Origin of the sequence: Salirhabdus sp. Marseille-P4669, from assembly GCF_900240405.1 — a bacterium.
In the GTDB taxonomy this organism is placed as follows: domain Bacteria; phylum Bacillota; class Bacilli; order Bacillales; family Alkalibacillaceae; genus OEQK01.
Genome location: NZ_OEQK01000002.1, coordinates 461371 through 576713, shown reverse-complemented (window position 1 = coordinate 576713; position 115343 = coordinate 461371). Strand labels below are relative to the sequence as shown.

The following is a 115343-nucleotide window of genomic DNA, read 5'->3' as shown; positions in this document are numbered from 1 at the left end:
GGAAAAATGGCCGGATCAAATGTAATCTGAACTGCTTCATAATGACCTGTCGTATCACTACAAACTTCTTCATAAGTTGGATTTTCTTTAAATCCTCCTGTATATCCAGAAATGACACTTTCAATTCCTGGTCTCGTATCAAACGGTTCAACCAAACACCAAAAACACCCACCAGCAAAGGTCGCTTTTTCTAAACTTGGTTTTGTCATAATAACACCCCTATTACGATTCATAATACTATTATTGTAAACAGGAATTTGGCTGATAACAAATAAGATAACTTATTAAATAAATAATTTTGGTGTAGACTGGCCATTATTACGCTTTGCATGGTGTGTTCCTTTTTTCCTCACATCTGTTTTTTTCTTATTGTCCTCTTTTTTTCTTCTATCCTCTTTCTCTTCGAAGAAGGCTTCTATTTCTTCTTGTTCCAGACTCTCTTCTTCGTACTCCTTTTCATGCTCTTCCTCTTGATCGCCTTCCTTTTCCTCATCCTCCTCCGCTCCTTGTTCCTGAAGCATTTTCCACATTTGAATCATGGATGGAATATTTTTTATCATCGGTCCATATTGTTGAATCATTGGTGCAGCTTGTTGCGCTAAATTAATGGCCTGTTGGACGTTATTTAGTACATTAGAAGCTTTACCTAATCCACTTGCAGCGCCATAATGCTGTCCGCCAAATCCAGGGCCAAACCCACCAAATCCAGGACCTATATTTCCATGATTTTTAGGTGTACGATTAAAAATTTTCGCAAGTAATCCACCCGGTCCACGACCCGGGACTCCCATCTGCCCACCACTTCTCGGACCTGGAAAAACCCCCCTTTGCTGTGGCATTGATCTTGGTGGGTTTTGAAATGAGAACGGATACGGCCTATATCTATTTGGTGGCATATTATATACCCTCCCCTTTAAACGAATGTACTACTTTAGAGTACGGTTTAAGGGCTGTCCATGTGTAGGCAGTTTGTATTTTTTTAGAAATTTCCTTTTTCATTTTTAGCCAGCGGATCAAAAATGATGGTGTTTCACTTAAGAGACCAATCAATCGGGCTTTCGCCTATAGATTCTAAGAAGGTATTTGTTTTAGAAAATGGCTTACTTCCAAAGAATCCACGATGTGCAGATAACGGACTTGGATGAGGGGCTTCCAAAACAAAATGCTTTTCACAATCAATCATCGCTTTCTTTGCTTGGGCTTGCCTCCCCCATAAAATAAACACAATTGGTTTTTCTCTTGCGTTTAAACATTTCATAACTTGATCCGTAAATACTTCCCACCCAATACCTCGATGAGAATTCGCTTCATGAGCACGAACGGTTAAAACGGTATTTAGTAGGAGAACTCCTTCTTTAGCCCAATCCAGTAGATAGCCATGATTAGGAATCGAAATGCCAAGATCATTATGTAATTCTTTATAAATGTTGCGTAGTGAAGGTGGAATTGTTACACCTTGTTTTACAGAAAAACTAAAACCGTGGGCTTGATTTGGCCCATGATAAGGGTCTTGTCCTAATAAAACAACCTTCGTCTTCGTATAGGATGTAACAAGAAACGCATTGAAAATATCTTCCCTTTTTGGATAGATTATTTCTGTTTCATATTCTCTTAATAGATAATCTTGTAATTGTTGGTAATATTCTTTTTGAAATTCCTTACTTAAGTAAGAATCCCAATCGTTCATCATCTGTTGCATTCAACATCTCTCCAAAGCTTTTTTAACTTTCAAATTCCTCTAATTCATGTAAAAACAAAGGGATTCGAGCTTCGATTTGCTCTTTTGTTCCATAACGCAATACCTTGCTTATCGGCAAGGTATCATTCACCATCTTCACATGCTCTACTGTAGTAGAAAAAAGTTGTACATATTGCTCCCTTTTTACTAATACTTGGGTTTCTTTATCCTGTAAACAATATTGCTCCATAAAACCTTGCGCAATGGCTTTTAATTTCATAGAAACCTGATCAAAGTTGTGCTTTTTGTACCGCGGAGAATTATGCAAGGCGATAAATAATGTATCGTAATTATTTAAAAAATTCCCAGCAAAAGTATGCCCATAGTACAAGACAGGATAAGGGTCAATAATTCGGATTTTATTATCCTGTAACAAAATATTTTCAGGAGATGTATCTTGATTTGTAAAGGATACGTTCGAAATTGACCTCGTAGCAACGCAATTTTCAAGTTTATCATATATTTTTTCTCGATCAAACGAATAGGAGGATTGAGATAAATATGGAAAATCCTCTTCTAGAATCTCTTTGTTTTCCTCCTCCATGAAGGCAGAAACACTGGATTGCATTTCACCTTCTACAGTAAAACGTTCCTGACTCCAACGTAAATATCCAAACCCTTTTAAAGGATGCTTATGATTGTTTAATTTTCGAAAAAATTCCCCATATTGAGCGCCAATATCATAGGCCTTCAATAAAGGTAATTGATGCAAATCTACTTTTTCACCAGCAAAGGATTCAAGCGTATAAGTACATTCCTTGTCAACATAATAGTCAAAATATTCCGGCGCAATGCCTGAGTTTGCTTGATTCGCATGATGATAAAACAGCTTTTGCCCTTCATACTCGGTTCTCCATTCCCGCTCATTAAATTCCACTTTTTCACCGTAGGCTACTTTTTTAGGTAGTCGAAGGACAAGCTTTTTATGATTATCCTCAATCAAGAAGGCATCGTGCCATGCTCCCTCACCCAAAAACGTGACGTCGCCTTTAAAATGGTGTCGTTCTATAATCTTTTCTAATTCTTGTCTGTACATTTAAGACCCCTCATTGTATGGTTTTCTTTAGTATAAATTAGGAGGTTTTTAAAGTATACAGAAAAAACAGACACCCTTATGATGTCTGTTTGCTTTGTACCTATTTTATTAATCTGACGTTACCTCTGCATAAATGATAAATCCTACAAAACCTGCTAAAATAATACCAAGCAATACAGCAGTTAACATACTCATCATAGAACCCCTCCGTTCTTTTCTTACCTTAAGTATAGATCATATCTAAAGCATTTAGGGGTTCATAGTATGTCGATAGTATGAATAAAATGAGGCAAATTTGTTAAAATCTTTTGAAGGGTGTGGAGGAGCATGAAGGAAATTACAATTGGTTTTATTGGTACTGGAGTAATGGGAAAAAGCATGGCTCAAAATCTTTTAAGTGCTGGATATCATGTACATGTTTATACGAGAACAAAGGCCAAAGCAGAACCACTAGTTGAGGCTGGGGCTACATGGCAGGAGAGCGTAAAGGATTTAGCTGCTGTATCCAATGTTATCATCACAATCGTTGGATATCCATCTGATGTGGAAGAGGTTTACTTTGGAGAGAATGGTATTATCGAAAACGCCAAAAAAGATACATACATAATAGACATGACTACATCGAAACCAAGTCTAGCAGAGAAAATATATGATGAAGCGAAAAAAAGAAATATTCACGCTTTAGATGCTCCTGTTTCTGGTGGTGATGTAGGAGCAAAAACAGGTACGCTTGCAATTATGGTTGGTGGCGATGACCATGCCTTCGAACAAGTAAAACCAATTTTGGAAGTAATGGGAGAAAACATTATTTTACAAGGTCCTAAAGGGGCAGGCCAGCATACAAAAATGGCCAATCAAATTAAAATTGCTTCGAATATGATTGGTGTTTGTGAAGCAATTTCGTATGCGAAAAAGGCAGGACTTAATCCAGAGCGAGTACTAGAAACTATTACTACTGGAGCTGCAGGTAGCTGGTCACTAAGTAATCTCGCACCTCGAATGATTAAAGAAGACTATGCTCCTGGTTTTTATGTGAAACATTTTATAAAAGATATGCGAATTGCTTTAGAATCTGCTAAGGAAATGGACTTATTGACACCAGGTTTAGAGCTTTCTCTATCCTTATATGAGGAATTAGCTGCAAATGGTGAAAAAGATAGTGGTACACAGGCGCTCATTAAGCTTTTTGAAAAATAGCAGCTGAAAGAGAGAAGTGGAACTGAAATAGTTCCACTTCTCTTTTCACTCTTTATTGGATTTCATTTCTTCTATTTTCTCCGCAACTACAAATGCTAAGTCATGGTTTCCAAATAACTCCAGTACATTTAGTACTGTACCATTTGCTATCTCTTCCGATTCCTCTTTTGGAACCGTAAGCTCCAACGTTCTTTCTAGTGATGGATTCATTTCTTGATTCGGATAAGCTTGGTAATACACTGCTCTTGGATCTAGGCTATTATTTACGCACCATTGCGCAAAAACCAAAATCATCATATTTTCATCTGACTGGTAATTTTCAATAATTTTCTTTTCTAACTCATTTTTATTCATATATAAAACCCCTTCATTCTACATTACTGGACAAATATAATTGCTTTTTCCAGAAAAAGCAATTGATTTTCCTTTTTAAGACATGTTAAAATTATTAACTGCAAGAATAAAATCAAAATAATACGCCTAACAGATTTATATCTTGCAAATATGAATTGGTAGGTGGAACACACTATGGAAAATACAGAAAAGTATCAAGTATTATTGTACTACAAGTATGTAAATCTGGAAGACCCTGAAAGTTTTCGTGATGAACATCTTATGTTTTGTAGAGAACTAGGATTAAAAGGTCGTATTTTAGTAGCAAATGAAGGTATCAATGGAACTGTTTCCGGAACAGTTGAACAAACAAACAAGTATATGGAAGCAATGCAAAATGATCCTCGTTTTGCAGACATGATGTTTAAAGTTGATGAAGCAGATGGTCATGCTTTCAAGAAAATGCATGTACGCTTCAGACCTGAACTAGTGAACCTTAGTCTTGAAGACGATATTAATCCGAACGAACTTACTGGTCAATATCTAAAACCAAAAGAATTTTACGAAGCATTGCAGGACCATAACACCATTGTATTAGATGCTCGTAACACTTACGAATATGATTTAGGTCATTTCAGAGGTGCTATTCGCCCTGATATTGAAACTTTCCGTGAATTACCACAATGGGTAAAAGAAAATAAGGACATGCTTGAGGGTAAACGAATCGTTACGTATTGTACGGGGGGTATCCGTTGCGAGAAATTCTCTGGTTGGTTAAAAAGAGAAGGATTTGAAGATGTAGCCCAACTACACGGCGGTATTGCGACTTACGGTAAAGACCCAGAAGTACAAGGCGAGCTTTGGGATGGACAACTATACGTATTTGATGAGCGTATTGCTGTACCGGTAAACCGTAAAGAACATGTAGTTGTTGGTAAAGATTGGTTTGATGGTACGCCATGTGAACGATATGTTAATTGTGCAGATCCTGACTGTAACAGACAGTTTTTAGCTAGTGAGGAAAACGAACATAAATATCTCCGCTCTTGTTCACATGAATGTCGTGTATCTCCGAGAAATCGTTATGTAATTGAACACAATCTATCTGAGGAAGAAGTACAAGAAAGATTAGCACGTATCGAAGAGGAAAAAAGCGTAAATGCATAATTATAAGGGATGGATAACTCCATCCCTTTTGTTATGCTCGTTTTTTTAACAATTGCATCTTTTTATCCTTTTCCTTTTCATCAAAATACTCAAATAACCCAATTTGATTTCCCCATGGGTCTACAAATGTTGCCCACCTAACAGGGACTTCTTTTCTTGAATAAATCTCAAACCATTCGACCCCTAGCTCCGCTATTAGTCGATTTCTTTCTGCCTTTATATCCATTACGCCAAGTCGAAGTGGTCCATTTCCAATACCCGGTTCTCCTTTTGCTACTTGTAGCCAACAACTAGGAAGTAACTCCCATTCCGCAAATCATTCATGAGGAATAAAATCTGGCTTTTTATTTACTAATTTTTCATACCAAAGCTGTCCATCCTTCATGTTGGTTACTCGGAGTTGTATCGTCATTTCGTAAATCATTTCGAAAGCTCCTTTTTTACATAATATCCTTTTTACAAACAATATTGTGCTCTAAGTAAAACTTTAATAATGTTAAGGCTTCTCCCCAGCCTGTAGCACATTGAACACAAGCGATAAGGTCTTTCTCTGATGTAGAATAGCCATCTTCCTTCAATCGCACTAACGTACCATCTTGATATTCCGTCAATGTGAATCGAACTGTTGTTACATTGACTCCTGGACACCACTGAAAAACAAAGGATGAATTAGGTTTTGCCTCCACTATTTTTCCGCCATCTACAAAATCTTGTTTTTGTGCACCAAACGCCTTCCATCGTAATGTAATCTCACCTGTACCATCCTCGTTCCAATTCAAAGTTGTTTCATCTGTAAACCAAGCATTCCAGCCTTCAGCTGATGTTAAAGTATCAAATACTCTTTTAGGTGTAGTCTTTATATATGTCGCATGTTTGATTATAGGCATTTCACAACCTCCCATCATCTCATTCATTTGAAAATTCTAGTACCTCAACTTGATTTCCAAATGGATCTTCAATGGCAAAATACAGACCTGCAGGAAATGGCTTAGGTTCATCAAATAGAAGCTTAACTCCTTTTGCCTTCATCGCTTTAAAATCCTCTTGAATATTACTAGACTGAAGACCAAGAATAACACCAGTGTTACTTTCGGTAATGCTACCGTCTGTTTCCTCTAAAATAATTGGTATTGATTGATGAACTAAACTTACTATTGTTTCACCATAACGTTTCGAAACTTGAAAATCCAGAATACTCGTATAAAAATCCTCCGCTTTGTCTATGTTGTTCACTTTAATGGTTAGCACACAAACTGTATTTAGCATCATAATCCTCCGTCTTTTGTTATTCCATATATCATTTCGATTTATCTATTAGTAAATCCTTCCTAATTTAGTACATTACTAACAAAAGCACATGGTATACATATTAAAGCTATGACAATCAATATTAAAACTAAAACATGTGGGGAGGTATGCTATTTGATTCGGTTATTCCTTCTTGTATTTACTTTTACAATACCTATTCCGTATTTTACTTTAGCTCAGTCTCAAGAAATACATCATAATGTAAAAGCTGCCTTCATCCGTAACGGAGACTTATGGTTAAAAATAAACGAGGAAGAAAAACAAATCACAAAAGGTTCTAATATACATTCACCTCAGTGGTCTTATGACGGAAAGCTACTATTGTATGAAAAGGAAGTTCCCTCGACAGTTATGCAAAACGGTATCCAAAACGAATTATGGATATATCAAGTCAAGTCAAATGAACATAAGAAAATCTTTTATGACGGCGTGAACCCTTTATGGGCGCCAAATAAAAATATTCTTTCCTTTCAAAGTGGTGGAATATTAAATGTTTCCGATTTAAAACAATTCTATAATGTGGCGCTTGGTGTTCATGGTTACACCTGGCTACCTGATGGGAGTGGTTTTATAGCTGCTTCACAAGCGCAATTACGTCCAGATGGATGGACTAAACCCATTATTTATAAAATTCAATTACAAAACGACTATAAAGATGTCCACTTTTTTGAAAATGCTACACCAATATTTACAGTTCCGAATGAGGTTGGTGTTGATAAAGAAAAGATCATGTCTATTACGCTAAGTGATTTTCGCTTTTCACCTAGTCATAAATGGATATCCTTTATTATTTCACCTACCGCTTCTTTAGCAATGGATCGTAATATTCTTTCTATTCTTTCCAGTAATGGTGAAAAATTCAAAGAACTAGATGAAGTAATCACCTATGGAATAGGGAAACCGCAATGGGCACCAACAAAAGATGTTCTCGCTTATATTGCTGGAGGGGGGAGAATTGTATTTGGATTTAAAAATAAAACATTAACGGTTTCAGATATCGCTCCCAATTCCAAAACGTTAACTCCCTCTAAATACGCTGAATTAGCTTTTACATGGGTTGATGACAAAACAATAATTTCATCAAGAATACACGAAGCAGAGTGGTCAAATGATCAACAGACCCATCCAGATCCTTCCCTGTACGCTATTAACATTACCGAAAACAAACAAGCCAACATTACAAATCCCCCTAAAGATTTAGGAGATTATGATCCTATGTATATACCTGCACTTCATAAGCTTGTATGGTTAAGAGGGAAATCGATATCAGATAAGCATCGAGATGTTTGGATTGGAGAGCCGAATGGGAAACATAGCGAGGAATGGATTCGAAATGTAGAAAATATTGAAATTTACGGGGCTCTAAATTAAAAAGAAGAAAGGGAAATGAATTGGTCATTTCCCTTTAATATTTCCCCGGAAAGCGCAAGAAAACTAATTTTACGACAATTGATGTAATTTTTTGTAATTAATTGACACTATATAACGACACGAGCTGGTATTTACACAGCGTTGCATTGTTTTCAAAGGAGATATGCGTTATAACAGCCGTCCCTATTTGTTCAGATTCCTTATGCCGCATAATATCGATTGGTGTATCCATCGGAAATAACTTATACCCTGAAAACATAATTTCAAAAGTGTTATCACTTGAGTCGATTCTCTTTTCTTTATCCTCTGTAATGATTTTCCACTCAATGGTTAAAGGTAAAGACATGGGAACACCTCCAAATTTTACAAATAACAATCTATCTTGATTTTATCTTACCTATTAGGATATGGAAAGCGAAATCTTTGATCCTGAGTGAGATGTTTGGATGGTTAGTTGAGCCCTAATTTCATCCTTTAATTTAGGTACGTGTGAAATAATACCAAGCATTCGATTCCCTTTTTGTAGATCACTTAAACAGTTTAAAGCCTGCTCAAGAGAAATTTCATCTAGAGTACCGAATCCTTCATCTATAAACAGGGTATCTAACTCCACTCCCCCTGAATGGGCTTGTACAACATCAGCCATTCCTAATGCAAGGCTTAACGCCGCTTTAAATCCCTCTCCCCCAGACAATGTTTTTACAGAACGATTTTGACCAGTATAGTAATCTATTACCTCTAAATCTAAACCACTTTGGGCACCACGCTTAGCAATTTGATCACTTCTTCGTAATTGGTAGCGATGATCGGTCATTTTCTCTAGGCGAATATTTGCTTGAAATAAAATTTCATCCAAGAATGCTGATAATACATATCGTTCAAAGGATAGACGTAAAGGGTTATCTCCTTTAGAGAGCTTTGCAAGTTCTCCAATGTCAAAGAATTGTTCTTCTAATTCCTTTTTCTTGGACATTAATGCTTGTAGACGACCTAATATTTCTTTATGGCGTTCTAGCTCCACTTGATGCTTTTGTAATACTTCCGCATCCGCTTCTAGCTGTTTAGATAAGTTTTGCACCGCTTCCTCCAATGTCTCTATTTCTGGTTTCTCTTTATCGTGTAAATCTTTCTTTAGGATTTCATACCGATTTTTTGTTGCATATAATTCTTCTTCAAATCGTTTAATGTTTTGTTCCAATCGTTTTATTTCACTTTCTTCCATAAGGGACTCTTTATATTCTTCATGGGAAGAAAACTGTTTATGTTCCAATTCACGTTTAAACTCATCCGTAACATTTACTAGCGTTTTTTCTGCTTTGACTAGCTGGGTTTTCAGTCCATCAACTTCTACTTTTAATCTATTTTTTTGCTCTTTTACTTGTTCATATTGCTTTTGGATTGTTTCCCAAGCTACTATTTTTTCTTCATACCATTTTTCTTTGTTTCGTAGTTGTTTTTTTAAGGAGTGAATATCTTCATTTTTATAGATTAATTCCTCAATAAATTGATCTTTTTGCGTTTTCATTCGAACAAGCTCTTCTTTTAACTGTTGGATATCTTCTAACTTTTTCTGTGTGTCTTCTCGAAGCTTTGTTAATTCTTTTTTTAGCTTTTTCTGCTTATCTACTTTTTCTTTAATCTTTTGCAGTTGCTCTTCCGTATCCTTTCTCTTCGTGCGAATAGTTGATAGCTCCTGCTTCCATTCGGATATTCGGTCGCCGATGTTTTCAGTTGTAATTTCTATTCCAGATAGCTTTTTTAATTCAGCAATCGTGTTATCAATAAGCTGTCTTTGTGATTCGCCTTTTGAACGAATGTCTGCAAATTGGTCAACTAAATTGGTTACGATTTGCTGTTGTTCCTCTAGCTTCTTACGCTGAAGATCAATTTGTTCATTTGAAATGGAACGATTATGAAACTCCGCTTTCGTTGGATGGTGGGTGGACCCACATACTGGACAAGCTTCTCCCGTTTCCAAGGATGAAGCTAAAAGGGCTGCATATTCCGTTCGTTGCTCTTGCTCTAGTTTTTTCAAGGTTTCTTTTAAGTCATTCTCCAGCTGCACAGCTTCATCCTTTTTCTTTTTTATTTGCACGTATTGATTCCGATATTGAAAAAGCTTACGTAGCTCTAATTCTACATTACTACCTTTTTCTACTAACTGTTCAAACAATTGCATTCTATTATTCCACTCAAAATATTGCTCTGTTATGTGCTGTGTCTTCTCGGTTTCACTGTCTATTTTTTCGATTTCTTCTTCTGTTCTTTTAACCGATTCTTCATTATTGTTCGCAATCTTTACCTTTTCATCATATGTTTTTCGTTGTGTTTTCTCTTGTTCTGCAAGCTGTTCTATCTTCTGATGCTTCGTAAACTCGTCCTTTAAAACACGTATTTCTTCCTTCACTTGTTCTCTTAAAGGCTCTTCTTTTTTTAAGGCTTCGTATTGCGTCTCATCCTGTTTAAACTTTAATAAAACTTCTTGTAATATGTTATTTCGTGTTTCTAAACTTGCTGTTATTTCCTTAACCTCTTTGTTTCGTTGTTTTACTTGTGTTTCATATCCCTTTAACGCAGAAGCCGCATTTGCCTTGTGCAATAGTTGTTTTTCTTTTTCTATTGTCGATTGCTGTTCATGAAGTGCTTTTAGCTTAATTGCTAGTTCATTCATTTCAGTGAATTGATTAAGAAGCTCTTTCGCCGCGTAGAAATTGTTTTGAAGCTCGTTTAATTTCATTCTTCCTTCTTCGAGTTGCTTTTGTCTCTCAACTAAAACTTCCTGATCTCGAACGATGAGTTGGTGGAGATCTTCTTTTGCTTGTCCGCTATCAACTTGTTCCACATCATAATCTTCAGACCAATTTACATATCTTATTTCATTTTTTTCCTGAATAGATAATTGGTCAATATCATTTTGCAATACTTTACTTTCTTCCGTCAGCTTCTTCGTTATTTGGTCATAAAAATAAGTATGGAATATTTTCTGTAAGATTTCCTCTCGTTCTTTACTGTTCTCCGAGATTAAACGCCGGAACTCACCTTGTGGAATCATTACCATTTTACGAAATTGTTCATAATCTAGTTGCAGCATATCTTCAATAGCTTCATTGACTTCTTTTACTTTTCCATAAAGGAGATGCTTTTCGCCATCTATAATCTCATATAATTCTGCTTGAGGAGGCTGTTCAGTAAACCCATCACCTCTTGCCTTCTTCTTGTTTTGTTTGGGACTTCTTATAATTTCAAATTCCTTTTGATGCAATCGAAACCGAAACTCGACTTCTGTTGGAACCTCTATATCCGCAAAATGACTTCTTAGTGTATCATGCTCACGGTCATCACCGCTTGCTTTTCCATATAATGCAAAACACATGGCATCAAAAATTGTCGTTTTACCCGCACCAGTTGGACCTGTGATTAAGAATAATGTTTCTTCGCCAAGTTGTGTAAAATTAATGGTTTGTTTTTCCTTGTATGGTCCAAATGCACACATCGTTAATTGTAAAGCACGCATATTACTGTCTCCTTTCTGCTTCGATTAACTGTTGGACTACTTTTTCCATAATACGTTTACGATTTTCCGAAATCGGCTCCCCTTTCATATTTTCATAGAAAGAAGAGAATAAATCGAGGTGGGACATTTGTTGCCGCTCTTTCACTCGTTGTAGGTCTGTTAAATGTTTTGGCCCTTTCATTTTACGTTCTAAACGTAAGATGTTTGGGTATTTTTTTCGTAACTTACCGATCGGGTCCATAATTTCTCCGTCATCCAATAACGTGATATGCACATAATCCTCACATTCATTAGAAACTAAGTCTTCCAAATACCCTTCGATCTTTTTCATATCACGTCTTAGCTTGAATGGTTTTTGCTCTAGCGTTTTAATCCCATGATTGTCTAGTTCTAGTACGGTGTATCCTTTTTTATGATTCACTTCCGAAAACGAATATTTATATAGAGAGCCCGAGTATCGAATATGATCATATTTCACTTTCTGCGGTTGGTGAAGATGTCCTAATGCAGTATACGTAAAAGGCTTAAAAAGTTCCGCATCTACATATGGTGTCCCACCAATCATCGTTATTCTTTCTTCCGATTCGGATTCCATGCCTCCCGCTAAAAAAGCATGTCCAACTACAATATGCCGTTCCTTTTCTACATCATGCTTTTTAAGTAGCTCCGAAGTGATTTCCGCCATTGCTTCATGATGAGATGTTATCTGTTCTTTACCTAATATTTTTCTTACTTCAGCAGGCTCCATATAAGGAATTAAATGAAAGTAAACAGGACCGAACTCATCTTCCAACACTACTGGTTCTAGATTTTCTGAAATTTTCGTTTGTATAAAAAGCTTATTTTGCTTAAGAAGCTGTGTTCCGAAGTCCATTCGTTCGGCACTGTCATGGTTACCAGTAATTGCAAGAATTGGTATGTTGAGGTCATATACAATTGTAGTTAATACGCGGCTCAAAAGCTCTACGGCTTCCTTTGGAGGGATTGCCCGATCATATAAATCACCTGCAATAATGAGGGCATCTGGGTTTAATTTTTCTAACTCATCTAAAAATTGCTGCAAAACATGGTTCTGCTCTTCCGTCGTATAAATATTGTGAACGATTTTTCCTAAATGCCAATCTGCTGTATGGACAATTTTCATAGTAAACACTCCAATTTTATCGTTTTATCCTGTTATTTATCTTATCACTTTTTCATTGTTACGGATAACGAAAGAAATGGCATTTTTAAATGGAATAACTGGTAATAACTTCATTTTTCTATGCCAATTTATCGCTCCTTCTATTGTTACGTGGTTGTAATGCGAGTATTTGATCTTTTTGAAAGCTTCGATAGCCTTTTCGCAAAAAGCAATATCCGAAAATCTTTTCTTCCGTTATACCGTAAATTTTTACTACTCTCTGCGTTATTTTGCCATTCTTATTTATATAAATCATTTCAACAGTTTGATGTTCATAAAGTCCTTTAGGTGAAATCACATGTTACACCTCCCACCTATATTATACACGAACATTTGTTCCTTTAAACACTTTTATTCGAATATATGTTCGGTTATAATGTAGATATACGACTTGGAAAGGTGTGAGAATATGTTAAAAGACAGAGGTACAATAAAATGGACATCGCTTATGCTACCAGAGCATGTAGAACAACTAAAGCATTTATGGGACAATCAAAACAAAATACAAAAGCCAATATTAGATGAGCAAGAACTAGAAGAGATCAATCAATTATGTATGGAGGCATACCATAACCAGACTACAGTCGAATTGTCCGTATACACAAACGGGAACATAGATCTCCACATGGGAATCATTTCAAAAATAGACTTGCAAACTCATACGATACAATTTAAAACGGCCGAAACCGTTAAACATATTCCATTCGCAAGTGTAATTCGAATAAGGAACGTACATTAACGAAAAACGACGTCCTATAAATGGACGCCGTTACATATTACATATTATCCTTCCAATTCCTCTGCTTCATATACAGACCATAACCGATCGAATAGACTTAAAGCAGATGGAAAAGGACTATTCCATTCTAGGTATTGACTAATTTCATCATAGGTTGAAGAATGCTTCGGGAAGGAATGATCCTGAAATAACCAATCTGCAAACTTTCTTTCTTCTGCATGCTTGTGCATTCCTCGATATTTCATCATAAAATGATAAAACGATCGTTGCATGGATTCACTCCCCTTTCCATCACTCTACTGGTAGGTTTTCTTGTGTGTCTTCTCTTTTTCGATAGGCTATTCCAGATGTAATAATGCCTATTTCATATAGTACAATCAATGGTACGATTACAAATAATTGTAATAAAAAGTCTGGTGGAGATAACATGGTACCTAATATGACAAGCACTAAATAAGCGTATTTGCGAATCTTTTTCAAACGAGTAGGCGTAATAATTCCGAGGCTCGTTAAAAACATTGCAATTAGTGGCACTTCAAAAAAGAATGCAAATGGTAACGTAAAGGAAAGTAAAAACCGAAAATATTTATCAGCTGAAAACATATTTACAAGCATGCCTTCACTCAAATTTAACAAGAAACTTAAGATAAATTCATTTACGATGTAATAGCCAAATAATAAGCCTAAAATAAATAAAAGAAAAAGAGCTGGTATATAAGCTAACGTTACTTTTCGTTCCCGTGGCGTTAGACCAGGGCGAACAAATCCCCAAGCTTGCAAACAAAAAATTGGGATCGTCCCTGTTATTGCAATAACACTAGCAATCATTATATAGATCCAAAAGATTTCTCCAGGACCTAAAGCAACAAGCTCAAACTGCAAATCACTAGTAAAAAAATGATAAATTTCCTCAACATATACAAACCCTAAAATAAAAAATACGACAAAGAAGAATACGGTCCATATTAGTCGCTTACGTAATTCACCTATATGTTCTGTTACTGCCATTTCTCTTTCATTAATTTGATGTTCATCTGACATACAAGTACCTCCATTCGCCAATCAACTTGTCTAATTTCTATTGGCGAAAAGCTATTATTCTAAAAAAATTCATTCATTTCAAGAAAAGAAGATGTAAGGGCGCAGCCCCTACACCTTCGAATCCAACAATTTTATTTTTTATCCGGTGACTCAATCTTTTTTGTTTTGGCAGATTCGTCATTATCAGACATTATTCCGCTTGCTGCACGTTTAAATTCTTTTAAAGACGTACCAACTGCTCTACCAATATCCGGTAGCTTCGAAGGACCAAAAACGACTAATGCAATTACAAGTATTAAAATTAAACCAGGTATGCCAATATTAGATAGCATAATCATTCACCTCGAGAAGCATTTAGTTTCTTACTTTTGTTTTGGAGACACTACTTCTACTTCTTTTATTTCTTCTGTAGTATCTTCCGTTAGTTCACGTGTGGAATTTTTAAACTCTTTTAACGTTTCACCTGTAGCACGACCTAACTCAGGCAATTTCTTTGGTCCAAAAATAACAAGCGCAATGATTAGTATTAGAATCAAACCAGGAATACCAATTGTTGATAGCATAGATTATTCACCTTCCGTTCATATACTTCTTTTACAAATTATGTCCAAAAGAATTTCTTTCATAAAAAATACTTTACAATAGAACGCTTTTTCACTATTTTCTCTTAAAAATATAGAATTTGCAAATATAAATGAAATTGTTTATAAATTGTTCAAATTATCTCTTTTTCATATATGTACAAAAGTAATAGTCGTAAGGATTTTCATCATCTTTCAACCCTTTTACCTTGTCCACTAGCTCCCACTCTTGATCAGAGAAGGTTGGAAAAAACGTATCTCCATCAAATTCATCATCTATATGGGTAATATACATTTTATCCGCAATTGGAATAGCATCCTTAAACAGCTGATAACCTCCAATAACAAATAGCTCTTCCTCTGGATTTTCTTCATTCCATGTTAATACCGGATCCCAAGAATGAATAACTTCACATCCAATAGCAGTATATTCCTTATTTGTAGTCATTACAACATTTTCTCGTTTCGGTAGTGCCCTCCCAATTGATTCATATGTTTTTCTGCCCATAATAATTTTATGATGTAAGGTCGTTTGTTTAAAAAACTTCAAATCATTTGGCAAGTGCCAAGGGAGTTGATTGTCCTTGCCAATAACCTGATTATTATCCATAGCAACGAGTAAAGAAATCATAATGCATCATGCCTCTTTCTATATAATTAAACTGCCACTGGTGCCTTAATCGCAGGATGAGGATCATAGCCTTCTAACACGATATCTTCCATTGTAAAATCAAAAACAGATTCCACATTTTTATTTAATTTCAATGTAGGCAAGGATTTCGGTTCTCGTTCAAGCTGTGTCTTCACTTGTTCCACATGATTTACATAAATGTGAGCATCTCCAATTGTATGTACGAACTCTCCAACTTCTAAGTTACATTCATGGGCAATAAAATGTGTTAGTAGAGCATAGCTTGCGATATTAAATGGTATACCCAAGAACATATCCCCACTTCGCTGATATAGTTGACACGATAGTTTATTGTTTGATACATAGAACTGAAATAATGTATGACATGGTGGTAATGCTGAGTTTGGAACATCTTCTGGATTCCATGCCGAAACAATTAAACGACGGGATGTAGGATTTGTTTTAATTTGCTTAATTACATCTTTTAATTGATCAATGGTCTCACCATTTGATGTTGCCCATGCTCTCCATTGTTTTCCATATACATTTCCTAAGTCCCCGTATTTGTTGGCAAATGCATCATCATCTAAAATTCGTTTTTTAAATAATTCCATTTGTTCATCGTAATGTTTCTTGAATGATTCATCTGTGAGGGAGCGCAACCCAAAATTAGTCATATCGGGTCCCTTATATTCATCGCTTTCCACCCATTTTTTAAAGGCCCACTCATTCCAAATATTGTTATTATGCTGTAACAAAAATTTAATATTGGTGTCCCCTCTCATAAACCATAACAATTCACTGGCAATAAGTCGAAACGGGACTTTTTTTGTCGTCATTAAAGGGAATCCTTTAGTTAAATCAAACCGCATTTGACAACCAAACACCCCAATTGTACCAGTTCCTGTTCGATCTTCTCTTTTCTCACCATTATCCAAGATGTGTTGACATAACTTTAAATACTGATCCATTTTTTCCCGCATCTCCCTATTCTATTTATTTTACAATATTGTAACATGTACATAATCCTTTTTGTAGCTCATATAAATGTTACATCTAAATTGAAAAGGTGGTGTTTCTATGCCAGGCATAAATACAAAACCATTAATCTTCGGCACGCTTGCAAGTAGTTTGGCCCTTACGCAACCTTTTTCAGCGTATTTAGATGTTGATGTTCAAAAGGAAAATAAAAAATTAACCAATTCCGAAACATTAACATACGGTATGCATGGTGAAGCTGTTCGTGTATTACAAAAAAAGCTGAAAAACGTTAATATGTTCGAAACAGAAATTGATGATGAATTTGGAATTATTACCGAGCATTATGTTAAAAAGTTCCAAAGAAAATATAACTTAAATGTAAATGGTCGCGCTAATAAAGAAACGATATACAAACTAATCGAGGTTGAAAAAGAGCATTATCTTGAACCTCTCACCTCTTTAGAAAATGAATCCATTGATATTGGTATGTATAGTGAAGATGTTAAGAAAGTTCAAGGTGCCCTTCACTATTTTGGCTATTACCAAGGTAAAATTGATGGTATTTATGGGCCATTAACGAAAGCTGCAGCAGAAAAGTTCCAGGAAGATCATGATATTCCAGTTAAAACGGAGCTAGATGAACAATTTGTAGAACAACTGCAAGCCTCCCAAGAAGCAGAGCAACAAGCTATGGTTCAAACGGTTCAACATACTCCTGAAAAACAAACAGTGAAGCAAACAACAACAGTAAATGCATCTGGGGTAATAGGAATTGCTAAATCCTATCTCGGCACACCATATGTTTGGGGTGGCGAAAGTCCAGGTGGCTTTGATTGTAGTGGGTTTCTCCAATTCGTATTCGCTCAAGAAGGGTATTCCTTACCTCGAACAGTCGCGGATCAGTGGTATGCTATGGCATCGGTTTCGAAACCAAGCGTTGGGGACGTTGTCTTCTTTGAAACGTACAAAGCAGGCCCGTCCCATGCAGGTATATACTTAGGAAATAACACCTTTATTCATGCAGGAAATAATGGTGTTGAAATAAGTGATATGACCATATCTTACTGGCAACAACGTTATTTAGGAGCGAAAAGAGTGCAATAAGTGCATGATTGAATTGATATTCGATACATTTATAAGGACTGATTTAAAAATCAGTCCCTTCCCATTCACGATAGAATTGATCCAGAAAAGACTCCATAAATTGGTGTCTTTTTTCTGCTATTGATTTTGCAGATTGCGTGTTCATTAAATCCTTTAATTTTAATAGTTTTTCGTAAAAATGATAGACTGTCGTTTTGTTTTCATCTCGATAATCTGTCTGTTTATAGGACTCCATCCAGTCCGGATCATGCATTTTATGCCCTTTACTCCCCCCGTATGCAAACGTCCTTGCAATACCGAGCGCACCAATAGCATCTAATCGGTCTGCATCTTGGACAATCTGACCTTCTAGCGTTTTTGGTACTTGATGGTTCCCCTTAAACGATACATCCTTCATTGCAACTTTAATTTGATTCCTTCTTTCCTGAGATACTCCTAACGTTTGTAGTAACGAGTCGATATCCTCATTTGCACGCATAACATCTTCTGTTAACTTTTCATCTGCAACATCGTGTAGCAATGCAGCCATTTCACATACAAAGATATCTGCTTCTTCCCTCATTGCAAGGTAGCGAGACATCTTTACTACCCTTTCGATATGTGAAAAATCGTGTCCAGTTGCATCAGCTTCGAATATCTCTCTTACCCAAGATGTTGCTTCCTGTATAACGTTAAAATCATCCATTAAAATTCCCCTCCAAATAAGTCCAACTGTCTTGGATTTAATCCTTCGTACTGTATGTTTAATAGCTGAATAAGTTGTTTTGCATTATCTGCAGCATCTCCACCCGAATTGTTATTAAATAGAATCGTAATTTCTTTCGATTTTGCATGTAAATCTTCTATCCAATTTTTCCATTCTAACAATTCTTCTTCGTTGTATCGATATAAAAAACGAACCGCACGCCAATCTCGATTGCCATTCTTGTTCCAGCCATGAACATTCCTGCCATGAAATCGTATTAACGTTTTTTCATGGGTAGGCTCTAATATAGTCGGTATAGAACCCTCACCCGCCTGTGGCTCATCACATATGGAATGAATCCAATTTTCTTCTCTCATAAACTCTAATGTTTTTTCTTTAAATTCAGGCTGAAACCATGTACGATTACGAAATTCCAGAGCAAGTGGCAAATTGGGTAAAGTCTTTCGAATGATTCGTAATTTATGTACATGCTCTTTGCATAGGTGAAACCACGGTGGAAATTGAAATAAGATGGCATTTAGTTTATTTGCTTCCATTACAGGAGTAATGGAAGCGGCATATGCTAAGAGTAGTTCATAAAATTCTTCCTCCGAACGTTTTACGCGATCATGTCCAGTTAAACCCTGAAATGCTTTAATGACAAAGGAAAAGTCAGCAGGTGTTTCTTTTACCCATTTTTCATAATTATTTCTCGATTGTATGGCATAAAAGGCAGTATCCACTTCCACTACTGGAAAGTGGGAAGCATATGCGGATAGTTTATTACTTGAGGAACTACCCTCATATAAAGAAGGGTGGTCTCCCCAACCTGTTAAACCAATATGGATCGTCATCTTTCATCCCTCTTATTTTATTGTTTTATTTTATTTTAACAAATTTTCTAATTTCATGAGCAATTACCCGTTTTATGGCGGTTTTAGTAGGATAAGGCTTCTTGACTGAAAAATTCCAATTGGATATAATAAAACTACAAATAGAGTATGTAAGGATTCGCGAAAGACAGGTAACTTCAAATAGAAGTATTGGATTTTGTGTCCTTCACTTCTATGGAAGTTACCTCTTTTTGTTAGGCTACTTTTAGCTTCTTGTATCTTTCATACTTATTTGTGAAATAACCACATTTTTTTGTGAAAGATTTTAGGAGGATTTTAATTATGCAAAATGGTGTAGTAAAATGGTTCAATGCAGAGAAAGGTTATGGATTTATTCAAGTGGAAGGTGGAGACGATGTATTCGTACATTACTCTGCAATCCAACAAGAAGGATTCAAAACGCTAGAAGAAGGTCAAAATGTGCAATTTGAAATTGTAGAAGGTGACCGTGGCCCTCAAGCTGCAAATGTTACAAAACTATAAAAAATACTAATATAAACGGCAATCCTATTCGGATTGCCGTCCTTTATTTTTGATGACCATATTATTAGGATTGTTTTTCTTCTAAAACCCTAGTAAACTAGTTATTAGAGTGTTAAGGAAGGAGATAGCAATGGACATCCGTTATTTACAAACCTTTATGCAACTACAAGCTATACAGCTTTTTACAAATAATCAATCCAATCCTGGTTCCTCAATGGGACAAGCTTTTCAACAAATATTACAAAGTCAGCTGACAAACGGAAACACCACCTTTCCTAGTCAGAATACAGCTACTTTTAACCCAAGCACCCTTTACCAATTGCATTCTAATTATTCGCCGAACGTGCAACATACCGTAACAAAGCAATATGGTTCGTCGGAAATTGAAAGTTTCATACAAGAGGCTGGGACTAAGTATGGTGTGGATCCGAATCTTATCCGCTCCGTTGTTCAAACCGAAAGCAACTTTAATCCCAGTGCTGTTAGTCATGCTGGAGCGCAAGGCTTAATGCAGCTAATGCCTACTACTGCTAGAAGCCTAGGAGTTACAAATTCCTTTGATGCAAAGCAAAACATTGAAGGTGGAACGAAGTATTTACGTGATATGTTGAATCGATATGATGGCGATATTACAAAGGCATTGGCGGCATATAATGCAGGACCTGGAAATGTTGATAAATATGGTGGTATTCCTCCATTTGAGGAAACACAAAACTATGTTCAAAAAGTTACGAGTCTGTATTTCGCATAGATGAAATCCACTAGAGGGCGAACCTCTGGTGGTTTTTTGCTTTCTAAATTTATTTCTTGTTTTATGTGCATAATCATTATATAGTATAACTTTGGTTATTTCGCAGTTCGAAAAATCCTGCGTTATCAAAACTAAGGAGGAATTTAGGATGTTTAATGAATACCTATGGATAGGGTTTGCAATCGTAAACTTTATCATGATTTTAGCAATCTATAAGCTTTTTGGTAAATCTGGATTACTTGTTTGGATAGGAATGGCAACCGTAGTTGCGAACATTCAAGTATTAAAACAAGTGGAACTTTTTGGATTCACAGCAACACTTGGAAACATTATGTATGGAACAATCTTTTTAGCGACTGATATTCTTAATGAAAAATATGGTAAAAAAGAAGCAAAAAAAGCAGTTTGGTTAGGCTTTTTCACTTTAATTGCCATGACCATTATGATGCAAATTGCTTTAAGATTCACACCCTCTCCGTATGATACCGTTCAACAATCACTGGAGACCATCTTTAATCTAGTACCACAAATTGCTTTAGGTAGCTTAGCAGCCTATATTGTTAGTCAATCTTTAGACGTTTGGTTATTTACCAAGCTAAAGCAAAAGTTTCCTAGTGACAGCTATTTGTGGTTGCGAAATAATGGAAGTACATTAATTAGTCAATTATTAGATACACTCGTATTTTGTTCCATTGCTTTTTTCGGTACGCCAATGGATATATGGCTAGAAATATTTATTTCCACCTATTTTATAAAATTACTCGTCGCATTACTTGACACACCATTCTTCTATTTCGCAACAAAAATGAAAAATACCGATAAATAGTAGGTCAAATGTATAACGGGCGCCTGCCGAAAGAGTGAGGCGCCCGTTTAAATAATATCCCTTCTATTTTTTAATGCTCTTTCTTCAGCGGGTATTCGATAATACATTAATACACTATGTACAAGTGGAAAGAGAACGGCTGACACATAGGCATGAAAAAGGATAGGAATAATTATAAATTCTAACCCAACAATGATGTAATTCGGATGTCGAACATATTTGTATGGACCCTTGCGAATACGTTCCACTTTGGGCAGAACAATAATTTTTGTATTCCAAAACCTTCCTAATGATGTTAAACACCACATTCTCAGAACTTGCAAAACAAGAAATAGAAAGAGCACAAAAACGGTAATCTTGTTTTGTAAATGGTGAAATAAGTAGCCTTCCACTAGGATTGCCATTAAAAATGTTACATGGGTAAGAACAATCCACTTATAGATTCCCTCTTCTACAATCGTAGCCCCATTTTCCTTCATCCATCTCTCATTGCGATTTGCCACCCACAACTCTATTAATCGCTGTCCAACGATACTGAACCAGATCATAATATAAATCATTGTTTCCACTCCAACCATACGATTTCAGAGCTAAACCCAGGACCAAGGGCTGTAAGAAGTGTGTTCGTTCCGCTAACTGGTTTCGATAACATCGCTTTCCTTAAACAATACATAACTGTTGGAGATGACATATTTCCATGGTTTCGTAAAATTTCATAGGAAAATGCAAACTTTTCTTTTTCACAGGTTAAAACAGTTTGCATCGCATCTAGTACTTTCTGTCCTCCAGGATGAGCAGTAAAGAAAGAAAAATCATCGACTGTTAATTTGTTCTGTACCAAAAAACCTATTACGTGTTCTTTCCAAAATGTATCTACTAGCTTTGGGATACTTTTCGCAAAAATCACATGGAAACCGCTATCCCTAATATCCCACCCCATGACATCTAGAGAATCTAGCTTTGTTTTCGAGCTCGTTGCATGAATATATGGTAAAGCCCCCTTCCCCTTCTGTTTTAATTCACTTTCATCTCCAATTAGCAATGCACATGACACACCATCCCCAAATAGGGCCGTACCTACAAAGTTACTTATCCGTTTATCTTCCTTTTGGAATGCTAAGCTACAAAATTCTACATTAACTAATAGCGCAGATTTCTTTGGATTTGCCGTTAACCAGTCATGCACTCTACTGACCCCAGCCGCTCCTCCTAAACATCCCAATCCAAACAAAGGCATTCGTATTACATCTTCACGAAAGCCTAGTTCATTTATGCAATATGCATCCAGAGTTGGAGTTGCGATTCCTGTACTCGAAACAAATACCAGGCAATCAATCTCGTTTGGTACAACATCGTTATTCAAAAAAGTATTGTTTGATATACAGTCTTTTATTGCCTCGATGCTATGGCTTATTGCCTCTTTTATATAGAGATGATTTCTTTCCGATAATGAATGCCGCTCCTTAAACCAATCAACTGGGACAATGAATTGCCTTTCCTCTATATTTGCATGATCAAATACGGGTAACAATCTTTCTAATTCGGATTGTTTTCGAGGAAACAAATGACGAATTAACTCTTTTGCTTCTTCCTGGCTTAATTTATATTTTGGCAGGCTAACACCTGTAGATACGATATATGGCATTATTGTCACCTTCTTCCTTTGTTATTTTTACCCCTTAGCTTGGAACTATTCGTTTGACATTTTTGAAATATTTATGAACAGAATCATGACAAAAATGTGAATTACATGAAAATCATCTATCGCATCTGTTTTTTTATGGCTATGATGAAATTGAAAAAAGAGGAAAGGAGTGGGGGATCGAATGGCTAAAGTTTTGAAAGGACAACAACCAAGTAATGCTCATGACGAGAAAGAACCAGAATTAAAAGGGACATTTATCTCCGTAATGGCAATAGGTGTTTTTATTATTGTTGCTTGGATAGGTGCTTTCAGTCTCTTTTTAAGTCGTTAGAAAACTTTTGTTGGTTAGGGGGAATGAACTATGCATCTGCATAGGTATGAAAAAATTTGGCTAACCTTTGGTATCGGCTCGTTACTCGTATTTTTAATTGTGCTCGGGGTAGGAGCATTTTATCAAGGAACACAGCCACCGAGCTGTTTAGTAACACTAGACCCAGAAAATGTGCAAGCACATGAATCCTTTAAGGATGAAAACTTGGGTGTACAACAAATTGGAGAGAACGAATATGTTGTGAACATATTAGCTTCTGCCTTCAATTATAATTTCGGAAAAGATGAAGCAGGAGTTCCTGTTCGAAAAATACGTATACCTAAAGGGGCTAATGTAATCTTTCAGGCTACGACAACGGATGTAGTCCATGGATTCCAAATTGCAGGGACGAACGTCAACATGATGTTAGAACCAGGTTATATCAGTGACTATGAAACAACACTAAACAATGTAGGTGAATTTACCATTGTTTGTAATGAATATTGTGGTGTTGGTCACCATATGATGACTGCAGTTTTGGAGGTGTATGAACCATGATTAAAAGCATACCTAAAAATCAATCACGATTAGCAATGGCCTTTATGTGGGTCGCTTTTATATCCTTATTAATTGGGGGATTAATGGGGTTACTTCAAGTATTTGTACGATCAGGACAATTTACATTGCCATTTGGTATCGATTATTACCAAGTTTTAACCGTACACGGAGTTATATTAGGACTTGTCCTAACCACTTACTTTATCATTGGTTTCCAATATGCTCTGATGAGTAAAAGCATTGGTATGACAAACCTCGAGCGGAAAATGGCTTGGATTGGATTTTTTGTTATGCTCGTTGGTACGATTATGACAGCAGTGACAATACTATTAGGAAAAGCGAGTGTCCTTTATACTTTTTATGCTCCACTACAAGCTCATCCAACCTTTTATATTGGATTAGCATTAGTAGTAGTTGGTAGCTGGTTTGCCTGCTTTATTAACTTTCATCAGTTATACCGTTGGAAGAAAGAACATAAAGGTGAAAAATCACCGTTAATGGCTTTTATGGTAGTTATTAATATGTTAATTTGGTTTATCTGTACATTAGGTGTAGCTGCTACAGTGTTAATTCAATTTATTCCTTGGTCCTTAGGGCTAGTTACAGAAATAGATATTTTAGTTAGTCGTACACTATTTTGGTATTTCGGTCACCCACTAGTTTACTTTTGGTTATTGCCTGCTTATATGGCATGGTATACAATTATTCCGAAAGTTATTGGGGGTAAAATATTCAGTGATTCTTTAGCACGACTTTCCTTTATTTTATTTTTATTATTCTCCATCCCAGTTGGTTTTCACCACCAATTGACGGAGCCAGGAATTGATCCATTTTGGAAATACATCCAAGTTGTACTAACCTTTATGGTAGTTATTCCATCTCTACTAACCGCATTCTCCATGTTTGCATCCTTTGAGATGGCAGGTAGAGCGAAAGGTGCAAAAGGTAAACTTGGTTGGTTTAAAAAACTACCTTGGAAGGATGTTCGCTTCTTAGCACCATTTATTGGTATGGCTGCATTTATCCCTGGTGGAGCTGGTGGTATCATCAATGCTTCGAACCAATTAAATGGTGTTATTCATAATACCATTTGGGTTACTGGACACTTTCATTTAACTGTTGCGACAACAGTCATGTTAACCTTTTTCGGGATAGCTTATTGGTTAATCCCAGTGTTAACTGGAAGGACATTGACAAGGAAAATAAATAAATTAGGAATTATTCAAACAATTGTGTGGACAGTTGGTATGACGATAATGTCTGGTTCTATGCATATAGCAGGGCTTCTCGGAGCGCCACGACGTTCTTCTTATTCTGAGTATGGTGGAACGGAGCAAGCGCAGGAGTGGATTGGATATCAGATTGGGCAAGCAATCGGAGGAACAATCCTCTTTATCGGGATTTTATTAATGGTATATATATTCTTCTATTTAACATTCCGAGCACCTATTGGGATAGAGGAATTTCCAGTTGCAGAATATCGGGAAGGAGATGGCGTAGATCGCACTCCAATGTTATTCGAAAATTGGAAGCTATGGATCGGAATTACAGCCGTATTGATTCTCATTGCATATACGATTCCATTTATTGATATTATCCAAAACGCACCACCAGGGTCTCCTGGATTCAAATGGCCGATTGGAAATATATAAGGAAAGAATATATATTTCAACTAAAGTTTGAACAAAAAAATCCAAACCTCGATACAAAAATTTGTATTGGTTTGGATTTTTCTTATGCACTTATCTAGAATTTTAAACTATTCCGTTTTGCAATACTGGTTTATTATCCTCGTCCAATGATTATGCTTTTCTAATACTTACCACTTATAGATTTTCTGATATTTCCCCTCTAAATAGTTCACTAAATAATCAGGGTTTAATCCCTCGCCTGTTACATCATGTAAAATTTCAAGCGGTTCTTTCCTTTTTCCATATTGATGAACATTTCTTGTTAGCCACTCTTTAATCTTATGTAATTCCCCATTTTCGATTGCTTCGTTCATATTAAACTCTTTATTTAACGCATGGCGAAGTTGAGCACCATACATATAACCTAACGCATAGGAAGGAAAGTACCCAAAGCTTCCTCCTGCCCAATGAACGTCTTGCAAAACACCTTCCCGATCATTTTCTGGTCGGATCCCTAAATATTCTTCCATTTTATCATTCCAAAGCTTAGGGAGATCTTTTACTTCAATCTCGCGGTTGATCAAACCTTTTTCTAATTCATAACGAATCATAATATGTAGTGGATAAGTCATTTCATCCGCTTCGATTCGAATAAAGGAAGCCTTTACTTCATTTACCGCTTCATAAAAGTCTTCCTTGGAAAGATTTGCAATGGAATCAGGCGCATACGTTTTTAACCTTTCAAAGTATCGATTCCAAAATGCTTCACTTCGAGCTACATATGTTTCCCAGAATAAGGATTGGGACTCATGTATACCATTCGAAGTTCCAGTTGCAAGCGGTGTACCGACTAGGTCTTCACTAAGGTTCTGTTCATATAAGGCATGGCCACCTTCATGGATGGTACCAAACACAGCCATACGAAAATCATTTTCATCGTATCTTGTCGTTACACGAATGTCATATGGATTAATATTGATCATAAATGGATGAACCGTTTCATCCAGTCGACCGGAATTAAAATCATATCCCATTTCCTTTAATATTTCGATACTAAAAGCTTCTTGCTTATCTTTAGAAAATGGAACTAAAATTTTAGATGTATCTGGTTTATACGTTGCATTTTCAACTTTTTTAATTAGGTTCGTTAAAGAATTTCGTAAAGCCGGAAAAACATTATCTAAGATTTCCACTGTAATACCTGGTTCATACATGTCTAGTAAAGCATCATAAATATTCTTCTCATATCCCCAATAGTTTGCAAACTTAATATTAAAGTCTACCAATTTTTCTAGATAAGGACGGAACATTTCAAAATCCGCCTTTTCCCTCGCTTCTTCCCACACCGATTCAGCCTCAGTCTGGAGCATCACATATTCCTTAAATTCCTCATCTGGAATTTTGGCATTACGGTTATACTCTTTTTCACATTCCAGTATAGATTTATGAATAATAGGATCACTCGTTTCATTCTTTAATGCTTCAATAAAATCCTTCATCGTTTTAGAAGTAGACATTTGATGTACTTTATGTGATAAAACACCAATTGTTTTCGAACGTTGTTTAACAGAATTTTTTGGTGCTTTCGTACGTAAATCCCAAGCCATTAAGCGAATACCTTCGTTGTATGCTTCCATTTCAGCTAAAAAATCAAGAAATTCCTGTTCTGTTTCGGTATATTTCTTTGTCATAATATTTCACTCCCCTTTTGTCTTATCCCTATTATACATAAAAAGAATCCATTACTTCTCTCTTTTGCCAAAATATTGATAATAATCTGTTCGAATAAATCCATTGTACAACTTCCGTTTTTTTGTAGCTTTTCTTCCATAAACTTTTTCGAAATCTTGATAAGAGGTTAAAATATAAACGCTCCAATCCGGATTGTTCGTCATTATATTTCCTAAATCACGATACATTTCTTCTACTTCTTTTTTCTCACCTAGCCGTTCTCCATATGGCGGATTGCCAATTAAGTAACCATTTTTCACTTTCGGGTTAAAATCTCGAACTTGCATCTGTTTCCACTGAATAATATCGGCTAGTCCTGCTTCTTGTGCGTTCCCTTGTGCAATTTCGATCATTCGATGGTCTATATCAGATCCAGTAATGTCTATGGGCTGATCATAGTTGGCTAAATCCTCTGCTTCTGTTAAGGCCTGATCCCATACTTTACTTGGAACAATCCCCCACTCCTCTGCTGCGAATGCACGATTAAAACCAGGGGCAATGTTTTGTCCAATCAGTGCAGCTTCAATAGGAATCGTACCTGACCCTGTAAATGGATCGACAAAAGGATCATTTGGTCTCCAATTGGTTAATTGGATTAATGCTGCTGCTAGTGTTTCCTTAAGAGGTGCTTCGTTTTGTTTCACTCGATACCCTCGTTTATGTAATCCAGAACCAGATGTATCTATCGTTAGTGTTGCTTTATCTTTTAAAAGAGCAATCTCAACTCGATATAATGCGCCCTTTTCCTCTAAGCGGCCTGCCAAGCCATACTTTTTACGCATCCGTTCTACAATAGCCTTCTTAACGATTGCTTGACAATCAGGAACAGAGTATAACGTAGATTTAACCGATTTTCCGATAACTGGAATATTTCCTTCTTCTTCTATGTATTCTTCCCATGGTAAAGCTTTCGTTTGTTCAAATAGTTCATCGAAGGTAGTTGCTTGAAACTCCCCTACTAATAATTTCACTCGATCTGCAGTACGTAACCAAAGATTACTTCTCGCTATTCCTTGAGCATCAGCTTTATATATTATCTTTCCATTTTCTACACTAGTCGTTTCATATCCTAATTTACGCACTTCATCAGCTACAATCGATTCAAGTCCTTGAGCGGCTGTTGCGATTAATGTAAATTCTTTTTCCATTTATTTTAATCCTCCATTTTTTAACTATATCTTCCCCTTCACATTATTCCATACCTCGTAACGAATGCCAAATCTAACAATATAAATTGGTATAATGTTGAAGTGTTGCCTAACTTTGTTATGGACATACCCTTTTCAAAATAAATACTATTCCACACAAAATCATTCCCATACGCAAAAAAGCCTTTTCCAATACTACATTGGAAAAGGCTTTTCTATTGGATAATCATTTTTAAAAGTGGATCATAACCGCATGAACACTCTGTAAGCCATGTTTTGTACCATCGTACTACGAACGGTGGTTAACCTCGTACTCAGGTGGCAATCATCTATCTACAAGCATAATCGCTTGTCCCTCCGTATTGGTTCATTTCCCTCAGGAGAGTGCCCCTACCATTATTTGGGTTGCTCGCTCGTGGGGTTTACCTCGTTCCACTTCAACTATTTCTAGTTGAACTCCGTCACTGTGGCACTTTCAAGGTAGTCATACCATATCCATATGGACTTAGGCATTTTCCCTGCCGTTAGCTATAGTCTATAGCTACCCTGACTTATGAATTCGTCAGGCACGAACACTACAAACATCTCAGTTTGTGCGAGCATGGACTTTCCTCTGTATAATCTAGTTATACAGCGATTACCCGAGCATTCAATATTCCACTTGTTTTGTTCACTGGATTATAAATTATATCATGAATCCAAGAAAAAACAAATGTAAAATTTACCTATTTCAGTCGGCGTACTTTTTACCAAACACCGCTTTTTCTAAATTCGATAAACGTTTAAGAATATCATAGTTAACATTACCAGCAGTAGCTGCAGCTTGTGTTTGGCGCATTCTTGCTTGTACTGGTTGTCCAGTAGTTCCACCTTGTTTCTTTAAACGTTCGTTTTCAAGCTTAAGGCGATCGATTTCTTTTTGCATTGCTTCATAATCTTGAATAATAACATCTAAGAATTGATCTACTTCTTCCTGATTATAACCACGAATTCCAGTTTTAAAATCCTTTTCTAATATTTCTTTACTTGTTAATTGAACTTGTACTTGTTCGTACATTTCCTTCACCCCAACTCATACAGCTTATATCATATTTTTTCAAATAAATGAAGAAAAGTCAATTTACTTTTACAAATATCCATTATGAACATCCATTTCATTCATTTCCATTTCCCGCACTGTATCCTCTAAATCAAATGCTGTTATATAAAAAACTTGATAATCTTTTTTGTTTTTCTTTTCCACCTCCCGCAGAAAAAATGTCGGCGAACCGCCATTTTCTTCATCAAAAACAACCAAACACCCATCCGTCTTATCAATCACCCATTGGTCCTTACGCTTAAACTGCATGGGACCCTCGTACGCTTTGTTCATTAATGGCTGAAAAAAATCTGCTTGCTCTATAATCGAATGATATAGAGATTGTTGTTCTTCCTTCCACCGAACCTCTTGATTTTGAAAAGGTGGCACAACCGCTAATTTCAAGCCGTATTCCGCTTTTAAGGACAAGACAACTTCTGCTGCCCACAATTCTACCCCTGCTTGTCCGGAAATAATGACCCACATCACATCATATTCCTCAACTAGTTGGGTGATTCGTCTTTTTATGCTTTCCTTGATAAAAAGAATTCGTTTGTCATTGCTATTAAATATGTTTAATTCATGAGGTTTATAACCTGTTACATATAAATTTTTCATAATTCTGTTTCACCCTTACTGTTAACTTAACCTATACGTTCCGTTTCTAGTATAAGAAACTACAAATAAGAAAAACGAAATAAGAAGAGCTGAAGGTACCAGCTCTTCTATCTTAACTTAACACCAATTATTAGGATTTGGATTCATCCCTGCAGGTGATACAGCATTCGGGCCCATGTTTGCAGGGGACACCATTTGTGGTCTTCCAGGCCCCATATTCACATGCTGTGTATTCACCGAATTCACAACAGATTGTGTGTGTGGATAAAAGTGATTATTTTTCACTACATGATGATTTTGAATTGTTGTGTGCGTTGGATGAATATGATTCACCTCATGCGGTATAAAATTATTTTTTACACAATGCTTTGTTGGGTGAACCACCGTTTCTGCTGGACTTAAAGCAGTCGGTCTTGGTCTACAGCATTTATGATGACGCATTTTACCCTCTCCTTTCTCCTTGTTCACTATTACTATATTAAGAAAGAGAGAGACATGTACTAAGTCATCAACCTATTTTGGCCAATAAAGTGCTTTGATACATTCCGGAACGCTTATCCTTCTTGACCCGCCTCTAAATCTTTTGGTGTAAATGAAAATGGTAATAATTGTTCCATTGTCATTACTTTTACGTCACCTTTTAAATTTGCGATTTCAACTTCCATATGTGGTTCACAAAATTCACTTAAAACTTGGCGACAAGAGCCACATGGTGGGACCGGTCGATCTGTGTCCGCAACAACAGCTAAGCGATCAAACTCTAATTCCCCTTCTGATATAGCTTTAAAAATTGCGACACGCTCTGCACAACATGTAACAGGGTATGCGGCATTCTCTATATTACAGCCTTGATAAATCTTTCCTGATTTCGTACGGATTGCTGCACCTACACGAAACTTTGAATACGGAACATACGCCTTGTGCCAGATTTCCTTTGCATGTTCTAATAAGTTATTTTGTCCCATTTCTACTCTTCCTCTCTATGGTGATCTTGTTTCATTTGAGTTAAAACATAATCTATCGAGTGATAAATTTCCATAAAGCGTTTTCTTCGGACATCCCGATAATAACTATGAAAAACAAATAATTCTAAGTTTTCTTTTGTATTTTTTACTTGATTTGGCATGATTGGTAAGTTGTGAATCGTTGCTAATGTTTCCCTTTCCCAATCATCTATCCACTTGAATAACGGTTTTGTTTCCTCTTTTACAACTTCAAATAACTCCCGATTTCGCTTTGCTTCCCGTTCTCCGTTTTCATATCGCTGCATACCAGGATTTAATATTTCGTTGTATAGTTGCTCAATAATTTGCAATAAATGTGCATTCATGGAAGTTTTTACACCCTTTTTAAATTAACTTTAACATTATATTCGAATAATTGCATTAATTTCCAGTACTTTTTTTATGATTAGGATTACATTCTATCCTCAATGGATAACAACTGCTTCCGAAGTTGTTGAATCTCTTTATGTCTTTTATATAATTGTTTGTTCATTTCTTGCTTAATCGTATCTGTAAAATTTCTTTCCAACTCTAAAAGATCCTTTTCTAAATCATATATTGCTTTTAACGCATCAAACCTTGATATTTTTACCTCTTCCTGTGCCACTCTCATTGCGAATGCCATAAAACGTCATCCTCCTCTGGCCGTTTTCTTTATTGCATCTATTCTCTTTTTCCTTAGCATCTCCTCCTCAAGCGACAAACAAAGAAGAAATATTACATGCTTTCGATTCTTTTCAAAAAAAGAATAGATTTTTCGACATGCTTCATGATAATAAGGAAGGAGGTTGTTATGATGGCCAAAAAAGATCAACAAAAAAATCGTAAACCAGTTGAAGAAGAACCAACCAGAAGAGGATGGAAAGGGGACGGTAACCCGAAATTAGACGGTCCTAATCGCCCATCTACTTAAAGCTGCATCATATCCCTTCCATTTTGCAAGTGAAACACCCTACATACACTATGGGTGTTTCACTTTTTTATCGCATGGACGACCTTTGCAAAATGACGAATCAGACCTCGCTTTCGGTAAAACGATGACCCAATTTTCTTAGGCTGTATTTGTACAGATTCCCACCACGTATCACGTATTGGACTTTTCGGATACCAATCCTCTTTATATTTATTTTCATGTGAAATGGTTGGATAGGCTTCCTGTAAATTGTCACTATCAATTCGTTTTCTATTTAAAAATTGCTCATATTCATTTCGATTTCCTGTAGGGGTGACATCATTAGCAAACGTTAAAAACTTAGGATAGTAGTCTCGATGAAAAAGAATACTAGCTAACTTTTTGCCAGTTTCAATTCGAGAAGAAGTATCTGTAAACCTCTTAATATAAATTCCATATAAATCCCCTTGTTTCGTAGGAAAGACAACGGAATTTAAATGAAAGAGTTCTTGCAACAGGTAAGGAAAGGTATGAAAAACGTTTTCTCGAAAAAAAGGTTCTTTTATAACCGGTATTTGAATAATATTTTGTTCATTAATGATTTGAGCTGTTAGTAGCCTGTTCTCCTTTCTTTTCGTCCAAAAGTGCAACCATTCCTCTTCCATAAACGTAGATATAGTAAAGTATTTAAAAAGATAGAATAAAGGCTTATTACACTTTACAGAATAGCTGTACAGTAAAAGTTGGGGAAATGCATCGGAAAAAATAAACCAGTTTGCACGCTCATATGTCTTAAATAAAAGCATTCGCATGTTTTTGGATAATAATTGGTTGTATGTAAAAGTTAACAAATCGGTCATATTCCAGCCTGCATTTCTTGACACCATACTAGCTAACAAAGCCCATTTTATTTCTGGATGCTTGAAATAATACTTTAAATAGGCTTTTGTTCTTGTAACATTGTCTTTATTATAATGCTGTGTTTTCTTTTTTATTTCTTGGATTAAATCGGTTTCTGAAAACATATTTATTCCTCCGACTTAGCAACATTTGCCTATTTTTACATTTTGTTTCCCTTTTATCGGGATTATTTGGTATGATACTGCAGAAGGGTGAGGAATAATGAATTATCCAAACGGAAGAAAAAAAGCAAGAAACGAGAGTAATAAGCCAAAACGAAACAATACACTATTTGGCAATCGAGGAATGACCCTCGAAAATGATATAAATGAAACGAATAGTTTTTATCTAGAAACGAATCGTGCTGTGGTCCATAAAAAGCCAACGCCTGTACAAATTGTAAAGGTTGATTACCCACAAAGAAGTGCAGCGGTGATTCGCGAGGCTTATTTTAAACAAGCTTCCACTACAGACTATAATGGTGTCTATAAAGGGAAGTATATTGATTTTGAAGCAAAAGAAACAAAGAACTCAAATGCCCTACCTTTCGCTAATATCCATGAGCATCAAGTGGAACATATGAGACATGTTCTTGAACATGGTGGTATTTGTTTCTTAATAATTCGACTTGCTACAGAAGGAGAAACCTATTTTTTACCTGCCGAGCCATTTATTGAGTTTTGGGATTTACAATTCCAAGGTGGGAGAAAATCAATACCCACTACAAAAATTAAAGAGCACGGCTACCTTATTCCATTTACATTACAAGCAAGAGTAGATTACTTAGCAATTATAGATCAGTTTTATTTTTAACGGGAGGAGAATGAACATGGCAGAAAATAGCCAATCTCGTATGCAAAGAAGAAATGCTAAAAAAGAAAAGAAATCAAAAGGGAAAAACAAAAAGTTAAACTGGAAAAAAGTTTTACTTATATTTGGAATTGTAATGGCAGTATTTATAATTGGAATTGTTGGGACATTTGCCTATTATGTCTCCGGAGCACCTGACCTAAATCCAGAGGAATTATCCGATCCTTTATCTTCAAAAATATATGATCGTAATGGTGACTTGATCGTAGAATTAGGCGCACAAAAGAGAACGAAAATATCCTATGACGATATCCCTAGTATTTTAGAAGACGCCGTAATCGCTACAGAAGATTCCCGGTTCTATGACCACTTTGGTGTCGATGTTTTCCGTATGGCATCTGCAGTTTGGGCAAACGTTACAGATGGGTTTGGTTCCCAGGGTGCAAGTACCATTACACAACAGGTTGTAAAAAATGCCTTTTTATCTACAGACAAAACGATGAAAAGAAAAATTCAAGAACAGTGGCTAGCAATTAAGCTAGAACGTGAATATTCCAAGCAGGAAATTCTTACGATGTATTTAAATAAAATTCATTACGGAGACTCTACTTATGGTGTCGCAAAAGCAGCCGAAGTATACTTTGGTAAAAAGGACTTGCATGATTTAACATTACCGGAAGCAGCATTATTAGCAGGTATACCACAACGACCAAATGCATACAATCCATTTAAAAATCCGGATTTGGCTGAAGAAAGACGAAATCTTGTATTGGATTTAATGGTCCAGCACAATAAAATTACGGAAGAAGAAGCAGCTGAAGCTAAGAAAGTAACGATCGAGGAAATGGTTGTCGACGGTTATGAGAATAGCATGGAATACTCCGATTTTCTTGAAAAAGTAGTACAGGAAGTTCAAGCTAAGTTAGGCGATGAAGTTGATATATATCAGGATGGATTAGAAATATATACAACGCTTGATGTAAATGCACAAGAACGTGTCGAGCTTCTATTAAGTAGCTCAGATGAAAATCCGCTAAAAGCTAATTATGTTGATGAGAACGTCCAAGCAGCAATAACTGTAATGGATACAAAAACTGGAGAAATCCTAGCAATTGGTGGCGGACGAGACGGAAAACAAGGTATAGGAGCCGATTTTAACTATGCCTTTCAAGATGGTTTCCAACCTGGTTCTACGATGAAACCAATCGTAGACTATGGCCCGTATATCGAATACGAAAAAGCATCCACTTATACGCAAATTGTGGATGAAAAGTATTCCTATTCATGGGGAAAAGAAATTAACAACTGGGATACGAACTATACAGGTCAGCAAACGATGCGTTATCATTTAAAGGAATCACGCAACATTCCAGCACTTAAAATCTTCCAAGAAGTCGGTTCAGAACGTGCTGAGCAATTTGTAAGTGGCTTAGGAATCCCTATTCCTGAAGATGGTGTAACCGAGACGGATGCAATTGGTGGTCATATCGAACCAACAACCGTTCAAATGGCTGGAGCATACGCCGCATTTGGTAATAAAGGTATCTATAATGAGCCACACACTGTACGTAAAGTAGTAATAGGTAACCAAACGATTGATTTCAAACAAGAACCAGAAATCGCTATGTCTGATTACACTGCATTTATGATATCAGACATGTTGAAGGATGTTTTAACAAATGGAACTGGTACAAGAGCAAATGTACCTGGAATTCCTGTAGCTGGTAAAACCGGTACGACAAACGACGATATGGATTCATGGTTTGCTGGATATACAACCAATTACACAATTGCAGTTTGGACTGGATATCCGAAAACAAGTGATACGTTACCATTTGATGCAAAAATTATTCCGCAGCTTATGTTTAAAGATGTTATGACGCAATTATCTAGTGGCGTTGATACAGCCGATTTTGAACAACCAAATTCGGTCGTTCAAGTAGCTATTGAAAAAGGTTCTAACCCAGCTAAATTACCAAGTGAATTCACTCCAGAAGATGAAATCGTCTATGAGTGGTTTGTAAAGGGAACAGAACCGAAAGAAACCTCGGAGAAATACGATAAAATCGATCCGGTTAAAGACTTAAAAGCCGAATATAATGAGAAAGATAATACCGTCAAACTGAAATGGAAATATGATAACAAAGAGAAAGTTGTATTTGATGTTCGGGCAGGAGTGCAAAATTCTGATATGTCCACTGTATCCGATATTAAAGACAAAGAGGTGATTATTACCCATATTCAGCCAGGTCAAACTTACCTATTTGAGGTTATCGCTGTGAGTGAGCAAGATAGTGCAAATCGAAGCGAAGCTGTTTCCGTAACACTTGAAATACCTGAAAAAGAGGAAGATTTACTGGATGATCTCTTAGATGGTGATCAAGGTGAAGGAAATGAGAATGGGAATGGGAATGGCAACGGTAATGGAAACAATGGCAATGGCAACGGGAACAATGGCAATGGCAATGGGAATAACGATGATGATGGCGGTGGAGAAGAAGGTAGACCAGATGATGGTGGAACCGATGGCGAAGAAGAAGGTGAGCCGGATGAACCAGGTGATGGAGAAGGTGAAGCTCCTGTAGATGGCGATAATCCTGAAAATCCAGAAGAAGGTGCCGCTTAAAAGGCACAGAAGCAGATCGATTCAGATCTGCTTCTTTTTTATGGAATTATCTCATGTTATTGGATAATTACCGCTTTATTTTGTTACATTATCACACGTTCTTGGAGGATTACCTCTCTATCTTGTCGAATTATCACACGTTCTTGAGGATTACCTTTCTATCTTGTCGAATTATCCCACTTTATTGAGGATTACTCTTTTATTTCGTCGAATTATCCCGCGTTTTTCACGGATTATCACTTTATTTTACAGAATTACTCCATCACATTGAGTAATTAACGATTTACACATATGAATTATCCCTGTTAAGACCGATTTCCCCTCTCCTTTTGTAGAAAAATCAACGTATATTAATGAATTAACATTACATCTAATTGAATAAACCTAAATTCATGTAAAAAAACAAGGTTATTCGAATAGAATAACCTTGTTTGTATCATCATAATTTATTATGCTTTCTCCCTTTTCCTCATTCTCTTTTGGCCTTCTCTACAAACCTCTAATAAAGGACAAATGTCACATTGAGGATTTTGAGCTTTACAGTGATAGCGACCAAAGAAAATCATCCGATGGTGCGTTCTGCTCCATTCCTCTTTTGGAACTTTACGCATAAGTGTCTTTTCTACTTCTAAAACCGAATCCTTCCATCGACAAAACCCAAGGCGTTTCGAGACTCTCTCTACGTGGGTATCAACAGCTATAGCAGGTGTGCCAAAGGCAACTGATACTACAACATTGGCCGTTTTTCTACCTACTCCTGGTAGCTCTACTAATTGTTCATGTTCTCTTGGGACTTCCCCATCATACTGATCGATTAGGATTTGGCACAATTTGCGAATGTTTTTTGCTTTATTTCGAAATAGACCGATGGAACGAATATCATTTTGAAGTTCCTCTAACGTTACCCCTAGATAATCTTCTGGTGTTTTATATTTTTTAAATAAGTCTTTCGTAACCTTATTTACTAAATTATCCGTACACTGTGCCGACAATAGCACAGCGATTACAAGTTCAAAAGGATTTTCATGTACTAACTCACATTCCGCATCGGGGAACATCTCCCCCATCGTATCTAAGCAGAATCGAATTTGCTGTTTGTTTAACACCTTCTCTCCCCCTATTCCTCATCATCAAGCCAATTATAATAAACGGAAGTATCTCTTTTTTTCTTTGGAGTAGTCGACACATTTTGATTCGACTGCTTTCGAAACGAGTTGCTAATCTTTCTAGCATCCTCAACTGTTTTAACACCTTTTTTGGACCATTCATTTAAAATGCGATCAATATATCGAAAGTTTAACTTTGCCATTAAAACCGCTTCTCGTAAAGCTGCTTTTATTAATGCAGGAGCAAGCTTGTCATCATCTAGCCATTGGTTGATCATCTCAATTTCAATTGGTGATAGTGCTCGTCCAAATTCTTGTTCAAAAAGGAGAAACAGGTTTTTATCGTCCTGCTGCTCTGCTTTTTTCTCCTCTGTTTGAACATTATATAGTTTTTTTATTAATGGCTCTAGCGAATAAGCTTCATGTATGACATTATCCTCTTTATGCTGTTCAATGATGAGTAATCCTTTTTGCATTAAATATCGTAACGATTGTGCTACCTCATGCTCTTTTGAAGTCATATATTGACTTAACAATTGTATGGACGGTAGACGGTCTCCTTCCAATTGAAGGCGGTAAATATGCATTAATAGCACTAGCTCTATCTCTCTCATCCCTAAGCTCTTATATTCCATTAACAATTGTTTCGGAAAAGTCATTTGATCTAATAACATTTGATGATAATGATTTTGCAATGTGTATCCCACCTTATGGGTATTATAGCATCAAAAAATACGAAAAAGATATTCGTATGTTTCCAATCTATTTTCGACCTGCTACATTCGTTTAAAAAGCTCCCATTTAGGGAGCTTTTGATGTTGATTATTATGGATATAGACGGTTCAATAAACGAGGGAATGGTATCGTCTCACGTACATGCTCTGTACCAGAAATCCAAGCAATGGTTCTTTCCAAACCTAAACCAAAGCCTGAATGTGGAACACTTCCATATTTACGAAGTTCCAAATACCATTTGTAAGCATCACCTGTTAAGTCATGTTCTTCATAACGCTGTTCCATAAGCTCTAAATCGTCAATCCGCTCAGAACCACCAATAATCTCTCCATAACCCTCTGGTGCAATTAAATCGGCACATAATACCACTTCAGGACGATTTGGATCTGGCTTCATGTAGAAAGCCTTTAAAGATGTTGGATAATGTGTAATAAATACTGGCTTATCGTAGCTTTCTGCAATAGCTGTTTCATGTGGAGCCCCAAAGTCATCGCCCCACTCAATATCATCAAATCCTTTATCTTTTAGGAAGGCAACTGCTTCATCATACGTGATTCTTGGGAATGGTGCTTTAATTTGTTCTAACTTTGATTTGTCTCTTCCTAAAGTATCTAATTCTATTTGACAGTTTTTCAACACAGCTTGCACAATATATTCAACATATTGTTCTTGTAATTGTAGGCTTTCTTCATGCTCAACAAATGCCATCTCCGGTTCAATCATCCAAAATTCAATTAAATGACGACGCGTTTTGGATTTCTCAGCACGGAATGTTGGTCCAAATGAAAATACTTTCCCTAATGCCATCGCAGCAGCTTCCATATATAGTTGTCCACTTTGAGAAAGGTATGCATCCTCATCAAAGTATTTCGTATGGAATAGCTCCGTTGTACCCTCTGCAGATGTTCCTGTTAAAATTGGAGGATCGATTTTAACGAAGTTTTCTTTGTTATAAAATTCATAAGTTGCACGAATAACTTCATTTCGAATTTTCATAATCGCATGTTGTCTCTTTGAACGTAACCAAAGATGGCGATGATCCATTAAAAATTCAGTGCCGTGTTCTTTAGGAGTAATGGGATAATCAACAGCTTCATGAATTAATTCAAGGTGATTAACTTGCATTTCAAATCCTAATGGAGAGCGAGTATCCTCTACAATTTTTCCTGTAACATATAGGGATGATTCTTGTGTTAGCTTTTTAGCTAAATTAAAAATTTCTTCCTCTACCTCTGCTTTTACAACAACTCCTTGCATATAGCCTGTACCATCACGAAGTTGTAGAAACGCAATTTTTCCACTTGATCTTTTATTTGCTAACCAAGCACCAATGGTTACTTCTTGGTTGACATATTTATGTACTTGATTGATTGTTGTTTTCATATTTCATTTCCTCCACTTACTTTGTTGCATGATTTACAACGAATTTTTTGATACGTTTTGCCGCTTCTTCCAATAGATCTAATGATGTTGCGTAAGATAGACGTACGTTATCTTCAGCACCAAAGCCAGATCCAGGTACAAGCGCGACTTTTTCTTCTTCTAATATTGCTGCTACAAAATCATCAACAGTGCTATACCCACATGCAAGTACAGCTTGCTTCACATTTGGAAACAAATAAAAGGCACCATTAGGTTTTACACAAGTAACTCCTGGGATTTCGATTAACCAATTATATAGCTTAGAAAGTCGTTCCTCAAAAGCCTTTTTCATTTTCTCCACTTCTACTTCGGATTCAGTATATGCTGCTATTGCCGCATATTGAGCAATAGAGGTAGGATTAGAAGTGGAATGTGAGGCTAAATTTGTCATTGCTTTAATAACCGTTTCGTTTCCTGCAGCATATCCAATTCGCCAGCCGGTCATGGAATGGGATTTTGATACACCATTAATGATGATCGTTTGCTCTTTCAATTGGTCTGAGATTTGAGCAACTGATGTATGCTTCGTAGAGCCATAGATAAGTTTTTCATAAATCTCATCTGACACGATTAGGATATTATGTTTTAAGCAAACCTCACCAATCGCTTTTAATTCGTCTTCACTATAAATGCTTCCCGTTGGATTACTTGGGGAATTAATAATAATAGCCTTTGTCCGTTGTGTAATGGCACTTTCAATTTGTTCAGGTGTTAGTTTAAACGCATTTTCTTCTGAAGCTGTTACAACAACTGGTTCCCCTTGAGCGAGCTTAATTTGCTCTGGATAGCTTACCCAATACGGTGCAGGTACAATAACCTCATCACCTGGATTTAATAATACTTGAAACAGTGTATAAAGGGCATGCTTCGCCCCAATTGTAACAATAATTTCTGAAGGCGTATATGTTATTTGTTGATCTCTCTTAAACTTTTCAATAATCGCAGCCTTTAATTCTGGAAGACCTCCAGCAGGGGTATATTTTGTTTTGCCTTCATCCATCGCTTGCTTTGCTGCATTTAAAATATATTCCGGTGTGTTGAAATCGGGTTCCCCTGCTCCTAAACCAATTACATCAAATCCTGCTTGCTTTAGTTCCTTTGCTTTTGCGGTAATTGCTAACGTACTAGATGGGGTTAACGTTTTTACACGATCTGCTAAATTCATGTTATCGCTCCTTTCCATTATTTCAATTGTTCCAGTAAGCTACCTGTAGAAAATAAATAATAGGAAAAAACAAACTTATCCTGTTCATTTTTATAAATAATTTCCCATACGAAATTATCATTTGCAATACCTGGTGTCATTTTTTCTAAAGTACAGTTCCTGCAGTTTTCTTTCCATTTCGCAAGCATTTCTTGCTCACGTATTCCCTCTTCTTCTAAAACAAAAAGAGTCTCTAATTGCTGTTCTTCCTCTTGATCAACCTCATCATCCTTTTCATTCACAATTGGAACAAAAGCATAACCTGGTTGATTCTCCTCTGTCTTACCATACACTACATCATATGCATGTTCACCATTAAACCTGGTTACTTCTGAGACTTCAACTAATGGACTATTTTGGATTGCTTTTTGTTTGGATGAAGCAAAAGTGGCCTCTTTTACTTCCATTGCCTGATTAAAAATAACTAGATAATACAGTCCTAAACTTAAGATGAACAAACCAATCCCAGTCAAGGACCAGATGAGGATTCTACGTCTTGTAGATCGTGAAGACTGCTGTCGTCGCATCGTTTTCATCTAAAGACAATCCAAACATAAGATTTTGTTCTTTCAACGTTCTGTTTAAGCAATCCACTACTTTATATAAATCATCGCTATGGCTAATTCGAACTGTAGATAATGTTTCCACTTTTTTATCTTCCATATATACCTCCAAATGAAATTCACAGGCCTTGAAAAATTTACACGGTATATCTAAAATGTTGTTTCCGTAAACTAATAATGTCTGAAACAACATTCGTTATATATTATAACAATAAATTTCAGTCGTACAGAACAATAAAGTATATTTTTTGGAAAAATAGCGTTTTTTAAGTCGATCCGAAATGCCGTATAAACCAAAAACAATCTAACCCATACCAAAATGTTTAAGAGTGCTCAGAACGTTGAGCACTTATTTTTTTACTTCATAATCACCTGGATTACAGAGTATGTGGATCGTACCTAGCGTTCTCAAATGGTATATATCAATCCATGATTCATTTAGACGCTCTAATAATCCTTCATGTAATCGTTCTTCTTGAATGTTATAAATAATCGCTAAATGAGGGTCTAAATGTTTTAACAAATCAATACTCGGATAATTTTTCAAAGCGTATTCTGGTATTTTCAGCATTTCAACTCTTGATGGAAATGATTCAATTAATTCCTCCATTTTTTCACTTGCTTCCGACATAAAGAGTAAAGAGTTGTTCCCGAATAATATAAAAAGAGACATGGATTCGGATTTTTCAACCTTTACGACACGAAACATTAATCCGGGACTTGGCTCATATACTTTTCCAGACTTCCAAACCTCTAATTTAACATTGTCCTTCGTTTCAAAGCAGGTTTCTTCTGTATGAGAAATAACTTTTTTAATATCGAATTCTTTAATCAAAGCCTCTGCATTTCCACATGTATCATCACTATTTTTTGTAATAATTAATCCATCTAGCTTTGTAATATCCAATTGCTCTAATTGACTAAATAAATCATTTTCACTTTTTTTCGATCCAGTATTTATTAAAAAATGTTTCCCTTGACCTGATGTAATTAATAATGCCTCTCCGTCTGGCAAGGAAAAAAATGTATACATTACTTCGTTTTCTTCTAAATCAAAAATGTCAGCATGAATGTTCGTAGATGTAGCTGTAAAACATACAAAAAGTATAACAATCGAGAGCAATCGCTTCATGTAACGTCACATCTCCTAAGATTATCTGTTTTCGTACCATTCTCTAGCTAAATCGAATAAATGATTCGTATCATCGTAAATAACAGGAACATCCGGTATCGATTCTAAAAAATACTGTCCATATTTTGATTGTATTAGTCGGGCATCACAAACAAATACAATACCAGAATCTTGTTTGGAACGAATCAATCTACCAAACCCTTGCTTAAATCGAATTACCGCGTTCGGTAAAGCAAGCTCCATAAATGGATTTTTGTTCTGTTCTTTTAGCATCTTTGCCTTAGCACTATATACGGGGTGGTTTGGTGGTTCAAATGGTAATCTAACTATTACAACTGCAGATAAATCCTCACCAGGTATATCGATTCCTTCCCAAAATGAACTCGTCCCTAATAGGATCGCCCGGTCAAACGTTTGAAAATTCTTTTTCAACCTCTCCCTACTACCACTAGAAATTCCTTGAGCGATAATTACTAAATCATCTTGATCAGCAAATTGCACGAGCATTTCATGTGTGTTTTTAAGCATTTGATAGGATGTAAACAATACAAGCATTCTACCTTTTGTAATTTGGGCTAGCTCGTAAATCGCATAACTAATTGCCGTTACATAATCCTCTTCCCGATCATACTTAATATGTGGAAGATCATTTGGAACAAAAAGCTTCACTTGGTCTTTAATTGAAAACGGTGATGCGATTTGTTTTGTCCATACATTCCCATCTTCAAGTCCATTCTTTTGCAGCATATATCGAAAAGAGTTTTTCATTGTTAATGTTGCACTTGTTAAAATAATACTTTTCTTTATATGATAAAATTTTTCCGCAAGAGCCGAGCCTATTTCATACGGCTCGCAGTATAGGTATACTGCATTTTTCGCTCCCTGCGCCTCGATTTCTATCCACTTAACGAACGCACTTTCTTCATCTCTTAAAAACAAATGAAGTTTTTGTTTAAGTTCATGAATGGATTCTAGATGATATTTCCATTTATCCACATAATTTTTAGCATCTGCTGATTCCTTTTTCTTCATACGTTCCTCTAGATATTCCATTATATCCAAAAGCGAAAATTGTAACCTTTGGGTTAAATCAACCAGTTGTGTACGTATTGGTTCTGTAATGTTTTTAAGCTCAAATAAAGACTGGATTCGTCCCACATCATTATATGTCGCATCTTGTTTTTGTTTAACGATTGAAAATAAGTAACGAAATAATTCATCAGCTCGTTCCTTTGTCTCCGTTAAGAGTTCCTCAAATTTCGCTTCTTGTATTTCCTCTTTCATTTCATTCAACAGATACTGAATCGATACATAGGAAAGCTTTGCTCCGAAATGAGAAGAGGCTGCTTTTTCAAAATGGTGCGCCTCATCTATTACACAATAATCAAACGATGGAAGTAGGTTATAATTATTCGCGATTTCGGTACTTAATAACGAATGATTTGTAATAACTAATTGTGCCTTCTGCGCTTGTTTACGGACTTTAGTATAATAATTATGATGAAACCAAGAAGACTTTGGATCCATTAATCCTTCTGCTTCGGCATTAATTTTACGCCAAAAAATATACCCACTTGATGGTAATTGTAATTCATCCATATCACCAGTATCTGTCTCCGTAATCCATACAAGGAGCAGCGCCTTCGTCAAAATTACGTCATAATTATCCTGTTCCGGTGACTTTTGAAGCTCCTCACTAAATCGCTTTAAGCTTAAATAATGCCTTTTTCCTTTCATCACTACAGATTGAAAGGGAGCATTTATCGCATTTTTCAATAAAGGAATTTCTTTATGAAGAGCCTGAGATTGTAATTGAGTCGTATAGGTGCTGATTAGTACTCGATTTCCTGTCTGTAAGGCGTGATAAATACTAGGAATTAAATAAGCTAATGTCTTCCCAGTTCCTGTCTCTGCTTCAATTAATGCATGCTTGTTTTCCTGAAAAGCACGATAAATTAGCTCAGCCATCTCGCCTTGAGAGTCACGGACCTCATAGTTCTCATATAGTTCACTTAACGTTCCTTTCTTCCCTAAAATGCCGTGTAAAAAATCCTCAAAAGAAAGAGATAGGGAAGAAGCTATATTTTTTTCTTCTCGGGCTTTTTTTAAAACAATGCCTTGAAAGGTTTCATATGTTTGATCTTGGTCCATGGAATACCTTTTGCTATGTATAAGTTCTGCTAAGATGTCATGTAAGTCACTTTGGAGCTTTGGTTCTAGGTATAAAATTTGCTCAAGGGTTTTAGCCGGCAAACTTTTTGCTTTTTGTAATAATTTTAATAGTAATTGTGCCGTTACATATGCATCAGATAAGGCACGATGGGGATGCATATGATTTATATTATAATATTCCGCCAACTGTGATAATTTAAATCCAGAAGCACGAGGCGTAAATATTCTAGCCAATTCCACTGTGTCAATTACCTTTTCGTTAACTGGTTCTAATCCCTCTTGCATTAAGGCATCATTTAGGAATACTAAATCAAATTGCACATGATGGGCAACAAAGTAAGCCCCTTTGCATAAAGCTTGTATTTTTTTTGCTACCGTTTTGAAGGAAGGAGCATTTTCCACAGCACGGTCGGTAATACCAGTTAAGTTTGAGATAAATAACGGGATCTCCTTACCAGGATTCACATAAGAAGAAAATTCCTCAATTATGGCCCCGTCTTCAATAATGACGATGCCAACCTCTATGATTTGATCCCCACTTTTTGGGGTATGTCCAGTTGTTTCTAAATCGACAACAGCATATCTTGTCATGTGTTCACCTTCTTTCATTGCAGCACAACTCAATGAAGTATATACTTTCTTATAAAAAATAGCTCCCGCAAAATGGGAGCTATTTAACCGTTAGAGGTGGTTCATTACCAATCATTTCGACAATTTCATTTTGTTCATTCATAATTGCAACAGTAGGCTTATGAGTGTTTAATTCTTCATTTGATAAAATAGCATAGGAAATAATGATAACCGTATCTCCAACTTGGAAAAGACGGGCTGCTGCACCATTTAAACAAATAACACCACTATGTCGTTCTCCTGGTATTACATACGTTTCAATTCTAGCTCCGTTATTGTTGTTGACGATTTGTACCTTTTCATTCGGTAAAATACCTACTTGCTCTAAAATATGTTCATCAATTGTAATACTGCCTACATAATTTAAATTTGCTTCTGTAACACGTGCACGATGGATCTTCGCATTCATCATGGTGCGAAACATTGTCCTTCTCCCCCTATTATACATTAATGATGAAACGTCAATTCACCATTTTCGTCAAAAATTAAGTTATCAATTAATCTTGCCTTTTCAAAGTATACAGCAGTTGCAAGTATTACTCTCTCTGAGACTTGATCAATTGGTTTTAAATTTGGATAAGTCAATAACTCGACATAGTCAATTTTACCACGAGTCTTTTCATTAATAAACTGTATTACTTTTTCGACAATTTTATCTTTGGATGTTTCACCGTTTACTACTAATTGTCTACCCTCTTCTAAAGCTTGATAGATGTATTTTGCCTCGTTTCTTTCTTCCACACTAAGGTAAACATTTCTACTACTTTTCGCAAGACCATCTTCCTCACGTACAGTAGGAATTGGAATGATTTCGAGTGGAAAATTATAGTTTTTCACCAAGGCGTCCACCACAGCAACTTGTTGGGCATCCTTTAAACCGAAATAAACACGGTCTGGCATTGTAATGTGAAACAGCTTTGTGAGTACAGTTACAACTCCATCGAAATGACCTTCTCTCGATTTTCCACATAGCACATTACTACGCTCTACGACACGCAGTTGAATGGCATGCGACTCAGGATACATCTCTTCAACAGATGGAAAAAAGACATAATCTACCTTTTCCTGTTGTGTAACGGCTCTATCATGCTCCTCATCTCGTGGATAGCGGTCTAAATCTTCATTCGGACCAAATTGTAATGGATTTACAAAAATACTCACAATGACAACATCATTGTTTGCCCGAGCCTCTTTCATTAATTTCTGATGACCTTCATGTAAATAGCCCATTGTTGGAACATAGCCAATGCTTCTTTCATCCCTTTTAAGCTGTAAAGCAATTTGTTGCATTTCTTCTATTGTTGTAATTATTTTCACTGCTTCTTGCCTCCATAAAGTGCATCTAATTCCGCTTCATCCATCATATAGGAATGTTCATCGTCTGGAAATGCTACTTCCTTTACCTCTTTATTATAATCCTTTAGCGACTTTAACATCATTTCGTTAACATTGCCATAAGGCTTGACAAATTTAGCTAAACGGTCTACTCCGTACTGTAATAGATCATGATAAACCAATACTTGTCCATCACAATATGAGCCTGCTCCAATACCTATCGTTGGTATTGAAATCGTTTCTGTAATTAGTTTTGCTAATGGTTTTGGTACACATTCTAACACAAGAGCTATTGCCCCAGAGCGTTCAACTTCCTTAGCATCTTCTATAAGCCTTTGGGCATCTTCATGGGTTTTACCTTGAATTCGATATCCACCTAAAACATTTACAGATTGTGGTGTTAGTCCAAGGTGTCCCACAACTGGAATACCTGCTGCTGTCAGCAAACGTATTTTTTCCAAAACATCCCCGGCACCTTCTAATTTTAAAGCCTGAGCATTCGTTTCCTGAAAAATACGTTTTGCGTTCTTTAATGTGTCCTCAATTGATATATGGTAAGACATAAATGGCATATCTACGACTACAAATGTATCTTTTGCCCCTCGCGTTACTGCTTTTCCGTGATGAATCATATCATCAACTGTTACAGGAATTGTAGAATCATAACCAAGGACTACATTTGCAACCGAATCCCCAACTAAAATCGTGTCAATGCCTGCCTGTTCAGCTAATTTTGCAGATGGATAATCATATGCTGTTATCATTGATATTTTTTCATTATTTTGTTTCATTTTCTGCAGTTTCGTACGTGTTAGCATTTTTTTGCACCGTCCTTTTCCAATCAATTTCAGCTGAATATAATCTTTTCGTTTCTCCTTTTTCATCTTTAACCAGTAAGGCACCATCATCGTGAATACCGAGTAATTCCGCTTTCCATTGTGTTTTTCCAGTTGTCACATGAATCGCCTCACCCAGCTTATACGCAGATTGTTCCCACTCTTTTTTAATTGGAGAAAATCCTTCATTCCTAAATATTTCATAAACGATTTCAATCTGCTTCCATAATTCTTGGATTAATGTCTCTCTTTGCCAAGACTGATTGGTCACTAACTTTAAAGATGTAGCTTTTGACTGTAATTCAGATGGCAAGTCTTTAGAATCATGGTTTACATTTATACCAATTCCGATGATTACAAAGGAAATTTGATCTTGTTCAGCTTGCATTTCTGTTAAAACACCAGCTAGCTTTTTATCCTGTATATAAATATCATTGGGCCACTTGATTTTTGCATCTAGATTACATATGTTTTTAAGCATACGGGTAATGGCAACCGCTGTTAATAGAGTTAACTGTGGTGCACGATACGGTTCAATCTTTGGTCTTAAAATCATGCTCATCCATATGCCTACATTTTGCTTCGAATGCCATTCTCTTTGTAGGCGTCCCCTACCCTTTACTTGTTCATCTGCCACAACTACTGTACCATTTACAGCTCCATCTAACGCTAATTTTTGAGCCGTTATTTGCGTAGAGTCCAACGTTTTTTCAAAAATAAGATGCTGGCCTAACCATGTTGTTTCAAGCCCCCATTGAATGGTGTTTTCACTCATTTCGTCCGGAGCTTGTACGATGCGGTATCCTTTTCTCGTGACCGCCTCTATTTTATAACCATCTTCCTCGAGTGCTTTCATATGCTTCCAAATAGCAGCCCTAGAAATGTTTAACTCATCCGAAAGCTTTTGCCCAGAGACATATGTATTTTTATTACTGGCTAAAAGGGTGATCAATTGTTTTCTCGTATCCATTCCCACACCCATTCCTTTATATCCTCTTTTTTATTTGCTAACGTTCCATTCACAACCTCTTCCTCAACCGCCTTAAGAAGTTGTGCAATCCATGGGCCCTCCTGTAAATTTGGCACCATTTCCAATAGGTCGTTACCATTTAGTTGTAATTCACTTCGGTTTGTTATCGGTAAAGATTGATATGCATGAAAGACCTCGTTGTCATATAAGGTCTTCTTTTGTTCCATTGTATTTACCAAATGGACGAATTCACTAATATACGCCTCTTTAAGTAAGTATAAACATCCTTTACGCAAACCATTTAGTTTATAACATTTGTAAACAGAATCAAGCAATTTACTTTTATTTCGAAGCACATTTGACAATTTCCAGCTTTTACACCAATGCTCAATCGTTATCGAGGAATCCAATTGATGTAATAAAGTAATCCATTCTGCCATCGATAAAAACGGGCTCTTCATATAGGTTTTCGCTTCCCGAACAAGCTTTTCGTGTTCTTGAAAGATAGGCAAATACTTATATATTTTTGAAATCGTGATTGTCTCAAATGCTTTGGTAACAAATTTACCTAAAACGAGTTTCTCTAATTCCACTGCAATACGTTCCACCGCAATTTCGGTCAATAACGAACCATTACGAATAATTGCTTGCTCTGTATTGGAATCAAGCTCGAAACCAAGCTGACTTAAAAAGCGAAGTGCGCGCATCATTCTAAGTGGATCTTCTTGAAAACGATCAGAAGGATTATGTACTGTTTTAATGACCTTTCGATGTAAATCTTCTTGACCATGGAAAGGATCGATTATATCCCCTGTTTTTGTCATGGCAATTGCATTAATCGTAAAATCTCTTCTCGCTAAATCTTTTTCTAAATCCGAAACAAAAACCACTTGATTCGGGTGACGGAAATCATCGTATTCTCCATCAATGCGATATGTCGTTACTTCAAAAGCCTCGTCGTTGTATAGGACGAGCACCGTACCATGTTCAATACCAATTGGAATCGTTTTGGCAAACAGCTGTTGTACAACATCTGGTTTTGCATTTGTGGCAATATCGATATCTCCTATATCTCTGGCTAAAAGACGATCTCGAACTGCTCCCCCAACAAAAACCGCTTCGTATCCAGCCCGTTCTAAAGTTTCAATTATCGGAATAGCATTCTGGAAACGTACATTCATATGTAACATCCTTCTTCTATATAATTATTTCATGATTTTTAATTAAGAAGTTTTCGATATAAGTCTTCGTATTGTTCGATAATTTTACTGGAATGAAAATGTTCTTGAACATGTTGGATGGATCTATTCGAAAATGTCTTCCACTTTTGTTCATTTTCTAACAAGGAAACTGCATCCTCAATCATTTTTGAAATATCTCCCAATTCTTCAATGAAGCCTATTTCGTTGTCTACAATTACTTCAGGTATACCGCCAACATTTGTTCCGATACACGGAACCCCGCAAGCCATTGCTTCTAGAAGAACAAGACCAAAGCTTTCCTTTTCCGAAAGAAGTAACAACAAATCGGATATGGATAATAATTCGGATACATTTTCTTGTTTCCCTAAAAATAGAACGTGGTTCTCTAGTTGTAGATCATGAACTAGTTTTCGAACCCTTATATACTCTGGTCCATCTCCAACTAGCAGTAGCTTGGAAGGAAGGTGTTTATAGATTCCTTCAAATACCTTCACTACGTCATCTACTCTTTTTACTTTACGAAAATTAGAAATATGAATGATTACCTTTTCTTCTTCCGAAATTCCGAATTGGGCTTTTAAATCTGGTAAAGCTTTCACATGATACTCACTTTCATCTACAAAATTGTAGACGACATGTAACTCTTTCGATACATCTAACATTTCTTTTGTTTGATTCGCCAAGCTGCGGGAAACAGCAGTAACTGCATCCGAATGCTCAATACCGAAACGAATCATATTTTTTAAGCTTGCATCATATCCAAGCACTGTAATATCCGTCCCATGCAGTGTTGTGACAATTTTAACATCATGAGATACCATTTGTTTCGCTAGAATCGCACAAATCGCATGAGGCATTGCGTAATGAACGTGAAGAATATCAAGCTTCTCCCGTTCAATTACTTCAGCCATTTTACTAGCAAGAGATAAATCATAAGGTGGATACTTAAATAGCGGATAATGATTCACTTCAACCTCATGAAAATAAATATTTGAATACAATCGATTTAATCGGAAAGGCATACTGGATGTAACAAAATGAATTTCATGCCCTTTTTCCGCTAATAATTTACCTAATTCTGTTGCAATTACTCCTGAACCACCTACTGTGGGATAACACGTGATGCCTATTTTCAACATGCATTTCACCTTTCATCATTAGACGGGTTAATTAATTCTCGCCAATGAAAATCTCCTCTTTTTAAACCATGAATCATTACTTCTGCTGCTGCTACATTTGTTGCTAGTGGTACTTTGTAAACATCGCACAACCGAAGTAATGCAATAATATCCGGCTCATGTGGTTGTGCAGTTAATGGATCACGGAAAAAGATCACCATGTCCATTTTATTTTCAGCAATAAGTGCACCAATTTGCTGATCTCCCCCTAAAGGTCCTGACTTCAACCGGCTAATCGAAAGTCCTGTCCCTTCATGAATCCTTAATCCTGTCGTACCTGTTGCAAACAATGTATGATGTTCCAAAATTGGTTTATAAGCTAAAGCAAAATTAACAAGCTCCTGTTTTTTCTCATCATGAGCAATTAAAGCAATGTTCATGTATTCCCCTCTATTCTAATAAATTTTCTAATCCATAAACAAATGCATTCACCTTTTGCACTTGCTCCACAGCTAACTTAACTCCATTCATAAACGACTGACGGTGATAGGAGTCATGTTTAATGGTTAGAGATTCTCCTGTGCCACCAAAGATTACCTCTTGATGCGCTATTAATCCTGGTAAACGTACACTATGTATTCTCATCCCATCAAAATTAGCACCTCGAGCTCCGTCGATTGTTTCTTTCTCATTTGAATGTCCTTGTACCTTTTGCTCCCTCACTTCCTTAATAAGCTCTGCTGTTTTTACAGCCGTGCCAGATGGTGCATCAAGCTTCTGGTCATGGTGTTTCTCAATTATCTCAACATCGGGAAAATATTTAGCTGCCCATTTCGCAAATTGCATCATCAGTACCGCCCCTACAGCAAAATTCGGAGCAATCACGACTCCAAGTCCCTTTTCTTTAGATAGCTGCTCTAACTCTTCTAGTTGTTCTACTGTAAAACCAGTTGTTCCAACAACAGGGCGAATTCCATTTTCTAATGCTAGCTTCGCATGTGTATAACCAACTTCAGGAGAAGTAAGGTCGATTAATACATCAGCATGCATATGTTGAAAAACTTCTTGTGGATTAGTAAAAATTTCTACATCGAATGGTGGTAGTCCTTCCAAATCTTTTACTTTCATACCAGCATATTTCCGGTCCAGACATGCCACTAATTCAAAATGTTCCGTATGTTGAATTAACCGTAGTGCTTCACTTCCCATTTTACCTCGTGGTCCTGCTAATATGATTTTCGTCTTTTCCATTTATGCGTCGCCTTCCTTATCTTCTATTCTTGTCCATCTATCTTTGTCTCTTGTTTCAAATTTAGTCATTGCAAGATCAAAAGCTTCTCCAACGTCTATATGAAGAGAATTGGCAAAAGAAACAATTACAAATAGTAAGTCACCAAGCTCTTCTTCTACAGTTCGTTCTTTTTCTGTAGATTTTTTAGGTTTTTCTCCATAATAGTGGTTTATTTCTCGAGCTAACTCCCCAACTTCTTCCGATAATCTCGCAATCATAGCGAGTGGGGAAAAATATCCTTCCTTAAACTGAGATATGTATCGATCGACTCTTTCTTGCATTTCATGCGTCGTCATCTTGGAATCGCTCATACTGTCCCTTCTTTCTATGTGACTCTTACTTCATGTTAGCTAAATACGCCATATTTGACAAATTTTTTACTTGAAAAATTGCCCAACACAGCTATTTTGTCTATAATATGGAAGACAATCCGTAACTTAGGGGTGAACAAATGCAGTTTCGTATTAAACTTAAAAATATTTTTTTCATATTATTAGGCTCCGCCATTTTTGCATTCGGCTTAGTCCATTTTAATATGCAAAATAACTTAGCTGAAGGTGGCTTTACAGGTATTACCTTGCTTTTATACTTTGTTTTTAATTGGGATCCGGGCTTGATGAATATCGTATTAAATGTACCAATCTTTTTAATTGGATGGAAATTACTAGGTAGAACTACTTTTATTTACACACTTATTGGAACATTTGCTTTATCTATTTTCTTATGGGTGTTTCAATCGTATTCCTTCGATTTTGAATTACAAAATGATATGACTTTAGTTGCACTTTTTGCCGGTACTTTTATCGGCGTCGGACTCGGTATTATTTTCCGCTATGGTGGTACTACAGGTGGCGTTGATATTATTGCAAGATTAACACATAAATATATCGGTTGGAGTATGGGAAGAACGATGTTTATGTTTGATGCATTAGTCATCCTCGTATCAGTAATCACTTATTTACAGCCTCTAGAAGCGATGTATACTCTAGTTGCTGTTTTTATTGGAGCTAGAGTGATTGACTTTATTCAAGAAGGTGCCTATGCAGCAAAGGGTGCTCTCGTTATTTCGGAAAAAAGTGATGCCGTTGCGAATATGATCCTTCAAGAAATGGATAGAGGTGTGACTGTATTAGCAGGTAAGGGAAGTTATACCGGTGAAAAGCGTGATGTTTTATATTGTGTTGTCGGTCGGAATGAAATTGTAAAACTACGCAGTATTATTACAGCTATAGATCCACATGCGTTTGTGTCTGTTGTAAGTGTGCATGATGTCATGGGAGAAGGTTTTACGTTAGATGAAAACAAAAACCCTATTGGGGATTAATGTTGTGTTGTTATAAACTGCGACGTAGTGGATAACTAAGTGCCAGCAATCGCTACGGAAATATACACTGTTTTCCGCTGTAGTTTTTTCCGTAGCGGTTATCGTGTTTTTAAAGAATATAAAATCTGTTTTTTTACTAATGACGGGCGCCTATACAATTGCTATGTGCCCGGGCTTTGCTCTTCCTCCGGTTTTCGAGTTCTTAGACAATCCCTATGTGACCGAGTTTTGCTCTTCCTCTGGTTTTGGAGTTCTTAGACACCCTCTATGTGCCCAGGTCTAGCTCTTTCATTCTATTTCAGGTTCATAGACAGCCCCAACGGCTCCAATTCGCTTTTACCTCCCTATTCCGGAAGCATTTATCCTTACTTACTAAGAGAGAGAACAGTCAGTTTGAGTATATATCAACATAGAAACATACGAGAAAAAGAAAATCCAAATCACCGCAAACATTTATTTACAAATGCTTGTTGTTGATTTGGATTTTCTTTCGTTTACACATATATATTTGCCTAGCTTACCATTTTATTAATCTTCATTCATACCGATAAACATTAATACGAAACGAAGTAATTCAAGTAATGCTACTACTGCTGCTGCAACATATGTCATAGCTGCTGCATTCAACACTTTTTTCGTTTCCCGTTGCTCGCTACTTGTAATCACTCCAGTTGACACTAATTGGTCCATGGCACGAGTGGATGCGTTAAATTCAACTGGCAATGTAACTACTTGGAATAGGACAGCTGCAGCCATTAAAATAATTCCCATTAATAGCAAGTTCGAAGCATACATAAAGATACCTGCTAGGATTAAAATGTAGGAAAAGTTCGAACCTAAACTAGCAACTGGAACTAATGCAGTTCGAAAACGTAAAAACGCATAATTTTCAGCATCTTGTATCGCGTGACCTACTTCATGTGCTGCAACAGCTGCTGCAGCTTGAGAATGACCGTGATAGTTGCCTGTAGATAAACGTACAACTTTAGATCTTGGGTCATAGTGATCAGTCATTACTCCACGCACTTCTTCTATTTGAACATCAAATAAACCATTATCATTTAAAATTTTACGTGCAACCTCTGCACCAGTCATGTGAGACGATACTGCAACTTTAGAGTATTTTTTATAAGTTGATCTTACTCTAGAACTTGCCCACATTGGAATAATAAGAAGAAGTAAAAAGTAAATCAGAAATTCCATTTGGTAACCTCCAATAAATTTTATAAGTTATTTAACCCGGTAGAATCGCCTGCATAACAACGAGAGTCGTTATAACGGCTGCGAACACTCCGATTGGTTCTACGTACAATCCGCGCGAAAGACTAGATTCCCTTGCAAATTGACGTTTTCCTTTATATATCAATTTTAGTCAAGCTTTTATAAACCGTCAACTTTTTTGTACTTCTTCTTACCCTTCTTTTCTCCTTTATATTTTCTCCATCCAACGTAGATTAATGTAAAAACAATGGTGCCTCCAATTGTAGAAACCAACCAAATAAATGAACTATCGTCGTCCTCTTCATTTTTCTGAACTTCTACTGGTTCATATAGATTTAATAAGACGTGTAAGTCCTCTTCCATTTCCTTAAAGTCATTCATATTTTTCATGGAAGATAATTGGACATCAATCGAACCCCAGTTTGAAACTGGAAGTTCTACTTTAAATGCAGGTATTAACGTTTGAAATTCAGTAACTGTCTTCCAATAGTTCTCTTCAAAATCAACAGTATCACTTTCGAGTGTATTTAAAATTTGCCTTTTTAGCTCTGCTTTTTTATTTTCAAATAATTGACTTTCTTTATGAGTTGCAGCTTCCATCATTAATACGATACTCTCAGCTGAATCACGTTTCATTTCATCCGTTAAAGCATCAGAAAGTAGTTCCATTTTCACATTGGAAACTGATTCTTGAATAAATACAAGCTTATCTTTTGGAACATTTAAATGATTGTTCGCTACAGCAATCGATACTTGTTCCAATTTCTTTGAGGCAGCGTCATACTTTTGCTCATTTGTAAGCTCATATACGGTATATACTTCTTCTAATAAGTGATAGGAATGCTCTGTGTGATCTGCAAAAAGCTTGTCCGGTAAAAGTACGAAGAAGCTTATGATAAATACCAATAACGTCTTTTTTGATTTGAATAACATTCGTTCTTGCCCCTCTCTACTCACTATCTAGTAGATAGTATGCAGAGCTTGGCCAAACTAGAACTTCTCTATGGAATCAACCTTTCGCACATTTAAAAAATACACCAATAAAATGGAAGCGATGCTTAACCAAAAAGTAAAATACCCTATGTTGTCCATATATGTGTTCAAATCGCCATAATGAGGCATCATGTTAAAAACATAATCAATAACGTCATTATGTAATGTCCAAATACCCGCAACAGTTAAATGCTTTAATTTTATTTTATAAAATGGAGAATACAAAACAGCTTGAATAGCCATACCACCATGGGATGCAATTAACATATAACCGGCTAAACTGAGCTCTCCATTTACAGCCAAAGTTAATAGATTCATCACTACAGCCCATATCCCATATTTAAATAGCGTCACAAATGCTAACGCCTCGATGTATGGAGAGCTTTTATTGATTAAAAAGAGAAGCAAAACCATTGTAAAAAATAAACTAGCAGTCGGACTATCTGGTACAAAAATGAGAAACTTAGCCGGTGTTACCTCTAATTGACTCTTATACCACCAATATCCATAAATGGTACCAAAAAAGTTAATGACGAATAAAAGTAATAAAAAACGCTTATCCATTAACAGTATTTTAAACATTTTGTACATGTTTATCATTTCTCCCTGGCCAAAGCTTTTTAAAAAACAATGATATACAAGAAAAGCTGACTTAAAATGTAAGTCAGCTTTTTCAATACGTATTATTCAGCATTTAAGCTTTCAATGAATTCAGCTAATTGTTGTAGCTCTTCATCAGAGCCTTCAAATTGCCCTGCTGGCATTGTGCCAATACCGTTTTGTGCAATATCTTTAATCTCATCAGCAGTTAAACCAGTGTCAATTAATGGTGGGGCAGCTGCTCCACCTTCTAATGTATCACCATGACATTGTAAACAACTATTCTGTGAATACACTTGATAACCTGGTGATTCTTGATCAATTTCAATACCTTCAACTAGCTTTTGAGACGCAGCACGTGCTTCCCAATCAACATGGTCAGCAGCTTCCCAAGTTAAATAGAACACAGAAATAATTCCAATTAACATTAGAGAAGTGGCAATTGGACGCTTCGTAGGACGGCGCTCTGGGCCTTTGTCCAAGAATGGCGCCAATAGCAATGCACCAAATGCTAGTCCTGGTATTACGATTGTACCAATGACAACATAATCACCACTAGCAAATGGATATTTTAAGAATTGGTATAAAAATAAGAAGTACCAATCCGGTAATGGTATATAACCTGCAGTAGATGGGTCTGCTTCTTTTTCTAAAGGAGCTGGATGTGCTACGGTTAAAACTAAGAATCCAACTAAGAAAACAGCACCTACTAGCCACTCCTTAAGCAAGAAGTTTGGCCAAAACGGTTCTGTACGTCCCGGATATTCAGAATAATCTTTCGGAATGTGACGATCATCATTCTCACGAATACGAGAGTCGCCAACAAACTTCATCCCTTTTCCTCGATGCACAGTAATCCCTCCTCTTCAACTTTACTTTAATCCTATAGTGGTCCGGAAATACCTTGACGTCTAATCATAATAAAGTGAGCTGCTAACAATACAAATAATGCTGCAGGTAGGAAGAATACGTGAATCGCAAAGAATCTTGTTAGCGTTTGCGCACCTATAATATTCGGGTCACCCGTTAACAATGTTTTTAAGTCTTCACCGATAAACGGTATACTTGCTGCGATATCTGCTGTAACTGTTGTAGCAAAGTACGCTTTATTATCCCAAGGTAGTAGATATCCTGTTAAACCTAGAGCTAACATAACGAAAAATATTAGTACACCAACAATCCAGTTTAATTCACGTGGTTTCTTATAAGCACCCTGGAAGAAAACACGTAAAGTATGTAAAAAGAGCATTACGATTACTACACTAGCACCCCAGTGATGCATACCACGTACGATTTGACCATGTGCTACTTCTTGTTGTAAGTAAAACACAGAGTCCCAAGCATTTTCAATATCAGGAACGTAATACATGGTTAAGAACATTCCGGATAGTATTTGAATTACGGTAACAAAAAATGTTAGACCACCAAAGCAGTAGACAAAAGCTGAAAAATGATGAGCTGGGTTAACATGCTCAGGAACCTCGTGATCAGCTATATCACGCCAAATTGGCGTAATGTCAATACGCTCATCGATCCAGTCGTATATTTTTTGAAGCATGTATTACGCCTCCTTTCTAGGTATTTCTTTTCCTAAATAAAGTATTCCGTCTTTCACCTGAACATCATATACACTAAGTGGTGCTGTAGGTGGTGTTCCAGGTATGTTTTTTCCATTCTTTTCATACAAACCATCGTGACATGGACAATAAAACATGTTTGGATGATCTTCATTGTCGTTCCAGCCAACTATACAACCTAGGTGTGTACATTTTGGAGATAATGCTAAAATGCTTCCGTCTTCTTGCTTATAAACCCAAGCTGTCTTCGTAACTTTAGAGTTATACCACGCATCTTGTTGCTCTACAGTAAAGTCAACACGAGTAGGCTCATTGGTAAAAGAATCTACTTCCTTACCAGTAGAAACAAAGTCACCAGAAGTTTCTGGTTGAAGAGCTGGATCGACAGCAAATCTAATCATTGGCGCAAGTAAGCCAGCAGCCATAAATCCTCCTACACCTGTTAAAGTATAGTTTAAAAATTGTCGACGGGAAACTTGACTCTTTTTGTCTTCACTCATTCTGCTTTCCCCCCTCTTCTCATATATTTCAACGATCAGGGTCGATATTTAAAACACATGTTTACTAGGACATTACCATGATAGCGTAAACTGGTATTTCGGTCAATTAAAATAAAAATTTTGTCCATTTAATTTCACAAATTTTCCTATGACCAATAGAGGCGTACTAACTCCTTCATTTGTTGAACTTGGTCCATAATTACTTTTTGCGTTTCGTTGCTTTGTAAGTCTCCGTCTTTCATAACAGGCATCCAAATTAAGTTTCCTTCTAATTTACCCTCATCTTTTTTCCAATGTGAGTCAAATGTTACGAAGAAGACATATTTAAATGGCTTTTCCTGTATTTGCTTCGAAAAAGCATTTAAACGAGTTACTTCACTTTCTCTATCAGATGATTGTCCATACACATAGGTAGGAAAAAGCATGGATCTTCCTGCAAATTCTTGTTCAATTTGGCGACATAATACTTCTATGACCTCCTTTTGAAATGCAAGTGATGTTAATTCGTCATCTGATTGATTCAAAGTAAATGGTACGAGAGGTATAAATGCTGTATCAATATATTCTTTTGAAGTCACGTATACGGAAACATCTTGTTTTGTCCATTTCATCCTGCACACCTCTTTTTCTATTTTCTACTACATTTTACTAAAACTATACATGGAGTTAAACTTTTTTCCATTATTATTCATACAAGAAATGAAGCACAAAAAATAAAGCACTTAGTATGGAGTGAATTTTAATCAGAAAATCCGCTCCAGCTACTAAGCACTCTTACATTTGGTTATAATGTCCTTTGACATACTTTTTCCCACTAATTATTACTGTGCACACTTTTCGTCCGTTAATTGATTTAATTGCTCTATAAGCTCATGGAATCGATCTCTATCCCCGATATCTAATGCACGATCGATCTCCTCATGAATTTTTTTAATTTGAAATTCATAAATTAAATTAGTTAAAAACTGCTCAGCAATTTGCTGGTCTTTTTCCGTTACATAATAATCTTTCGGAATATATGGATTTTCCTCGAGCACACCGGCATAACGGTGACACTTATTGGAATTTGCAAAATTTAATTGAATGAATATCGTTTCATTGTCATTTAAACGAATGTCATGAAAAGATTTTTCCGGATCTGAAGTCATGACTTGTTCTTTATAAAATCGAAATGGTGGATCATCTACACATTTTGTTGAAATAACGACACCTTTTGGACAAAGTCTTGCTTCATCTACAAAATGAACATGTTCCAATACCCGTTCATGGTTCATTAAATAATTAAGGATCCAGACACTTTCTCTTCTTTTTAATTGATAATTATTTAAAAACCAGTTTATAAAACGTTTTTTTTCAAGTACGGTCACGGTCATAAATTAACAAGCCCTCCCTCCGGTATTCTATTTGTTCACGATTATAAGCTTAATCGATAAAGAAATTCTTCAACCTCATCATCCGACGGTTCCACTTGCATATATTGGTTCAAAACATGTATAGCCTCTTCTTTCCTCCCTTCTTCTACAAGAAAATAACCGTATTCCTTTAAAAATTCAGCATCACTTGTAAAAGAAGTATATGCTTCCCTATAGTTGTTTAATGCCAACTGATATGCTTCTAATTCATAATATACTTTCGCAAGCTCCCATTGGAATATAGGGTCCAATTCACCTAGTTCACTTAGGTGCTCTAACAGGTCACGTATTTGGTCGAGGGCATCTTCTTTCTTAAATATATCAATAATGCCCAAAACTGCTTCTTTATATCCTGGATCAATGGCTATTGCTTCTCGTAAATGTTCCACTGCCTCAGTAGTTTCACCGAGATTGTTTGCTACTCTACCCGCAAAATAATGTATTTCTTTGTTTAGCTCATCTACTTTAATTCCTTCTAATGCTATATTATATGCTTTCTCTAACATAGATTCATCTTCATATGCTTTCGCAAGCAATAAATATACAGAAGTGTAATCTGGGTCTAGCTCTAAAAGGTTCTCCCAAACTTGAATGGCGATATCACTTCTTTCCGAACGATAGGCAGTAAAGCCGTATCGGAACAAGAAGTCAGGCGATGTGTTGTCCTCTGCTATTGTCTGGAAATACCCCAACGCTTCTTCCCACTTTCCTGTGGCAGCCAATGCTTCTGCTAATCTTTCGTTTACATCTACTTCATTATATTTTGTGTTTACCTTAGATGCTTTTTCATAGTAAGGTATAGACTTTTTATACTCTCCCATTGAAAAGAATAGCTCACCTAAAGCAAAATCAATCACTGCCTCATTCGGTAGCAACTGCTTTGCTTTATAGAGCTTTTGTTCTGCAACTTCAAACAACCCTTGCGACTGATACAAATCTGCAGATTCTAAAAGGGCGTGAATATAGTTCACATCGTTTTCTTCGATACTGTTTAATAAATCAATTGCCCGTTCGTCTTCCTCTGTATCAATATAAATTTCGGCCAATATGAGTTTCAGTTCACTATCATCCGGATACTTTTGTAGTAATTCAGAAAATAATTCGATTGCTCTATCGATAAGACCCCATTCATAATAAACTTGGGCAATTGTATATTTCTCCTCTTCGGTTGCATCCTCCAAGGAACTATGCAATAACGCTAATCCTTTTTCTGTGTTACCATGCTGAACCTCATATATTGCTTCTTCAATTACACTCATGTATACATCATCCTTCTTAAGCTTGTACTAAAAATGATTTTGAATGGAAATTTGGTTTTGTTCACCGAATCCTCTTTGATCCAATATCGTTTTATTTAATTTTATCACTTTACCCCTTATAACTGAAATGTAAGGATTTGCCTCCCCCTCTAGTAAGGATTGTAATGACAAGTGATTTTTAAAGATATCCTTTTGGAGATACAAGTTAAAATCAGAGTCTCCATATATTCTTATTTCTCCTTTTTTAGGCGAAATTCCTGTTTGGATTAACACATCTCTTCTTAAAGGTTTTTTCGTAATTCTTTGGTCGCATATAAGAATATCGTTTTGTTTGAACATTTGGTAAAGCAATTTCCCATTTTTATTTTCCATCACAGCAAGAGGTATTTTTGTCATTACTTGCATTTGTTTAATCCATCCAAATTTAAGTTTTGACACATCCTTTGCATCTGTTAGCTCCACTATGATAAAGGGTACCTTTTGTAGTCCAAAATAACGAATCATATCATTGGATAAATATTTAATGTCTATTTTAGGTGCAACCATATAATCAATTGCCAATCCCTTTAGCGAAGTGACATATCGTTGAAATTCCGATTTCCAGGTTAATTGACGTCGAATTTGAAATTGGGTAATTAACAGGGTCGCACCTTTGTGTACGTATTGTCTTACAAAATGATCTCTTAACGATTGGTTACCTAATGGGTGCTCGATGTCAATAAAAACCTTGCCAGGACTAAGTATAAAAGGTTCTGCATTTAACTTTCGTACTCGACATCTAGCTAAATAATGGTCGGGTATAAATAAATCCTTTGTAAAATGGACATCTCGTATTACGAAATCGTTATTTTCTACTACTTGAATATTTAAAAACGAATAAGCCTTCACACTTTGTCCCCCTTCGCTCATTGGTACAAAATATGAAAGCTTATTTACATTTATAACCTTGAATCATTTACTTTTATTGTCGTTTACTAACTGAGTTTAAATCTTGAAAGAAAGTTGGATAAGAGATATTAATACAGGCGGTATCATCAATTGATACCGGTGTACTTGTAATAAAGGAAGCAATTGCAGCCATCATACCGATTCGGTGATCCCCGAAGGATGGGACTTCGTTTCCAACAAGGTTAGTTTTACCCTTAATCATTAGACCATCCTCAAGCTCCGTAATATTGGCTCCTAGCTTTGACAATACTTCTACAATTGCTTTAATTCGGTCTGTTTCTTTAAATCGTAATTCCTTTGCATCTCGTATTTCTGTTATTCCTTCCGCTTGTGTTGCACAAAGAGCAATTAAAGGAATTTCGTCAATGATTCTTGGGATAATAGAACCTGATATGTGGATACCTGACAACGAACTAGTTTCTACTTCAACTGTCCCAACTGGTTCATCTCCCAATTGATCTGTAATCGTCGTTATTATGGAGGCTCCCATTTGCTTTAATACATCAATTAAACCAGTTCGGGTCGGATTTAAACCTACATCCTGAATGGTTAATTTGCTGTTTGGTACGAATGTTGCTCCAGCAATAAAAAATGCAGCTGATGAGATATCTCCAGGAATAACAACGTTTGCCCCAGATAATTTCTGTTTTCCTGAAATCGAAATATTTTTGCCCTCTTTGTTTATTACCGCACCAAAAGCACCAATCATTCTTTCCGTATGATCTCTAGTTTGTACAGGCTCTACCACTGTTGTTTCCCCTTCTGTTAATAAACCAGCAAGTAAAATAGCCGATTTCACTTGGGCGCTATTGACAGGAAGTGTATACGTAATCGGCTTTAAATGGCCACCCCGAATACTCATTGGCAAGTACTTTCCTTCTTCCCTACCATCGGTTTTGGAACCCATTTGCTTAAGGGGAATCGTCACTCTATCCATCGGTCGTTTTGATAAGGAAGGATCTCCTACCAAAACGGTATGGAATGGAAGCCCAGATAATATACCTAATAATAATCTCGCTGTTGTCCCTGAATTACCAAAATCAATTGGTTCTAGGGGTTCATGTAATTGCTTAATCCCTTTTCCATTAATCGTTATGGTAGTATCTGTCCGTATGATCTCCACACCCATTTTCTGAAATGCTTTTATCGTGCTAAGACAGTCCTCACCTATAAGAAAGTTTTCAATGGTGGTCGTTCCCTCTGCTAACGCACCGAAAATAATAGCCCGATGAGACATAGATTTATCTCCTGGTACGGTTAATGTTCCGTTGAAGCTTTGTTGAAAAAAGTGGAGTTCTTTACTCATTGCTACTCTCCTTTATCTATTCTTCAATTGCTACTTCGTAGTTGTTTTGTTCTAATACTTTTTTTCCGGTTTGTTGTTCTTCTTCTGTCTGTACTGTTACACGTAAAACACCGGTCATATTCTCTCTTATCTCTAAAATTTGGGTATTGGTAATATTAATATCATTCTCAGCAAATAATTTGATGACTTTATATAACTCCCCGGGCTTATCATGAATATCTACATATAAGTCATAAAAACTTGGGATTGCTCCTTTTTTCTTTTTAGGTAGCTCATCTCGATATACTTTAGCCTCTTCTAAATAGTGAACTACTTCCTCTTGTTTATTGTGCTCTAACATTTCTTTTACTTTTTCCATTTCTTTTATCCATTCGGAAATAAAAGAAATCATTTCGTCTTTATTTTGAAAAAAGATGTCTTGCCATAGTTTCGGGTTACTTGAAGCAATTCTCGTAATATCTCGAAAGCCACCTGCTGCAAGTTTTGGTATGAACGGATATTCCTCCTGCCAATTAATTGCTTGATGAACAAGTGATGATGCTACTAAATGTGGAAAGTGTGAAACGATTCCAGTCATTTTATCATGTTCCTCTGCTGTTAAGAGAACAAAATGACTTTTTGTCCCACTTAATAGTTCTTTCATTTGTTCCACATGTTCTGTTTTGACATTCTTCGCTGGAATCAAAATATAATAAGCATTCTCGAATAAATGACTTTTCGCAGCTTCTACCCCTTGTTTATGGGACCCTGCCATTGGATGCCCTCCGATAAATACCACATTCGGATTCGTTAGCTTTCGAGCCGCTTTCATAATTGTCCCTTTTACGGAGGCAACATCTGTTACAATCTTTTGGTTAGAGAGATTTAATGAATTTAATAATTCCATATATTTTACGGTAATGGAGATTGGAGTAGCTAAAATAACGATGTCTGCAAGCTCCACACCTTTTTCAAAGGAATCAACACTTTCATCGATCAGATTGTATTTAATTGCGTAATCAATTGTTTTTTTATCGAAATCATACCCATAGATAAAACAATTTTCTTGTGTATACTTTATGTTTTTGGATAGGGATGCTCCTATCAACCCTAAACCTACAACTAAAACTTTTCTCATCTAAGCTCTCCTTATCTTAAATACATTCCAATAATGCTACTTTAAAGGCATCCATATCTTCTTTCTTACCGATCGTAACTCGGATGCTATTGGGTACTCCTAGCAGCTCCCCCGGTCGAACAATAAAACCATATGTTAATAGTTTTTCCGAAACCGTTATTCCAGAAGTAGGTAAGTGTATTAGTAAAAAGTTCGTCTCCGATTTATCAAACAGTAATCCATGCTGATTGCAAAAATGTTCAAGACTAGACCTAACTTCTACGTTTTTTGCTTTAATACGGTCAATATAACGTTGGTCTTCCAATGCAAAATAAGCAGCCATCTGTCCAATGGAGGTAACATTAAATGGACCTCGTATTTTATTTAAGTTTGTTATGACATCTTTTGATCCAACACCATATCCAACGCGCAAGCCAGCTAATCCATAGGCCTTCGAAAATGTCCGAAGAACAAGTACATTCTCATATGCATCTATTAAGGGTATTGCTTCAGGAAAATCATCAGCGAAAACAAATTCATAATAAGCCTCGTCTATTACGATCAACACATCTTTGGAAACCTGTTTTAAAAAGGTACGTAATTCTTCCTTTGAAATGTAACAACCAGTAGGGTTATTCGGTGTACACAACCATACGACTCTTGTTTGTGTGTCTATTTGTTTTCGCATTTTTTCTAAGTTATGCTTACCATTAAGCAACGGAACTTCCCGTACCTCCGCATTTTCCACTGTTGCATAATGCTTGTATTGTGGAAAAGTAGGAGTTGCCATCACCGTATTCGTTCCTGGTTCTAAATACGTTCTACATATCATTTGAATAATTTCTTCAGATCCACTACCAAAAACAAGTGTGTCTGGATTAATATGGAGCGAATCTGCTAATTTTAAGCGAAGCTTCTCAGCATATCCATCTGGATAAATTTCAAAATCAATAGGACCATCATTTACTTTTTCCTTCACAAGAGGAGAAGGACCATAAACATTTTCATTGGATGCTAGTTTCACAATATAATGTAATTGGTGTTCTTTCTTAACCTCTTCGATTCCCTTACCAGGTTGATATGGACGTAGAGGTTTTATCGATTCTTTTATTTTCATACGTAACGCTCCCCCCTCTATTTTGCCAAGTCTGGTCTTAATCGCTTGGCTTCATGATGATAAATGTGCTGTACTTCTTCTTGCGCTAAATCGGTTTCAGCAAGCAACATCACTCGAATACAATTAGGTAAAGCATCGGGAACGGGTATTTCATTTGTACACATAACAGGAACATATTTCCATCCATCTAGCATCCGTAATGCTTTAGCAGGAAAGGTAGCATTTAAATCATTCGTTACAGATATTAGTACTGATGCAATTTGTTGAGGTGCAATCTTGTTTTTATCCGTCATATCCCAAAGTAATTCCTTTGTTGCGCTCAACATTAAATCCGCATCATTTTTTGTTACCGTAGTAGCTCCTCTAAATCCCCTTAACATACCGAACCACCTCTTTTTGAAATTGTTCCAGCTCTATTTTCAAAACGTGCTCATCTATTGGAACTAATGATGGTTGACCAATTTTCTCTACCAACACCATGCGAATCGTACCATGGGAATTCTTTTTATCCTTTTTCATTTGCTCTATTAACGTAGGGACATCAAGTTTTCGGACAATATCAAACCTGTAACCTAATTGATAGAGCCAGTCTACAAAACCTTCAGGTAAAGGATTGGCACCAAATTCCCTATGGCTTAGCTTTGCTGCAAAAACCATACCTATTGCAACCCCTTCTCCATGGGTAAGCTCTCCATAACCAGCCTCTGTCTCTAATGCGTGCCCCAAAGTATGTCCGAAATTTAGAAAACTACGAACACCATGTTCCTTTTCATCTTGTTCTACTATTTTTGCTTTAATCGAAATACCTTTTCCAATAGAGTCATAAAGAATATCATTGCTTAAGTCGTTAAATGATCGTACCTCATTCATTAATTTATGTAATAAATTTTCGTCTGCAATACAAGCATGCTTGATCACTTCTGCGAATCCAGAGCGTTTTTCGTTTAACGATAAAGAATGCAACGTCTCTAAATCATAAATAACAGCCACAGGTTGATGAAAGCTACCAATTAAGTTTTTCCCGAGTGGATGATTAATTGCAACCTTACCGCCAACACTACTGTCATGCGCCAAGATTGTTGTCGGAACTTGGACATAGTCTATTCCGCGCATAAATGTGGCCGCTACAAAGCCGGCTATATCCCCAACCACTCCACCGCCTACAGCTAGAATTAAAGCATGACGGTCTAATTGGTTTTCTATTGCAAAAGTTTGTATATTACCAAACTGTTCTAGACTCTTGGACGCTTCCCCAGAAGGTATAATATAGGTATATATATTTGTTTCATTTGACGTCAAACTAGAGACAACATCTTTCACGTAATCAAACTGTGCAACAGTATCATCGGAAATGACTAATATATTATGATAATTTTTCGATAAAAGCTTGGAAACTTGATACCGAAGACCCTCGCCGAGATAAACAGGATAAGAATGATCTTGAGTTTGAATTTGAATGGTTACCACTAGAAACACCTTACTTCTTCACGATATTCATCGACAGCTTTTTTAAGCTTAGAGAATTGATCATGTGGAAATTGCTCTAGTATTGCACGAGCTATTTCCCAAGCAACAACATGTTCCATTACAACAGCAGCAGCTGGAACTGCACAAGAATCCGAGCGTTCGATACTAGCTTGGAATGGTTCTTTTGTCTCAATATCCACACTTTGTAGTGGTTTATAAAGGGTTGGAATAGGCTTCATAACTCCACGTATTACAATTGGCATTCCAGTAGTCATGCCACCCTCAAAACCACCCAAGCGGTTCGTGCGTCTGTAATAGCCTTTTTCTTCACTCCATAAAATTTCATCGTGTACTTCACTACCATTTCGCCTTGCTGCCTCAAAGCCAATCCCAAATTCAACTCCCTTATATGCATTAATGCTCACAACCGCTCCTGCAAGTCTCGAATCTAGTTTACGATCATAATGTACATACGAGCCTACACCAGGAGGCATACCTTCTACTATTACTTCCGTTATTCCTCCTATTGAGTCCCCATCTTTTTTCGCTTTGTCAATTGCATCCATCATTTGTTGTTCGATCTTTTTATCCAAAGTACGTACTGGGGATGCTTCAGAGATTTCCATTCGTTCCTTCATTGTTAGATTGGTTTGATCTTCAGCACGGATTCCCGCAATTTCTCTTACATAACCTACAACTTGGATATCTAATAATGCAAGTATTTTTTTCGCAACAGCACCTGCAGCTACACGAGCAGCCGTTTCTCGTGCAGAGGAACGCTCCAAAACATTCCGCATATCACGATGACCATATTTTAATGCCCCATTTAAATCTGCGTGTCCTGGTCTAGGTCTTGTAATTTGCCTTTTTACCTCATCATTTTCTTCTAAAGGGAATTCCCCCATAATTCCTTCCCAATGTTTAAAATCATCGTTTTCAATAACTAATGAAATAGGAGAGCCTAGCGTATATCCGTGCCGAATTCCGCTTTTAATTTCTACTAAATCTTTTTCAATTTGCATTCTTCTGCCCCGGCCATGTCCCTTTTGACGTCTTAACAATGATTCGCTAATTTCGTCTGGTAACAACGGCATATTTGATGGAACACCCTCGATAATTGTTGTTAATTGCTTCCCATGAGATTCTCCTGCCGTTAAATATCGCATCTTTGTACAACTCCTTATTTTTTCGCTTTAAAGTTATAAAGTTTTGTATTACTATAACATACTCATTCCGATTTGTGTTTACGAAAGTGTAAGAAATTTTAGATAAAGCAAAACTTGCTTTTGTAGATGATTGTAAATTTAGTAGTATCATGGTCTTGAATAATGTTCGGTTAGTATTTGACTCAAAATAAAATACAAAAAGACATGTATGAGCGCTGCCATACATGTCTATCTATTTAAAGATTATGATTGTTTTTGATAAAAAAACGTTTCAATTGGGTGTAATTGATATTGATTCGGATTGAAAATTTGTTCCGTACTTCCAACAAATAAAACCCCACTATTCTCTAAAGAACGACTAAAGTTTTCATATACATAAGATTTAGCATCTTCGGTAAAGTATATGAGTACATTTCGACAAACGATTAAATCAACGTTATTTTTGTAAGGATCTTTTAGTAAATTATGCTTTTCAAAGGTAATACACTTTTTAAAATGATCTTTAACATAATAGTACCCTGCTTTTTCATCAAAATTTTTCATTTTAATTGCATTTGGTACTTCTTTCAAAGCACTCTCTCCATATACTCCATTTTTAGCGGTAGCAAGAGCATTTTCATCGATGTCCGTAGCTACTATATTAATTTGATTGAGCGGTATATGCTCATGTAAACACATGGCTATCGTGTACGGCTCTTCACCAGTCGAACAAGCGGCACTCCAAATATTTAGCTTTCCTTTCTTTGTTGAAAGCTTCGGTAAAATTTTTGTCTCCAAGACTTCCCATCTTTTATAATTTCGATAGAATTCGGAAACATTAATTGTAATACGGTCTATTAATTCATTAAAATATTCTTTTTGGTTTTGTATAAAGTTAAAATACTCCACAAAGGAACTACATCCACGCTTCATCATTAAGGAAGCAAGTCTTCTCTTCATTTGTTTTTCTTTATACTTAGATAAGTCTATTCCTGTCTTTTTATATAACAACTCAATAAATCTCGTATAATCCCCATCCATATTCGTAAGCCCCTTCTATGCAAGCTTTATTAGAACCATTGTTTTACCAAACAGTACTATTATACCATTTTCTCTTTTAAATAACTCTATTCAATTGGACCAGTATATTTACTAGAATATAAAATAAGATTAGTACGGTGCAAGATGTACATGCACAAGATATTGGTATTTTATATTCATAACTCATTACAAAGGCCGAGCATACATCAAAAATTTGCCTTAAAAAAAACCAGCATATGCTGGTTTTTTTATCGTTTAATTAGTATGCCCACTTGTCGCTATCTTTTGAATAAGATACTAGCTCTTCTTGGTTAAAAAATAGATTAATTTCTCTTTCTGCACTCTCAGGTGAATCGGAGCCGTGGATTACATTTTTGCCAACTGTTACCGCATAATCACCACGGATTGTTCCCGGTAGAGATTCTTTTGGATTTGTAGCACCCATCATTTTACGAGCTGTTGCAATCACATTTTCTCCTTGCCAAACCATTGCGAAAACAGGACCTGATGTTATGAAGTCTACTAATTCACCAAAAAACGGTCTTTCTTTATGCTCGCCATAATGTTCTTCAGCAAGTTCAGTAGGAATCTGCATTAATTTCGCTCCTACAAGCTGAAAACCTTTGCGTTCAAATCGTGTAACAATATCGCCTACTAGATTGCGTTGTACTCCATCTGGTTTTACCATTAAAAATGTTTTTTCCATCTCATCCACCTCGTTTACTAGTTTCAATTATGTAGTAAATAGAAAATTATAATGTGTGCAAAAAGCGATAATCTAATCATTTGGATTAAAATGAAAACGCTTCAAGCCTTTAAAATTCTAACACAATTTACATTACTTTGCCAATTGTTTTTTAACAATTTCCATTTCTGTCCTGAATCTTAAAACTTTCTACGTCCAATATACTTGGCAATATCCATTAGTGCGTCCTTTGCTTTACAATCAGGTAAAATGGACAGTTCCTCATATGCCTTTTCCAAATACTTTTCACTTAAACGATAGGCTTTATCAATGGCATCAGATGAACGTATTTCTTCAATTAAGCTATTCATCTGTTCAATCGGAATTTCATTCGGTGTTTGAAATAAAGCGGAGAGTTTATTTCGAAACTCTACATTTTCCAATTGGTAAAAAACAGGTAAGGTAATATTCCCTTGTAGCAGATCACTTCCAGAAGGTTTCCCTAACTCACTCTCGGAAGATGTAAAATCTAAAATATCATCTATAATTTGATAGGACATTCCTATATGATAGCCATATTTATACAATGCCTTCTCATATCGTGGCTCTACATTAGCTGTAATAGCACCTAATCTACAACTGCTCGCAATTAATAGTGCCGTTTTTCTTCTTATTCTTCGCAAGTAGTTTCGTAAGTTTTGCTTCATGTTATATTGATCATGTAACTGTTCAATTTCACCAAGGCTTAACTCCACTAAGGTATTAGATAATATTTGGTGTGCTTCCACATTTTTGATATTGGTTAAATATTCTAACGATCGTGCAAAAATGTAGTCACCCGTATACATTGCAATTTTATTGTCCCACTTTTTATTAACGGTATCTTTTCCTCGCCGCATCGTTGCACTATCAATCACATCATCATGAACCAACGATGCCATATGCATTAACTCATGGGCTACAGCAACATATTTAACCTGCTCTAAATTGTAACTGCCGAATTTAGCTGACAACAAAACAAAAACAGGACGAATTCTTTTTCCTCCTGCTCTTAGCAATTGAGTAGATGCAGATCTTAATACAGGATGCTCAGCTTGTACAATCGTTAATAATTCCGATTCGATTTTTTTTAAATCATTCATGATTACTTTGTAAGAAGAAGACAATCTCATCTTTGTCACCTTTATTTTTATTTACTTATCGGTTTAATACCGAGATGCATTGCAGCGACTCCCCCGGTATATTTTTTGATCTGTATTTGTTCTAATCCAGCTAATGTAAACAACTGTGCTAATCTTTTACTATCTGGAAAATCTCTAGCTGATTCATTTAACCAAGCGTATTCATTATAGCTCTTGGCAAACATCTTTCCTAAAGCAGGCATAATATATTTGAAATAAAAAAAGTATAATTGCTTATAAACTGGAAGTGTAGGTTGTGATGTTTCTAAACAAACTACTTTGCCTCCTGGCTTTACAACTCTCCTCATTTCCTTCAACACTTGTAAATAATCGGGTACATTGCGTAGCCCAAAGCCAATGGTTACATAATCAAAGCTATTGTCTTCGAAAGGTAGCTCCATCGCATTCCCATGTACAAAAGACATTTGAGGGACATTCATTGTTTGTAGCTTTTCTTGCCCAACGGAAAGCATGTTTTTACTAAAGTCTAATCCAATTACTTTTCCACTTTCTCCAGTAGCATTTGCCAACGCAAAAGTCCAATCACCAGTTCCACAGCAAACATCAAGACAATGGGAACCTTTTTGAACATCCATTCGCTTCATAACATCTTTTCTCCAGGATTTATGTCGCTGAAATGAAATAACAGAATTCATTACATCATATTTATCATAAATTTTCTCAAAAACATGATGGACTCTTTCTGCTTTTGATCGCTGTTGTTGATCCATTCCTTACCCTTCCTCCAATAATAATTCCTGCTCTTTTGCAAGCTGCCGTAGGTCTTCTAGTAAAACCTTTTTTAGCTCAACGTATTGTACAGGTAAGTGTGTGATATATGATTCTAATGTGTGAGAAATACGAGATATCATATTTTCCAACATACGGATAGCATGACTTGGTTCATTATGTTCCGATAATAACGTAATAATACGAGACTCTTTCTTTTGATAATAATGATATTGCTCCCGCATAAGCTTTTTCATTAGCAGCCAATTTTCAATTATTTCTCGTAACGAACTGATATGAAATACTTCTGAAACGCTTGTAACTAATAACGATTCAATCCTTTTAATTTCTTCTAATAATTGATTAATGGAGTGAACATCATTATGATAAAGTGTCATTTTCCGTTCATTTATTTCTTTTATCGCTCCTGCCAACACATTTATCATTTGTATATCATGTAATTGAGCTAACATTTCATAAAAAAGGCCACTATACAAATCACCGACTAAAATATTTAACTGCTTCTGTCTTTTGTTTTTGGTAATATTAATTTTTTTATCTAATTCATTTGTTACGAGCTCATGTGCGTCCAAAGCCGTTTGAATTAGCATCGTTGCTAAAATATAGTTCTCTTTTTTTGGTTCGGTAAGCTCTGTTTGATCTAAAATCGTTTTTAAAAAGACTATTTTATCCGATGATATTTCTGGAACATCAAAATATTTATTTAAAAAGGGATGGTTAGAGTACTCGTTAAGTTTGTTTTTAATTAGTGTCGTATAATTAGAATTCACAACAACCACCTTTCCCCTTCTCCTCTATGTCTCTATCCCTTTTATTATGGCACAATGGCGTTTATTTTCATACTCAAAACACTTATATAACACATTTATACACCTTTTTTTGTAGAGGGATTCACATTGAAAGAGGACCTTAATGCTTCGTTTTATTTTTAGTGCCTATTTATTCAGATGATTCGCTATACAGTTCACCATGGCTCGTTTGGATTAATGCCTTGCCCCGGACTTTTACAGCTGAAGTGTGCTCGGTAAATTGAGCAATCATCACTTCCCCTTTATCCAGCTTCTCTGTATGATGGAATCTTGTATCGGTACCTCTTGTAAGTCCTATCACATTTACTCCATCCTCTAATGCCTTAATTACAAAAAAGTCAACATTTGATTGATTGGAACTCATTTTTCGTTCCTCCTTATCAACGTACTTAAAATTACTTATCTATTTTACCATTATCACTATTGATAATCTATTTTTAATTTAACTAGGGGAATGTTGAAGAATTTAAAATAGTGAGGCGTGTAAAAGACAAAAGAAAAAAGGGGGAATTTCCCCCTCTTATCATTTAGCCCTATGTATAACAGCTTATTTCACAGCATCCTTAAGGGCTTTACCTGGTTTGAAAGCAGGAACCTTACTTGCTGGAATTTCGATTTCATCACCAGTTTGAGGATTACGTCCTTTACGTGCAGCACGTTCACGTACCTCGAAGTTACCAAAGCCAATTAGTTGAACTTTGTCACCACTTTGTAAAGATTCTGTGATTGCTTCAAATACTGAATCAACTGCAAGAGCAGCATCCTTTTTAGAAAGATCACTTTTTTCTGCAACAGCATTTACTAATTCTGTTTTGTTCATATCTTTCACCTCCTCCCAAAATAGGGAACCTTTTAGAATAACAGGAACTTACATTCCGATTATTCCATTCGTTTACATTTTTCTAACTTTTTATACTCTTTATCACTCTTATATAAGGTGACAAGCCTAATAATAACCGAATCTACTCCAAAATTCAATGAAATTAGGCAAATTTCTTCAAGATATGATATTTTTTCTATTAATCACCTTGAATTAATTGCATATTATCATATAAAGTGATAGGGTTGCAACTACAAAATCCCATGTAAATAGGATTTACATAGCTTTTACAGTCATCATTCTATCCGATTTGATCAAAAAAATACTATTTTTGTATCTATTAATTTATTTTTCAATAGGTGTTGTCCAAAAATCAACTTTTGTATATGCAGTATACTGGATACTTGGTGTTTGGGATGATTCAAAGCAAGGCCATCATTGAAAACTCCAATAAAAAAAGCGGCTGCTTTGCCGCTTTCGATTATAGAATAATAGCTATTAATCCACCGCTACCTTCATTAATAATTCTTTCTAACGTTTCTTTTAATTTGTACCTTGCATTCTCTGGCATCAAGGATAATTTTGCTTGAATTCCCTCTCTTACGATGGAACTCAACGATCTGCCAAAAATATCGGAATTCCAAATAGATAATGGATCATCTTCAAAATCCTGCATTAAGTATCGAACAAGCTCTTCGCTTTGCTTCTCCGTACCAATGATTGGCGCAAACTCTGATTCCACTTCCACTTTAACCATATGGATGGAAGGTGCTACCGCCTTTAAGCGAACCCCAAAGCGTGAGCCCTGCCTGATAATCTCTGGTTCATCTAAAACCATATCCTCTAATGTTGGAGCAGCTATTCCATATCCTGTAGATTTTACCATTTGTAATGCTTCAGCTACTTGGTCGTATTCCCGTTTTGCCACAGCAAAGTCTTGCATAAGCTCTAATAGGTGATCTTTCCCTCTTATTTCTACTCCTACAATTTCTTTTAAGACATGGTCATACAGTTCATCTGGTGCGTGTAAATCAATTTCTGCTATCCCTTCACCCATTTCCATTCCCGCTAATTGGGCTTGATCTACAAAGTCATAGTCAAAAAATTGTCCTACTACTCTATCTACATCTCGCAAACGTTTTATATCCTTTACTGTTTCTTGAATGGATTCTTCGTAGCGTCTCTTTAACCAGTGATCATCTTTAAGTACCATAACCCAACTTGGTAGGTTAACATTAACTTCTAGTACAGGGAATTCATACAACGCTTCTCTTAAAACGCTATAAACATCATGATCACGCATATTTTCTACACTCAAAGCTAGAATTGGGATATCATATTTTTCCTTCAATTCTTCTGTTAACTGCTCTGTTTCAGGAGCATACGGCTTTGCGCTATTTAAAACCATAATAAATGGTTTACCCACTTCTTTCAGTTCATTAACAACGCGTTCCTCCGCTTCCACATAGTCACTTCTCGGAATATCTCCAATTGTTCCATCTGTGGATACAATAACACCTATTGTAGAATGTTCTTGAATAACTTTGCGAGTTCCAATCTCTGCTGCATCATGAAAAGGAATTGGCTCCTCATACCAAGGTGTATGAATCATTCTAGGCCCATTTTCATCTTCAAAGCCTTTTGCACCCTCTACTGTATACCCTACACAATCTACTAGACGAATATTTACGTCTAGTCCCTCATCTACTTTAACGGATACTGCTTGATTTGGGATAAATTTAGGCTCTGTTGTCATTATGGTGCGTCCTGCTGCACTTTGCGGTAATTCATCTTGTGCACGGGCTCTCTCTGCATCGTCTTGTATATTTGGTAATACTACAAGATCCATAAACTTCTTTATAAAAGTTGATTTCCCTGTGCGAACCGCTCCTACTACTCCAAGATAAATATCTCCATTTGTTCGTTTCGATATGTCCTTAAAAATATCGACTCTTTCCAAGTGATCCCCTCCCGGTACATTAACTTCAAACATGAGTAAACACGAATACAATTCTTTGACATTACAAGTCTATGACGTTGTCCTATTAGAATATGACTAAAATATGAAAATAAAAAAGCTCGAATTTAAGAATTCAACGTCACGAAAGTCATCCTCCTAAACAATATGCATAGCATATAAAAAAAGATGCCTACTTTCTGGCATCTTTTTAAAATTTCGCTGACTGCTACTTGGCTATTTCTCTTTTTTCGTATCATTAAGAAATACAGGTTCTCCATTTTCAATCGTAAGAGGATATGCATACGCTGGCGCAATTGGATAAAAATCGGTTAATAGATAACGAATATCATCGCCATCTTTATAGTTGTGGTCTTCCTTACGTAAAATGTCATACACATCTTTTCGATAATCTACAAATAGCACACCATTTGAATCCATAATGATTGGCAGTTGATGAGTTGAATAAGGACTGTCAACATATAACGGTTCATCATAACCCAATTTTTCATAATCTAGTTCATAAATTCCAGGAGCTATATCCTGTCCAAATGGAGGATAAATGTGTTCCGTTCGAAATAATTCTAAGTCCATATAGACCTCTCTCATTTTATCAATTGTCCGTAAATCTAATACTTTAACGGTAGGGGAAGTCTCCGGGTCAATAAGAACATATTGGTAATAGCCTCCTTCTTCAAAAGCATTACCAGGGGTGGAAGAAATATGCCCATATTGTTTTAGAATTTTGAAGTCAATCGGATATTTCTGAAATATTGGTGTATCACTATCCCTATTCTTTATTGGCAATGTACCATTATTTGCTTCACGATATTGATCGATAGCAAGCTGTACCGTTTCCAATTGAACATCATTCGGTACTTGATTCTTTTCTAATTGTTCTTCTGGGTACAAACAACCTGTTAGTAGAACAATGGTTAGCACAAACATTATAATTTGATAAAATCTTTTCATCGTAAATTCCTCCGAATAACCTTAAGCAGTTGGTCCGCTAATGACAATATAAAAAATAATAATACTTCCTACAATAAAAAATATGTACGCGATAATTCCTGTAATAATGCTTAAAACACCTTTTAACTTATTCCTACTTAGCATAATTAAAACAATCGCTATAATTAAAAAGGCCATTCCAGCAAAGGAAATGTACATTTTCAACATACTTTCTGACATGTGTTTCTCTCCTTTTACTTCCGAAATGTACGTTGAATATTATAACACAGAACATAAGAATACTCTTAATGATTACCAAAGGAATTTATATACAGAATGAAAAAAACCGAGGTGAAGGGGCAAACACCTCGGCTCAACTAAATAGTTCCCTTACCTTGCAGCTCTACATAGTAACTGCTGCGATTTATTTTATGCGAAAGGTAATACAATTGCATCCTCAATAGCCCAAGCAGCATTATTTCTTAAGCATTTTTTGAAGAGTGTTCATATCCATTGGTACATTTTGTTTTGTGATCATCTCGACAATTTTGTCTTCTTTTTCTCTTGGTAATGGTTTATTCGCCATTTTAGATAAACGACGAACAAGTTGGCGAACCGTTTTTTCGTCAGAGAAATTTGCATTTTTTACAGATTCAGCAACCTTGAATACTTCATTAGCATTGATATTCGAATTTTTTTCTATGTGACCAAAAATGTTGTTTTTAGGATCTTTACTCACTACCTTACCTCCTTGTTCCCATTTCACCATATTATATGCAAGGGGCATTGGCTTGTGAGGTATATCCGCATCTTCCTTTATTGATTCTTATCGCTTTAAAATTGAAAAATCCAGAAGAAGGTATTTCCCCTTCTTCTGGTATCTCTACACTACGTTTATACTTTTGAATGATTACTTTTTCCAGCTAATATGAGATAGATCCTCAAGCTCTGATGTTTTCCCACGATTCATTAGTTGGTCTACAACATCTTTCGGCTTTGCACGCTCGAATAAAACATTGTATATTCCTTCCGTTATCGGCATAGCGATATCTTCTTGCTTAGCTAATTGATATGCTGCCTTTGTCGTACGAACTCCTTCTACAACCATACCCATTTCTTCTAAAACTGTATCTAATGGAAAGCCTTTTCCAAGCATATTTCCGGCTCGCCAATTACGACTATGCGAGCTTGTACATGTTACAATAAGATCCCCAACACCAGTTAAACCAGCAAATGTTAACGGATTGGCACCCATTGAAGTGCCTAATCGAGCAATCTCTGTTAATCCTCTTGTCATTAAGGCAGCTTTTGCATTGTCTCCATAATCTAAACCATCTGAGATTCCCGCCCCTAATGCAATAATGTTTTTTAAAGCCCCACCTAATTCCACACCGATAATATCCGGATTGGTATATACACGAAAATTTTCATTAATGAATAAATCCTGGGCGATTTCCGATTCTTCAGTTACACTTGAAGACACTGTAACAGTGGTTGGATGTCGCTTTCCTACTTCTTCGGCATGACTTGGTCCAGATAACACAACCACACTTTTATATAAATGAGAAGGGAGCTCTTCCTCTATCATTTCCGATACCCTTTTTTGAGTTCCAGGTTCAATACCTTTTGTAGCATGAATGAGGGTAACTTGATGATTGAGACTTTCTGACAATTGTTGACATACTTCTCGTATAGCCTTAGTTGGAACAACAAGAACAATTGCCTCTACACCCTCTATTGCATTTTCCATTTGATGATATGCTTTAATATTTTCCGGCAGGTGTACATTTTGTAAATATTTTTTGTTTTCTCTAGCTTCATTAATATCATTCGCTTGCTCTTGACGATGTGTCCAAAGACGGACGTCATGGTTGTTATCTGCTAGTACAAGTGATAAAGCTGTTCCCCAGCTCCCTGCACCCAATACAGCAATTTTCCCCATTTCCAATCACCTCTTCGTGGATAATCGATTATACGAACTGTTTATATGTCTATTTTCGTGCTCTAGCATAAATTTTAATTGGTGTGCCTTCAAAGCCAAATGCTTCCCGAACTCTATTTTCCAAAAAACGTTTGTAAGAAAAATGCATAAGCTCTGGGTCGTTAACAAATACAACAAATGTAGGCGGCTTAACAGCAACTTGAGTAGCATATAAAATCTTTAACTTTCGTCCTTTTATAGACGGAGTGGGATTTAGTGCTAAGGAATCCATAATTACTTCATTCAAGATGTTTGTAGGTACACGTAACGAATGGTTTTCACTAGCCACAATGATTTTAGGTAATAATGTATGAATTCGTTTCTTTGTTAATGCTGATAGAAAGACAATTGGCGCATAATCGAGAAATTGGAATTCTTTTCGTACCTTTTCCTCAAATTTTGCCATCGTATTATCATCTTTTTCAACCGTATCCCATTTATTAACCACTATGATTATGGCTTTACCTGCATCATGGGCGTAACCAGCAATCTTTTTATCTTGCTCAATAATTCCAGTATCTGCATCCAAAACTACTAGAACGACGTCTGAACGCTCGATTGCTTTTAAAGCCCTTAACACACTATATTTTTCGGTCTTTTCATATACCTTTCCTCTTTTTCTCATTCCTGCAGTATCGATAATAATAAAGTCATTACCATCCTTAACAAACGAGGTATCAATTGCGTCTCTAGTTGTTCCAGCTATATCACTAACAATAACCCGTTCTTCTCCTAAAAGGGCGTTAACGAGCGAAGATTTACCTACATTTGGTCGACCGATTAGACTAAACCGAATTACTTCCTCATCATACTCTTCGACAGCTCTTTCTGGAAAATGCTTCACTACTTCGTCTAACAAATCACCTAAGCCGAGCCCATGGGTTCCAGAAATCGGGAAAGGTTCCCCAAAACCTAATGAATAATATTCATAGATTTGTTCTCTCATTTCTGGATTGTCGATTTTGTTTACAGCTAAAACGACTGGCTTATTTGTTTTAAATAACATTTTGGCAACTTCTTCATCTGCAGCTGTAATTCCTTCTTTGCCATTAATCATAAAAATGATAACGTCCGCTTCATCAATCGCAATTTCTGCTTGTTGCCTCATTTGAACGAGCAAAGGCTCATCACCAATCTCAATTCCACCAGTATCAATTAAATTAAATTTTGTGTTTAACCATTCTGCTTCTGAATAGATTCGATCTCTCGTAACACCTGGTATATCTTCTACGATTGAAATTCTTTCACCAACTAAACGATTAAATATAGTTGATTTTCCTACGTTTGGTTTTCCAACAATTGCAACTACTGATTTACGCATTTAGGTTCACCCTTTTTCTCAACGATTCACTAGGATCTAGTTGTATCTATTTGTTTTATTTCATACTATTTCCTTCAATACTATTTTATTGATAGTATAAAACCCTTCTTTTTATGAAAGAAGGGTAACTATTAGCTTTTATATTTTAGCAAAAGAGGTATAAATAAACAAATTTATATCTCTTATCACATGTATTATTATTGTTTACTTTCTAGCAATAAATTATTTCATACTTTTAAGCCGAACGTTTTGAATAGACTGTTCAATTTTAGCACTTAGTTTCCCTAATTTATTTATAACTGTAAGAAGCTGCACAAAAAACACTACATCGACTAAATAAGAGTAATCACCAATTGCATATTGGTACCCATAGGCATTTCGAATTAAGCTGTAAATAAGATGGCCTGTAGAAGTACTAACCAGCCATATCCCTATTCGTAGTTCATATTTAGGTGGTGTAAATAGAGAAAGAATGGTAAATCCAACGATAGTCCAAAATACAGTTGACGAAACAAACAACCATAATGGATTCAAAAGCTCCCAAATTTTTAATCCACTATAAAAAAAGCTCAAGCTTATCGTAAGTAGAATCATAGTTATACTTTTCTTTTGTACCGACAATATACAAAAACCTATTAGCAAACCATATAGTAGTGGCAGAAAGAGTTGGAAATCCATTATGACAATATACTGATTCGAACAAATAATACCGATAAGGACGATACATGTTTGGATCGTTCGTTTCCGTTTATTAAATTCAAAAAAGTATAAAATAATCCAAAGTAACCAAATGAACCATAGAAATAATCCTTTTTCCATTTTTCAACACCTACTTATAGTTCCCATTATAGGTGTTTTTTTGTTTTCTTAATCGTTTGGAAAAGAATTTATACGTTGTTCATACCATTCTTTTGTTTTACCGAAAAACACATGAGGTTTACCGCGGAGCTCTTTAGGTGTTCTAGCACCTAATGCCACTAAAGCGATTTTAAATTGCGTATGAATCGATTCAATTTCAGTGGCTAGTTCCTCCTCATCATGCTCCATTAGAACTTTTAGCAATGAGCCAGCCATACCAAAAAGTGATGCACCAAGCACAAATGCTTTTACCCCATCTATTCCATGTCGAATTCCACCAGATGCAGCAATATGAAGACTAGGTACTTCCGCAGCAACCTCTAAAATGGAAGGTACCGTTGGAATCCCCCACTCATTAAGAGGATTCACTTTCAACGTGCGTCTTTTATTTTCGATTACAGAAAAATTTGTCCCCCCATAACCGCTAACATCAATATATTGAACACCTATTGCTTCCAATTGTTTTGCTGTTTCTTTTGATATACCAAAGCCAACTTCCTTCACAATTACTGGTACTTCCACATTCGAGACAATGTCCTCCAGCTTTCGAAGCCGATCCGAGAATTGCCGATCTCCTTCAGGCATAATTAATTCCTGAAGGATGTTTAAATGAATCTGCAAAGCATTTGCTTCTACCATTTCCACCGCTTTATTTGCTTGATCTAAAGTTGCTTCACTACCTACGTTCGCAAAAATAACACCGTTCGGGTTCACTTTGCGCATCACCTTATAGGTGTTCACCTGTTCTTTATCTTTTAGAGCTGCCATTTGGGAGCCAACTGCAATCGTGATCTTTTTCTCCTTCGCAACAGTCGCTAGTTTACGGTTTATCTCTTCCGTTTTTAACCCGCCACCACCAGTCATTGCATTTATAAAAAGTGGCGAACTTAAATGAAGTTCGCCAAATTTAACTTGCAGTGATAGATCCTCCCAATTTCGACCACTTAGGCTTTGGTGAACAATTTGAACATCATCAAAGCTATTCGTATAAGCCCGTTGTTGACTAATTGCTTCTTGAATATGGGAAAGTTTTCGTTCAGAACGACTCATTTGTTCCATCACCACATTTATTTTTTCAGTTTTCCAAGTTGTTCCCCAATAACATCTCCTAATTGGAATGTTCCTTGTTCTTGGTTTTGTTGATATTGTGCAATCTCTTGTCTATTTTTATCATTCTCAACTTCTCTTATACTTAATGACAACCTTTTATTTTCTTCATTCACTTCTAGTACCTTTGCTTGTACAGTTTGTCCCACCTCTAAAACTTCCTTCGGTGTGCCAATATGACGGTCGGCAATTTGAGATACATGAACTAGACCTTCAATTCCAGGTAGAACTTCTACAAAAGCACCAAAGTTCACTAAACGCTTCACTGTACCTTCTACAACGTCACCAGTTTTAATCTTTTCGCTCACGCCTTCCCAAGGGCCAGGTAATACATCTTTAATCGAAAGAGAAATTCGTTCTGTATCACGATCGACTGATAAAACCTTCACTTTAACGGTTTCCCCTTCTTTTAATACATCCGATGCCTTATTTACATGCTCGTGTGACAATTGAGAAATATGTACTAAACCATCAATTCCACCGATATCTACAAAAGCACCAAAGTCTGTTATTCGTTGAACAACACCTTCAAGCACATCACCAGATTCAATCTTTTGAAGAGAATCTTGTTTTTGTTTGTTTTTTTGCTCTTCTTCTACGACACGGTGAGAAAGAATAACTCGGTTCTTATCCTTATCAAGCTCGATTACTTTTAAGCTTAATGTTTTTCCTTTATATTGTTCAAAATCTTCAACAAAGTAAGCTTCCACATGGGATGCTGGTATGAAACCGCGTAATCCAACATCTGCTACTAGTCCGCCTTTAACTACTTCTTTTACTTCCGCGTTAAACACTTCGCCATCTTGGAACTTTTTCTCCAGACTACTCCATACCTTTTCAAAGTCCACAAGTTTTTTTGATAAAACAATTTCTTCTTCTTCTATCTTTTTCACTTGTACTTTAATTTCATCGCCTACTGATAAAGCATCCGAAGTTTTTTCAATATGAAGATTAGAGATTTCACTAATTGGTAGAATTCCTTCTACTTTAGCGCCAATATCAACTAACGCGTGCTTTTCCTCTACTTTCACCACTGTACCAGTAACTTGATCACCTACAGAAAGGTTCACATTAGATAATTCGTCCATTCCAACATCCTCCTTCATACGACATTTACACAGCGTAAGCACCTTTTCTCGCTTAGGAGAGTTTTGTGCTGGAGCTTTAGCAATATGAAAAAATGTCCTTTTTTCTAACTTCTAATATTTCTAGTTGTTTGTCAAGCTAAAATATACCATTATTTATCTTTATTTAATAATATTTGAATTTCATCCATAATTGTATCTACTACTTCTTGGGCAGATGCTTTTCGTTCTTTTAGTTCTTTTAAGTCAACAGGCTCTCCATAGGTTACATTCACTTTTTGAAATCTTTTATATTCCCCACTAATTGCACACGGTATAATAGCAGCATCGGAACGTAATGCAAAAAATCCAGCCCCAGCAAGACCCTTTCCTAATTCACCATTCGTACTTCGTGTCCCTTCAGGAAACAAACCTAACGTGTGGCCATCTTTTAATACTTTTAACCCATCTCGTAATGCTTGACGGTCCTGCATTCCCCTTTTAACAGGAAAGGCATGTAATTTTCTCAATAATCCTCCGATAAATTTCTTTTGAAAAAGCTCATCTTTCGCCATAAAGTGAATATCTCTCGGACAAGTAATTCCTACTACTGGTGGATCGATATTTGAAATGTGATTCGAACAAATAATTACCGGCCCTTTTTTCGGTACATTTTGCTTCCCAGTTACTTCAATTCGATATAACGTTTTAAATATAATTGCACATAAAAATTTCCCTATTTTATATAACATAAGATGAACTCCTCAATTCGTTAATTTTCCATTTTTTCTTTCGCTAATGCTAATATTTTATCAGCAACTTGTTGAATAGATAAAGATGTAGTATCAATTTCAATGGCATCGGTAGCTTTGGTTAAAGGAGAAACCTCTCGCTCTGAATCAATTTTGTCTCTTTGCGCAATTTCAAGCTTTAATTGTTCTAAATCGGATTCAAAGCCTTTTTCGATATTTTCTTTATGTCGTCGTTCTGCTCTCTCCTCAACAGATGCTACAAGAAATATTTTCACTTCTGCATCTGGAATAACATCTGTTCCTATATCTCTTCCATCCATTACAACTCTACGATTTTTTGCCATCTCTTTTTGACGATTCACCATTTCTTCGCGAACTAATTTATGCTTGGATACAATGGAAACATTATTGGTTACTTCTTTCGTCCGAATCGCATCCGTTACGTCTGTACCATTCACAAACACCTTTTGATTACTACCATCTTTCTCAAACGTAATATTCGTTTTTAACAATAACGTACGTAAGCTTTCTTCATCATTTAAATCCACCTGATTATGTAATGCATTTAAAGTGATAGCTCGGTACATAGCTCCCGTATCAATATATATGTAAGAAAGATCCTCAGCAACAATTTTCGCAACAGTACTTTTACCAGCAGCTGCTGGTCCATCAATTGCAATCGCAATATCTTTAGTCATCATACATTAACCCCCATATAATTTAAAAATAAATAATAGCAGGGTTTACCTGCTATAAAGCGTTTCGCTATCTAATTAAAAATAATACCATACGGAAAAATTACGGTCTATAAATCGACTATTCTGGTTTAAAAACACCAATGTATTCATAAACAGGATTTACGTATGTTTTAATATCGGTATGTAAAACTAACCACTGAGAAAGAATTAACAATAAAAGTAGAATGATAAGTAAAGATCGAATGATTTTTTCTATTTTTTTCAACGTTATCACATCATCTTTTTATTGTTAGAATTGCCAAAAAATCCGCTGTTTATGCGGTTTACTGTTTAAATATTTTGTTTTACTTGTTTCATTAAGCAATAGCGGATAATATGATCTCGCTCTTGATTTTTTATCGAAATAAATTCTAATGGAGCTAGATTTAATCCTTTGTCACGCTCTATAATTCTTACAACTCTTGCAGTCGCAGTTACATATTGATATTCATCTGATTTAAAAGGCAAAACAATTGTTATGTTTAACGTTTCATCTACATTAAGCTTAACATTTTTAGGTATAGCAATAGATGCACCACCACCACTAATATCGAGTGTTGTTGTATTAAAGGATTGTAGAGGATTGTCTGTAAACCGAGCAGCCACGTCCAATGTAGTGTCAATCCGCAAATAATTTCTTCGTTGGATTTTATTTATTTCCTCTTCTGTTGGCAAACGTAATCCTAAGACTGGAATTTTTTTAATCTTTTTTCGTAACTTCACTTCGGTTGGAAATGTAAAGCTAGTATTTTCTGCATCCTGATAAATAACTTTACAGGCTGTACCCTCTAATAAAAAGGCTGTTTTTCTTGTCTTTGTATTCGTCGGGTAATGAACATACAACACCATTTGTTTTTCATCTAACTCTACGATCTTCGTAATCAAGTTCTGCATACTTTTGTTTGCATCTTCTACTTGTATGGTAATAGCTTGTCCTAATTCCATCGTTGTCCCTCTTTCTCGAATAGTTGCCTTTTATTCTTCTTATTTAAACGTACAAGAAAATAACGAAACAAGCAAGAGTGATTCAAAATAAAAAGGATAAACTGCTCAAAAAAGCAATTTATCCATCAAGTAATGGTTCTTATGTTGTTTGGAAATTAATCTCTGCTTGTTCTAATTTTTCTACACGCTCTTCAAAGCCATCCATAGCATTAATATAGATGCGATACGTATCTTCTCCTAGAACCCCAATAAATTCATAGCATAGGACTTCTTCACCTAAATCATTATCAATAATAGCTAGGCTACTTTCCTGAATCTCTACTCTAGGATTTACTTCTTTCTTTGCCTCATCCATCGTAATTTTCGGTTCTTTAATATCGCGATCTTGATGGTTAATTAAGTATTCTTTAGTAGAAGCACCAACTATTTCACCATCGTCTAATGCCACTTTAATTTGAATTGCATCTGGATAAATTCGTATATTGTCTTGAACAGAGGCAAAGGAATAAACTCCTACATTACCATATTGAACACTATTATACATTTCTACATCTTCAAACCCTAAATTCGCCAAAAACTTTTTTGCCTTTTCCGATCCATCATAAAGCCCGATTGTTGGTTCTTTCATCTCTCTACTTATGATTAACGAGAGTAAATAGCCACCTTTTTCTGTAATATCAAAGTACCCGTGCTCTCCATCTTTATTATAAGATGCACTATACATTTTAATATCCGAACCTTCACCAGTTGGTGTTACTTTTAAGTCAACACCATCTAAATCAAATAATTTCGTTGCTAATTTACGAACATCGTCTTCGTTAATGTTTTCTCCTTCCAGTTGTATTTTCTCTTCCTGATGTTTTGTGACGCCATTGAGGGATGTTGCAAAGGTTGATTCCGAATACGATTCCACGTTTTTTTCAACTGTCTTAAAGCCATCGATAATGGTATTATCTGCTTGTTGTTCGTTATTTGCTAAAGCTAACTGTACATCCATCCACCGTAAATTATTCTCGAGTGCCAGATGCTGTACATTTCTTAATTCACGCTTAATTTCACCAGATTGTTGATATAGATTTTCTAAAAGCTCTACCTCTTCTTCTGTAAGAGGATCTTTATCTAATTCTCGCACTGCTGTACGATAGGAAAAATCCCCAATATTAGATAGAAACTCTTCTGTCTTATTAAAAGGAAGTAATGATAATGGCAACTGCCCAACCTCTGAATGAGCCTCAGAAGTAAGTCTCCAAATCTCTGCAAGTTCAGGAGAGAGACTACGAGGTGAATTCATCGCCAATACGTTACCAATTTTATCATTTAGTAAATCTACATAATATGTCAAGTCATGAAATGAACGTTGATATGTGTTCTCCGCTTGCAAGAGAATGGCATTTTTTTCTTGATGCTCTTGATAACCCCAGATTCCCACTCCTACAACAGCAACAGCTAATACAACAATTGTTATCCAGCGAAGCATACTCTCACTCCTTTCTTATTTACAGAAAATGTGCTCCCCAATTCGTTTAATTTGAGGACGGGACCAGATCCAATCCGAGGTGGCGGTAGCTGGATTGAAGTAGTAGATAGCCCCTCCTGAAGGATCCATACCATTAATAGCATCTAAAACCGCCCGTTTGGCCGTTTCATTTGGTGTCATCCAAATTTGTCCATCGGCAACTGCAGTGAAAGCACGAGGTTCAAAGATAACACCAGAAATAGTATTAGGAAACGATGGACTTTCAACGCGGTTTAGAATAACTGCTGCAACTGCAACTTGACCTTCATATGGCTCACCTCTGGATTCACCATATACAGCATTTGCCATTAATTGAATATCATTTTGCGAATATCCACTAGGAACATTAACGGATGTAGGTGTTGGTGACGCATTGTTGTTCGTCGTTGTATTCGTATTCGTATTTTTATTTGTATTAGTGCCTGTTTTTTGAGGTGCTGCTTGTTGAGTAGTTGTTTGCTTTTTCTTCGTTTGTTTATTTAGCGGGGTACCCCCATAGTAAGTGAAATCGCTTCCAGACCTTATCTGTTCGTGTACCCATTGTTTGTCATACTTTGTTACGCGATTTAACGTTGCTTTTGTTTCTTGTCCTACTAAGCCATCAATATCTAAACCATAATCCTTCTGAAAATTTCGTACCGCCCAATATGTCCCCCATCCGAATATTCCATCAATTTTCCCATTATAAAACCCGATGTACTGTAATCGTGCTTGTAACTCAATGACATCGTCACCTGATGAACCTTTCTGTAACGTTCGAGCACTAAATGCTTCTGATACTTGGTCCTGCTCATAATTAGAAAGAGGAATAGTCATCATAAGTAAAAATACGGCAATAAAGCAAATGGCTTTTTTTACATTCATCTTAAATTCCTCCTGATTTAGTAAACGTTTCTTGCTTTCTATATATTTTGTCGAAAGTACTTTTTTATACATTCGAAAGAAAACTTTACTAGTTGTTTACGAAGTTCGTTCACTGACATAGCTTCCAGAATAGTTCCGTCAAACAAAAGCTCAAAAACCACAAAAAAAAACGATTACTCTTTCGCTTAAGCTAGAGTAACCGTTTTAATTAACGGCACTGTTATTTTTTGTATCTATTGGTATAACCGTTTCCTCAGTAGGCAAATGATGATTTGCTACTTTCACCTTGCGTAAGGCAAACATCCATAAAAATAACATAAAAGGCGCCATTATATAGAGCCAGTAACTTTCAATTGATACTAAAATAAAGTCATACAAACCGTGTAAAAATGCAGGCAGTAATAGCGCAATTAGTAATGAACGTTTTGGTTTATGAATCGCGAACTTTGTTTTACCTATATAATACCCCATAATCACCCCAAACAAAGCATGAGAGGATACAGGAAAGATTGCTCTACCAAATGCATGTTCTATACCGTTTGCAATCAAATACAATAGATTTTCCAGGCTTGCGAATCCTAAACTGATTGCGACCCCATAAACAATACCATCGTAATGATTATCAAAGGAAACATGTTTATAGACAACATACAGAAATATAAACCATTTAAAGAACTCTTCTAGTACTCCAGATAAAAAAAACGACTGAAACCAAACGGATTGCCCGACACCTTCCGCCATAAAGGCATATTGAATAAACATAATCGGAAAAACTAAAAGTAATCCGAATACAAAAGATTTAAAGACTAGGGAGAAGGGTTCTGTGTCAAATCGATCTTTTAGATAAAAGAAAACCAATAATGCTAAACCAGGCGCTAAACTAGCCGAGATAATACCAATCATAAAAGTCCCTCTCCCCCCTTTAATATAGTTTAATCGTATCACGAACATTTCGGATTGAAAATAGTAATTGTCACGATTTTGTTAATATTTTACAATAAAATAAACCATAGTAATTAAACTATGGTTAGGAAAAGTCGGTTATCTCCATACTACTTGCAAGCATTACTGCAAGCTTCATTCGGGCTTTTTTACTGTCGTAATCACTTCCAAGAATTGCACCCTTCATTACAAGATCATATGCACTGCCCTCATAATCATATGTTGGGTATACAGCTCCTTCTTCAGAGCTCGTTGTAATGACTACTTTTATTCCCTTTTCAATGCAATCTTCAATTTCCTTCATCATCTTTGGTGCAACTTGCCCCCTACCTACACCTTCCAGAACAATACCCTTAGCACCACTTTCTGCGGAAGCTTTCATAAAAGTTCCATCAGCATCCAAGAAGCATTTAATTATATCTACTCTTGGAATTGGTCCTGTTAACGTATAATTTTGTCTCGAGATAGGTTTTTGGTACAAAAAGACGGTATCATTGTCTATAATCCCCAAATACCCAAATCCAAAGGCGTTAAATCCCTGAATGTTGGATGCATGCTCTTTCTTTACATAACGCGCTGTAAAAATCCGTTCATTAAATACAACTACAGTACCTGCATTCTTCAAGTCATCACAGATTGCGCTGTATATAGCGTGACGAAGGTTTATAAAAACATCACTACCTAAATCATTAGGTGACCGTTGGGAACCGGTTACTACAACAGGACGTTCGTCACGAATTGTTAAGTCTAAAAAGTAGGCTGTTTCCTCCATCGTATCTGTTCCATGTGTGACAACAATTCCATTAACCGTTGAGTCTTGAAAATAATGTTCAATTCTTTCTTTTAAATATACAAGATCATCAAAGGTAATATGCATACTCGCCTTTTGAAAAACGGATTCGATTTCGATATCAATGTTAGCCGGCAAATCGCACATTCCAGCAAGTTCTTCTCCCGTTAGTGCTCCAGAGGATAATTTACCAGAGGTTTTATTTGGGGTACTTGCAATGGTACCGCCAGTTGTTAATAGGACAACTTTACTCATTTCCTTCACCAACGTTTCGAGTTTCTTTTTCTACAATAGATTCTGCAATTTTTTCACCGTGAAAGCGACCATTCTCGATAAATATTTCATTGTTGTTATAACCAGCAGCGATAACACCAGCAATGTATACATTATCAATGTTTGATTCCATCGTATTTTCGTTAAACATAGGTCTTCCTGTTTCATTTTCTATTTCAATCTGAATACCTTTTAGGAAATCGTGATCCGGATGATAGCCCGTCATCGCAAAAACGAAATCATTGTCTAGAACGTGTTCTACTCCTTCTTTACGGAAGTAAACGTTATTTTCTGTTATTTTCGTAATATGTGCGTTAAACTCCATACGAACAACACCTTTATTAACTAAAGAGACAAATAAAGGCAATATCCAAGGCTTCACACTTGTTGAATAATCACTACCACGATACAAAACGGTTACATGTGCACCTGCTTTTACTAGCTCTAATGTAGCATCAACAGCAGAGTTTTTACCACCAATTACCACTATATTTTTCTTAAAATATGGATGTGCTTCCTTGAAATAATGGGAAACCTTAGGAAGATCTTCACCTGGGATTCCTAAATAATTGGGCTGATCATAATAACCTGTTGCAATGATGACATAGGTAGCAATATATACCTTCTTTTCCCCATTCTCCTTAACTGTTTGTAATTTATACTTTTGACCTACAGCACTTATCTTTTCTACTCTCTCATAAGCATTGATTCTTAAGTTTTTTCGATGTGCCACTTCCCGATAGTAGGTTAACGCTTCATTTCGAACCGGTTTTTGTTTTTCTGATATAAATGGAATATTTCCTATTTCCAGCTTTTCACTCGAACTGAAAAATGTTTGGTGCGTAGGATAATGGTAAATGGCGTTTACTACATTTCCCTTCTCAATAATTAAGGGATCTATTCCTCTATCCTTTAATTCTAATGCAGCAGACATTCCACATGGTCCTGCCCCAATTATAATTACTTTTTCCTTCATCTCTAAGTCACTCCTAGTCCTTTTGACGAACTATCCATTCTATACTATGGGTACCATATCATAATGGAACACGTAAAATTGATAAATAAAAACATCTCCTATTATAACAAAAATAGGAGATGTTTTAAGAGTCAAATGTTTATTCTACGTTAAATCCAACCACGGAATCTGGAGGCTTCCGCCATTTTACGAACACCGACCATATAGGCAGCTAATCTCATATCAATTTTACGATTTTGAGATGTTTCATAAATATTATGAAATGATTTTACGAGTACTTTTCTAAGTTTTTCTTGAACTTCTTCTTCTGTCCAATAGTAGCCTTGATTGTTTTGAACCCATTCAAAGTAAGAAACTGTTACACCACCAGCTGATGCCAATACATCAGGCACTAACAAAATGCCTCGTTCTGTTAAAATCTTAGTAGCCTCTAACGTTGTAGGACCATTAGCTGCTTCTACAACGATGCTCGCTTTTATGTTGTGGGCATTATTTTCTGTAATTTGATTTTCGATTGCTGCCGGAACTAAAATATCACAATCTAGCTCTAACATTTCCTTGTTCGAGATGGTATTATCGAACAAGTTTGTGACAGTTCCAAAACTATCTCGACGATCAAGCAAATAATCTATATCTAAACCATCTGGGTCATGAATGGCACCTTGCGCATCTGAAATTGCAATAACTTTTGCACCTAAATCGTTCATAAATTTTGCTAAAAAGCCTCCAGCATTTCCAAAGCCTTGAACGATAACGCGGGCACCATTTAAATCAATACCCTTTAGTTTAGCCGCTTCCTCAATACAAATCGTAACCCCTTTTGCAGTTGCGGTGTCTCTTCCGTGCGACCCACCTAATACTAATGGCTTTCCGGTAATAAAACCAGGGCTATTAAATTCATCAATTCTGCTATATTCATCCATCATCCAGGCCATAATTTGGGAGTTTGTGAATACATCTGGCGCAGGAATATCTTTGGTAGGACCTACAATTTGGCTAATTGCTCTTACATAGCCTCTACTTAGAGATTCTAGTTCACGGAATGACATTTGACGTGGATCACAAACAATTCCACCCTTTCCTCCACCATATGGAAGATCAACGATACCAGCTTTCAAACTCATCCAAATAGATAAAGCTTTCACTTCGTCTTCATTTACGTCCGGATGAAATCGAACGCCACCCTTAGTCGGACCGACAGCATCATTGTGCTGTGCACGATAACCTGTAAATACCTTCACAACTCCATCATCCATGCGGACTGGGATTCTAATTGTCATTAGACGTAATGGCTCTTTTAATAATTCATAGGTTTCTTCAGGATATCCTAGTTTATTTAATGCTTCCTTAATAATAAACTGCGTTGATGTTAATACATTCATACTATCATTTTGCTCCATCGAAGAATCCGCTGGCTTGTCGGCAACCATTTACTTACCTCCTAAAAATTTGAAAAACTATTAATTATAATTTTTTAGTAAAAATAAAGATTCTAATACTTTCAGAAATTAGTATACACCTTCCAATTTTTTATGCAACCATTTTTCGTTAAATTTTTGAAAGCGATTTCACTTCTTTATTTCTAGACTATTCTATGGACATTTGAATAAAGGTTTCAATCATATCTTCATACGAAATACCTTTCGCTCTCGCTGCATCTGGAAAAAGACTTGTTGGTGTCATTCCTGGTAAGGTATTCACTTCAAGTATGATGGGATTGTTCCCTTCGTCTACTATAAAGTCAACTCTAGAGTACGTTTTACAGCCTAGAATTTGATGTGCCTTCACCGCAAATTCCATTAGTTCTCTAGATAGGTCTGCGTCAATATTGGCTGGAACGATATGTTCACTTCCACCCTCTGCATATTTTGATTCGTAATCATAGTATTCATTTTTAGGGATGATTTCAATAACAGGGAATGCTGTTTCTTCTCCTCTTTTCCCCCAAACTGCTACGGTCATTTCGCGACCCTTTACATATTCTTCAACAATTAACTCTGTATCATGTGTAAATGCACTCTTGATAGCCTCTTCTATTTGCTCTTCCTTTTTCACAATGGTTAGGCCTAACGTGGAGCCTTCTTGATTTGGTTTAATAACAAATGGTATGGAAAAATTAGTTAAAATATCTGTTACGAACGCTTCAGTGGATGAAAAGTCCGCATGATGATATGTTTTTCCTTTGGCGATTGGTAAACCATTTTGGTGAAATATTTGTTTAGCTTTTGATTTATCCATTGCAAGTGCAGAAGCTAATACTCCAGAGCCTACATAAGGAATTTCTTTCATGTCCAACAGACTTTGTATTTTTCCATCCTCACCAAATTTTCCATGCAAGCCAATGAACACCATATCTACATTTAGTTCTAAGATTTCATTTAACTTATTAGGGTGAAAGTCTATCCCTATTACTTCATGTCCCTTTTGTTTCAATGCATTCATAATCCCTTTGCCAGAAGAAAGGGATACTTCTCTTTCACCAGAGGTCCCTCCATACAGTACTGCAATTTTCATCTGTTTTACACTCCTAACTGGATGTTCCTAATTGCCGATTCAGGCATAATCTTTTCCTTTTCATTCATGATTCTACCTAACAAAACATATACGTAGTATTCCAAAATTTTAAAGGTGAAATCATACCACAATCTTATCATGAATGAGACAAGTTCTACTATTCTTTTTTATTATAATAAGGCAACAGGAATCTTTATGAATTAGAGAAATAGCCTTGAATCTGTTCAATTGCATTATCCTCTAATATTATTTTTCCATATTCTTTTAAGCGGTAGGATGTAACAGTACTGGGAGAGGAAAATTCGGACATAATTGCAATTAAATTTCCTTTGTCTATTTCTTTTAGATCTTCCACTTTTAACTCCATATAATAGGCGGAGTTCCAATAATAAATTGTCCCACCAGTTAGACCTTGTGGATATAAATAATTACTTACTTGAATAACGGACTCAAAATCTTCAAATGAATAAATAAATTCCTTATTTTCGTCTAACGTAACCTTCATTTCAATATAATCCTCATCAATGTATTCGAAATCCTGTGTCACAACAATTAACATTCCTTGAGCTTGCAGCAAATGAATTCGAACGGACAAATTACCATCAATCTCAATACCGAGCTCATCACTTGCTTCAAATAACATATCCTGAAACATTTGGTTTGCTTTAGGGAAGTTATACCACAATTCCTCTTTTGTGAAACCTCTTTCATCTAGATCGTCAAATGTTAAAAAAATTTTAAACTTATACAGATCAATTCGCTCTAACCTCACTGATTTCACCCCACTCTTTCAGGATTACTACTTATCCAAACTACACTGTACTTCGTTTACTACAGTTTATGAATGATAGACCCGTCATGTTGCATTATTCTTTAAAAATCTATTGTTCCCCTAATCTGAGGTAATGGTAATACGGTGACATTCCGCTTTTGTTCCAAGACGTAAGGGTAATTTAGTCGTTCCATATCCTTCGCTAATAAAAAAATGGGTTAAAGCACGTTTCGATAGTCCACCTCTTGGATATAAACCCCAACCAAGGATTCTTATTTGACCTCCATGTGTATGCCCACTTACAACTAGATTGACTCGTTTTTGTTCCTTTTCATTCAGAAGTTCAAATGTTTTTGGATCATGGATAGCAAGGATGATATAATCTCCATTCGCGTGTTTAAACCCAGCCTCCACATCCACATCTCTTACCGTATCACAATCTAAACCGATTAACGTTACTTGCTTGCCATTCTTTAATTCAAATGTCACAGATGTGTTTGTCAGTATATGAACATCGTTTCGCTCCAAGGTTGCAATCAAGTCTTGCTCACTGACTTCCACATCATTATTGCCCCATATAAAATAGATTGGGGCACCTAATTGCTTTAGTTTCTTTACATTACCCTCTACTCGTTGTAAAGAAACGCCTTTTTCACAAAGGTCGCCACCTATCACTGTAAATTGAACATGTCCAATTTGTTGAAGTGTTGTATCTTGAATGATTCGTTTATGAATATCGGATATAAAAAAGAAGGACAAGTCACCTTCTTTTCGTGGATACTTTGCATCTTTAATCCTAATATTTTCAAAGGAATCCGTATGGGCTTGCTTATGCATATGAAATATAAGAAATATGCCAATTAATAAGATGATAAATATTAAGATTCCATTCAAAATGATATACAAACTTATTCTCCTCTTTTATTGCATTATTTTATCATTATTAACACAATTATCCTACTTTAATAATTTCATCTTTAACAAAATACTATTGAACTGTTACATGTTTTATTACCTTTCCAAAATCCATCAACCAGATTTACAAAAAACCTCTAGCCTACTCAAATAGGTCTAGAGGTTTTTTGTAAATGAATGTACGGGAATGTGGTTACATTTCCTTAACATCTAAAATTCGAAAGCCAGATTTCTCTAACTTTTTAATAATTCGATCTACATTGTCATTTTTCTCTATTTTTATAACAATTCTTCTAAGAAGTTTATCTGTTTCATCGAAGGTAGCTATTGCGATTATATTACTATGAAAACTATTTAAAATATCCGTAAGCCTAGAAATTCTACCTTCTGCTTCTGTAGAAGTAAATGCAATTCGCACCCCAGATTTTTTCATTCCAAAAGCACTTTCAAACTGCTCTAACACTTCAAAACGCGTTACAATACCGAGAAAGTTTGCGTCCTCATCCACAACAGCTAATAGAGGAAATCCTTTAAAAGCTGTGAGAGTCTTTTCAAATACATCCTTCTTTGTTATAAAAAGATCCCCATGGTCCACGATATCTTCAACCTTATTATTTTGCAGAAAGTCTTCTTTTGTAATCGTTTCTGTTTCAAAATACTTTTCATAAATCATCTGCTTGGAGACCATGCCAATAAATTTTGTATTTTCTAAAACAGGAGCACTTTGTATATCTTTTTCTAATAATGTTTCTAAAACGAGTTTTAAACTATCTTCCTTTTTAAATGTAATACATTCATGACTCGGTTTTAAAATGCTATTTACAAACATTCCCATCACCTAACCTTTTTATATGGTATGAGCTAATTTTCATCTTTATTATAATATTTCTGTAAATAATGGATAATTCCTTCTTTCAACCCTCTCAATCTATGAATCAGACATGTTTCTTTCACATAATATGGAATGTATGACATTTTGACATCATGAAAGGAGGATTTAAGTGCAACAGCATACTCAACGAAAATACTGGTATCCTTACGTGAGCCCTTTAGATCCTTGTCCACCAATGAAAGTAAAATCATATGAAACCCCGCCTCAGCTTTATATGGGATTTCAACCACCATCCTTACCTCAGTTTAGTCCAAAGGAAGCGTTAGCGTACGGAACACTTTGGCCAGCATTGTATAGTCCATATCCGAATCCATACAAACGGGAGGAGAATGAAAATGGCTAAAACAATGCCCCCTGAATTTTATCATTTAATGGAGGATATTCAAGCAGTTGACTTCGTTTTAGTGGAACTCACCCTCTATTTAGACACACATCCTGATGATTATGAGGCAATACAACAGTTTAACTATTTTGCAAAGCAAAGTAAAATGCTGAAAAAGGAATACGAACGGCAATTCGGGCCTCTTCGGCAATTCGGTGCGAGTTATAGCGGATATCCATGGAATTGGGATGATACACCGTGGCCATGGCAAATTTAAGAAAGGAGCTAAGTTATGTGGTATTACGAAAAAAAGTTAGAGTATCCGGTTAAGGTAAGCACGTGTAATCCTATGCTCGCCAAGTATTTAATTGAACAATATGGTGGTGCAGACGGCGAATTAGCTGCAGCACTTCGATATTTAAATCAACGGTATACCATTCCAGACAAAGTAATTGGATTACTTACAGATATTGGGACGGAAGAGTTTGCCCACTTAGAAATGATTGCGACGATGGTATACAAATTAACCAAAGATGCAACACCTGAAATGATGAAGGAAGCAGGTCTTGGAGACCATTACGCAAATCATGATAAGGCATTATTTTATCATAATGCTGCGGGAGTCCCTTGGACAGCAACTTATATTCAAGCCAAAGGAGATCCTATTGCAGATCTTTACGAAGATATTGCAGCAGAGGAAAAAGCTAGAGCAACATACCAATGGATTATTAATATGTCTGATGACCCAGATTTAAACGACGGATTGAAATACTTGAGAGAAAGAGAAGTAGTTCACTCACAAAGATTTAGAGAAGCAGTAGAGATTTTAAAAGAGGAGCGTGATCGCAAGAAGATTTTCTAACCGAGAAATTAGCCTTTTCTTTATGCCATAGCCCAAAAGATGTGAGAACATTGTTGGTTCCACATCTTTTTTGTTTTCTTAGCTGGCATATCCAATACCCAACACTTTCTTAAAATAGGTGCAATAGAAAAGAGGATTATGTTTTGCTTACCGCTCTGGATTGGAGGTGAAGCACTTTTGAACCTAACTTTAGCATCATTGAAAACGTATTTCCTCACCTATTGGATTAACTTTATCCAGATCTTCATCATTGATAAACACACCAGAATAATATAGTGGAATCGCAATTAAGGTTAAAATAAATAAAATAACAATAAAACGTAAAAGGTAAACATTCCATTTCCTAGCCGTTTTTTCTTTCTTCTTTTCTCGCCTGTAAATTCTGGAGTTTTTCTTTTCTCCACTATTTTTCTGTGTTTCGCGTTCTTGAGCAGATGAGATCTGTTGGTTCTGTTGGTTAGTATTCTCTTTTTCTTCTTTTCGGTTCGGTTTACTATGTACTTCCTTGCGCGGAGGTAACTGGAAGACGTCAACCGTTTCGTCTTCGTTTATAGAACGATCCTCTTTCTTATACTCAGCTGACTGATTTTCCTTCCTCGATGTCAATTTCTTCACCCCATTTGAACTTTATGATGTAAGCTAATATTAGGTCAACAAAAAAATGGGCCACAATGGTTACAAGTAAATTATCAGTTATTTCATATAAGTAACCAATAAAGAAACTCATGAACATTATCGATACAAACAAAACAGGCTTACATAAATATCGTACATGGACAAGCGCAAATGTCACACTTCCTATGAAAAAACCAAAAGTGGTGTGGATGACACCTCGGAATAGCATTTCCTCAGATATCGCTACAAACAAAACGAGTAGTGGAATATGCACCTTACTTAAACTCGTAAAAACACGCTCGTTAATTCCACCATCATCGTAATATTTTCTGGGTAAAAAACGCATTAGTAAAATATCAATGAGAACAACGGCTATCGCCGGGAGAACACCATACAATAACAGTTGTGTAAGATCCCACCTCAGTAGGCTGAACCAACTGTCTATGACGAAAAATCCACTAATGATCGCAACAATAAAAATAATAGCCTGGGATAAATAGAGCTGAAACACTAATTCTTTATTTGTTAGACTTTTAATGATTTCGGCTTGATTCAAGTGTTTCTTCAATATAATCACCCTATTTGAAATATCTTTTTTAACTTTTCATTCCAATTATATGTCGCATCCTTGATTGGTAGCCCTTCTGTCTGCCAATTTGATAAAACAGAATGACAATGATCACAACATAGTAATTCTGGTTTTGTAAATCCATTTTGAAAGGATTCATATAGTTTTTCCCGTCTGCAACTTGTGGAATGTATCCAGCTTAAAAATTGCGTAAATAATTCCTCTTTATTACGCATTCGTTTATTCCGATAGGCTAAGGTAGTTTCAAGGCCAGTTCTCCATTTACTATGGTCGTTTACTAGGATCCCATTTTCTATAAGGTTATTTCTTTCTAATTGATGAGATATAAACCCCCACTGAGTTTCATTCAACTCCAAGTTTATGAAAATAGCTTCTTCCAATTGGGGTAATTCTCGAATCGTTGTACTAGATAAAAAATGAAATACGTCCTGTATTTGTTTATCTGTTGGAAGTTCTTGTTCGATTAAGGTTAACGGAATTTGTTCATCTCCATTACTGTATAAAACAAGTCCCACGCTTTGTTTTCCGTCTCTACCAGCACGCCCAACCTCTTGAATATAGGACTCTAATTGAGTTGGCATATGAAAATGAATCACAAGACGTACATCCGGTTTATCCACTCCCATACCGAAAGCACTCGTACAACATATTATATCTAATTGATTGTTCATAAATTGCTGCTGAATTAGGAGTCTATCTTCTGAATCCATACCACCATGGTAATAGGAAACATTTCGATTAGGTAGTCTTTCACCCAATATTGTACTAATTCTTTCACACCACATTCTACTTGAAAAATAAATCATTGTAGGAACTTGTTTTTCTTTTAACAAATTTATGATTCTATCTACTTTATCGGTCCAATTAGCTGTATGTTCAATAACAAACGCAATATTTTCACGGTCCATTGGGTAGATTCGCTTCAACATCTTGGGACGACCTAAGTAATGCATAATATCTTGTTGAACTTCAGGAGTTGCTGTAGCACTTAATGCTAAAACCGGAGGATTATTTAATTGACTTATAACTGCTTTTAATTTTAAATAATCCGTACGAAACTCATGACCCCACTGGGAGATACAATGTGCTTCATCGATAACAAACAGCGAAATGTGTTGGGTTAATAGTACCTTCATAATCCAGCTATTTTGAAGCATCTCTGGAGATACGTAAATCAATTTGTACTGGTTCAAATTGTTGATAATCGCCTTCTTTTGCTCCACATTCATCATACTATTAATGGCTGCTACTCTTTTAAAACCTTTTGCTTTTAATTGCTTTACTTGGTCTATCATAAGAGAAATTAATGGGGAAACAACAATTGTGATGCCACGAAACAGTATACTAGGTAGTTGATAACACAAAGACTTTCCTGTTCCCGTAGGTAAAATTCCTAAAACATCGTGACCGGATAAGATATCTTTAATTATTTCCTTTTGACCCGTGCGGAACGTTGAAAAACCAAAATGTTTTTCTAGCGTTTCTATAACGAATCCTTCCTTTATTTCTTTCATTACGTCCCCCCACCTTCCCTCTAGCTACTAAAATGCTTTGCAAACACTAACCTTATATCAAAATAATCAATATCATTTGGTAAACTTTCTTTTATAACCTTTAGTCGTTTTGTTTGTAACTCTTGTACTTTTGCTAAAATAATACGTTCTTTATCTTTTGAAACAAAAGAATGTATGGAAAAGCTAGGTTCCACTACTGCTATTTCAATGATGTGATCTTGGATTGTACTCCTTTTTAAATTCCTTTTAGCCGCAATTTCGGATAATGATATTCCTTGTCGATAGAACATCAACGTTTTTTGTGCTGAAGTGGTTAATGGTAAAGCATCTGATATATTTGGAACAAACGATGGTAATACCTTTAGGCCATGATTATTTTCCGAAACTTTATTTAGAATATAGTGAATAGTCGCTTGCAAATACAATTCCACATCATCTACTGTTATTTTCACTTGCGTTGCAATCTGGTCTTTACTAAGTCCAATCAGTTTATAGCCTGACATTCTAGCAATGATGATATCACGATAAGGACTGGGAATCGACTCAAATAGTAACATCAGATCCTTATATAAATTGTTAAAAAGCCCCTCTAGATTCCTTTTATTGTGATGGAAATATTGTCTTACCCAACGTTTAGCAGCTTCATCATCTACAATCGGTACAAATTCTTTCTGTTGATTTAGCATATTAGATGCTGTTTGAATGAAAAGGAGAAGTCTGTTCAAAAAAAGTGGTGCCATCTTATGATAGGTATAGCCCTGGAACCAATCTAATCCTTCTATATCGTTAATAGAATGTAAGTATTTTTCTCCATCTGATGTTAATTCGATGCCTTGATTTTCATCCACATCCAGTAATTGTTGCTTTTGGAATTTTTTTATGGTTTTATCATAATGAAGTCGGTTAAGTGTTGGATATACCCCAAAAAATACTTCTACTTGAAACAATTTCGCATCCTGTATTGTCTGGGTTGATTTTTTTCCGGTTAATAAATGATAAACCGATGAAAGACTTCGTTCTCCCTGTAATTGTTTTAAACATCGCAATAATATGGCATGAAACACTTATCCTCACCTCAAACGTCTACTAAAAATCCTATGTTTCTACAAAATGTACTATGTTTTTATTATAACTGTTTTTTATTGAAAAGTTCTAATATCAGTTTTACAATTATTATGTCACATTTAATTGGAATAATATTTTTATTTGTAAGACTAATACAGTTTTACGCATAGAATCAAATTCGTTTTGAACGTTCCCAGAATCTTACGATGATTCTTGTGATTTCTTTTATAGGGGGATTCAAATGGCTAAATTTACAATCGTGGATCAGGATACTTGTATTGCTTGTGGCGCCTGTGGTACTACAGCTCCCGATATATTTGATTATAACGATGAAGGATTATCATTTGTTATTTTAGATAACAACAATGGTACGAGTGAGGTACCAGCCGACTTAATAGAAGACTTAGAAGATGCCTTTGATGGCTGTCCTACTGAATCGATAAGAATTTCAGATAAGGCATTTGATGGTGACCCGAATAAGTTTGAATAAACCGGGAGAATCAGGCACATAGAGTTGGCTACCTACCTAAAAACTCTGTGTACGAGATAAATACGGGCACATTGCGGGGGGCTATCTTACCGAAACTCTGTGTATTGAGATAAATACGGACACATAGAGACTGTCTATGAACCCGAAAACTGGTGAATTTACAAGAACTGGTCACATAGCAATAGTCTATGTGTCCGAAAACCGTAACAAAATACAAAAAGGTCACTAAGCAACCACTTAGCGACCAAAAATAAAGTAGAAAATAGTACGATTCATCACAGACTAAAATTCTGAGATATTATTTTTTTAACCCATATCGAATAGCAAACACAGTCTCTTTGTTCTCAACTATTTGTACCTGAATATATCTTTCTGAATCGATATTATACGTATATGTGTTACAAGAGGTATTACCGGGACATGTTTGAACCGTATTATCGTAATGTTCTCCAAATACACTTACTGCATCTGCCTTTGTCTTTGGCAATGCTTTAAACAATCCATCAGCGAGATACTGTGGGTAAAAAGTATATTCTCGAATCGGACCATTCTCCCCATCAAATGTTGCTTCTACTCCGTACCCATCCAAACTATATTTTAGGCGAGCAATATTTGAATTTACATCTTCTTCTAGTGGTGATCCTATTACACCAATCATCTCCTCATAGCTCATACCAAGACGTAAGCCTAAAAATGTATGGTCCTGCTTAATCTTATCATATGTTAACGTATGCGCCGTATCTTCCATAATTGTGTTGTTTTCCGGGATACTTTGAATGGAATATTGTTCATCACTACTTTCTGGAATTTCCGCAATCTCAGCGTCGTAAATAGCTTCTTCCTTCCTTTCTTCTCCAGTATCCATATTCATCTCGGCTGTTTCTTGTTTAGTTTGATTTAAATAAACAGATGTGATGCTTATAGCAAAAAATGCTACGGCTGCAGCTAAAGAAAACAGGGGAACATACGCTTTTTTCTTTGGTTTAATCTCTGTTTCTTCATCCATATGTTTGACAATCTTTGTATATAATTCTTCCATACGCTGATGGTCCTTCATCTTAGGCATGTTTTGAAGTAAGGATTTTATTTTATCATCGTTCCCGTTATTTTTCGTCACGTTGCATCCCCTCCTCCATAGCCTCCATATATTTTTTTAAGGCTTTCATTGCTCGATGTTGGGTTGTCTTCACTTTACTTTCACTCCACTCCAATACTTCTGCCGTTTCTTGAATGGAGAGGGATTGTATAAACCTTAATATTACAACAGATTGTTGATCCAATGAGCAACGACTGAGACATAAATACATTTTTCTTACTTCTTCATTTTGAAGAGCAATCTCTTCCGGCAATTTTGATGCATCCTGAATCTGCTCTCCTTTTTCTGTCCAATCAAACGATTCGAATATATGCTTTCGTTTTCGCTTTTGACTTCTAAAGTAATCAATTGCAATGTGCCTTGCAATGGAAAACAGCCATGTCTTTTCACTACTGTCCCCTTTAAAAGTAGAATATGAGCGTAAAACCTTTATATAAACTTCTTGAACTAAGTCTTCTGCTAACGTTCGATCCTTCACCATATAGAATAAAAATTGAAACAAATCATGATGGTATTTATGATAAAGATCTTGAAAGACTTCTTTCATAGGAAAGCCTCCCATTCATTATATTTGTCGACTAAAAACAAAATAAGTTACATAATTTTTATACCAAATTCACCCTTCCCATATTCTACCACAATTACATGCGTATAAAAGGAGATGAACTCGATTTATACCCGGCAAAAGCGAAATACTTTCATTGAAACTCAACAAAACTCACAATGCCTTGGATTGGCTTTTGTACTAAACACCGCCACATAACTTCCAACATTTCTGCAGATAAAAAAAAGCTAAGCAATGGTTTTTGCTCAGCTTGGCTATTTCATATGAAACAATATTAAACAACATGATTCTCTAGGATTATCTATTTTTTGATAGATTTTGGCAAGGTAACAATGAAGGTTGTCCCCTTATCCACCTTACTGTGAACATCAACTGTACCTTGATGTGCTTCGATAATGTTTTTAGCTATCGCTAATCCTAAGCCAGTACCGGATGCGCCTTCTTTCTTGACCCTAGATTTATCTGCTTTATAGAATCGTTCAAATATAAAAGGTAAATCCTCTTCTTTAATACCAGAACCAGAATCAACTACACTGAATTGGATGGAACCATTTGCTAGAGAATCGACCATTAGTTTAACGTGCCCATTTTCAGAAGTATGTCTTATTGCATTATCTATTAGGTTTGTTAAAACTTGCTCCATTCGATCTGGGTCAAAGATGAAGGTTTCACTCTTATAATTATTTTCCATTAGTAAATGAATCGATTTTTCTTCAGCAATACCAGCAAACTTTTTATAAATTTTTGTTAAATATGGGGTTACATTTACTTCCTCCATATTTAAATGGATATGTCCTGCTTCCATTCTTGCTAAATCTAACAATTCGTTTACTAATCTTCCCATGCGCAACGACTCTTCATAAATTATTCGAGCAAGCTCATTTTTCTCATCCTGTGATTGAGCTATATCGTCCATTATGGCCTCACTATATCCCTGTAACATAGAAATCGGAGTTCTTAGCTCATGGGATACATTTGCAATGAAATCTTTTCTTAACTTGTCTAGCTGTCTCTCTTCTGTCATATCCCGTACTACTGCTACAGCACCTCGTATAAAGGATTGATTATACAGTGGTGAGATAAGCATAACAAATGTACGCCCTTGGATGCTTATCTCTCTCATTACTTCCTCTTCACGAGAAATGACTTGTTTTAGTGCTTCCTTTAGCTCATTAGGGACAATCTTCATTTCGCGATTACTACTCGTTTGATTGAAGGATAGTAAATCAATAAAGCGATCTGCGGGTGGATTTGTTAGAACAACTTCTCCCTCTCGATTTAAAGAAATGACACCGTCGGCCATAGAAGCTAATATACTTTGAACTTGTTCTTTTTCTTGGTTTAATGCATGAATATGATATTTTAATTGACGTCCCATCCGATTAAACGCAATGGCCAGCTCCCCAATTTCATCATGTGTTAAGATTGGTACTTTTGTATGGAATTCACCCTTCGCTAACTCAAGAGCAGCTTTTCGCATTTTTATCAATGGTGCAGTCATTCTTGTAGATAAAAAGAACGCGAAGAAAGTTGTTAAAATAATCGCTATTCCTGCAGCTAATACGATTAGCCTTGTTGTTTGTTTTGTCGTCTCTTCTATATTATCAAGAGACTGATAGATGAATACGGCTCCTAATTGGCTTTCTAAAGGTTGGCCAACTAAAAGCACTTCCGTATCCGTATTTGGTAATGTTGTTTTCTTCTTCAAATTCCCATTATGTGATAAAACTTCGGTTAAGTCTTCATCTGAATAAAACCAATCTAATTCGACGGAATCTAACTTTTTATCGGTACTATCGGAAATCCAATATTCCATATCATTAAAGAATACAACGACACGATTCGATGGATCTCTTACTTGTTCAATCGTATTCGTAACAAGCTCCCGGTCATGATATTCTCCAATAATTTTAGATACAACATTAGCAGCTTGCATGAGCTCTTCTTCTGCCTCATTCTCGTGATAGGTTTCAAAAAACTGCAGCAATAAAATAGTTAGCGTAACTAGGACGAATGTAAAGAATAACAAAATGGTAGCCCATAATTTAACTACTATACTTCGCCAAAACATTATCCCTTGCCTACCTCAAATTTGTATCCAACTCCCCATACCGTAACAATCATTTTAGCAGCATCTTTGGAAACTTTACTTAGTTTTTCACGCAAACGTTTTACATGGGTATCTACTGTTCTCAAATCTCCAAAAAATTCATAATTCCAAACCTCTTTAAGAAGATCTTCTCTTGAAAATACCTTATCTGGCGATTTAGCAAGAAAATGTAATAATTCATATTCTTTTGGTGTTAAATTGATTTCTTTTTCATCTGCTGTAACCCGATGTGCATCCTTCTCTATCGTTAGGTGTGGAAAAACGAGCACATCTTGAGCTGATGTAGAGTGTTTTAAGAACTTAGTCGTTGAAGAGCGGCGTAACAACGCTTTTACACGAAGCACTACCTCTCTTGGACTAAATGGTTTTACGATATAATCATCAGCACCAACTTCAAATCCTTGGACACGATTTGCTTCTTCCCCTTTTGCCGTTAACATAATAACTGGAGTGGCTTTATGCTCCCGCAATTGAGTACAAACCTCTTCCCCACTTAAGCCTGGCATCATAAGGTCCAACAAAATTAAATCATAATCTTCATTCAATGCTTTTTGTAAAGCGGTCTCCCCATCTTCCGCTTCATCAATTTCAAAGTCCTCTCTTACTAAGTACATCTTCAGTAGCCTTCTAATACGTTCCTCATCATCAACAACTAATATTCTAGCATCCATGTCACAATCCCCCTTTAATTATCAAACCTTACTCAGCGTACGAATGCATCCCAGAAATTACTAAGTTAACGAAAATTAAATTGAACATGATAATAGCAAAGCCAAGCACCGCTAACCAAGCTGATTTTTCCCCATGCCAGCCTCTTGATAAACGCAAGTGTAAAAATGCCGCATAAAAGAACCAGGTAATTAACGCCCACACTTCTTTAGGGTCCCATCCCCAGAAGCGATCCCATGCTTCTTGTGCCCAAATAGCAGCAAAGATTAATCCACCTAATGTAAAGACTGGAAATCCAATAGCTACAGAACGATACATAACTTCATCTAATAAATCTGGTTTTAAATTTTGCAGTTTTGGTTGTATTGCAGCACCAATTCGTTTACGTAGGATTAATCGAATCAATCCATACAGTACAAGACCGCCCATAATGGACCATAAGAAGGTGTTGAACTTACGTCCTGCATTTGCCCCGTGCATCCATTCTGGTATATCCATGATTGGTTGCATAACATCTTCCGTAATAAGCTCTGCATTATAAGGCGCTACAAGTGCAGGAACAGTATAAACCTCAACAGAATCACTTTCTGGTAAATCAAATTCAGCTTCATAGCCCATTGCACTAAATGTAGTTGTAATACCAATAAAGGCTACCGTACTTAACATCGTATAGAAAATAAATTCTAACCAAAACGTTTTTTGACTTCTCGTCGATTGGTTAATTTGGCGAATTAAGTAAATTAACCCCGCACCAAAACTAATCGCTAGTATCCCTTCTCCTAAGGAAACCGTCGTAACGTGAATATACAACCAATGGGATTTTAGCGATGGTACTAATGGTGAAATTTCTGTTGGAAATACACTTGCAAACCCAATTACGATAGCGGTTAAAGGCAAAATAAATAACCCTAATACATATATTTTATAAATAGCAAATAAAACGATAAACGCAAGGACTAGCATCATTCCGAAAAACGTAACAAATTCAAACATATTACTAACAGGTGCATGTCCACTAGCAATCCAACGTGTAATAAAATAACCTAGTTGCGATAGAAAACCGATAACAGTTAGAACAATACCAATGACACCGGCTTTTGATGTTTTGTCTTTTTGTCTTTTATCCCTTACAGTAAATCCTAAAAAGAAGGTTGCAACCAAGTACAACATAAATGCTGCATATAATAAGTTACTACTTATCGACTGATAATCCATTTTAAAAGTTCCTCCTTTGTCGAAATGACCATTTCCACATATAGCAAAAAGTGAATTGTATATCTATATAACTAGACTTTGTAAACAAGGATACGACTTCCCCTATGTAAAGAGAAAGTCGTAACTTCTTATTTTAACTATTTTAACAAACCATAGTAAAAATATAGAAATCCGTAATCCAAATGTGCACATCTATTTAACAGCTGCATCACTCGTCTAGTTCTTGCTGGTCTTTCGGCATATCTATCTTACTATTTTCCACTATTTTTTCTAATTCTTTTTTAATTCCATACCAGTTTTTATTTGTATGCGCTGCAATCCAAACCCCATCTTCATTCGGTTGAATCCAGATTCTACGATGGTGCCAATACATACCTTGAACAACGCCAATCATAAAAATAAGTGCTCCTAATCCGAATAAAGGTAAAGTATGGTCCCGTTTCACCGTTAAACCTGTTACATCTTGCATATCAAAATCCGTTATACTCAGTTTATATACGTTATTTGGATCTGCATTTAAGTTCGTACCAATCCCAAGAAAATTCACTTCGTACTCCTCAATGTCAGGTCCATAAACAAATAAAATAAACGCAGGATTTTTTGGATATTTTGAGAAAGAAGCAGGCTCACCATTATCATTCATATAAAACTCTGGATAATACTCATCCACAACAATACGGTAACCATTTCCTAAGTCATATTCTTTTTGGGGTGACGTCATATCAAAGGTAAACTCACCAATTGCCTTCTCCTCGGGATCATTAGCTAAATGTAATTTAAAGGACATTGATTGAAACTCATTTAGCTGATAACTAGCCTGATATAAAGATATATCTGCATCTTTTATTTTCAAGGGCTCGTTTACCCGTATTTCATCTTCCATAACTTTTTCTAACTTCGGTTCTTCACCAGGAATTATTTCTCCATCTACTTTATATATAGTAGCGTTTGTTTGGAAGTTACTCGGAATAATTTCCCCGGATTTTTTTACCGCTTCTCCGTATGTTTCATCATTTTCATCATAAATTTCAAAAATGAAATCTTTATTTTCAATATAATACTTATTATCGGTCTGTGGTATAACCTTCGTTTCTCCCTCGCGTACCCATACATAGTCCTCCACATGCATTATTGGTAACGCTCGCAACATAGCAGCTATTAAAATAATAATGAGTCCAATATGATTTACGTACGGGCCCCACCGTGAGAAGCGACCTTTTTCTGCAAGATAATGTCCATTTTCTTCCGTGATTTTATATTTCTTCTTTTTTAATTGGTCGATAACATTCACAATATCTTCTTTATTTACATCCTTTGTCTCACCATATAAACGCTGTCTTCTTATAAAGACTGGATTACGTTTTGCCCGTTGCTTTTTCAAGGCACGTCGTAGTGGCACAAATCGGTCGATACTGCATATAACCAAAGAAACACCTAGCGATGCAACGAGTAGTAAATACCACCATGAATTGTATAAATTATGTAGTCCTAATTGATAATATATTTGACCTGTTATACCATACTCGTCCTTGTAGTGTGTTGCAGGATCTACACCAGGAGGTATATATATTTCTTGCGGATATATCGTACCGATGGCTGATGCTATTAGGGTTAAGACAATAATCCAAACCCCGACCTTTACCGAAGAAAAGAAAATCCAAATTTTATCAATAATGGTACGATTATAGGTTTTTGATCTTCTTGCACTACCTTCATAACGCATATTTAACGTTTTTTGACCTTCGTTCCCATCGACATGCTGATTTTTTTCAATTGGCTTCCCACAGGCTTCACATAACACCGTACCCTCTGGATTTACATGTCCACACTCACATTTAATTTGATTCATACATTAAACACTCATTTCTATGAATTCTCGTTATCTGGCACAATTTCTTCAAGATAATTGTCAAGGTTTTCAAGAGTTAAAGGTCCAGATATGATTCTTTCCACTTCTCCATTTTTATTAATAAAGAAAGTAGATGGAATTTCAAAGACGTCATACAATTCCATAACTTCCCCTCTTTTGTCATGTACAATTGGAAAAGAGAAATCATAATCATCCAAGAAATTATTAATAATCAATTCCGAAGAATCTAAGCTAACAGCGATTATTTCGACGCCTTTTTCTTTATATTTTGGATAAAGTTCATCCATATGAGGCATTTCATCTTTACAAGGCTCACAATACGTTGCCCAAAAATTTAACATAATCCCTTTATCCTTAAATTCATCATGCAATACGTAGGTTTTATCTCCATTTAATTCCTGCAATGAGAAATTCGGTGCTATTTCCCCTTCCTTCACTTTCTCTTGATCTTTCATCAAGTTTGTAACAAGTGCAAAAACAATGGCACCTAGCATCACAAATAAAACAACAGTCCGAAATATTAACCTGTTTTTCTTTTTATTAGACACTACCATCAACTCCTCCGTACATTATACCACTTGATGTCCCGTTTAAATTTGAAAATTATTCAACATTTTTCTGCGCAAGGAGTTTTAATTGCTTGACTTCATAAGGAGTTAATTCTCTATAGTCACCGGGATTCATTCCCTCTACTGTTAGAAATCCATATTTTTCTCTTTTTAACTTTTCTACTGGATACCCCAAAGCATCAAACATTCTTCTTATTTGTCGGTTTTTCCCCTCATGCAGCGTTAGCTCCATAATCATTTTATTTTTTTTTGTGTCCGTAGACAGCACCCGATATCGTAATGCTTTTAATTTTTCACCATTAGAAGTAATGCCACTTCTTAATTTCTTTAATTCCTCTTTTGAAGGAATCCCTTTAATTTTTGCAACATACACTTTATCCATTTTGTGTTTTGGATGCATTAACATTTGGGCAAATTCTCCATCGTTTGTTAATAACAGTAAGCCCGATGTGTCATAATCTAACCTTCCTATAGGAAAGATTCTCTCTTCTACCTCTGGCAATAAATCTGTAACGACCTTACGATTTTTCTCATCCTTGACACTCGAAATAATGCCCCGAGGTTTATATAACATAAAGTAAACAGGTACTTCTTTTTCAAGCGGAACACCATTTACTTCTATCTTATCGTTAGGACCTACCTTTGTACCCAACTCTTTCACTAGTTTTCCGTTAACTTTTACTTTTCCCTCTACAATGAGTTGCTCTGCTTTACGCCTAGAAGTATAGCCACTTTGCGCAATTACTTTTTGAAGTCTTTCTAAATTTTGTTCCATAATGGCACCACCTTTTCCTTTTACGAATTGGGCTTGTTGTAAAACGATAGGAATACAGTATAAAAAGCGTTAACATCTTGTCAACGCTTTAAAAACCAAATACATAAGTACATATAATAATCGAAGCTATTATACCAATAAGGTCAGCTATTAGTCCAACCTTAAGTGCATCCCCCATTTTCCGAATACCAACTGCTCCAAAATATACCGTGAGTATGTATAACGTTGTATCTGTTGATCCTTGCATAGTAGAGGCAAGGCGGCCAATAAAAGAATCTGGTCCAAATTCTTTAATTAGATCGGTTGTTACGGCTAATGCTGCAGTTCCAGAAATGGGTCGAACAACTGCGAGTGGTACAATTTCACTTGGTACTCCAAGTATGTGCAAAGCGGGTGATAAAAATTCAACAAAGGCTTCCATTGCGCCTGAAGCTCTAAATATAGCGATGGAAACCATCATTCCTAATAAAAAAGGAAGGAGGGAAATTGCCATTTGTATCCCTTCTTTCCCTCCTTCTACAAACGTTTCATATGTAGGTATTTTCTTGATTGTTCCTGCTAATAAAACTAGTAAAATGATTAGAGGGATAATCCATGTACTGACAACCGTAATAATACTCATTTCTTGTTCCCCCGTATTCTTTTATAATAAAAAAGTCGATCTACTGTCAAAGCTCCGATTGTCGATATTAAAGTGGCTACGATTGTCGTTCCCACAATATCCGTTGGAGAGACTGATTCATATTGCATTCGAATCGCAATTACTGTCGTCGGAATTAAGGTGACACTCGATGTATTCAATGCCAGAAAGGTAATCATAGAACGGGATGCTTCCGTAGAATGGTTATTTAACTTTTTCATTTCCTGCATAGCTTTCAGTCCCATAGGGGTTGCAGCATTCCCCAACCCGAACAAATTAGCAGAAAAGTTAGAAAGTATGTACCCCATAGCAGGACTATCAGGGGGGATTTCTGGAAAAATCCGTCTAAATACAGGTTTAAACAGTTTTGCCAATCCCTTTAATAGTCCTGCTTCTTCAGCTATTCTCATAAGGCCAATCCAAAAGACTAATACACTTATAAGGCCAATTGCCAACATAACCGCATCATCCGCACTTTTGAATATTGCCTCATTAACTTCATCCATTGTCCCATTAAACATCGCAAAAATGATGCCAGTTGCAGCCAAAAACACCCATATTAAGTTAACCATTATAAGACACCACTTATTTGGTTAAAGATTTGCTTCACTTTATTTAAAAATCCTTCATTTTGCTTTGGAGTAGGCTCATGAATAATGTTTCGGACTGCTAAAACTTCTCCATCTAATTTATAAACCTGCTTTCCTACTAGTTCATCCTCCACTGGATTTAAATCCTTTTTAACATATGTGATATGCTCTAATTGATCTACTTCACTCTTTGTTAATGGGATACGCACTGGATTTACAATCTCCCCACTCATCGTATTTCCATTTGGAAGCGGAATAAGAATATCCCCTTCATTTTTTATAAGCTCTAATTCATAAGATTTATAGCCCCACTCATATAAATTCGTGTGATCATTCCAGTCACCAGAGGCATTTAGCGTTACTGCGATAAGCTTCATCCCTTCTTTTTCTGCGCTGGTTACTAATGTTCTCCCTGCTTTTCTTGTAAAGCCTGTTTTCCCACCAATACAATATTTATAATATTGTGTGAGTAGTTTGTTTTTATTTCTCCAAGGATATTTATACGTTTCCGATTGATAACTTACGGTTCCAGATATTTTGGCAAATGTTTGATTATGCATTGCATATCGCATGAGTAAAGCCATGTCATATGCTGTAGAATAGTGACCGTCTTGCTCTAGCCCATGTGGATTCGCAAAGTGTGAATTTTGCATCCCAATCCAACGTGCTTTTTCATTCATTAAATGAGCAAAACCTTCTACACTTCCTCCTACATGCTCTGCAATAGCAACCGCAGAATCATTACCAGAACGAAGCATTAATCCATAAATTAAATCCTTTAGCTTGACTTTGTCCCCTGGTTTTAAATAAATCGAGGAGCCTTCTGTACGAACAGCACGGTCGCTAACCGTAACGACATCATTCAAATTACCATTCTCAATTGCCACAATAGCAGTAAGGATTTTCGTAATACTGGCGATACTTTTTTGTTGGTGTGCGTTTTTCTCATATAGGACTCGTCCAGATTCAAATTCCATCAGTACTGCATTTTCTGCTGACACACCTGGTGCAGCTAATATTTTGGTCGGAAGTATAGATAAACATAATAATAATATTAGTAAAAAAAGAAATCCCTTTTTCATCCGTTTCAAAATGTATCCTCCATTTCATGGTGTTTTGTAATAATTTATGCAAATGGGACGGGCATATGACTAGAAACATTTCTGATGAATAACTAAATATAGGGAAACATGGTAATGTAAAAGCGAAGGAGGCTTGGACCTAACGAAACAGTTTGAATCAAAAGGCGAATAATGAACTAAATTAGCGGAGGAAATACACGGAGACTCCTGCGGGTTGAAAAGGCTAGGGAGAGCCCGCAGTGCGTCGGCATGAAGAGACTATAACAGCGTTTGCGAAAAGCCTAGTGTATTTCCAAAGCGGTATTGCTCCGTCAGTCAAGGTTCGGGTTTTCCTTTTCAGATAAAGCTTATGTCCCGTCCTCTATGTTATGCTAATTCCCATATAATCGGTTTTATTTTTTGATATCGCTTTTCAACATCTGACCAATTTACAATATTCCACCAATTGTCAATGTATTTATTTCGATTGGTTTCATATTGTAAGTAATAGGCGTGTTCCCATAAATCTAATACTAGTAATGGAACTACATCAAAAAGCGCATACATATTATGCTTTTCTACAGTCTGAATGCCTAATCGTCCAGATCGTAGTTGCCATACTAACATTATCCATCCAGATCCCTGAACGGATTTTGCGGCATTTGTAAATAATTGTTTAAAACGAGCTACAGAGGAAAAGTCTTGCTTTATTTTTTTCAATAATTCTCCTTTTGGTTCTCCCCCTCCATTTGGAGACATGTTATCCCAAAAAATAGTGTGCAAATAATGTCCACTACCATTAAAGGATTGTTCCCGCATCCAATGTCTCAACAAATTCGCATTTTGCGATTCACTCCATTTTTCAATCATTTTTTCCGCAGTATTTAAGCCGTCTACATAACTTTTATGATGTACATCATGATGTAATTGCATAATTTCCTTTGCAATATAAGGTTCTAACGCATCATATGCATAGGGAAGTGGAGGTAATGTATGTTTTCCTGTTTGAATGGAGCCCTTTCTCTCGCGATCATATAGTAAATGATCAACTAACTGCTTCCCTCGACTTTCGATTGTTTTAATCGCATCTTTTGTAACAGCTGTTGGCGTGTTCAATAAGGTTTTTAACTCATTTCTCCACTGTTCTAATTCCTGGGTCCAATTTGATGTTTCTCCATAATATCTGGAATGAATGACCTTTTCTTCTACTTCATTCGCCCAGTTCCATAAAGCATGTAAATATTGTTCATATTTTGCATTCATTTTACTCACCTCGACACATACTATGCCTAGGCACTTGTACCCGTGATAGGTGCTAACAGAACCAAAAAAAACCCCAAAAATAAAAAAACCTTATTCCTATTTCGAATAAGGTCCTTTCAGATTAAGCGTTGTTTTCACTATTATTCATAACCACTTTTGTTTGATAATCGGTTTCATAATAATCTAACTCTTCTCGAATTGATTGAAATGGACTTTCAAGGGAGTGAATTAGTGTCTTTAATGATGTTGGTGGTGTGGCATGAAACTGGATGGAATTTTTCCCCGTATACAATGCTCTACTATCTTCATACCAAATATCATCCTTAGGGAAGAAAAACTCCAGTATACATTTATGGTAAATTCGGTATAACGTTTGCTCCGCTGCAGATTTTCGGAATGGCTCGGAATACATAATGACGTTCACAACATCCAGTGCTTCCACACAAAATACCTCTAGCCTTCTTATTTCTTTTAATAGCTTTTCATAATACTCTTTTTCTTTGCTACCTTCTTCCTCTAGCAACTGACCAATGGAATGTTCATTTAAATACTCAGATAATTTTGTAACCGTAACAGCTAGAAAATCCTTTACATCATTCATTTGTGCTTGGACAACCGTATTACTCACAGATATTGACCTCCTAAGAGCATTATTGTTAAGACTTTATAGAAACATGGAAAGTAGAATCATTGCTAATTTTCAGAAGTGCTTGCTTTACTATTTCCCAATCCATATTCTCATATAGGTCTCTAAAATGAGTAAAATCATGAATATATATTCGTTTTTGCCGTGAGAGGTGTGGGTTATTTAGTAAGGCAGCTAATGCAGCAACATCTTTGAACGTATAATCTATTTCTCCAATAGTCATGATGGGATCGTCATTGAAAGGTGTGAACTCGCTTCTTTTTTGATCAAAGTATTCCAAAAAAAGTAAGGACAAGGTTTTTTCTTCCTTATTTAAATGGTAAATCACTTCCGATCGTACAAATGCATCCTCTGGTGATGTAGCTACACTTTTCTCTAATTGGTACCCTCGAATCTGAATAACTTCCATCTCCATCCCCCTGACTTTTTACAATCATCATACCATAATAAAGCGTTTCCAAACGCTTATTTCTATAATTCTATTACAAGTATATGATTTCATTCCCAAATCCTTTTTTCGTTTTACTTTGAAAAAAACAAGTCCACCTCTTCTTCAATGTTATCCTCTATTAATTCCTCCGGTAAAGGTGGCAATTCCTCTAGGGAAGTTAATCCGAAGAAGGTTAAAAATTGCTTTGTAGTGGCAAATAATATCGGTCTTCCGCTGGTTTCTTTTCTACCCGCTTCCTGAATCAATGTTCTAGATAATAGTGTGTTCACTGGGCCATCACTATTTACACCCCTAATTTCTTCAATTTCCGTTCTCGTAATAGGCTGTTTATAAGCGATAATTGCCAAGGTCTCAAGTGCAGCCTGTGATAAACGTGATGAGGTTGGTGTTTGAACAAGTCTTTCAAAATACGATGCATGCTCTGGTTTTGTCGTTAAATGAAAATAATCTGCAGATTGCATTATGGTTAATCCACGTTGTTCATCATCATAATCATACTTTAATTCATCGATTACAAGTTGAACCGTTGCTTCGTCTACTTGTAACACATTTGATAATTGTTTTTTACTAAGACCTTCTTCTCCTGATGCAAATAGCAATCCCTCTGTAACTGCTTTTAATGATTTTAATTCCATGTTTTATCCCTCGTTTTGAAATATATAAATCTCTGAAAAGTTGTCATCTTGTTTACATATAATTTCTCTTTTTTTCATAAGCTCTAAAATTGCTAAAAAGGAAACGACAATATGGGAACGTATC

131 protein-coding genes, 1 other RNA gene and 1 pseudogene (2 of these 133 only partly in view) are annotated in these 115343 nt (G+C 36.1%); 18 read left to right on the top strand and 115 right to left on the bottom strand.

Annotated features, from left to right (window positions below; all coding sequences use genetic code 11):
• From msrB to C1A05_RS05995, 4 genes are all read right to left on the bottom strand, one after another.
• On the bottom strand, positions 1-209 hold the 5' portion of the coding sequence (msrB, locus tag C1A05_RS06010) for a peptide-methionine (R)-S-oxide reductase MsrB (RefSeq protein ID WP_102027271.1). The gene continues 757 nt to the left of window position 1, outside the view; the window shows 209 of its 966 coding nt (coding positions 1-209); its start codon is at positions 207-209; the stop codon falls past the left edge of the window.
• 75 nt (positions 210-284) lie between these two features.
• Positions 285-896 carry a VrrA/YqfQ family protein gene (gene vrrA, locus C1A05_RS06005; protein WP_102027270.1) on the bottom strand — a complete coding sequence of 204 codons (612 nt, stop codon included), beginning with the start codon at positions 894-896 and terminating at the stop codon, positions 285-287.
• 134 nt (positions 897-1030) lie between these two features.
• Positions 1031-1699, bottom strand: coding sequence for a uracil-DNA glycosylase (locus C1A05_RS06000; RefSeq protein WP_102027269.1), 669 nt, complete (start codon positions 1697-1699; stop codon positions 1031-1033).
• A 22-nt stretch (positions 1700-1721) separates the two neighbouring features.
• Positions 1722-2774: a hypothetical protein gene (locus tag C1A05_RS05995; protein ID WP_102027268.1), complete on the bottom strand. Its 1053-nt coding sequence runs from the start codon at positions 2772-2774 to the stop codon at positions 1722-1724.
• 327 nt (positions 2775-3101) lie between these two features.
• On the opposite strand from C1A05_RS05995, the gene C1A05_RS05990 reads away from it, so the two are divergent.
• Entirely contained in the window at positions 3102-3971 is an 870-nt protein-coding gene (locus tag C1A05_RS05990; protein ID WP_102027267.1) for an NAD(P)-dependent oxidoreductase, read from the top strand.
• A 45-nt stretch (positions 3972-4016) separates the two neighbouring features.
• On the opposite strand, the gene C1A05_RS05985 is transcribed toward C1A05_RS05990, so the two are convergent.
• Positions 4017-4325, bottom strand: a complete 309-nt coding sequence (locus C1A05_RS05985; RefSeq protein WP_102027266.1) for a hypothetical protein — start codon at positions 4323-4325, stop codon at positions 4017-4019.
• Positions 4326-4499: 174 nt separating this feature from the next.
• Here C1A05_RS05985 and trhO point away from each other — a divergent pair, with 174 nt between their 5' ends.
• Complete coding sequence (gene trhO / locus C1A05_RS05980) at positions 4500-5471, top strand: oxygen-dependent tRNA uridine(34) hydroxylase TrhO (RefSeq protein ID WP_102027265.1); 972 nt, start codon at positions 4500-4502, stop codon at positions 5469-5471.
• A gap of 31 nt (positions 5472-5502) precedes the next feature.
• On the opposite strand, the pseudogene C1A05_RS05975 reads toward trhO, so the two are convergent.
• From C1A05_RS05975 to C1A05_RS05965, 3 genes and pseudogenes are all read right to left on the bottom strand, one after another.
• Positions 5503-5895: pseudogene (locus C1A05_RS05975) on the bottom strand (VOC family protein).
• Between the two features lie 16 nt (positions 5896-5911).
• Positions 5912-6358 carry an SRPBCC family protein gene (locus C1A05_RS05970; RefSeq protein WP_159462007.1) on the bottom strand — a complete coding sequence of 149 codons (447 nt, stop codon included), beginning with the start codon at positions 6356-6358 and terminating at the stop codon, positions 5912-5914.
• Positions 6359-6377: 19 nt separating this feature from the next.
• A complete protein-coding gene (locus C1A05_RS05965) occupies positions 6378-6737 on the bottom strand; it encodes a VOC family protein (protein WP_159462006.1) in 360 nt (119 codons plus the stop codon).
• A gap of 156 nt (positions 6738-6893) precedes the next feature.
• Between C1A05_RS05965 and C1A05_RS05960 the strand changes: the two genes are divergently transcribed.
• A complete protein-coding gene (locus C1A05_RS05960) occupies positions 6894-8150 on the top strand; it encodes a hypothetical protein (protein ID WP_102027262.1) in 1257 nt (418 codons plus the stop codon).
• Between the two features lie 97 nt (positions 8151-8247).
• On the opposite strand, the gene C1A05_RS05955 is transcribed toward C1A05_RS05960, so the two are convergent.
• The 4 genes from C1A05_RS05955 to C1A05_RS05940 form a co-directional block, all read right to left on the bottom strand.
• The gene (locus tag C1A05_RS05955; RefSeq protein ID WP_102027261.1) at positions 8248-8496 is read right to left on the bottom strand and encodes a DUF2584 family protein; all 249 of its coding nucleotides are present in this window, start codon (positions 8494-8496) and stop codon (positions 8248-8250) included.
• A gap of 54 nt (positions 8497-8550) precedes the next feature.
• The gene (locus C1A05_RS05950; RefSeq protein WP_102027260.1) at positions 8551-11664 is read right to left on the bottom strand and encodes an AAA family ATPase; all 3114 of its coding nucleotides are present in this window, start codon (positions 11662-11664) and stop codon (positions 8551-8553) included.
• Position 11665: 1 nt separating this feature from the next.
• Entirely contained in the window at positions 11666-12808 is a 1143-nt protein-coding gene (locus C1A05_RS05945; RefSeq protein ID WP_102027259.1) for an exonuclease SbcCD subunit D, read from the bottom strand.
• A 118-nt stretch (positions 12809-12926) separates the two neighbouring features.
• Positions 12927-13145: a hypothetical protein gene (locus C1A05_RS05940; RefSeq protein WP_102027258.1), complete on the bottom strand. Its 219-nt coding sequence runs from the start codon at positions 13143-13145 to the stop codon at positions 12927-12929.
• A gap of 111 nt (positions 13146-13256) precedes the next feature.
• Between C1A05_RS05940 and C1A05_RS05935 the strand changes: the two genes are divergently transcribed.
• Positions 13257-13586, top strand: a complete 330-nt coding sequence (locus C1A05_RS05935; protein ID WP_102027257.1) for a YolD-like family protein — start codon at positions 13257-13259, stop codon at positions 13584-13586.
• A gap of 44 nt (positions 13587-13630) precedes the next feature.
• Here the strand turns inward: C1A05_RS05935 and C1A05_RS05930 are convergent, their stop codons facing one another.
• From C1A05_RS05930 to C1A05_RS05905, 6 genes are all read right to left on the bottom strand, one after another.
• Positions 13631-13858, bottom strand: a complete 228-nt coding sequence (locus C1A05_RS05930) for a YozE family protein (protein ID WP_102027256.1) — start codon at positions 13856-13858, stop codon at positions 13631-13633.
• A 19-nt stretch (positions 13859-13877) separates the two neighbouring features.
• Positions 13878-14627 (bottom strand): twin-arginine translocase subunit TatC, encoded by a 750-nt coding sequence (gene tatC / locus C1A05_RS05925; protein WP_102027255.1) that lies wholly within the window; start codon positions 14625-14627, stop codon positions 13878-13880.
• A gap of 131 nt (positions 14628-14758) precedes the next feature.
• A complete protein-coding gene (locus C1A05_RS05920) occupies positions 14759-14959 on the bottom strand; it encodes a twin-arginine translocase TatA/TatE family subunit (protein ID WP_102027254.1) in 201 nt (66 codons plus the stop codon).
• 30 nt (positions 14960-14989) lie between these two features.
• The gene (tatA, locus tag C1A05_RS05915; RefSeq protein WP_102027253.1) at positions 14990-15190 is read right to left on the bottom strand and encodes a twin-arginine translocase TatA/TatE family subunit; all 201 of its coding nucleotides are present in this window, start codon (positions 15188-15190) and stop codon (positions 14990-14992) included.
• Positions 15191-15347: 157 nt separating this feature from the next.
• Entirely contained in the window at positions 15348-15839 is a 492-nt protein-coding gene (locus C1A05_RS05910; protein ID WP_102027252.1) for a dihydrofolate reductase, read from the bottom strand.
• Between the two features lie 26 nt (positions 15840-15865).
• Complete coding sequence (locus C1A05_RS05905) at positions 15866-16822, bottom strand: thymidylate synthase (protein ID WP_102027251.1); 957 nt, start codon at positions 16820-16822, stop codon at positions 15866-15868.
• A gap of 97 nt (positions 16823-16919) precedes the next feature.
• On the opposite strand from C1A05_RS05905, the gene C1A05_RS05900 reads away from it, so the two are divergent.
• Positions 16920-17924 carry a C40 family peptidase gene (locus tag C1A05_RS05900; RefSeq protein WP_102027250.1) on the top strand — a complete coding sequence of 335 codons (1005 nt, stop codon included), beginning with the start codon at positions 16920-16922 and terminating at the stop codon, positions 17922-17924.
• Positions 17925-17967: 43 nt separating this feature from the next.
• Here the strand turns inward: C1A05_RS05900 and C1A05_RS05895 are convergent, their stop codons facing one another.
• Complete coding sequence (locus C1A05_RS05895) at positions 17968-18609, bottom strand: HD domain-containing protein (RefSeq protein WP_102027249.1); 642 nt, start codon at positions 18607-18609, stop codon at positions 17968-17970.
• Positions 18609-19463: a DUF72 domain-containing protein gene (locus C1A05_RS05890; protein WP_102027248.1), complete on the bottom strand. Its 855-nt coding sequence runs from the start codon at positions 19461-19463 to the stop codon at positions 18609-18611. The genes C1A05_RS05895 and C1A05_RS05890 overlap by 1 nt, the downstream gene beginning before the upstream one ends.
• Positions 19464-19784: 321 nt before the next feature.
• On the opposite strand from C1A05_RS05890, the gene C1A05_RS05885 reads away from it, so the two are divergent.
• The 3 genes from C1A05_RS05885 (at position 19785) to C1A05_RS05875 (ending at position 21562) form a co-directional block, all read left to right on the top strand.
• Positions 19785-19985, top strand: a complete 201-nt coding sequence (locus C1A05_RS05885; protein WP_102027247.1) for a cold-shock protein — start codon at positions 19785-19787, stop codon at positions 19983-19985.
• A 130-nt stretch (positions 19986-20115) separates the two neighbouring features.
• Complete coding sequence (locus C1A05_RS05880; protein ID WP_102027246.1) at positions 20116-20736, top strand: lytic transglycosylase domain-containing protein; 621 nt, start codon at positions 20116-20118, stop codon at positions 20734-20736.
• A 148-nt stretch (positions 20737-20884) separates the two neighbouring features.
• The gene (locus tag C1A05_RS05875) at positions 20885-21562 is read left to right on the top strand and encodes a queuosine precursor transporter (RefSeq protein WP_102027245.1); all 678 of its coding nucleotides are present in this window, start codon (positions 20885-20887) and stop codon (positions 21560-21562) included.
• Between the two features lie 47 nt (positions 21563-21609).
• Here the strand turns inward: C1A05_RS05875 and C1A05_RS05870 are convergent, their stop codons facing one another.
• A complete protein-coding gene (locus C1A05_RS05870) occupies positions 21610-22122 on the bottom strand; it encodes an isoprenylcysteine carboxyl methyltransferase family protein (protein WP_102027244.1) in 513 nt (170 codons plus the stop codon).
• The gene (locus tag C1A05_RS05865) at positions 22119-23207 is read right to left on the bottom strand and encodes a type III polyketide synthase (protein ID WP_102027243.1); all 1089 of its coding nucleotides are present in this window, start codon (positions 23205-23207) and stop codon (positions 22119-22121) included. Before C1A05_RS05865 ends, C1A05_RS05870 begins: the two co-directional genes overlap by 4 nt.
• Before the next feature lie 181 nt (positions 23208-23388).
• On the opposite strand from C1A05_RS05865, the gene C1A05_RS05860 reads away from it, so the two are divergent.
• The 3 genes from C1A05_RS05860 to C1A05_RS05850 are packed head-to-tail and all read left to right on the top strand — an operon-like array spanning position 23389 to position 25727.
• Complete coding sequence (locus C1A05_RS05860; protein ID WP_102027242.1) at positions 23389-23538, top strand: cytochrome c oxidase subunit 2A; 150 nt, start codon at positions 23389-23391, stop codon at positions 23536-23538.
• Between the two features lie 30 nt (positions 23539-23568).
• The gene (locus C1A05_RS05855) at positions 23569-24075 is read left to right on the top strand and encodes a cytochrome c oxidase subunit II (protein ID WP_102027241.1); all 507 of its coding nucleotides are present in this window, start codon (positions 23569-23571) and stop codon (positions 24073-24075) included.
• Positions 24072-25727 (top strand): b(o/a)3-type cytochrome-c oxidase subunit 1, encoded by a 1656-nt coding sequence (locus C1A05_RS05850; RefSeq protein WP_102027240.1) that lies wholly within the window; start codon positions 24072-24074, stop codon positions 25725-25727. The genes C1A05_RS05855 and C1A05_RS05850 overlap by 4 nt, the downstream gene beginning before the upstream one ends.
• 167 nt (positions 25728-25894) lie before the next feature.
• Here the strand turns inward: C1A05_RS05850 and C1A05_RS05845 are convergent, their stop codons facing one another.
• The 10 genes from C1A05_RS05845 to C1A05_RS05800 form a co-directional block, all read right to left on the bottom strand.
• The gene (locus C1A05_RS05845) at positions 25895-27397 is read right to left on the bottom strand and encodes a carboxypeptidase M32 (RefSeq protein ID WP_102027239.1); all 1503 of its coding nucleotides are present in this window, start codon (positions 27395-27397) and stop codon (positions 25895-25897) included.
• A 51-nt stretch (positions 27398-27448) separates the two neighbouring features.
• Positions 27449-28585, bottom strand: coding sequence for a THUMP domain-containing class I SAM-dependent RNA methyltransferase (locus C1A05_RS05840; protein WP_102027238.1), 1137 nt, complete (start codon positions 28583-28585; stop codon positions 27449-27451).
• A gap of 260 nt (positions 28586-28845) precedes the next feature.
• Positions 28846-29234: RNase P RNA component class B (gene rnpB / locus C1A05_RS05835), an RNA gene on the bottom strand.
• Between the two features lie 81 nt (positions 29235-29315).
• Complete coding sequence (gene gpsB / locus C1A05_RS05830) at positions 29316-29642, bottom strand: cell division regulator GpsB (RefSeq protein ID WP_102027237.1); 327 nt, start codon at positions 29640-29642, stop codon at positions 29316-29318.
• Positions 29643-29711: 69 nt separating this feature from the next.
• Positions 29712-30281 carry an SLOG family protein gene (locus C1A05_RS05825; RefSeq protein ID WP_102027236.1) on the bottom strand — a complete coding sequence of 190 codons (570 nt, stop codon included), beginning with the start codon at positions 30279-30281 and terminating at the stop codon, positions 29712-29714.
• A gap of 117 nt (positions 30282-30398) precedes the next feature.
• Positions 30399-30722: a CotD family spore coat protein gene (locus C1A05_RS05820; RefSeq protein ID WP_102027235.1), complete on the bottom strand. Its 324-nt coding sequence runs from the start codon at positions 30720-30722 to the stop codon at positions 30399-30401.
• 113 nt (positions 30723-30835) lie between these two features.
• Positions 30836-31246 (bottom strand): cytidine deaminase, encoded by a 411-nt coding sequence (locus tag C1A05_RS05815; RefSeq protein WP_102027234.1) that lies wholly within the window; start codon positions 31244-31246, stop codon positions 30836-30838.
• Between the two features lie 2 nt (positions 31247-31248).
• Positions 31249-31611, bottom strand: coding sequence for a DUF1798 family protein (locus tag C1A05_RS05810; protein WP_102027233.1), 363 nt, complete (start codon positions 31609-31611; stop codon positions 31249-31251).
• Between the two features lie 86 nt (positions 31612-31697).
• The gene (locus C1A05_RS05805) at positions 31698-31910 is read right to left on the bottom strand and encodes a hypothetical protein (RefSeq protein WP_102027232.1); all 213 of its coding nucleotides are present in this window, start codon (positions 31908-31910) and stop codon (positions 31698-31700) included.
• A 347-nt stretch (positions 31911-32257) separates the two neighbouring features.
• A complete protein-coding gene (locus C1A05_RS05800; RefSeq protein ID WP_102027231.1) occupies positions 32258-33202 on the bottom strand; it encodes a DUF2515 family protein in 945 nt (314 codons plus the stop codon).
• Positions 33203-33299: 97 nt separating this feature from the next.
• On the opposite strand from C1A05_RS05800, the gene recU reads away from it, so the two are divergent.
• Both recU and C1A05_RS05790 read left to right on the top strand, forming a co-directional pair.
• The gene (gene recU, locus C1A05_RS05795) at positions 33300-33890 is read left to right on the top strand and encodes a Holliday junction resolvase RecU (protein ID WP_102027230.1); all 591 of its coding nucleotides are present in this window, start codon (positions 33300-33302) and stop codon (positions 33888-33890) included.
• Between the two features lie 16 nt (positions 33891-33906).
• Complete coding sequence (locus C1A05_RS05790) at positions 33907-36513, top strand: penicillin-binding protein 1A (RefSeq protein ID WP_102027229.1); 2607 nt, start codon at positions 33907-33909, stop codon at positions 36511-36513.
• Positions 36514-36962: 449 nt separating this feature from the next.
• On the opposite strand, the gene nth is transcribed toward C1A05_RS05790, so the two are convergent.
• The 17 genes from nth to C1A05_RS05705 form a co-directional block, all read right to left on the bottom strand.
• Entirely contained in the window at positions 36963-37619 is a 657-nt protein-coding gene (gene nth, locus C1A05_RS05785) for an endonuclease III (RefSeq protein ID WP_102027228.1), read from the bottom strand.
• Between the two features lie 11 nt (positions 37620-37630).
• Positions 37631-38314, bottom strand: coding sequence for a DnaD domain-containing protein (locus C1A05_RS05780; RefSeq protein ID WP_234998354.1), 684 nt, complete (start codon positions 38312-38314; stop codon positions 37631-37633).
• 130 nt (positions 38315-38444) lie between these two features.
• The gene (asnS, locus tag C1A05_RS05775) at positions 38445-39737 is read right to left on the bottom strand and encodes an asparagine--tRNA ligase (RefSeq protein ID WP_102027227.1); all 1293 of its coding nucleotides are present in this window, start codon (positions 39735-39737) and stop codon (positions 38445-38447) included.
• Positions 39738-39753: 16 nt separating this feature from the next.
• Entirely contained in the window at positions 39754-40941 is a 1188-nt protein-coding gene (locus tag C1A05_RS05770; protein WP_102027226.1) for a pyridoxal phosphate-dependent aminotransferase, read from the bottom strand.
• 17 nt (positions 40942-40958) lie between these two features.
• Entirely contained in the window at positions 40959-41516 is a 558-nt protein-coding gene (locus C1A05_RS05765) for a cell wall elongation regulator TseB-like domain-containing protein (RefSeq protein ID WP_145997289.1), read from the bottom strand.
• A complete protein-coding gene (locus tag C1A05_RS05760) occupies positions 41470-41643 on the bottom strand; it encodes a YpmA family protein (protein ID WP_102027224.1) in 174 nt (57 codons plus the stop codon). Before C1A05_RS05760 ends, C1A05_RS05765 begins: the two co-directional genes overlap by 47 nt.
• 249 nt (positions 41644-41892) lie before the next feature.
• On the bottom strand, positions 41893-42675 hold the full coding sequence (locus C1A05_RS05755) for a ComEC/Rec2 family competence protein (RefSeq protein WP_102027223.1): 783 nt from the start codon (positions 42673-42675) through the stop codon (positions 41893-41895).
• A 21-nt stretch (positions 42676-42696) separates the two neighbouring features.
• Positions 42697-45438, bottom strand: coding sequence for an ATP-dependent DNA helicase DinG (gene dinG, locus C1A05_RS05750; RefSeq protein WP_102027222.1), 2742 nt, complete (start codon positions 45436-45438; stop codon positions 42697-42699).
• A 79-nt stretch (positions 45439-45517) separates the two neighbouring features.
• A complete protein-coding gene (gene panD, locus C1A05_RS05745) occupies positions 45518-45901 on the bottom strand; it encodes an aspartate 1-decarboxylase (protein ID WP_102027221.1) in 384 nt (127 codons plus the stop codon).
• 23 nt (positions 45902-45924) lie between these two features.
• The gene (gene panC / locus C1A05_RS05740) at positions 45925-46794 is read right to left on the bottom strand and encodes a pantoate--beta-alanine ligase (protein ID WP_102027220.1); all 870 of its coding nucleotides are present in this window, start codon (positions 46792-46794) and stop codon (positions 45925-45927) included.
• On the bottom strand, positions 46791-47630 hold the full coding sequence (gene panB, locus C1A05_RS05735; protein WP_102027219.1) for a 3-methyl-2-oxobutanoate hydroxymethyltransferase: 840 nt from the start codon (positions 47628-47630) through the stop codon (positions 46791-46793). The genes panC and panB overlap by 4 nt, the downstream gene beginning before the upstream one ends.
• A complete protein-coding gene (locus C1A05_RS05730; RefSeq protein ID WP_234998352.1) occupies positions 47590-48630 on the bottom strand; it encodes a biotin--[acetyl-CoA-carboxylase] ligase in 1041 nt (346 codons plus the stop codon). Before C1A05_RS05730 ends, panB begins: the two co-directional genes overlap by 41 nt.
• Entirely contained in the window at positions 48597-49799 is a 1203-nt protein-coding gene (locus C1A05_RS05725) for a CCA tRNA nucleotidyltransferase (protein WP_159462005.1), read from the bottom strand. The genes C1A05_RS05730 and C1A05_RS05725 overlap by 34 nt, the downstream gene beginning before the upstream one ends.
• 38 nt (positions 49800-49837) lie before the next feature.
• Positions 49838-50959 carry an N-acetyl-alpha-D-glucosaminyl L-malate synthase BshA gene (gene bshA / locus C1A05_RS05720; RefSeq protein WP_102027217.1) on the bottom strand — a complete coding sequence of 374 codons (1122 nt, stop codon included), beginning with the start codon at positions 50957-50959 and terminating at the stop codon, positions 49838-49840.
• 5 nt (positions 50960-50964) lie between these two features.
• On the bottom strand, positions 50965-51378 hold the full coding sequence (mgsA, locus tag C1A05_RS05715) for a methylglyoxal synthase (RefSeq protein ID WP_102027216.1): 414 nt from the start codon (positions 51376-51378) through the stop codon (positions 50965-50967).
• Positions 51379-51388: 10 nt separating this feature from the next.
• Positions 51389-52189, bottom strand: a complete 801-nt coding sequence (gene dapB, locus C1A05_RS05710; RefSeq protein WP_102027215.1) for a 4-hydroxy-tetrahydrodipicolinate reductase — start codon at positions 52187-52189, stop codon at positions 51389-51391.
• Positions 52190-52540, bottom strand: a complete 351-nt coding sequence (locus tag C1A05_RS05705) for a nucleotide pyrophosphohydrolase (protein WP_102027214.1) — start codon at positions 52538-52540, stop codon at positions 52190-52192.
• 140 nt (positions 52541-52680) lie between these two features.
• Between C1A05_RS05705 and C1A05_RS05700 the strand changes: the two genes are divergently transcribed.
• Positions 52681-53553, top strand: coding sequence for a YitT family protein (locus C1A05_RS05700; RefSeq protein ID WP_102027213.1), 873 nt, complete (start codon positions 52681-52683; stop codon positions 53551-53553).
• A gap of 528 nt (positions 53554-54081) precedes the next feature.
• Here the strand turns inward: C1A05_RS05700 and C1A05_RS05695 are convergent.
• From C1A05_RS05695 to C1A05_RS05475, 46 genes are all read right to left on the bottom strand, one after another.
• The gene (locus C1A05_RS05695) at positions 54082-54756 is read right to left on the bottom strand and encodes a zinc metallopeptidase (RefSeq protein ID WP_102027212.1); all 675 of its coding nucleotides are present in this window, start codon (positions 54754-54756) and stop codon (positions 54082-54084) included.
• A 177-nt stretch (positions 54757-54933) separates the two neighbouring features.
• A complete protein-coding gene (locus C1A05_RS05690; protein WP_102027211.1) occupies positions 54934-55707 on the bottom strand; it encodes a sporulation protein YpjB in 774 nt (257 codons plus the stop codon).
• A 57-nt stretch (positions 55708-55764) separates the two neighbouring features.
• Positions 55765-56349, bottom strand: coding sequence for a DUF1405 domain-containing protein (locus tag C1A05_RS05685; protein WP_102027376.1), 585 nt, complete (start codon positions 56347-56349; stop codon positions 55765-55767).
• A gap of 101 nt (positions 56350-56450) precedes the next feature.
• On the bottom strand, positions 56451-57218 hold the full coding sequence (locus C1A05_RS05680; protein WP_102027210.1) for a menaquinol-cytochrome c reductase cytochrome b/c subunit: 768 nt from the start codon (positions 57216-57218) through the stop codon (positions 56451-56453).
• A gap of 32 nt (positions 57219-57250) precedes the next feature.
• Positions 57251-57925 (bottom strand): menaquinol-cytochrome c reductase cytochrome b subunit, encoded by a 675-nt coding sequence (gene qcrB / locus C1A05_RS05675; protein ID WP_102027209.1) that lies wholly within the window; start codon positions 57923-57925, stop codon positions 57251-57253.
• A gap of 3 nt (positions 57926-57928) precedes the next feature.
• A complete protein-coding gene (locus C1A05_RS05670; RefSeq protein ID WP_102027208.1) occupies positions 57929-58444 on the bottom strand; it encodes a ubiquinol-cytochrome c reductase iron-sulfur subunit in 516 nt (171 codons plus the stop codon).
• 146 nt (positions 58445-58590) lie between these two features.
• Positions 58591-59055 (bottom strand): DUF2487 family protein, encoded by a 465-nt coding sequence (locus C1A05_RS05665; protein ID WP_102027207.1) that lies wholly within the window; start codon positions 59053-59055, stop codon positions 58591-58593.
• A gap of 210 nt (positions 59056-59265) precedes the next feature.
• Positions 59266-59817 (bottom strand): ReoY family proteolytic degradation factor, encoded by a 552-nt coding sequence (locus C1A05_RS05660; RefSeq protein ID WP_102027206.1) that lies wholly within the window; start codon positions 59815-59817, stop codon positions 59266-59268.
• Between the two features lie 41 nt (positions 59818-59858).
• Positions 59859-61115: a tetratricopeptide repeat protein gene (locus tag C1A05_RS05655; RefSeq protein ID WP_102027205.1), complete on the bottom strand. Its 1257-nt coding sequence runs from the start codon at positions 61113-61115 to the stop codon at positions 59859-59861.
• Between the two features lie 27 nt (positions 61116-61142).
• Entirely contained in the window at positions 61143-62003 is an 861-nt protein-coding gene (locus C1A05_RS05650) for a hypothetical protein (protein WP_102027204.1), read from the bottom strand.
• Positions 62004-62076: 73 nt separating this feature from the next.
• Positions 62077-63369: a 3-phosphoshikimate 1-carboxyvinyltransferase gene (gene aroA, locus C1A05_RS05645; protein ID WP_102027203.1), complete on the bottom strand. Its 1293-nt coding sequence runs from the start codon at positions 63367-63369 to the stop codon at positions 62077-62079.
• 16 nt (positions 63370-63385) lie between these two features.
• A complete protein-coding gene (locus C1A05_RS05640; protein ID WP_102027202.1) occupies positions 63386-64486 on the bottom strand; it encodes a prephenate dehydrogenase in 1101 nt (366 codons plus the stop codon).
• Positions 64487-64502: 16 nt separating this feature from the next.
• Complete coding sequence (hisC, locus tag C1A05_RS05635; protein ID WP_102027201.1) at positions 64503-65582, bottom strand: histidinol-phosphate transaminase; 1080 nt, start codon at positions 65580-65582, stop codon at positions 64503-64505.
• A 17-nt stretch (positions 65583-65599) separates the two neighbouring features.
• On the bottom strand, positions 65600-65962 hold the full coding sequence (gene aroH / locus C1A05_RS05630; RefSeq protein ID WP_102027200.1) for a chorismate mutase: 363 nt from the start codon (positions 65960-65962) through the stop codon (positions 65600-65602).
• Entirely contained in the window at positions 65946-67049 is a 1104-nt protein-coding gene (gene aroB, locus C1A05_RS05625) for a 3-dehydroquinate synthase (RefSeq protein ID WP_102027199.1), read from the bottom strand. Before aroB ends, aroH begins: the two co-directional genes overlap by 17 nt.
• Positions 67049-68215, bottom strand: a complete 1167-nt coding sequence (gene aroC / locus C1A05_RS05620) for a chorismate synthase (RefSeq protein ID WP_102027198.1) — start codon at positions 68213-68215, stop codon at positions 67049-67051. The genes aroB and aroC overlap by 1 nt, the downstream gene beginning before the upstream one ends.
• A gap of 243 nt (positions 68216-68458) precedes the next feature.
• Positions 68459-69235 (bottom strand): CheR family methyltransferase, encoded by a 777-nt coding sequence (locus C1A05_RS05615; protein WP_102027197.1) that lies wholly within the window; start codon positions 69233-69235, stop codon positions 68459-68461.
• 259 nt (positions 69236-69494) lie between these two features.
• The gene (gene ndk, locus C1A05_RS05610; RefSeq protein WP_102027196.1) at positions 69495-69941 is read right to left on the bottom strand and encodes a nucleoside-diphosphate kinase; all 447 of its coding nucleotides are present in this window, start codon (positions 69939-69941) and stop codon (positions 69495-69497) included.
• A gap of 179 nt (positions 69942-70120) precedes the next feature.
• Entirely contained in the window at positions 70121-71092 is a 972-nt protein-coding gene (hepT, locus tag C1A05_RS05605; RefSeq protein ID WP_102027195.1) for a heptaprenyl diphosphate synthase component II, read from the bottom strand.
• A 17-nt stretch (positions 71093-71109) separates the two neighbouring features.
• On the bottom strand, positions 71110-71832 hold the full coding sequence (locus C1A05_RS05600) for a demethylmenaquinone methyltransferase (protein WP_102027194.1): 723 nt from the start codon (positions 71830-71832) through the stop codon (positions 71110-71112).
• A gap of 3 nt (positions 71833-71835) precedes the next feature.
• Positions 71836-72621 carry a heptaprenyl diphosphate synthase component 1 gene (locus tag C1A05_RS05595; RefSeq protein ID WP_159462004.1) on the bottom strand — a complete coding sequence of 262 codons (786 nt, stop codon included), beginning with the start codon at positions 72619-72621 and terminating at the stop codon, positions 71836-71838.
• 169 nt (positions 72622-72790) lie between these two features.
• Positions 72791-73024 carry a trp RNA-binding attenuation protein MtrB gene (gene mtrB, locus C1A05_RS05590; RefSeq protein ID WP_102027192.1) on the bottom strand — a complete coding sequence of 78 codons (234 nt, stop codon included), beginning with the start codon at positions 73022-73024 and terminating at the stop codon, positions 72791-72793.
• Positions 73025-73207: 183 nt separating this feature from the next.
• Entirely contained in the window at positions 73208-73480 is a 273-nt protein-coding gene (locus C1A05_RS05585) for an HU family DNA-binding protein (protein WP_102027191.1), read from the bottom strand.
• A 481-nt stretch (positions 73481-73961) separates the two neighbouring features.
• On the bottom strand, positions 73962-75440 hold the full coding sequence (spoIVA, locus tag C1A05_RS05580) for a stage IV sporulation protein A (RefSeq protein ID WP_102027190.1): 1479 nt from the start codon (positions 75438-75440) through the stop codon (positions 73962-73964).
• Positions 75441-75674: 234 nt separating this feature from the next.
• Positions 75675-76409 (bottom strand): LptM family lipoprotein, encoded by a 735-nt coding sequence (locus C1A05_RS05575; RefSeq protein ID WP_102027189.1) that lies wholly within the window; start codon positions 76407-76409, stop codon positions 75675-75677.
• Between the two features lie 21 nt (positions 76410-76430).
• The gene (locus C1A05_RS05570; RefSeq protein WP_102027188.1) at positions 76431-76628 is read right to left on the bottom strand and encodes a DUF2768 domain-containing protein; all 198 of its coding nucleotides are present in this window, start codon (positions 76626-76628) and stop codon (positions 76431-76433) included.
• Between the two features lie 235 nt (positions 76629-76863).
• A complete protein-coding gene (locus C1A05_RS05565) occupies positions 76864-77127 on the bottom strand; it encodes a stage VI sporulation protein F (protein WP_234998351.1) in 264 nt (87 codons plus the stop codon).
• 171 nt (positions 77128-77298) lie between these two features.
• Positions 77299-78330: an NAD(P)H-dependent glycerol-3-phosphate dehydrogenase gene (locus tag C1A05_RS05560; RefSeq protein WP_102027187.1), complete on the bottom strand. Its 1032-nt coding sequence runs from the start codon at positions 78328-78330 to the stop codon at positions 77299-77301.
• 49 nt (positions 78331-78379) lie between these two features.
• Positions 78380-79690 (bottom strand): ribosome biogenesis GTPase Der, encoded by a 1311-nt coding sequence (gene der / locus C1A05_RS05555; RefSeq protein WP_102027186.1) that lies wholly within the window; start codon positions 79688-79690, stop codon positions 78380-78382.
• A gap of 222 nt (positions 79691-79912) precedes the next feature.
• On the bottom strand, positions 79913-80509 hold the full coding sequence (locus C1A05_RS05550) for a YphA family membrane protein (RefSeq protein ID WP_102027185.1): 597 nt from the start codon (positions 80507-80509) through the stop codon (positions 79913-79915).
• 48 nt (positions 80510-80557) lie between these two features.
• The gene (fni, locus tag C1A05_RS05545; protein WP_102027184.1) at positions 80558-81598 is read right to left on the bottom strand and encodes a type 2 isopentenyl-diphosphate Delta-isomerase; all 1041 of its coding nucleotides are present in this window, start codon (positions 81596-81598) and stop codon (positions 80558-80560) included.
• A gap of 17 nt (positions 81599-81615) precedes the next feature.
• Complete coding sequence (gene rpsA / locus C1A05_RS05540) at positions 81616-82743, bottom strand: 30S ribosomal protein S1 (protein ID WP_234998348.1); 1128 nt, start codon at positions 82741-82743, stop codon at positions 81616-81618.
• Between the two features lie 149 nt (positions 82744-82892).
• Positions 82893-83471, bottom strand: coding sequence for a lysophospholipid acyltransferase family protein (locus tag C1A05_RS05535; RefSeq protein WP_102027182.1), 579 nt, complete (start codon positions 83469-83471; stop codon positions 82893-82895).
• Positions 83472-83491: 20 nt separating this feature from the next.
• Positions 83492-84169, bottom strand: a complete 678-nt coding sequence (gene cmk, locus C1A05_RS05530) for a (d)CMP kinase (RefSeq protein WP_102027374.1) — start codon at positions 84167-84169, stop codon at positions 83492-83494.
• A 118-nt stretch (positions 84170-84287) separates the two neighbouring features.
• The gene (locus tag C1A05_RS18530; RefSeq protein WP_373419464.1) at positions 84288-84443 is read right to left on the bottom strand and encodes a DUF5359 family protein; all 156 of its coding nucleotides are present in this window, start codon (positions 84441-84443) and stop codon (positions 84288-84290) included.
• Positions 84444-84499: 56 nt separating this feature from the next.
• The gene (locus C1A05_RS05525) at positions 84500-85153 is read right to left on the bottom strand and encodes a flagellar brake protein (protein ID WP_102027181.1); all 654 of its coding nucleotides are present in this window, start codon (positions 85151-85153) and stop codon (positions 84500-84502) included.
• A gap of 139 nt (positions 85154-85292) precedes the next feature.
• A complete protein-coding gene (gene ypeB / locus C1A05_RS05520; RefSeq protein WP_102027180.1) occupies positions 85293-86630 on the bottom strand; it encodes a germination protein YpeB in 1338 nt (445 codons plus the stop codon).
• A 15-nt stretch (positions 86631-86645) separates the two neighbouring features.
• On the bottom strand, positions 86646-87533 hold the full coding sequence (sleB, locus tag C1A05_RS05515) for a spore cortex-lytic enzyme (protein ID WP_102027179.1): 888 nt from the start codon (positions 87531-87533) through the stop codon (positions 86646-86648).
• A 204-nt stretch (positions 87534-87737) separates the two neighbouring features.
• On the bottom strand, positions 87738-88436 hold the full coding sequence (gene prsW / locus C1A05_RS05510) for a glutamic-type intramembrane protease PrsW (protein ID WP_102027178.1): 699 nt from the start codon (positions 88434-88436) through the stop codon (positions 87738-87740).
• A gap of 124 nt (positions 88437-88560) precedes the next feature.
• Entirely contained in the window at positions 88561-89520 is a 960-nt protein-coding gene (locus tag C1A05_RS05505; RefSeq protein ID WP_102027177.1) for an asparaginase, read from the bottom strand.
• Complete coding sequence (locus C1A05_RS05500) at positions 89513-90514, bottom strand: YpdA family putative bacillithiol disulfide reductase (RefSeq protein WP_102027176.1); 1002 nt, start codon at positions 90512-90514, stop codon at positions 89513-89515. The genes C1A05_RS05505 and C1A05_RS05500 overlap by 8 nt, the downstream gene beginning before the upstream one ends.
• 149 nt (positions 90515-90663) lie before the next feature.
• A complete protein-coding gene (locus C1A05_RS05495) occupies positions 90664-91944 on the bottom strand; it encodes a Glu/Leu/Phe/Val family dehydrogenase (protein WP_102027175.1) in 1281 nt (426 codons plus the stop codon).
• Between the two features lie 157 nt (positions 91945-92101).
• Entirely contained in the window at positions 92102-93028 is a 927-nt protein-coding gene (locus C1A05_RS05490; protein WP_102027174.1) for a D-alanine--D-alanine ligase, read from the bottom strand.
• A gap of 193 nt (positions 93029-93221) precedes the next feature.
• Positions 93222-93800, bottom strand: a complete 579-nt coding sequence (locus C1A05_RS05485; protein ID WP_102027173.1) for a genetic competence negative regulator — start codon at positions 93798-93800, stop codon at positions 93222-93224.
• Between the two features lie 120 nt (positions 93801-93920).
• Entirely contained in the window at positions 93921-94706 is a 786-nt protein-coding gene (locus tag C1A05_RS05480) for a metallophosphoesterase (protein WP_102027172.1), read from the bottom strand.
• A gap of 202 nt (positions 94707-94908) precedes the next feature.
• Complete coding sequence (locus tag C1A05_RS05475) at positions 94909-95544, bottom strand: CBS domain-containing protein (protein ID WP_102027171.1); 636 nt, start codon at positions 95542-95544, stop codon at positions 94909-94911.
• Between the two features lie 238 nt (positions 95545-95782).
• Here C1A05_RS05475 and C1A05_RS05470 point away from each other — a divergent pair, with 238 nt between their 5' ends.
• The 3 genes from C1A05_RS05470 to C1A05_RS05460 are packed head-to-tail and all read left to right on the top strand — an operon-like array spanning position 95783 to position 96791.
• The gene (locus C1A05_RS05470) at positions 95783-95950 is read left to right on the top strand and encodes a spore coat associated protein CotJA (RefSeq protein WP_102027373.1); all 168 of its coding nucleotides are present in this window, start codon (positions 95783-95785) and stop codon (positions 95948-95950) included.
• Entirely contained in the window at positions 95943-96206 is a 264-nt protein-coding gene (locus tag C1A05_RS05465; RefSeq protein WP_102027170.1) for a spore coat protein CotJB, read from the top strand. Before C1A05_RS05470 ends, C1A05_RS05465 begins: the two co-directional genes overlap by 8 nt.
• Before the next feature lie 15 nt (positions 96207-96221).
• Positions 96222-96791 (top strand): manganese catalase family protein, encoded by a 570-nt coding sequence (locus C1A05_RS05460; RefSeq protein ID WP_102027169.1) that lies wholly within the window; start codon positions 96222-96224, stop codon positions 96789-96791.
• A 195-nt stretch (positions 96792-96986) separates the two neighbouring features.
• On the opposite strand, the gene C1A05_RS05455 is transcribed toward C1A05_RS05460, so the two are convergent.
• The 4 genes from C1A05_RS05455 to C1A05_RS05440 are packed head-to-tail and all read right to left on the bottom strand — an operon-like array spanning position 96987 to position 100573.
• The gene (locus tag C1A05_RS05455; protein ID WP_102027168.1) at positions 96987-97397 is read right to left on the bottom strand and encodes a hypothetical protein; all 411 of its coding nucleotides are present in this window, start codon (positions 97395-97397) and stop codon (positions 96987-96989) included.
• Positions 97366-97983: a CPBP family intramembrane glutamic endopeptidase gene (locus C1A05_RS05450; RefSeq protein ID WP_234998346.1), complete on the bottom strand. Its 618-nt coding sequence runs from the start codon at positions 97981-97983 to the stop codon at positions 97366-97368. The genes C1A05_RS05455 and C1A05_RS05450 overlap by 32 nt, the downstream gene beginning before the upstream one ends.
• Positions 97980-99509, bottom strand: a complete 1530-nt coding sequence (locus C1A05_RS05445; RefSeq protein WP_102027167.1) for a RecQ family ATP-dependent DNA helicase — start codon at positions 99507-99509, stop codon at positions 97980-97982. Before C1A05_RS05445 ends, C1A05_RS05450 begins: the two co-directional genes overlap by 4 nt.
• A gap of 20 nt (positions 99510-99529) precedes the next feature.
• Positions 99530-100573 (bottom strand): helix-turn-helix domain-containing protein, encoded by a 1044-nt coding sequence (locus tag C1A05_RS05440; RefSeq protein WP_102027166.1) that lies wholly within the window; start codon positions 100571-100573, stop codon positions 99530-99532.
• A 242-nt stretch (positions 100574-100815) separates the two neighbouring features.
• On the opposite strand from C1A05_RS05440, the gene C1A05_RS05435 reads away from it, so the two are divergent.
• On the top strand, positions 100816-101064 hold the full coding sequence (locus tag C1A05_RS05435) for a ferredoxin (RefSeq protein ID WP_102027165.1): 249 nt from the start codon (positions 100816-100818) through the stop codon (positions 101062-101064).
• Between the two features lie 298 nt (positions 101065-101362).
• Here the strand turns inward: C1A05_RS05435 and C1A05_RS05430 are convergent, their stop codons facing one another.
• From C1A05_RS05430 to C1A05_RS05355, 16 genes are all read right to left on the bottom strand, one after another.
• Entirely contained in the window at positions 101363-102181 is an 819-nt protein-coding gene (locus tag C1A05_RS05430) for a hypothetical protein (RefSeq protein ID WP_102027164.1), read from the bottom strand.
• Complete coding sequence (gene sigX / locus C1A05_RS05425) at positions 102168-102707, bottom strand: RNA polymerase sigma factor SigX (protein WP_102027163.1); 540 nt, start codon at positions 102705-102707, stop codon at positions 102168-102170. Before sigX ends, C1A05_RS05430 begins: the two co-directional genes overlap by 14 nt.
• Positions 102708-103026: 319 nt before the next feature.
• Positions 103027-104796 carry an ATP-binding protein gene (locus C1A05_RS05420; RefSeq protein ID WP_102027162.1) on the bottom strand — a complete coding sequence of 590 codons (1770 nt, stop codon included), beginning with the start codon at positions 104794-104796 and terminating at the stop codon, positions 103027-103029.
• Complete coding sequence (locus C1A05_RS05415; protein WP_102027161.1) at positions 104796-105506, bottom strand: response regulator transcription factor; 711 nt, start codon at positions 105504-105506, stop codon at positions 104796-104798. Before C1A05_RS05415 ends, C1A05_RS05420 begins: the two co-directional genes overlap by 1 nt.
• Before the next feature lie 28 nt (positions 105507-105534).
• Positions 105535-106719 carry a c-type cytochrome biogenesis protein CcsB gene (ccsB, locus tag C1A05_RS05410; RefSeq protein ID WP_102027160.1) on the bottom strand — a complete coding sequence of 395 codons (1185 nt, stop codon included), beginning with the start codon at positions 106717-106719 and terminating at the stop codon, positions 105535-105537.
• Between the two features lie 208 nt (positions 106720-106927).
• Positions 106928-108568, bottom strand: a complete 1641-nt coding sequence (gene resB / locus C1A05_RS05405) for a cytochrome c biogenesis protein ResB (RefSeq protein WP_102027159.1) — start codon at positions 108566-108568, stop codon at positions 106928-106930.
• A gap of 17 nt (positions 108569-108585) precedes the next feature.
• Positions 108586-109137: a thiol-disulfide oxidoreductase ResA gene (gene resA, locus C1A05_RS05400; protein ID WP_234998345.1), complete on the bottom strand. Its 552-nt coding sequence runs from the start codon at positions 109135-109137 to the stop codon at positions 108586-108588.
• Between the two features lie 55 nt (positions 109138-109192).
• On the bottom strand, positions 109193-109933 hold the full coding sequence (locus C1A05_RS05395) for a pseudouridine synthase (RefSeq protein WP_102027157.1): 741 nt from the start codon (positions 109931-109933) through the stop codon (positions 109193-109195).
• Between the two features lie 88 nt (positions 109934-110021).
• Positions 110022-110555 (bottom strand): spore maturation protein, encoded by a 534-nt coding sequence (locus tag C1A05_RS05390; protein WP_102027156.1) that lies wholly within the window; start codon positions 110553-110555, stop codon positions 110022-110024.
• Complete coding sequence (locus tag C1A05_RS05385) at positions 110552-111145, bottom strand: nucleoside recognition domain-containing protein (protein WP_102027155.1); 594 nt, start codon at positions 111143-111145, stop codon at positions 110552-110554. The genes C1A05_RS05390 and C1A05_RS05385 overlap by 4 nt, the downstream gene beginning before the upstream one ends.
• The gene (locus tag C1A05_RS05380; protein ID WP_102027371.1) at positions 111145-112245 is read right to left on the bottom strand and encodes a D-alanyl-D-alanine carboxypeptidase family protein; all 1101 of its coding nucleotides are present in this window, start codon (positions 112243-112245) and stop codon (positions 111145-111147) included. The genes C1A05_RS05385 and C1A05_RS05380 overlap by 1 nt, the downstream gene beginning before the upstream one ends.
• 366 nt (positions 112246-112611) lie before the next feature.
• Positions 112612-113487, bottom strand: coding sequence for a superoxide dismutase (locus tag C1A05_RS05375; protein ID WP_102027154.1), 876 nt, complete (start codon positions 113485-113487; stop codon positions 112612-112614).
• A gap of 121 nt (positions 113488-113608) precedes the next feature.
• A complete protein-coding gene (locus C1A05_RS05370; protein WP_102027153.1) occupies positions 113609-114115 on the bottom strand; it encodes a DUF3907 family protein in 507 nt (168 codons plus the stop codon).
• Between the two features lie 28 nt (positions 114116-114143).
• Positions 114144-114542: a hypothetical protein gene (locus C1A05_RS05365; protein ID WP_102027152.1), complete on the bottom strand. Its 399-nt coding sequence runs from the start codon at positions 114540-114542 to the stop codon at positions 114144-114146.
• A 113-nt stretch (positions 114543-114655) separates the two neighbouring features.
• Complete coding sequence (gene scpB, locus C1A05_RS05360; RefSeq protein WP_102027151.1) at positions 114656-115219, bottom strand: SMC-Scp complex subunit ScpB; 564 nt, start codon at positions 115217-115219, stop codon at positions 114656-114658.
• A 3-nt stretch (positions 115220-115222) separates the two neighbouring features.
• Positions 115223-115343 carry the end of a segregation/condensation protein A gene (locus C1A05_RS05355; RefSeq protein WP_102027150.1) on the bottom strand. Its footprint extends 620 nt past the window's final position, so 121 of the gene's 741 nt are visible here — the last part of the coding sequence; the start codon falls outside the window, past its right edge; its stop codon occupies positions 115223-115225.

Bases quoted from the DNA above. Each gene is read 5' to 3' on its own strand.
- aroH (WP_102027200.1), bottom strand. From the start codon at position 65,962: ATGTTAAGGGGATTTAGAGGAGCTACTACGGTAACAAAAAATGATGCG.
- ndk (WP_102027196.1), bottom strand. From the start codon at position 69,941: ATGGAAAAAACATTTTTAATGGTAAAACCAGATGGAGTACAACGCAAT.
- C1A05_RS05535 (WP_102027182.1), bottom strand. From the start codon at position 83,471: ATGTTATATAAAATAGGGAAATTTTTATGTGCAATTATATTTAAAACG.
- sigX (WP_102027163.1), bottom strand. From the start codon at position 102,707: ATGAAAGAAGTCTTTCAAGATCTTTATCATAAATACCATCATGATTTG.
- C1A05_RS05570 (WP_102027188.1), bottom strand. From the start codon at position 76,628: ATGTCAGAAAGTATGTTGAAAATGTACATTTCCTTTGCTGGAATGGCC.
- der (WP_102027186.1), bottom strand. From the start codon at position 79,690: ATGCGTAAATCAGTAGTTGCAATTGTTGGAAAACCAAACGTAGGAAAA.
- cmk (WP_102027374.1), bottom strand. From the start codon at position 84,169: ATGACTAAAGATATTGCGATTGCAATTGATGGACCAGCAGCTGCTGGT.
- C1A05_RS05375 (WP_102027154.1), bottom strand. From the start codon at position 113,487: ATGAATGCAAAATATGAACAATATTTACATGCTTTATGGAACTGGGCG.
- C1A05_RS05560 (WP_102027187.1), bottom strand. From the start codon at position 78,330: ATGGGGAAAATTGCTGTATTGGGTGCAGGGAGCTGGGGAACAGCTTTA.
- C1A05_RS05910 (WP_102027252.1), bottom strand. From the start codon at position 15,839: ATGATTTCTTTACTCGTTGCTATGGATAATAATCAGGTTATTGGCAAG.
- ccsB (WP_102027160.1), bottom strand. From the start codon at position 106,719: ATGGATTATCAGTCGATAAGTAGTAACTTATTATATGCAGCATTTATG.
- C1A05_RS05870 (WP_102027244.1), bottom strand. From the start codon at position 22,122: ATGATTTATATTATGATCTGGTTCAGTATCGTTGGACAGCGATTAATA.
- mtrB (WP_102027192.1), bottom strand. From the start codon at position 73,024: ATGAGTTCCAATCAATCAAATGTTGACTTTTTTGTAATTAAGGCATTA.
- C1A05_RS05685 (WP_102027376.1), bottom strand. From the start codon at position 56,349: ATGTTTAAAATACTGTTAATGGATAAGCGTTTTTTATTACTTTTATTC.
- C1A05_RS05725 (WP_159462005.1), bottom strand. From the start codon at position 49,799: ATGAATGTACGTTTCCAGAATGCTATTCCGATAATTGAAACTTTAGAA.
- sleB (WP_102027179.1), bottom strand. From the start codon at position 87,533: ATGAATGTAAAAAAAGCCATTTGCTTTATTGCCGTATTTTTACTTATG.
- C1A05_RS05865 (WP_102027243.1), bottom strand. From the start codon at position 23,207: ATGCCATATATCGTATCTACAGGTGTTAGCCTGCCAAAATATAAATTA.
- C1A05_RS05955 (WP_102027261.1), bottom strand. From the start codon at position 8,496: ATGTCTTTACCTTTAACCATTGAGTGGAAAATCATTACAGAGGATAAA.
- C1A05_RS05470 (WP_102027373.1), top strand. From the start codon at position 95,783: ATGAAAGTAAAATCATATGAAACCCCGCCTCAGCTTTATATGGGATTT.
- C1A05_RS05525 (WP_102027181.1), bottom strand. From the start codon at position 85,153: ATGGAATTAGGACAAGCTATTACCATACAAGTAGAAGATGCAAACAAA.
- panB (WP_102027219.1), bottom strand. From the start codon at position 47,630: ATGCTAACACGTACGAAACTGCAGAAAATGAAACAAAATAATGAAAAA.
- prsW (WP_102027178.1), bottom strand. From the start codon at position 88,436: ATGATTGGTATTATCTCGGCTAGTTTAGCGCCTGGTTTAGCATTATTG.
- C1A05_RS05475 (WP_102027171.1), bottom strand. From the start codon at position 95,544: ATGTTTGTAAATAGCATTTTAAAACCGAGTCATGAATGTATTACATTT.
- C1A05_RS05820 (WP_102027235.1), bottom strand. From the start codon at position 30,722: ATGCGTCATCATAAATGCTGTAGACCAAGACCGACTGCTTTAAGTCCA.
- C1A05_RS05840 (WP_102027238.1), bottom strand. From the start codon at position 28,585: ATGGAAAAAGAATTTACATTAATCGCAACAGCCGCTCAAGGACTTGAA.
- C1A05_RS05460 (WP_102027169.1), top strand. From the start codon at position 96,222: ATGTGGTATTACGAAAAAAAGTTAGAGTATCCGGTTAAGGTAAGCACG.
- panD (WP_102027221.1), bottom strand. From the start codon at position 45,901: ATGTTTCGCACCATGATGAATGCGAAGATCCATCGTGCACGTGTTACA.
- C1A05_RS05950 (WP_102027260.1), bottom strand. From the start codon at position 11,664: ATGCGTGCTTTACAATTAACGATGTGTGCATTTGGACCATACAAGGAA.
- C1A05_RS05690 (WP_102027211.1), bottom strand. From the start codon at position 55,707: ATGTTATTCAAATCAAAAAAGACGTTATTGGTATTTATCATAAGCTTC.
- C1A05_RS05660 (WP_102027206.1), bottom strand. From the start codon at position 59,817: ATGACCGTGACCGTACTTGAAAAAAAACGTTTTATAAACTGGTTTTTA.
- bshA (WP_102027217.1), bottom strand. From the start codon at position 50,959: ATGTTGAAAATAGGCATCACGTGTTATCCCACAGTAGGTGGTTCAGGA.
- ypeB (WP_102027180.1), bottom strand. From the start codon at position 86,630: ATGCTTCGCTGGATAACAATTGTTGTATTAGCTGTTGCTGTTGTAGGA.
- C1A05_RS05755 (WP_102027223.1), bottom strand. From the start codon at position 42,675: ATGAAGCGATTGCTCTCGATTGTTATACTTTTTGTATGTTTTACAGCT.
- vrrA (WP_102027270.1), bottom strand. From the start codon at position 896: ATGCCACCAAATAGATATAGGCCGTATCCGTTCTCATTTCAAAACCCA.
- C1A05_RS05985 (WP_102027266.1), bottom strand. From the start codon at position 4,325: ATGAATAAAAATGAGTTAGAAAAGAAAATTATTGAAAATTACCAGTCA.
- dapB (WP_102027215.1), bottom strand. From the start codon at position 52,189: ATGGAAAAGACGAAAATCATATTAGCAGGACCACGAGGTAAAATGGGA.
- fni (WP_102027184.1), bottom strand. From the start codon at position 81,598: ATGAGTCGTTCTGAACGAAAACTTTCCCATATTCAAGAAGCAATTAGT.
- C1A05_RS05395 (WP_102027157.1), bottom strand. From the start codon at position 109,933: ATGGAACAAAATTTAGAAAGACTTCAAAAAGTAATTGCGCAAAGTGGC.
- C1A05_RS05935 (WP_102027257.1), top strand. From the start codon at position 13,257: ATGTTAAAAGACAGAGGTACAATAAAATGGACATCGCTTATGCTACCA.
- C1A05_RS05670 (WP_102027208.1), bottom strand. From the start codon at position 58,444: ATGAGTGAAGACAAAAAGAGTCAAGTTTCCCGTCGACAATTTTTAAAC.
- C1A05_RS05895 (WP_102027249.1), bottom strand. From the start codon at position 18,609: ATGGATGATTTTAACGTTATACAGGAAGCAACATCTTGGGTAAGAGAG.
- C1A05_RS05945 (WP_102027259.1), bottom strand. From the start codon at position 12,808: ATGAAAATTGTCCATACAGCAGATTGGCATTTAGGAAAAATCGTTCAC.
- scpB (WP_102027151.1), bottom strand. From the start codon at position 115,219: ATGGAATTAAAATCATTAAAAGCAGTTACAGAGGGATTGCTATTTGCA.
- trhO (WP_102027265.1), top strand. From the start codon at position 4,500: ATGGAAAATACAGAAAAGTATCAAGTATTATTGTACTACAAGTATGTA.
- recU (WP_102027230.1), top strand. From the start codon at position 33,300: ATGAATTATCCAAACGGAAGAAAAAAAGCAAGAAACGAGAGTAATAAG.
- C1A05_RS05365 (WP_102027152.1), bottom strand. From the start codon at position 114,542: ATGGAAGTTATTCAGATTCGAGGGTACCAATTAGAGAAAAGTGTAGCT.
- C1A05_RS05435 (WP_102027165.1), top strand. From the start codon at position 100,816: ATGGCTAAATTTACAATCGTGGATCAGGATACTTGTATTGCTTGTGGC.
- C1A05_RS05805 (WP_102027232.1), bottom strand. From the start codon at position 31,910: ATGGCATTCGCAATGAGAGTGGCACAGGAAGAGGTAAAAATATCAAGG.
- C1A05_RS05380 (WP_102027371.1), bottom strand. From the start codon at position 112,245: ATGAAAAAGGGATTTCTTTTTTTACTAATATTATTATTATGTTTATCT.
- C1A05_RS05965 (WP_159462006.1), bottom strand. From the start codon at position 6,737: ATGCTAAATACAGTTTGTGTGCTAACCATTAAAGTGAACAACATAGAC.
- C1A05_RS05900 (WP_102027250.1), top strand. From the start codon at position 16,920: ATGCCAGGCATAAATACAAAACCATTAATCTTCGGCACGCTTGCAAGT.
- qcrB (WP_102027209.1), bottom strand. From the start codon at position 57,925: ATGCTTCAAAAAATATACGACTGGATCGATGAGCGTATTGACATTACG.
- C1A05_RS05890 (WP_102027248.1), bottom strand. From the start codon at position 19,463: ATGACGATCCATATTGGTTTAACAGGTTGGGGAGACCACCCTTCTTTA.
- C1A05_RS05575 (WP_102027189.1), bottom strand. From the start codon at position 76,409: ATGAAAAGATTTTATCAAATTATAATGTTTGTGCTAACCATTGTTCTA.
- C1A05_RS05495 (WP_102027175.1), bottom strand. From the start codon at position 91,944: ATGGTTGCCGACAAGCCAGCGGATTCTTCGATGGAGCAAAATGATAGT.
- C1A05_RS05875 (WP_102027245.1), top strand. From the start codon at position 20,885: ATGTTTAATGAATACCTATGGATAGGGTTTGCAATCGTAAACTTTATC.
- C1A05_RS05765 (WP_145997289.1), bottom strand. From the start codon at position 41,516: ATGAAAACGATGCGACGACAGCAGTCTTCACGATCTACAAGACGTAGA.
- C1A05_RS05465 (WP_102027170.1), top strand. From the start codon at position 95,943: ATGGCTAAAACAATGCCCCCTGAATTTTATCATTTAATGGAGGATATT.
- C1A05_RS05420 (WP_102027162.1), bottom strand. From the start codon at position 104,796: ATGTTTTGGCGAAGTATAGTAGTTAAATTATGGGCTACCATTTTGTTA.
- mgsA (WP_102027216.1), bottom strand. From the start codon at position 51,378: ATGAACATTGCTTTAATTGCTCATGATGAGAAAAAACAGGAGCTTGTT.
- rpsA (WP_234998348.1), bottom strand. From the start codon at position 82,743: ATGGACGAATTATCTAATGTGAACCTTTCTGTAGGTGATCAAGTTACT.
- C1A05_RS05615 (WP_102027197.1), bottom strand. From the start codon at position 69,235: ATGGATGGGGATTATACGAGATTTATTGAGTTGTTATATAAAAAGACA.
- C1A05_RS05505 (WP_102027177.1), bottom strand. From the start codon at position 89,520: ATGAGTAAAGTTGTCCTATTAACAACTGGCGGTACCATTGCAAGTACC.
- C1A05_RS05640 (WP_102027202.1), bottom strand. From the start codon at position 64,486: ATGAGAAAAGTTTTAGTTGTAGGTTTAGGGTTGATAGGAGCATCCCTA.
- C1A05_RS05920 (WP_102027254.1), bottom strand. From the start codon at position 14,959: ATGCTATCTAATATTGGCATACCTGGTTTAATTTTAATACTTGTAATT.
- dinG (WP_102027222.1), bottom strand. From the start codon at position 45,438: ATGACAAGATATGCTGTTGTCGATTTAGAAACAACTGGACATACCCCA.
- C1A05_RS05445 (WP_102027167.1), bottom strand. From the start codon at position 99,509: ATGAAAGAAATAAAGGAAGGATTCGTTATAGAAACGCTAGAAAAACAT.
- C1A05_RS05415 (WP_102027161.1), bottom strand. From the start codon at position 105,506: ATGGATGCTAGAATATTAGTTGTTGATGATGAGGAACGTATTAGAAGG.
- C1A05_RS05385 (WP_102027155.1), bottom strand. From the start codon at position 111,145: ATGGTTAACTTAATATGGGTGTTTTTGGCTGCAACTGGCATCATTTTT.
- C1A05_RS05390 (WP_102027156.1), bottom strand. From the start codon at position 110,555: ATGAGTATTATTACGGTTGTCAGTACATGGATTATCCCTCTAATCATT.
- C1A05_RS05825 (WP_102027236.1), bottom strand. From the start codon at position 30,281: ATGAAAAATTTATATGTAACAGGTTATAAACCTCATGAATTAAACATA.
- C1A05_RS05855 (WP_102027241.1), top strand. From the start codon at position 23,569: ATGCATCTGCATAGGTATGAAAAAATTTGGCTAACCTTTGGTATCGGC.
- tatC (WP_102027255.1), bottom strand. From the start codon at position 14,627: ATGTCAGATGAACATCAAATTAATGAAAGAGAAATGGCAGTAACAGAA.
- C1A05_RS05810 (WP_102027233.1), bottom strand. From the start codon at position 31,611: ATGAATGCACATTTATTGCAAATTATTGAGCAACTATACAACGAAATA.
- gpsB (WP_102027237.1), bottom strand. From the start codon at position 29,642: ATGTACGAACAAGTACAAGTTCAATTAACAAGTAAAGAAATATTAGAA.
- aroC (WP_102027198.1), bottom strand. From the start codon at position 68,215: ATGCGATATTTAACGGCAGGAGAATCTCATGGGAAGCAATTAACAACA.
- C1A05_RS05845 (WP_102027239.1), bottom strand. From the start codon at position 27,397: ATGACAAAGAAATATACCGAAACAGAACAGGAATTTCTTGATTTTTTA.
- C1A05_RS05700 (WP_102027213.1), top strand. From the start codon at position 52,681: ATGCAGTTTCGTATTAAACTTAAAAATATTTTTTTCATATTATTAGGC.
- C1A05_RS05705 (WP_102027214.1), bottom strand. From the start codon at position 52,540: ATGAGCGATTCCAAGATGACGACGCATGAAATGCAAGAAAGAGTCGAT.
- C1A05_RS05730 (WP_234998352.1), bottom strand. From the start codon at position 48,630: ATGGGTGTGGGAATGGATACGAGAAAACAATTGATCACCCTTTTAGCC.
- hepT (WP_102027195.1), bottom strand. From the start codon at position 71,092: ATGAGATTGTCTTCTTCTTACAAAGTAATCATGAATGATTTAAAAAAA.
- asnS (WP_102027227.1), bottom strand. From the start codon at position 39,737: ATGAAAACAACAATCAATCAAGTACATAAATATGTCAACCAAGAAGTA.
- C1A05_RS05760 (WP_102027224.1), bottom strand. From the start codon at position 41,643: ATGGAAGATAAAAAAGTGGAAACATTATCTACAGTTCGAATTAGCCAT.
- resB (WP_102027159.1), bottom strand. From the start codon at position 108,568: ATGAATCAAATTAAATGTGAGTGTGGACATGTAAATCCAGAGGGTACG.
- C1A05_RS05790 (WP_102027229.1), top strand. From the start codon at position 33,907: ATGGCAGAAAATAGCCAATCTCGTATGCAAAGAAGAAATGCTAAAAAA.
- C1A05_RS05815 (WP_102027234.1), bottom strand. From the start codon at position 31,246: ATGGGACAAAATAACTTATTAGAACATGCAAAGGAAATCTGGCACAAG.
- C1A05_RS05860 (WP_102027242.1), top strand. From the start codon at position 23,389: ATGGCTAAAGTTTTGAAAGGACAACAACCAAGTAATGCTCATGACGAG.
- C1A05_RS05695 (WP_102027212.1), bottom strand. From the start codon at position 54,756: ATGGAATTTCTGATTTACTTTTTACTTCTTCTTATTATTCCAATGTGG.
- C1A05_RS05770 (WP_102027226.1), bottom strand. From the start codon at position 40,941: ATGAATTTAGCAGATCGTGTAAAAACGTTAACCCCATCTAGTACGTTA.
- C1A05_RS05655 (WP_102027205.1), bottom strand. From the start codon at position 61,115: ATGAGTGTAATTGAAGAAGCAATATATGAGGTTCAGCATGGTAACACA.
- C1A05_RS05880 (WP_102027246.1), top strand. From the start codon at position 20,116: ATGGACATCCGTTATTTACAAACCTTTATGCAACTACAAGCTATACAG.
- C1A05_RS05970 (WP_159462007.1), bottom strand. From the start codon at position 6,358: ATGCCTATAATCAAACATGCGACATATATAAAGACTACACCTAAAAGA.
- C1A05_RS05585 (WP_102027191.1), bottom strand. From the start codon at position 73,480: ATGAACAAAACAGAATTAGTAAATGCTGTTGCAGAAAAAAGTGATCTT.
- C1A05_RS05500 (WP_102027176.1), bottom strand. From the start codon at position 90,514: ATGAAGGAAAAAGTAATTATAATTGGGGCAGGACCATGTGGAATGTCT.
- C1A05_RS05600 (WP_102027194.1), bottom strand. From the start codon at position 71,832: ATGGATCAACAACAGCGATCAAAAGCAGAAAGAGTCCATCATGTTTTT.
- C1A05_RS05490 (WP_102027174.1), bottom strand. From the start codon at position 93,028: ATGAAAATTGCAGTACTGTATGGAGGGACCTCTGGTGAAAGAGAAGTA.
- hisC (WP_102027201.1), bottom strand. From the start codon at position 65,582: ATGAAAATAAAAGAATCGATAAAACCTCTACGTCCATATCAACCTGGT.
- C1A05_RS05850 (WP_102027240.1), top strand. From the start codon at position 24,072: ATGATTAAAAGCATACCTAAAAATCAATCACGATTAGCAATGGCCTTT.
- C1A05_RS05905 (WP_102027251.1), bottom strand. From the start codon at position 16,822: ATGCGGGAAAAAATGGATCAGTATTTAAAGTTATGTCAACACATCTTG.
- C1A05_RS05885 (WP_102027247.1), top strand. From the start codon at position 19,785: ATGCAAAATGGTGTAGTAAAATGGTTCAATGCAGAGAAAGGTTATGGA.
- aroA (WP_102027203.1), bottom strand. From the start codon at position 63,369: ATGAGTAAAGAACTCCACTTTTTTCAACAAAGCTTCAACGGAACATTA.
- C1A05_RS06000 (WP_102027269.1), bottom strand. From the start codon at position 1,699: ATGCAACAGATGATGAACGATTGGGATTCTTACTTAAGTAAGGAATTT.
- C1A05_RS05550 (WP_102027185.1), bottom strand. From the start codon at position 80,509: ATGGAAAAAGGATTATTTCTATGGTTCATTTGGTTACTTTGGATTATT.
- C1A05_RS05800 (WP_102027231.1), bottom strand. From the start codon at position 33,202: ATGTTTTCAGAAACCGATTTAATCCAAGAAATAAAAAAGAAAACACAG.
- C1A05_RS05995 (WP_102027268.1), bottom strand. From the start codon at position 2,774: ATGTACAGACAAGAATTAGAAAAGATTATAGAACGACACCATTTTAAA.
- tatA (WP_102027253.1), bottom strand. From the start codon at position 15,190: ATGCTATCAACAATTGGTATTCCTGGTTTGATTCTAATACTAATCATT.
- C1A05_RS05930 (WP_102027256.1), bottom strand. From the start codon at position 13,858: ATGCAACGATCGTTTTATCATTTTATGATGAAATATCGAGGAATGCAC.
- C1A05_RS05665 (WP_102027207.1), bottom strand. From the start codon at position 59,055: ATGAAATGGACAAAACAAGATGTTTCCGTATACGTGACTTCAAAAGAA.
- C1A05_RS05990 (WP_102027267.1), top strand. From the start codon at position 3,102: ATGAAGGAAATTACAATTGGTTTTATTGGTACTGGAGTAATGGGAAAA.